Source organism: Candidatus Enterococcus courvalinii (genome assembly GCF_017315945.1).
Classification (GTDB): Bacteria; Bacillota; Bacilli; order Lactobacillales; family Enterococcaceae; genus Enterococcus_B; species Enterococcus_B courvalinii.
Map to the genome: position 1 here is coordinate 230,686 of NZ_JAFLWI010000002.1, position 115,343 is coordinate 346,028.

Annotated in this window: 98 protein-coding genes, 1 CRISPR repeat array and 1 riboswitch (2 of these 100 only partly in view); of the genes, 71 read left to right on the forward strand and 27 right to left on the reverse strand. The window is 36.1% G+C overall.

Annotation, left to right across the window (positions count from 1 at the left end):
- On the forward strand, nt 1-1,482 hold the 3' portion of the coding sequence (locus JZO71_RS01900; RefSeq protein WP_206897907.1) for a HelD family protein. 651 nt of this gene lie to the left of the window's left edge; 1,482 of the gene's 2,133 nt are visible here — the last part of the coding sequence; its start codon lies off the left edge, out of view; the stop codon is at nt 1,480-1,482.
- Nucleotides 1,483-1,659: 177 nt separating this feature from the next.
- Here JZO71_RS01900 and JZO71_RS01905 read toward each other — a convergent pair whose 3' ends face one another.
- Nucleotides 1,660-2,832: an AraC family transcriptional regulator gene (locus tag JZO71_RS01905; RefSeq protein ID WP_206897908.1), complete on the reverse strand. Its 1,173-nt coding sequence runs from the start codon at nt 2,830-2,832 to the stop codon at nt 1,660-1,662.
- A gap of 102 nt (nt 2,833-2,934) precedes the next feature.
- Between JZO71_RS01905 and JZO71_RS01910 the strand changes: the two genes are divergently transcribed.
- The 9 genes from JZO71_RS01910 to JZO71_RS01950 all read left to right on the forward strand — a co-directional run bounded on the left by JZO71_RS01910 (nt 2,935) and on the right by JZO71_RS01950 (nt 15,195).
- A complete protein-coding gene (locus JZO71_RS01910; RefSeq protein WP_206897909.1) occupies nt 2,935-5,145 on the forward strand; it encodes a glycoside hydrolase family 3 N-terminal domain-containing protein in 2,211 nt (736 codons plus the stop codon).
- A gap of 12 nt (nt 5,146-5,157) precedes the next feature.
- Nucleotides 5,158-6,492 carry a PTS sugar transporter subunit IIC gene (locus JZO71_RS01915; RefSeq protein ID WP_206897910.1) on the forward strand — a complete coding sequence of 445 codons (1,335 nt, stop codon included), beginning with the start codon at nt 5,158-5,160 and terminating at the stop codon, nt 6,490-6,492.
- Nucleotides 6,493-6,519: 27 nt separating this feature from the next.
- The gene (locus JZO71_RS01920; protein WP_206897911.1) at nt 6,520-7,401 is read left to right on the forward strand and encodes an ROK family protein; all 882 of its coding nucleotides are present in this window, start codon (nt 6,520-6,522) and stop codon (nt 7,399-7,401) included.
- Nucleotides 7,398-8,747 (forward strand): glycoside hydrolase family 1 protein, encoded by a 1,350-nt coding sequence (locus tag JZO71_RS01925; protein WP_206897912.1) that lies wholly within the window; start codon nt 7,398-7,400, stop codon nt 8,745-8,747. The genes JZO71_RS01920 and JZO71_RS01925 overlap by 4 nt, the downstream gene beginning before the upstream one ends.
- A 22-nt stretch (nt 8,748-8,769) precedes the next feature.
- Nucleotides 8,770-9,798 (forward strand): alpha/beta hydrolase, encoded by a 1,029-nt coding sequence (locus tag JZO71_RS01930; protein WP_206897913.1) that lies wholly within the window; start codon nt 8,770-8,772, stop codon nt 9,796-9,798.
- Nucleotides 9,767-11,494 carry a DUF4091 domain-containing protein gene (locus JZO71_RS01935; protein ID WP_206897914.1) on the forward strand — a complete coding sequence of 576 codons (1,728 nt, stop codon included), beginning with the start codon at nt 9,767-9,769 and terminating at the stop codon, nt 11,492-11,494. Before JZO71_RS01930 ends, JZO71_RS01935 begins: the two co-directional genes overlap by 32 nt.
- A complete protein-coding gene (locus JZO71_RS01940; RefSeq protein WP_206897915.1) occupies nt 11,491-13,428 on the forward strand; it encodes an alpha/beta fold hydrolase in 1,938 nt (645 codons plus the stop codon). The genes JZO71_RS01935 and JZO71_RS01940 overlap by 4 nt, the downstream gene beginning before the upstream one ends.
- Nucleotides 13,429-14,430 carry an alpha/beta hydrolase gene (locus tag JZO71_RS01945; RefSeq protein WP_206897916.1) on the forward strand — a complete coding sequence of 334 codons (1,002 nt, stop codon included), beginning with the start codon at nt 13,429-13,431 and terminating at the stop codon, nt 14,428-14,430.
- 234 nt (nt 14,431-14,664) lie between these two features.
- Nucleotides 14,665-15,195, forward strand: a complete 531-nt coding sequence (locus tag JZO71_RS01950) for a GNAT family N-acetyltransferase (protein WP_206897917.1) — start codon at nt 14,665-14,667, stop codon at nt 15,193-15,195.
- 257 nt (nt 15,196-15,452) lie between these two features.
- Here the strand turns inward: JZO71_RS01950 and JZO71_RS01955 are convergent, their stop codons facing one another.
- On the reverse strand, nt 15,453-15,890 hold the full coding sequence (locus JZO71_RS01955; protein WP_206897918.1) for a PH domain-containing protein: 438 nt from the start codon (nt 15,888-15,890) through the stop codon (nt 15,453-15,455).
- 214 nt (nt 15,891-16,104) lie between these two features.
- Between JZO71_RS01955 and JZO71_RS01960 the strand changes: the two genes are divergently transcribed.
- Nucleotides 16,105-16,476, forward strand: a complete 372-nt coding sequence (locus JZO71_RS01960; protein ID WP_206898065.1) for a pyridoxamine 5'-phosphate oxidase family protein — start codon at nt 16,105-16,107, stop codon at nt 16,474-16,476.
- Between the two features lie 45 nt (nt 16,477-16,521).
- Nucleotides 16,522-17,085: a CRISPR direct-repeat array (repeat unit 36 nt; unit sequence GTTTTGGAAGCATTCAAAACAGCATAGCTCTAAAAC).
- A 209-nt stretch (nt 17,086-17,294) separates the two neighbouring features.
- Here the strand turns inward: JZO71_RS01960 and JZO71_RS01965 are convergent.
- The gene (locus tag JZO71_RS01965; RefSeq protein ID WP_206897919.1) at nt 17,295-18,719 is read right to left on the reverse strand and encodes a glycoside hydrolase family 1 protein; all 1,425 of its coding nucleotides are present in this window, start codon (nt 18,717-18,719) and stop codon (nt 17,295-17,297) included.
- Nucleotides 18,720-18,893: 174 nt separating this feature from the next.
- Between JZO71_RS01965 and JZO71_RS01970 the strand changes: the two genes are divergently transcribed.
- The 3 genes from JZO71_RS01970 to thiT all read left to right on the forward strand — a co-directional run bounded on the left by JZO71_RS01970 (nt 18,894) and on the right by thiT (nt 21,941).
- Nucleotides 18,894-19,607 (forward strand): GntR family transcriptional regulator, encoded by a 714-nt coding sequence (locus JZO71_RS01970; RefSeq protein WP_206897920.1) that lies wholly within the window; start codon nt 18,894-18,896, stop codon nt 19,605-19,607.
- 168 nt (nt 19,608-19,775) lie between these two features.
- Nucleotides 19,776-21,095: a PTS sugar transporter subunit IIC gene (locus JZO71_RS01975; protein ID WP_206897921.1), complete on the forward strand. Its 1,320-nt coding sequence runs from the start codon at nt 19,776-19,778 to the stop codon at nt 21,093-21,095.
- Between the two features lie 128 nt (nt 21,096-21,223).
- Nucleotides 21,224-21,325, forward strand: a riboswitch (TPP riboswitch).
- A gap of 55 nt (nt 21,326-21,380) precedes the next feature.
- Nucleotides 21,381-21,941 (forward strand): energy-coupled thiamine transporter ThiT, encoded by a 561-nt coding sequence (gene thiT / locus JZO71_RS01980; protein ID WP_206897922.1) that lies wholly within the window; start codon nt 21,381-21,383, stop codon nt 21,939-21,941.
- 77 nt (nt 21,942-22,018) lie between these two features.
- On the opposite strand, the gene JZO71_RS01985 is transcribed toward thiT, so the two are convergent.
- Nucleotides 22,019-22,855 carry an AraC family transcriptional regulator gene (locus JZO71_RS01985; protein ID WP_206897923.1) on the reverse strand — a complete coding sequence of 279 codons (837 nt, stop codon included), beginning with the start codon at nt 22,853-22,855 and terminating at the stop codon, nt 22,019-22,021.
- Nucleotides 22,856-22,990: 135 nt separating this feature from the next.
- On the opposite strand from JZO71_RS01985, the gene JZO71_RS01990 reads away from it, so the two are divergent.
- Both JZO71_RS01990 and JZO71_RS01995 read left to right on the forward strand, forming a co-directional pair.
- On the forward strand, nt 22,991-24,733 hold the full coding sequence (locus JZO71_RS01990) for an ABC transporter ATP-binding protein (RefSeq protein WP_206897924.1): 1,743 nt from the start codon (nt 22,991-22,993) through the stop codon (nt 24,731-24,733).
- A gap of 4 nt (nt 24,734-24,737) precedes the next feature.
- Nucleotides 24,738-26,519, forward strand: a complete 1,782-nt coding sequence (locus JZO71_RS01995; protein ID WP_206897925.1) for an ABC transporter ATP-binding protein — start codon at nt 24,738-24,740, stop codon at nt 26,517-26,519.
- A gap of 436 nt (nt 26,520-26,955) precedes the next feature.
- Here the strand turns inward: JZO71_RS01995 and JZO71_RS02000 are convergent, their stop codons facing one another.
- Together JZO71_RS02000 and JZO71_RS02005 are read right to left on the reverse strand one after the other, a co-directional pair.
- The gene (locus JZO71_RS02000) at nt 26,956-27,105 is read right to left on the reverse strand and encodes a hypothetical protein (RefSeq protein WP_206897926.1); all 150 of its coding nucleotides are present in this window, start codon (nt 27,103-27,105) and stop codon (nt 26,956-26,958) included.
- 113 nt (nt 27,106-27,218) lie between these two features.
- On the reverse strand, nt 27,219-27,521 hold the full coding sequence (locus JZO71_RS02005; protein WP_206897927.1) for a DUF2316 family protein: 303 nt from the start codon (nt 27,519-27,521) through the stop codon (nt 27,219-27,221).
- Between the two features lie 169 nt (nt 27,522-27,690).
- Here JZO71_RS02005 and JZO71_RS02010 point away from each other — a divergent pair, with 169 nt between their 5' ends.
- The 27 genes from JZO71_RS02010 (at nt 27,691) to JZO71_RS02140 (ending at nt 54,411) form a co-directional block, all read left to right on the forward strand.
- Complete coding sequence (locus JZO71_RS02010) at nt 27,691-28,425, forward strand: ABC transporter ATP-binding protein (RefSeq protein ID WP_206897928.1); 735 nt, start codon at nt 27,691-27,693, stop codon at nt 28,423-28,425.
- Between the two features lie 3 nt (nt 28,426-28,428).
- Nucleotides 28,429-30,072 (forward strand): hypothetical protein, encoded by a 1,644-nt coding sequence (locus tag JZO71_RS02015; protein ID WP_206897929.1) that lies wholly within the window; start codon nt 28,429-28,431, stop codon nt 30,070-30,072.
- Between the two features lie 186 nt (nt 30,073-30,258).
- Complete coding sequence (locus JZO71_RS02020; protein ID WP_067481945.1) at nt 30,259-30,459, forward strand: cold-shock protein; 201 nt, start codon at nt 30,259-30,261, stop codon at nt 30,457-30,459.
- A gap of 280 nt (nt 30,460-30,739) precedes the next feature.
- Entirely contained in the window at nt 30,740-32,035 is a 1,296-nt protein-coding gene (locus JZO71_RS02025; RefSeq protein ID WP_206897930.1) for a GHKL domain-containing protein, read from the forward strand.
- 141 nt (nt 32,036-32,176) lie between these two features.
- On the forward strand, nt 32,177-32,332 hold the full coding sequence (locus tag JZO71_RS02030; RefSeq protein WP_206897931.1) for an AgrD family cyclic lactone autoinducer peptide: 156 nt from the start codon (nt 32,177-32,179) through the stop codon (nt 32,330-32,332).
- Between the two features lie 312 nt (nt 32,333-32,644).
- Nucleotides 32,645-33,382: a LytTR family transcriptional regulator DNA-binding domain-containing protein gene (locus JZO71_RS02035; protein WP_206897932.1), complete on the forward strand. Its 738-nt coding sequence runs from the start codon at nt 32,645-32,647 to the stop codon at nt 33,380-33,382.
- Nucleotides 33,383-33,475: 93 nt separating this feature from the next.
- Complete coding sequence (locus JZO71_RS02040) at nt 33,476-34,051, forward strand: accessory gene regulator B family protein (protein WP_206897933.1); 576 nt, start codon at nt 33,476-33,478, stop codon at nt 34,049-34,051.
- A gap of 158 nt (nt 34,052-34,209) precedes the next feature.
- Nucleotides 34,210-34,632, forward strand: a complete 423-nt coding sequence (locus JZO71_RS02045) for a MarR family winged helix-turn-helix transcriptional regulator (RefSeq protein WP_206897934.1) — start codon at nt 34,210-34,212, stop codon at nt 34,630-34,632.
- 34 nt (nt 34,633-34,666) lie between these two features.
- Entirely contained in the window at nt 34,667-35,626 is a 960-nt protein-coding gene (locus JZO71_RS02050; RefSeq protein WP_206897935.1) for a ring-cleaving dioxygenase, read from the forward strand.
- A 14-nt stretch (nt 35,627-35,640) separates the two neighbouring features.
- Nucleotides 35,641-36,534 (forward strand): VOC family protein, encoded by an 894-nt coding sequence (locus tag JZO71_RS02055; protein ID WP_206897936.1) that lies wholly within the window; start codon nt 35,641-35,643, stop codon nt 36,532-36,534.
- Between the two features lie 12 nt (nt 36,535-36,546).
- Nucleotides 36,547-37,155, forward strand: coding sequence for a flavin reductase family protein (locus JZO71_RS02060; protein ID WP_206897937.1), 609 nt, complete (start codon nt 36,547-36,549; stop codon nt 37,153-37,155).
- A gap of 51 nt (nt 37,156-37,206) precedes the next feature.
- Nucleotides 37,207-37,416 (forward strand): DUF4649 family protein, encoded by a 210-nt coding sequence (locus JZO71_RS02065; protein ID WP_206897938.1) that lies wholly within the window; start codon nt 37,207-37,209, stop codon nt 37,414-37,416.
- 329 nt (nt 37,417-37,745) lie between these two features.
- Nucleotides 37,746-38,315, forward strand: a complete 570-nt coding sequence (locus JZO71_RS02070) for a biotin transporter BioY (RefSeq protein WP_206897939.1) — start codon at nt 37,746-37,748, stop codon at nt 38,313-38,315.
- On the forward strand, nt 38,312-39,622 hold the full coding sequence (locus JZO71_RS02075) for an AMP-binding protein (RefSeq protein ID WP_206897940.1): 1,311 nt from the start codon (nt 38,312-38,314) through the stop codon (nt 39,620-39,622). Before JZO71_RS02070 ends, JZO71_RS02075 begins: the two co-directional genes overlap by 4 nt.
- Before the next feature lies 1 nt (nt 39,623).
- Nucleotides 39,624-40,763, forward strand: coding sequence for a thiolase family protein (locus JZO71_RS02080; RefSeq protein ID WP_206897941.1), 1,140 nt, complete (start codon nt 39,624-39,626; stop codon nt 40,761-40,763).
- Nucleotides 40,764-41,056: 293 nt separating this feature from the next.
- The gene (locus tag JZO71_RS02085) at nt 41,057-41,383 is read left to right on the forward strand and encodes a hotdog family protein (protein WP_206897942.1); all 327 of its coding nucleotides are present in this window, start codon (nt 41,057-41,059) and stop codon (nt 41,381-41,383) included.
- Nucleotides 41,376-42,167, forward strand: a complete 792-nt coding sequence (locus JZO71_RS02090; RefSeq protein ID WP_206897943.1) for an SDR family NAD(P)-dependent oxidoreductase — start codon at nt 41,376-41,378, stop codon at nt 42,165-42,167. The genes JZO71_RS02085 and JZO71_RS02090 overlap by 8 nt, the downstream gene beginning before the upstream one ends.
- Nucleotides 42,157-42,936 (forward strand): NAD(P)H-dependent flavin oxidoreductase, encoded by a 780-nt coding sequence (locus tag JZO71_RS02095; protein ID WP_206897944.1) that lies wholly within the window; start codon nt 42,157-42,159, stop codon nt 42,934-42,936. The genes JZO71_RS02090 and JZO71_RS02095 overlap by 11 nt, the downstream gene beginning before the upstream one ends.
- Before the next feature lie 444 nt (nt 42,937-43,380).
- Nucleotides 43,381-44,004 carry a PepSY domain-containing protein gene (locus JZO71_RS02100; RefSeq protein ID WP_206897945.1) on the forward strand — a complete coding sequence of 208 codons (624 nt, stop codon included), beginning with the start codon at nt 43,381-43,383 and terminating at the stop codon, nt 44,002-44,004.
- Between the two features lie 134 nt (nt 44,005-44,138).
- Nucleotides 44,139-44,867, forward strand: coding sequence for a GntR family transcriptional regulator, LSA1692 subfamily (locus JZO71_RS02105; RefSeq protein ID WP_206897946.1), 729 nt, complete (start codon nt 44,139-44,141; stop codon nt 44,865-44,867).
- Between the two features lie 9 nt (nt 44,868-44,876).
- On the forward strand, nt 44,877-46,172 hold the full coding sequence (locus tag JZO71_RS02110) for a M20 family metallopeptidase (RefSeq protein WP_206897947.1): 1,296 nt from the start codon (nt 44,877-44,879) through the stop codon (nt 46,170-46,172).
- A gap of 416 nt (nt 46,173-46,588) precedes the next feature.
- The gene (locus tag JZO71_RS02115) at nt 46,589-47,539 is read left to right on the forward strand and encodes a glycosylasparaginase (protein ID WP_206897948.1); all 951 of its coding nucleotides are present in this window, start codon (nt 46,589-46,591) and stop codon (nt 47,537-47,539) included.
- Between the two features lie 29 nt (nt 47,540-47,568).
- The gene (locus JZO71_RS02120) at nt 47,569-47,895 is read left to right on the forward strand and encodes a PTS sugar transporter subunit IIB (RefSeq protein ID WP_206897949.1); all 327 of its coding nucleotides are present in this window, start codon (nt 47,569-47,571) and stop codon (nt 47,893-47,895) included.
- Between the two features lie 14 nt (nt 47,896-47,909).
- Nucleotides 47,910-49,265, forward strand: a complete 1,356-nt coding sequence (celB, locus tag JZO71_RS02125) for a PTS cellobiose transporter subunit IIC (protein ID WP_206897950.1) — start codon at nt 47,910-47,912, stop codon at nt 49,263-49,265.
- Nucleotides 49,266-49,482: 217 nt separating this feature from the next.
- A complete protein-coding gene (gene pbp4, locus JZO71_RS02130) occupies nt 49,483-51,516 on the forward strand; it encodes a penicillin-binding protein PBP4(5) (protein ID WP_206897951.1) in 2,034 nt (677 codons plus the stop codon).
- A 314-nt stretch (nt 51,517-51,830) separates the two neighbouring features.
- Entirely contained in the window at nt 51,831-52,583 is a 753-nt protein-coding gene (locus JZO71_RS02135; protein ID WP_206897952.1) for a MarR family winged helix-turn-helix transcriptional regulator, read from the forward strand.
- Between the two features lie 133 nt (nt 52,584-52,716).
- Nucleotides 52,717-54,411, forward strand: a complete 1,695-nt coding sequence (locus JZO71_RS02140; RefSeq protein WP_242590356.1) for an ABC transporter ATP-binding protein — start codon at nt 52,717-52,719, stop codon at nt 54,409-54,411.
- A gap of 76 nt (nt 54,412-54,487) precedes the next feature.
- Here the strand turns inward: JZO71_RS02140 and JZO71_RS02145 are convergent, their stop codons facing one another.
- The 3 genes from JZO71_RS02145 to JZO71_RS02155 all read right to left on the reverse strand — a co-directional run bounded on the left by JZO71_RS02145 (nt 54,488) and on the right by JZO71_RS02155 (nt 57,810).
- Nucleotides 54,488-55,648, reverse strand: a complete 1,161-nt coding sequence (locus JZO71_RS02145; protein ID WP_206897954.1) for a cation:proton antiporter — start codon at nt 55,646-55,648, stop codon at nt 54,488-54,490.
- Between the two features lie 96 nt (nt 55,649-55,744).
- A complete protein-coding gene (locus tag JZO71_RS02150; RefSeq protein WP_206897955.1) occupies nt 55,745-56,272 on the reverse strand; it encodes an HdeD family acid-resistance protein in 528 nt (175 codons plus the stop codon).
- Between the two features lie 113 nt (nt 56,273-56,385).
- Nucleotides 56,386-57,810 (reverse strand): AcpB/EbpR/MafR family transcriptional regulator, encoded by a 1,425-nt coding sequence (locus JZO71_RS02155; RefSeq protein ID WP_206897956.1) that lies wholly within the window; start codon nt 57,808-57,810, stop codon nt 56,386-56,388.
- A gap of 150 nt (nt 57,811-57,960) precedes the next feature.
- Here JZO71_RS02155 and JZO71_RS02160 point away from each other — a divergent pair, with 150 nt between their 5' ends.
- From JZO71_RS02160 to JZO71_RS02185, 6 genes are all read left to right on the forward strand, one after another.
- A complete protein-coding gene (locus JZO71_RS02160) occupies nt 57,961-61,422 on the forward strand; it encodes a vWA domain-containing protein (RefSeq protein ID WP_206897957.1) in 3,462 nt (1,153 codons plus the stop codon).
- A 3-nt stretch (nt 61,423-61,425) separates the two neighbouring features.
- Nucleotides 61,426-62,850 carry a SpaH/EbpB family LPXTG-anchored major pilin gene (locus JZO71_RS02165; RefSeq protein WP_206897958.1) on the forward strand — a complete coding sequence of 475 codons (1,425 nt, stop codon included), beginning with the start codon at nt 61,426-61,428 and terminating at the stop codon, nt 62,848-62,850.
- On the forward strand, nt 62,847-64,730 hold the full coding sequence (locus JZO71_RS02170) for a SpaH/EbpB family LPXTG-anchored major pilin (protein WP_206897959.1): 1,884 nt from the start codon (nt 62,847-62,849) through the stop codon (nt 64,728-64,730). Before JZO71_RS02165 ends, JZO71_RS02170 begins: the two co-directional genes overlap by 4 nt.
- A gap of 146 nt (nt 64,731-64,876) precedes the next feature.
- Nucleotides 64,877-65,722, forward strand: a complete 846-nt coding sequence (locus tag JZO71_RS02175) for a class C sortase (RefSeq protein ID WP_206897960.1) — start codon at nt 64,877-64,879, stop codon at nt 65,720-65,722.
- A gap of 194 nt (nt 65,723-65,916) precedes the next feature.
- Complete coding sequence (locus JZO71_RS02180; RefSeq protein ID WP_206897961.1) at nt 65,917-66,153, forward strand: hypothetical protein; 237 nt, start codon at nt 65,917-65,919, stop codon at nt 66,151-66,153.
- A 64-nt stretch (nt 66,154-66,217) separates the two neighbouring features.
- Nucleotides 66,218-66,451 (forward strand): hypothetical protein, encoded by a 234-nt coding sequence (locus tag JZO71_RS02185; RefSeq protein WP_206897962.1) that lies wholly within the window; start codon nt 66,218-66,220, stop codon nt 66,449-66,451.
- 90 nt (nt 66,452-66,541) lie between these two features.
- Here the strand turns inward: JZO71_RS02185 and JZO71_RS02190 are convergent, their stop codons facing one another.
- The 3 genes from JZO71_RS02190 to JZO71_RS02200 form a co-directional block, all read right to left on the reverse strand.
- Nucleotides 66,542-66,763 (reverse strand): hypothetical protein, encoded by a 222-nt coding sequence (locus tag JZO71_RS02190; RefSeq protein ID WP_206897963.1) that lies wholly within the window; start codon nt 66,761-66,763, stop codon nt 66,542-66,544.
- Between the two features lie 100 nt (nt 66,764-66,863).
- Nucleotides 66,864-67,226, reverse strand: a complete 363-nt coding sequence (locus JZO71_RS02195) for a DUF2200 domain-containing protein (protein ID WP_206897964.1) — start codon at nt 67,224-67,226, stop codon at nt 66,864-66,866.
- 101 nt (nt 67,227-67,327) lie between these two features.
- Nucleotides 67,328-67,987, reverse strand: coding sequence for a GntR family transcriptional regulator (locus JZO71_RS02200; RefSeq protein ID WP_206897965.1), 660 nt, complete (start codon nt 67,985-67,987; stop codon nt 67,328-67,330).
- A gap of 269 nt (nt 67,988-68,256) precedes the next feature.
- Here JZO71_RS02200 and ptcA point away from each other — a divergent pair, with 269 nt between their 5' ends.
- The 6 genes from ptcA (at nt 68,257) to JZO71_RS02230 (ending at nt 74,984) form a co-directional block, all read left to right on the forward strand.
- Nucleotides 68,257-69,291 (forward strand): putrescine carbamoyltransferase, encoded by a 1,035-nt coding sequence (ptcA, locus tag JZO71_RS02205; RefSeq protein ID WP_206897966.1) that lies wholly within the window; start codon nt 68,257-68,259, stop codon nt 69,289-69,291.
- 18 nt (nt 69,292-69,309) lie between these two features.
- Nucleotides 69,310-70,695, forward strand: coding sequence for an amino acid permease (locus tag JZO71_RS02210; RefSeq protein ID WP_206898066.1), 1,386 nt, complete (start codon nt 69,310-69,312; stop codon nt 70,693-70,695).
- Entirely contained in the window at nt 70,682-71,779 is a 1,098-nt protein-coding gene (gene aguA, locus JZO71_RS02215) for an agmatine deiminase (protein WP_206897967.1), read from the forward strand. Before JZO71_RS02210 ends, aguA (JZO71_RS02215) begins: the two co-directional genes overlap by 14 nt.
- A gap of 117 nt (nt 71,780-71,896) precedes the next feature.
- Nucleotides 71,897-72,997, forward strand: a complete 1,101-nt coding sequence (aguA, locus tag JZO71_RS02220) for an agmatine deiminase (RefSeq protein ID WP_206897968.1) — start codon at nt 71,897-71,899, stop codon at nt 72,995-72,997.
- A 7-nt stretch (nt 72,998-73,004) separates the two neighbouring features.
- Nucleotides 73,005-73,802 (forward strand): MurR/RpiR family transcriptional regulator, encoded by a 798-nt coding sequence (locus tag JZO71_RS02225; RefSeq protein WP_206897969.1) that lies wholly within the window; start codon nt 73,005-73,007, stop codon nt 73,800-73,802.
- A gap of 213 nt (nt 73,803-74,015) precedes the next feature.
- The gene (locus JZO71_RS02230; protein ID WP_206897970.1) at nt 74,016-74,984 is read left to right on the forward strand and encodes a Gfo/Idh/MocA family protein; all 969 of its coding nucleotides are present in this window, start codon (nt 74,016-74,018) and stop codon (nt 74,982-74,984) included.
- A gap of 123 nt (nt 74,985-75,107) precedes the next feature.
- Here the strand turns inward: JZO71_RS02230 and JZO71_RS02235 are convergent, their stop codons facing one another.
- On the reverse strand, nt 75,108-76,595 hold the full coding sequence (locus JZO71_RS02235) for a helix-turn-helix domain-containing protein (protein ID WP_206897971.1): 1,488 nt from the start codon (nt 76,593-76,595) through the stop codon (nt 75,108-75,110).
- A 429-nt stretch (nt 76,596-77,024) separates the two neighbouring features.
- Here JZO71_RS02235 and JZO71_RS02240 point away from each other — a divergent pair, with 429 nt between their 5' ends.
- The 4 genes from JZO71_RS02240 (at nt 77,025) to JZO71_RS02255 (ending at nt 85,072) form a co-directional block, all read left to right on the forward strand.
- A complete protein-coding gene (locus JZO71_RS02240) occupies nt 77,025-80,627 on the forward strand; it encodes a SpaA isopeptide-forming pilin-related protein (RefSeq protein ID WP_206897972.1) in 3,603 nt (1,200 codons plus the stop codon).
- Nucleotides 80,627-82,225, forward strand: a complete 1,599-nt coding sequence (locus JZO71_RS02245; protein ID WP_206897973.1) for a SpaH/EbpB family LPXTG-anchored major pilin — start codon at nt 80,627-80,629, stop codon at nt 82,223-82,225. The genes JZO71_RS02240 and JZO71_RS02245 overlap by 1 nt, the downstream gene beginning before the upstream one ends.
- Nucleotides 82,218-84,080: a SpaH/EbpB family LPXTG-anchored major pilin gene (locus JZO71_RS02250; protein ID WP_206897974.1), complete on the forward strand. Its 1,863-nt coding sequence runs from the start codon at nt 82,218-82,220 to the stop codon at nt 84,078-84,080. Before JZO71_RS02245 ends, JZO71_RS02250 begins: the two co-directional genes overlap by 8 nt.
- A gap of 134 nt (nt 84,081-84,214) precedes the next feature.
- On the forward strand, nt 84,215-85,072 hold the full coding sequence (locus JZO71_RS02255) for a class C sortase (protein WP_206897975.1): 858 nt from the start codon (nt 84,215-84,217) through the stop codon (nt 85,070-85,072).
- Nucleotides 85,073-85,143: 71 nt separating this feature from the next.
- Here the strand turns inward: JZO71_RS02255 and JZO71_RS12430 are convergent, their stop codons facing one another.
- Complete coding sequence (locus JZO71_RS12430; RefSeq protein WP_242590358.1) at nt 85,144-85,371, reverse strand: Rrf2 family transcriptional regulator; 228 nt, start codon at nt 85,369-85,371, stop codon at nt 85,144-85,146.
- A gap of 287 nt (nt 85,372-85,658) precedes the next feature.
- Here JZO71_RS12430 and JZO71_RS02265 point away from each other — a divergent pair, with 287 nt between their 5' ends.
- Nucleotides 85,659-86,603, forward strand: coding sequence for an MBL fold metallo-hydrolase (locus tag JZO71_RS02265; RefSeq protein WP_206897976.1), 945 nt, complete (start codon nt 85,659-85,661; stop codon nt 86,601-86,603).
- Nucleotides 86,604-86,786: 183 nt separating this feature from the next.
- Here JZO71_RS02265 and JZO71_RS02270 read toward each other — a convergent pair whose 3' ends face one another.
- Nucleotides 86,787-87,836 carry an AI-2E family transporter gene (locus JZO71_RS02270; RefSeq protein WP_206897977.1) on the reverse strand — a complete coding sequence of 350 codons (1,050 nt, stop codon included), beginning with the start codon at nt 87,834-87,836 and terminating at the stop codon, nt 86,787-86,789.
- A gap of 202 nt (nt 87,837-88,038) precedes the next feature.
- On the opposite strand from JZO71_RS02270, the gene JZO71_RS02275 reads away from it, so the two are divergent.
- The gene (locus JZO71_RS02275; RefSeq protein WP_206897978.1) at nt 88,039-89,085 is read left to right on the forward strand and encodes a beta-N-acetylhexosaminidase; all 1,047 of its coding nucleotides are present in this window, start codon (nt 88,039-88,041) and stop codon (nt 89,083-89,085) included.
- A 159-nt stretch (nt 89,086-89,244) separates the two neighbouring features.
- Nucleotides 89,245-90,189 carry an L-lactate dehydrogenase gene (locus JZO71_RS02280; RefSeq protein ID WP_206897979.1) on the forward strand — a complete coding sequence of 315 codons (945 nt, stop codon included), beginning with the start codon at nt 89,245-89,247 and terminating at the stop codon, nt 90,187-90,189.
- A 53-nt stretch (nt 90,190-90,242) separates the two neighbouring features.
- On the opposite strand, the gene JZO71_RS02285 is transcribed toward JZO71_RS02280, so the two are convergent.
- A complete protein-coding gene (locus JZO71_RS02285; protein ID WP_206897980.1) occupies nt 90,243-91,115 on the reverse strand; it encodes a MurR/RpiR family transcriptional regulator in 873 nt (290 codons plus the stop codon).
- Between the two features lie 201 nt (nt 91,116-91,316).
- On the opposite strand from JZO71_RS02285, the gene JZO71_RS02290 reads away from it, so the two are divergent.
- Nucleotides 91,317-92,348 (forward strand): Gfo/Idh/MocA family oxidoreductase, encoded by a 1,032-nt coding sequence (locus JZO71_RS02290; RefSeq protein WP_206897981.1) that lies wholly within the window; start codon nt 91,317-91,319, stop codon nt 92,346-92,348.
- A gap of 105 nt (nt 92,349-92,453) precedes the next feature.
- On the forward strand, nt 92,454-92,747 hold the full coding sequence (locus JZO71_RS02295; RefSeq protein ID WP_206897982.1) for an rRNA processing protein: 294 nt from the start codon (nt 92,454-92,456) through the stop codon (nt 92,745-92,747).
- 56 nt (nt 92,748-92,803) lie between these two features.
- On the opposite strand, the gene JZO71_RS02300 is transcribed toward JZO71_RS02295, so the two are convergent.
- The 5 genes from JZO71_RS02300 to JZO71_RS02320 form a co-directional block, all read right to left on the reverse strand.
- Nucleotides 92,804-94,231 carry an APC family permease gene (locus tag JZO71_RS02300; protein WP_206897983.1) on the reverse strand — a complete coding sequence of 476 codons (1,428 nt, stop codon included), beginning with the start codon at nt 94,229-94,231 and terminating at the stop codon, nt 92,804-92,806.
- A 771-nt stretch (nt 94,232-95,002) separates the two neighbouring features.
- Complete coding sequence (locus JZO71_RS02305; RefSeq protein ID WP_206898067.1) at nt 95,003-95,296, reverse strand: hypothetical protein; 294 nt, start codon at nt 95,294-95,296, stop codon at nt 95,003-95,005.
- Between the two features lie 123 nt (nt 95,297-95,419).
- Entirely contained in the window at nt 95,420-97,606 is a 2,187-nt protein-coding gene (locus JZO71_RS02310; protein WP_206897984.1) for a type IA DNA topoisomerase, read from the reverse strand.
- A gap of 153 nt (nt 97,607-97,759) precedes the next feature.
- The gene (locus JZO71_RS02315; protein ID WP_206897985.1) at nt 97,760-98,266 is read right to left on the reverse strand and encodes a cysteine hydrolase family protein; all 507 of its coding nucleotides are present in this window, start codon (nt 98,264-98,266) and stop codon (nt 97,760-97,762) included.
- Nucleotides 98,267-98,294: 28 nt separating this feature from the next.
- Complete coding sequence (locus JZO71_RS02320) at nt 98,295-98,711, reverse strand: hypothetical protein (protein ID WP_206897986.1); 417 nt, start codon at nt 98,709-98,711, stop codon at nt 98,295-98,297.
- 195 nt (nt 98,712-98,906) lie between these two features.
- On the opposite strand from JZO71_RS02320, the gene JZO71_RS02325 reads away from it, so the two are divergent.
- From JZO71_RS02325 to JZO71_RS02355, 7 genes are all read left to right on the forward strand, one after another.
- Complete coding sequence (locus JZO71_RS02325) at nt 98,907-99,581, forward strand: response regulator transcription factor (RefSeq protein WP_206897987.1); 675 nt, start codon at nt 98,907-98,909, stop codon at nt 99,579-99,581.
- A gap of 4 nt (nt 99,582-99,585) precedes the next feature.
- Nucleotides 99,586-100,905, forward strand: a complete 1,320-nt coding sequence (locus tag JZO71_RS02330; RefSeq protein WP_206897988.1) for a sensor histidine kinase — start codon at nt 99,586-99,588, stop codon at nt 100,903-100,905.
- Nucleotides 100,906-101,118: 213 nt separating this feature from the next.
- The gene (locus JZO71_RS02335) at nt 101,119-102,123 is read left to right on the forward strand and encodes a tyrosine-type recombinase/integrase (protein ID WP_206897989.1); all 1,005 of its coding nucleotides are present in this window, start codon (nt 101,119-101,121) and stop codon (nt 102,121-102,123) included.
- Nucleotides 102,124-102,312: 189 nt separating this feature from the next.
- Nucleotides 102,313-103,836, forward strand: coding sequence for an AMP-binding protein (locus tag JZO71_RS02340; protein WP_206897990.1), 1,524 nt, complete (start codon nt 102,313-102,315; stop codon nt 103,834-103,836).
- A gap of 164 nt (nt 103,837-104,000) precedes the next feature.
- On the forward strand, nt 104,001-104,798 hold the full coding sequence (locus JZO71_RS02345) for a bifunctional hydroxymethylpyrimidine kinase/phosphomethylpyrimidine kinase (protein WP_206897991.1): 798 nt from the start codon (nt 104,001-104,003) through the stop codon (nt 104,796-104,798).
- A gap of 6 nt (nt 104,799-104,804) precedes the next feature.
- A complete protein-coding gene (locus JZO71_RS02350; protein ID WP_206897992.1) occupies nt 104,805-105,290 on the forward strand; it encodes an ECF transporter S component in 486 nt (161 codons plus the stop codon).
- A gap of 26 nt (nt 105,291-105,316) precedes the next feature.
- The gene (locus tag JZO71_RS02355; protein WP_206897993.1) at nt 105,317-105,877 is read left to right on the forward strand and encodes a TIGR01440 family protein; all 561 of its coding nucleotides are present in this window, start codon (nt 105,317-105,319) and stop codon (nt 105,875-105,877) included.
- 229 nt (nt 105,878-106,106) lie between these two features.
- On the opposite strand, the gene JZO71_RS02360 is transcribed toward JZO71_RS02355, so the two are convergent.
- The 6 genes from JZO71_RS02360 to JZO71_RS02385 all read right to left on the reverse strand — a co-directional run.
- Nucleotides 106,107-107,756, reverse strand: a complete 1,650-nt coding sequence (locus tag JZO71_RS02360; RefSeq protein WP_206897994.1) for an alpha-glucosidase — start codon at nt 107,754-107,756, stop codon at nt 106,107-106,109.
- 163 nt (nt 107,757-107,919) lie between these two features.
- A complete protein-coding gene (locus JZO71_RS02365; RefSeq protein ID WP_206897995.1) occupies nt 107,920-110,157 on the reverse strand; it encodes an AAA family ATPase in 2,238 nt (745 codons plus the stop codon).
- Between the two features lie 30 nt (nt 110,158-110,187).
- Nucleotides 110,188-110,667 (reverse strand): DUF6530 family protein, encoded by a 480-nt coding sequence (locus JZO71_RS02370; RefSeq protein ID WP_206897996.1) that lies wholly within the window; start codon nt 110,665-110,667, stop codon nt 110,188-110,190.
- Nucleotides 110,668-110,814: 147 nt separating this feature from the next.
- Nucleotides 110,815-111,663: a DegV family protein gene (locus JZO71_RS02375; RefSeq protein ID WP_206897997.1), complete on the reverse strand. Its 849-nt coding sequence runs from the start codon at nt 111,661-111,663 to the stop codon at nt 110,815-110,817.
- A 159-nt stretch (nt 111,664-111,822) separates the two neighbouring features.
- Nucleotides 111,823-113,418, reverse strand: a complete 1,596-nt coding sequence (locus JZO71_RS02380; RefSeq protein WP_206897998.1) for a polysaccharide biosynthesis protein — start codon at nt 113,416-113,418, stop codon at nt 111,823-111,825.
- 594 nt (nt 113,419-114,012) lie between these two features.
- Nucleotides 114,013-115,343 carry the 3' portion of a glycoside hydrolase family 1 protein gene (locus JZO71_RS02385; RefSeq protein WP_206897999.1) on the reverse strand. It continues 94 nt past the right edge of the window, so the window shows 1,331 of its 1,425 coding nt (coding positions 95-1,425); its start codon lies off the right edge, out of view; it ends in the stop codon at nt 114,013-114,015.

Here is a 115,343-nt window from a genome sequence, read left to right on the forward strand (position 1 = left end):
CGCGAACAAGAAGCAAAAAATGTACTAGTAAATGGTGTAGCTGGTAGCGGGAAAACTTCGACAATCATGCAAAGAATCGCGTATCTCCTTTATCAAAATCAGCGGACATATTCTGCAAAAGACCTCTTGATTTTTTCACCTAACCAAGCATTTGGTCATTATATTGCAGATGTCTTGCCTAGTTTAGGGGAAGAAAATCCACCGACGTTAACCATTTTACAATTAGCAAGAGATTTTTCAGAAACTAAAGTAGAAGATGAGACAACTTATTTTCAACGAATCAGTCGGCAAGAGGCGACCAAACAAGAACGCGTTTTGCGAAGCCAAGCATTTATTACATTTATTTTAGAGAATACTCGTTCACTACAGGTTACCTTCAATGAAATCAACCAAAAGAAACAAGTCTTCTTTACACCTGAACAAATTACTGAATTGTTTCACGAGACACCAACAAATTATGACTTACGTGAACGAATTGCAGGTACCAAGGAAAAAATGCTTCAGCAATGGGAACATCATTTGCTGCAACAAAGCCAAAGTGCAAAATTGCGAAATCAGTTACTGGAACTGACAGAAAAACAGCAACAAAAATATTTTGGTAAATTATTAACTGAAAAGTCAGAAGCAGCGTTGGCAAAATATGCCGAAATCTTGTTGAGAAAAAAATATAGGAGAGTAACAGAACAAATTAGCGAGTTGGATTGGATAGACAGTACAAACCTAATCGTACAACTGTATCAAGCATTTACTGGGGAAAAATATTTGCTGCAAGAAATTTGGACCCTTGATGAAGCCATCATCCAATTGTTTATTCACCATACTTTAGTTGAAAAGTTTGAATTATTGGATTACAAAGTCATCTTGATTGATGAAATTCAAGATTACACGCCTGCTCAACTTCAACTAATTCGTCATTTTTGGCCACATGCTGATTTGACAATGGTGGGAGATGAAAATCAAGGAATTTTTAATAGTCAGATTTCTTTTTCTGAAATCACTGAGTTGATGGGGGAAGAGATTGTTTATTATCAATTGACAACGAGTTATCGTTCGAGTGGCGCAATCACCAAATTATTTGCGTCATTACTGGAAAATCCGGAAGATATGCAAATTACTCCTATCCGTCCAGACGGTGAAGCTATTCGTTGGCTGCGTTACGATCAAATGTCAGCATTCAATCGGTTAGTTGGACAGCTTGATCCTGAAAAAAAATATACGATCTTGACAAAAACATTAGCAGAAGCAGAAGATGTACGGGTATTGCTTTCTGATCATATGTCTCAAAAAATACAAATTTTACCAATTGAATTGGCCAAAGGATTAGAGTTTGACAATGTGATCTTGTTTAATGTTTCCGCCAAAAATTATCAGACGGAGCAAGATCAACGACTGCTTTATACAGCGATTTCTCGTGGAACGCAAGCGGTGTGGATGACGTATGAAGAAGAATTGACAAATTTTTTAACCAAACAGTTGAAGTAAAATTGAATTGATTAAGTAAAGGAAGATGCTTAAACACATTACTCATACTTCTGCAGAACCTTGTTCAAAAAAATACTAGACTATACAAGATTTTTATTCGTTTTTTGAATCCTTTTAGAACAGCTAAAAACAAAGTAAAACTCCTACCTAAATTTTATCGGGTGGGAGTTTTTTGAGTTAAAAAATTGTTGTGACATGTCTATTTTTAAATTCTAACGGAGTCAAATTTTCAAATTGCTTAAAAATTTGAATAAAGTGGCTTTGACTAGAAAAGGTGAGCAACGTTGCAATTTCTTTATAGCTTTTATCCGTAAAAAGTAATAAGTGTTTAGCTTCAGCTACTTTTTTTTGATTAATATAGGTGTGAACTGTTTGTCCAAGTGCTTTTTTAAATTCGGCAGTGATATGAGTAGGGTGTTTTTGAACAGATTCTGCTAAATCTTTTAAGGTAATCCGCTCATAAATATGTGCATCGATATAGTTCAACAAATCTTTTACTAAAAAATTGGTTTCTGAATATGGAAAATCGTGGATGAGTTCCATAAATAAAAGAGATGTTTCCTTGATATGCGCCATACATTCTGCTATTGTATGGATTTTTTGGAGCTTTTGGAGTAATGAATCCGATAAGCTATATGCTTGATTAACTGGAACGCCTTCATTCACACTCACTCTTGTCAAAATAGTGATCAGTCCAGAATACTTATATTTTAAGTTCTCGACTTTATTGAGAGAAAGCTTTGAGTTATAAGTGTAGTTCACTTTTTTAAATAGCCATTCGATTTTTTCTGGTTCATTTCGGCGAACTGCTTCAACATATCTTTTCTCAAATTCAAAAGAATCAAGGAATGGGTCCTCGAATCTTCGATTGTATAAATTATTCGTCAATATCGTTTCAGTATGTGCCGTAACTCTTCGATTTCGATAGATCCATTTATGTTGTTTCTTTGAAAGAACCTGCCCGTTTAAAAGGGAATAAAGGAGCTCAACAAATTCAACAAAAGTTGGTTGCGTTTCTTTTGAGTAATGAACGCCTGCTAAGTAATCATGATCGTGGAAAGTAAAAGTATCACTCTTGGTCCCTAAAATACCACAAGGACCAACTAAAACCTGGCAATTATTATTATCAGATAAATCACAGGTAAAGCTAGAAAAAAAGTAGTCTTGATCTTCATAAAAGAAAACTGTATGTTTCGGCGGAAGCTTTAAATAGTCTTGTTTCAGGTAATCAATGGTCCAGTCAGAATTTTTCGGAATAATGATGTGTCCTTCGTTATTGATAACAAACAAAGGAATGAGATATTTATGATAAAGACGTTTTAAAATTAGTGAGAGGGCTTCAAATTCCATTAGATACTCCTTTTTTGATATAAAGTCATTTATTTTAGTATATCTTAGTATGAAATCTTTATATAATCAACCTGAAATTTAAAACGGTTACAGGAGGGTGAGATGGAAGAACAAAAATTAAAAGAACTATTTGATTCATTATCGATTGACGACAAAGTTTCTCAAACGATTCAGTTGAATGGGGATCTCTTTGTTGAAAGCGGTGTAATGACTACTGGTCCAGTGAAAGATCTCGGATTTAAAAAAGAGCCGAACTTTTATGAAATTGGCTCAATTTATAACGTAAATGATTACCAAAAACTATATCAGATTCAAAAAGATGTGTTAACAAATAGCTCTCATAAAATTCCATTATTATTTATGTCAGACATTATTTATGGTTTTCGAACGATTTTTCCCATTCCATTAGCACAAGCAGGATCCTATGATTTCGATTTGATCCAGCAAGCAGCTGAAGTTTCTGCTAAAGAAAGTTACCTGAATGGCATTCATGTTGTGTTTTCTCCAATGTTGGACTTAGTTCGTGACCCACGGTGGGGACGCGTAATGGAATCTCCAGGCGAAGACGTTTATACGAGTAAGCAATTCGCCAAAAGTGTAGTGAATGGTTATCAAGGTGAAAAGGAAATGTACTTGAAAGAAAATCATGTTGCAGCTTGCATCAAACATTTTGCTGCTTATGGAGCTCCCGAAAGTGGGCGTGAATATAACCAAGTCGAATTATCCAATCAGAAATTATTCAATGAATATTTACAACCTTATCAAGCAGCAGTTGAGGCAAATTGTGAATTAGTTATGACAGCTTTTAATTTATTGAACGGTGTTCCAGCAACAGGGAATCAGTGGTTGAATCAGACGATTCTGAGAGAACGATTTGGTTTTAATGGCGTATTGGTATCCGATTATGCAGCAATTGCAGAATTGGAAACACATGGTTTTGCAAAAGATTCAGAAGATGCGGCAAAAAAAGCGTTGCTTGCTGGTGTTGATTTAGATATGATGACAGCTACTTATGCCAATGGATTACCTGAATTGGTCAAGAAGTCCGAATTTGCCAAACGTTTAGATGAAGCAGTTTGGCGTATCTTAGTCTTGAAAAATAAATTAGGCTTATTTGAAGATCCTTTCCGAGGATTAACGCAGGTGAACACGGGTGAAATTTTAACACAAGAAGCGAAAGACATTGCTACACAATTAGTCGAAAAAAGTTGTGTGCTCCTAAAAAATAAATCTTTGCTTCCATTGAAACCAAAATCTAATCAAAAAATCGCTGTTGTAGGTCCCTATGCTGACAGCCATTTTACATTAGGTTTTTGGGCATCAGTCAGTGGGAAGTCTTCAGATGTTTTTACACTGAAAGCTGGACTGTTAGAGCAATTTGATGAAGAACAGCTTTTTTTCACAAGAGGATTCAATCTTTATGAGAGCTATGAGCAATTTGGTCCACTGAAAGCTGGCTTTGAGCAATTGAATGGGCCAATCGAAGAGGAAAGCTTTCTGTTGCAACAAGCGATTGAACAAGCAGAAGCAGCAGACGTAATTCTTTTAACGATTGGCGAACAGTTTTTGGAAAGTGGGGAAGGAGCTTCAAAAACGAATCTTCAGTTACCAGAAAAACAAATTCGATTGATCAAGGAATTAGCAGAATTAAATAAACCAATTATCGGTTTGCTGTACACGGGTCGTCCCTTAGTGTTAACTGAGGTAGAAAAGTATTTTGATAGTTTGTTAGTAGTCTGGTTTCCAGGCGTGATGGGAGGAAAAGGAATCACAAATCTTCTGACAGGAAGAGCAAATCCATCTGCTCGATTGACAATGTCTTTTCCAAAAAATGAAGGTCAAATTCCTGTGTATTATGCCCAAACATCTACTGGTCGACCATTAGCTGACAGCACACATAGTGAACGTTTTGTATCCAAATATATCGACGCACCAAATGAGCCGTTATTTTCATTTGGGACAGGATTAAGTTATGCGACATTTGCTGGTCACTGGCAATCAGCAAAAGGAAATGAAGAAATGATTCGTTGTTCTTATGAACTAAAAAATAGGAGTGAACATGATGGATGGATCACCCCACAAATTTATTTGCTTAATTATTCAGCGGAAATTGTCCAGCCAATCAAACGTTTGATTGCTACCCAACATTTCTTCTTAAAAGCAAACGAGCAAAAAGTGATGACAGTTGAAATACCGAAAACAGTGTTCACTTATTTTGATAACCAAGGAGACTTACATTTTGATGCAGGAGAGTATGTTCTTCAATTAGATATCTTAGGAAAACAAGAAAATCTACCAATAAAAATCAGCTAAAGGAGAATCGTTATGGAAAAATTAGAAGCATTTTTAGGAAATAAATTATTGCCACTGACTCAGAAATTACAACAAAACAAAGTATTAGGTGCCTTGATGGAAGGATTTATTCGGACAAGTCCATTAACACTGGGAATTGCACTACTGACAATCATCGGCAATTTCCCAATTCCTGGATGGATCGATTATTTGACGAAAATCGGGATTTATCAACACGTTGAAGCAATTACCAATGGCGTGACTGGTGTTTTTTCTTTATATGTTGTTTATAGCTTAGCGTTTTCTTATGCCAAGCAATTACAAACAAATGAACGAAATGCAGCTCTGATTTCTTTGGCTAGTTTTATCATGTTGATGCCGCAACAAATCATGACAACAGTTACCCAAAATGGAGAGGCAACAGAACAAGCAATCGGTGCTTTACGATTAGACTATCTTGGTGGACAAGGGTTATTCATTGGAATGTTAGTTGCGTTATTAGTTACTCGATTTTATGCTTATTTATCAAATAAAAACTTGATGATCAAATTACCAGAAAGTGTTCCACCGATGGTTACGCAGTCACTTGCGCCAGTTTTTGTTGTTACGATCATCTTTACGTTGATCTTTTGTATCCGTGTAGGATTTGGTTACACTGTATCTGGCAGCATTTTCCAATTCTTTATTGATGTAATCAATGCGCCTCTGAATTCATTAGTTGCCAGTCCAATTTCAATTATTATCATCATGGAATTACTGGCTGTATTGTGGTTTTTTGGTATTCATAATGCCGTATTACAAGGACCTCTTGGCGCAATCAGCATGACCATGATTGTGGGGAATATGACTGCTTTCCAAAGTGGAGAAAAATTGCCTTACTTGTTACCATCAGTGATTTATATGGGAATGTACGCGGCGGGTTTTATGGGATTTGTTACATTTTTCATGATTCGTTGTCAATCGGCAAAAATGAAGCAACTTGGAAAACTTTCATTTATTCCATCAATCTTTAATATTACAGAACCATTGATGTTTGGTATGCCAATCATCTTGAATCCAATTTTCTTTATACCACAAGTTTTCACACAATTAATTGCAGGCTTTGTTACATGGGGGTTAACAAGTACGATTTTACCGATTTCACTTAATCCAACAATGTCCCTTTTACCATGGACTACGCCAACCTTTATTAAAATGCCGTTTGCTGGTGGGTTAAATTATACAATTTTGATGTTCATTTGTTTAGGGATTGGGATCGTGATGTGGTATCCATTTATTAAAATTGCGGATAAAAAAGAATATGAGTTGGAGCTTGCTTTAGAAAAAAATAATGTGTCAACTGAAAAGAAAGATGAAATTCAAGCTTAGACGTGGAGGATAATGAGGAAAAACAAAATGAAAACATTAAGTATTGATATTGGTGGAACTTTTGTGAAGTCAGCCTTGGTGTATGGAAATCAACTGTCTGATAAAAAAAGTATACCTACACCAAAAAGTCTGACAGAATTAACACGTTTATTTCAAAAATTAATTGACGAATATCAGCAAAAAGCGACCTTTGAAAAGGTTGCTTTAGCTGTACCGGGTTCTGTCAAAAGCACTGGTGTCGTTGAATTTGGAGGCGCAGTGCCCTATTTGGATCAAGTAAATTTAGTAGAACGTATTAGCTCCTTTTTTTCAGGTGAAGTGGTGATTGAAAATGATGCGAAAGCCGCTACCCTTGGAGAACTGAATAAAGGGAGTTTACAAAATACCAAGAATGCTGCAGCACTGATTTTAGGGACAGGTGTCGGATTAGGTCTGGTAATTGATGGAAAACTATACAGAGGCACACACCATCAGTCTGGCGAAATCAGTTTTTTGATTCGTGATCGTACCATTTTAGGTGCTGATTCTTTTGTTGGCAAAGGGCTTTCGGCCGTAGTACTGATTGAACAGCTCGCAAAAGTCCTTGAACTTCCTAAAGATGGGAAATTAGTTTTTGAACAGCTGAAACAGACAACGAATGAAGAGGCAAAAAAATTATTTGCAATCTATTGTTACGAAGTAGCCCTTCTCTGCTTCAACTTACAAACGATTTTAGATATTGAAAAAATCATAATTGGTGGAGGAATTAGCCAACAAAAACTATTGATTGACGGAATTCAACACCGTTATAATCAATTCTTTGAGCTTTCACCAATAATCGAACAAACATTACGAAAAATACCAATTGAATCGGCAAAATTTAAGGCAGATGCTAATTTGATTGGCGCAGCGGAGGTAACGAACGAATGAAAGAAAATTTTTTGTGGGGCGCTTCAACGAGTGCGTATCAAGTGGAGGGTGCCTGGAATGAAGATGGAAAAGGACCTTCTGTTCAAGATAACAAGGCGATTCCTGAAGGGACAACTGATTTCAAAGTAGCCATTGACCACTATCATCGCTTTAAAGAAGATGTGCAACTTTTCAAAGAACTCGGCTTGAAAGCATACCGTTTTTCCATTTCATGGAGTCGAGTGATGCCAAATGGTCAAATAAATGAAGAGGGGCTTGCCTTTTACGAGTCTTTGATTGATGAATTGATTCGCCAAAATATCGAACCAATCGTAACAGTGTTTCACTTTGATTTACCTGTTTATATGGCAGAGAAAGGTGGCTGGGAAAACCGCGAGACGATTAACGAATTCGCAAGCTATTGCCAATTATTATTTGAACGCTTTGGGAAAAAGGTTCCTTATTGGCAAACGATCAATGAACAAAATGTGATGGCACTTGCAGGCTCTGTCATTGGAACAAGTAACAAATCAATGAAAGAAAAATTTCAAGAAAATCATCATATGTTAGTTGCGCAAGCCTTAGTAACAAAACACTTTCATGAACAAGGTCATCCAGGAAAAATTGGACCAGCACCAAACATCGCTAGTGTATACTCCGCAACTGATAAACCAGAAGATCAGTTAGCCGCTTTGTACATGAGTGCGCTACGCAACTGGCTGTTTTTAGATGTAGCTGTTTACGGAATCTATAATCATAATGCTTGGCATTTATTAGAAAGCATTGGTGCAGCTCCTGTTGTAACAGAAGAAGACAGAGAAATCTTAGCTGCTGGCACCTGTGATTATATTGCGTTCAATTATTACAATACAATGACGGTTTCGGCTTATTATGAAAAGGAAAATAAAATCGATCAACAATCAGGTTTTGGCATCCCAGGGTTCTTCCAATCTGTTTCCAATGAGCATCTACCCCTAACAGAATTTGGTTGGCCAATTGATCCTGCAGGTTTTCGTTTTACATTAAATGAGATTTATTCACGTTATCGCTTGCCACTTTTGATTACCGAAAACGGTATTGGTGCTAAAGATACGTTAACGACTGCTGGAGAAGTTCATGATAATTATCGAATTGATTATTTGAAAGATCATATTGAGCAATTGGAATTGGCTATAAAAGATGGTGTGGATATTATCGGTTACTGTCCTTGGAGTGCGATTGATTTGATCAGTACCCACGAAGGAATCGAGAAGCGCTATGGCTTTATTTATGTGAATCGAACAGAAGAGGATTTGTTGGATCTAGCTCGCTATAGAAAAGATAGTTTTTATTGGTATCAAAAAGTGATTGCAAATAATGGACTATAAATAATCAGTGAGAGGTGTCACTATGTACACGCAAAAAATAACTTTTGATTCTCGTGCCGATACGGGATTAACGCTTTATTTAAATGATCAGTTAGTTTCAATGGATCGAATTAAAAAGCGGCCTTTTATTTTAGTGATTCCAGGTGGAGGTTATAGTTTTTGTAGCGAAAGAGAAGCAGAACCAATTGCTTTAGCTTTCGTTGCCAAAGGATACCATGCTGGTGTTTTACGCTATCATGTGGGTGAACAACGAGATTTTGCACAGTCGTTACGAGATGGTGAACGTGCTTTAATCGAGATCAAAAAAATCGATTCATGTTTTAAAGTCGCACATGACCAAATTGCGGTGATTGGTTTTTCTGCTGGTGGTCATTTAGCGGCAGCAATGTCGACAATATTGGAGGAGAAACCTGCTTTGTGTATTTTAGGTTATCCTGCTATTTTAGCTTCCTTTGCAGAAGTGATGGAAATCGAAGCGCCTTCGTTAGATGCTTGTGTTACGCCAGAAACACCACCAACATTTTTATTTTCGACATTTGAGGATAATGTAGTGCCAATTGAGAATTCTTTACTTTATTTAGCTGCATTGGAAGAAAATGATGTCCCTTTTGAAAGTCATATTTTTCAAAAAGGATTACATGGTTTATCGTTAGCAACGAAATGGTTTGGTGCCTCACCTGAAATGATTGATGAACGGTTTGCTCGGTGGTTTGAGTTAGCTTGTGAATGGCTTGAACTGAATTGGGCCCAACCTAGAAAGTCTTTGGCGACGGAGGAAAAAGAGGAGTCACTCAAGCCTGTGTTCGAGCAATCGTTACAGCATTTAATGAAAGAAAAAGGAATGCAAGAACTACTTATCAAAGAATTTCCAAAGTTTTCCGAAAAGAGTTATTACAAAATCATTCGTAAGTTTACATTGAATCAACTGCATCGACTAGCACCTGAAATTTTTTCATCAACAAAACTGACACTTGTTCAAGAAAAATCGAGAAAAATTTTTAGAAAGCGGGAAGAAAGCAATGAAATGTTTGATTGTACCAGAAAGCTATAAAGCTTCGACTAAACTTAGTCAAAACCATCCTCATCAGCTAGAAAAGGTTAGTGGATTTCGTAACCAGTGCGCAGCTTTTCAAATTTTATTATATGACGGCAAAAAAAACCAGTTTAGCTTAGATCATCAATTTGCCATTCCAGATGAGATTGAGATTCCCATGTATCGTGTGTCTATTGAAACAACTTTACCTTATGAGGCGCAGTTTGTAGATTATTATATGGGAAAAGATGAGATTGCTTACGCAGACAAACTACTTGAGGAACGTGCGCATACATTTAGTGGTGATCGTTATGCACCTATTTATGTCGAAATCCCGTTAAGTAAAGACCTAGCGAGTGGTTCTTATTCCATTGATTTTTCGATTTATCGGTCATTTATCAATCAAGAGGAACAACTAATCTTGCAAAAATCAGTTGAGCTAACAGTTTCAGATTTTGTCTTTCCTGATTGTCCGCAAGAAGAGTTCAAATTAGATCTGTGGCAACAGCCATCTAATTTAGCGCGCACTTTTCAAGTACCTTTGTGGGGGGGAGCGCACTTTGAATTAATTGACAAAATGGCAAAACTTTTATCTGAGATTGGCCAAAAATCCGTAACGGTTATTGCTGGAGAGATTCCTTGGAAAGGTTGGTTTAATTATATTGTCAAAGATTATCCGGCTAATCTTTACGAATACTCTATGATTCCAATTCGGAAAGACCAAACGGGAAAGCTACTTTGTGATTTTTCAATTTTGGATCGCTATCTTGCTTGTTTTGCAGATTATGGCATTAATCAAGAAATTAATCTTTTTGGACTACTAGGTGTTTGGAACCCACCTTATTTTCCGGTCAATAAGCGATTTGAGCACACTGAAAAATTAGTTCTTCGTTATTTTGACGAAAGTACAAAGCGAATCGCATTTATTGAACAAAAAGCAGATTTCACATCCTACTTAGAACAGTTAGTCACACATTTGAAAGAACTTGGCGTTTGGGGAAAAACTTATTTCAATGCTGATGAGCCTAAGAAACATGAGATTCATCAATTTATGACAGCTTTACAGGAACTAAAAGCGATTGAGCCAACAATTAAAACAAAAGTTGCTTTTGATAAAGAAGAAGTGTTACACAGTTTGTTACCAGTGATTGATTACCCCGTGACTTCGTTTTATTGTACCTGTCAAAATTATCAAGAACTGACAAAAAAATTCCCGGGAAAAACACAATATTATGTTTGCAATTACCCGTCAAAACCGAATACTTTTTTACACAGTCCACTATTAGAAACAAGGGTACAAGGTGTTCTTGCTTACTTTTTCAAAACAGACGGACTTTTGCGATGGGCATTGAATTGTTGGCCAACTAACGCACGCACTGACATTCGTTACAATACTGCGGCTTTACCTATTGGCGATAACTGTCTGATCTATCCTGGGAACAATGGTCATTTACTACTTTCTTTGCGCTACAAACAATTAAAACGTGGCATTGAAGATTTCTGGTTGTTAAAAGCAGCGGAAAAGCAGGATAAAAAAGCAGTCGAGAACATTTTAGAAGAATTTCTAGGTATTACTGATCCGACAAAATGGATGCTAGACAGTCACCAAGCAAATGAACATGCATTTCAGTTATCAGAACAACAGTATCAGCACTTGAGGTCTTCATTGATTCAGCAATTGACCCAAATAAGCCAAGGGAGCAGTGTACAATGAAGAAAAAAGTTCAAGTAATTACATTAATTAGTGCGTTGATTTTATCGGGTATCTCTTTTTCTCCAGCAGATGCAGTAACCAATGAAGATACCACAAGTAGTTCCAGTAAGCTAGTTGAAACAACAACTGATACACAACAGACAAGTGAAACAAGTACCGATATAACAACTGATACACAGACCGATGAAACAAGCACTAACACTTCAACTACTAGTGATTCAACGAAAAATGAGTCCACTGAGGCTACCGAATCAACTGAGTCAACTGAGTCAACTAACACTACAACGGACACATCTGCTGATTCCAATCAACCTAAAGCTGACGATTCTGATGAACAAGCAATTCTTGATGCAATTGGCAAAGGGGATAATTTTAACTCACGCTTATATTTGAATTATTTTGGCGGGAAATTAGATACATTGTTTGCTACGACTAGTGGCAGTGGATTCGATATTGGTTTTTTGATGTTATACAGTGGGCAACTTGGCTTAGCGAAAACACAATTTGAAGTTGATTCATTAGTAATCAAGCAATTGATGTCCACCTATTTGCTTTATGATATTGCTTTTGCAAAGGACAGTCACTTTATGTCTTTATTAGCAAATAATGATGGTACGTCACCTTCAGAATACACAGGTTTTTATCCGAATACACTACCATTAGAAGGAACTGCACTGAATAATCAGACAGGGAAACCAATGAACCTAAAGGCCTATTATGTCAATCAGAATTCTGACAAAACAGTAATTATCCATGGTGGCTTTCGCGGAAATTGGGATAATGGTGTTGTGACACCAGAATACGATAATTTTTATCAAGCAGGGTATAATTTATTGTTTGTTGATTCACGTACTACTGGTGGAAGTGACGGAGATTTCGTTACGTATGGACAATACGAGTCAGATGATGTTTTGTACTGGATCAATCGTGAAGTTCAAACAAAACCGAATCAAGGCATATTATTGTATGGTGGATCAATGGGAGCAGCAACAATGATGTCTGTTTTGGCGAAACCCGCACCAAAAAATGTAAAAGGAATCATTGAAAACTGTGGCTTCCAATCCATTGATGAGCAGCTGCGTTATACTTATACTAACTTAGTGGCCCCTGCGTTAGAGAATATACCCGGTGTTGATTTAGATATTGTCGCAGACCAAGCACACGAAGATCTTTATATGCAGCTGCTAAAAGAAAATTACTTTGATCAGGAACTGCATTTAAATACGACTGAAAATCTTCCAATCTTAGGAATGAGCCAAACAGATATTCCTAAGTTATTGATTCATGGAACGGAAGATAACGTCGTACCCGTTTCAAATGCACAAAGTCTTTACGACGTGTCAAAAGGATACAAAGATTTAGTTTTGGTCGATGGAGCAGGACATGGTGAAGCACAAAAAGTAGACCCAGCAACCTATAATCAACATGTTAGTGATTTTTTAGCTGTAGTCTTTAATGATCAAGTAAAAGTACGTTATGTAGATGAACAAAACGAAAGTCTTTTATCAGACAAAGAGCTCATACTTTCTGGTTTTTATGGAGAGTCGTATCAAACAGAAGCAAAAACATTTGATCACTATGAATTAGTTTCTGTTGAAGGTCTCGAGCAAGGAACATTTGATGAAACTATTCCTGTTGTGACCTATAAATATAAAAAAGTGTCCTCATCGACAAGTGACTCTTCCACAAACACCGATACTTCAGAAACAATGACAGATTCTTCTTCTTCACAGCCAATAGCTACATCAGATCCAAAAGATCCAAAAGATGCAAGATCTGAAGCGAAGAAAGATTCGTCAGCATCCTCAACAGAAGCTAGACCAAAAAGTTATCCAAAAACTGGCGAAAAGAAATCAATAGTACCGCCAATTTTTGGAGGTCTGGTAGTCGTAATAGTTGGAGCCATCAATTTTTGGCGGAAAAGGAGATCATAGATGAAATGGTTGAGACGAATTTTATTCAGCATTTTAATACTTGTAGGGATAGTTTTTCTCGGAAGTTGGCTAACAGTTCAATTAACACCTAATCCAGTTAGCCATTTCGTTCGTAAGCAATTTGATACCAGTCAGCAAGCACAAGTTTATCCACGACCAGATTTTTATACGCATGATGCACAAGAAGTATCCATTGAGAAGGATGTGAGCTATCAATCAACGGGAAAAAATAATCTCATGGATATCTATATCCCTAAAAATCAACCTAAAAAATTGCCTATTTTATTTTGGGTTCATGGTGGTGCCTATGTTGGTGGAGACAAAAAGGATTGTGAAGATTACTTAACAATGCTAAGTGCAGAAACAAAAACGGTCATAGTCAATCTGAACTATGGACTTGCTCCAGAAGCAAAATACCCGACACCTGTCAGACAATTAAACGAAGCGATAGCAACAATCAAAGAACGTACGATTGCTAACATCGACTGGGAACAGGTTTTATTGGGTGGTGACTCAGCGGGCGCACAAATTGCTAGTGAATATTTAATTCGTTTATCTAATTCGAATTTGAAAGAAATTAATCAATTAACGCCTGCATTAAAAAGTACGCAAGTGAAGAAATTCATTTCGCTTTCTGGCTTACTTGCGCCAGATAAATTTGCAGAAATCGATGACCCCATCTCAAGTTTCTTATTTAAGCAAAGTGGTTGGGCATACTTTGACCAAAAAGATTTTGCGAGTGACACAGATATCAAAGATTTAGCATTAGCAAATCATGCCAATGATTTATCACAGGCGTTTTTCTTTACAGATGGAAATGAGAATACATTTACGAAACAAATGGAAACTACTGTAAAATCGTTAGAAAAAGCAGAATTATCTGTCACAGAAATTTCGTATAAAAAGCCAACTCTGGGACATGAATATCAATTTGATTTTAGTAAACCAGAAGCAGAAAAAACATTTGATGCACTGGTTCGTTTTGTAAATGATCAAAGTTAGTGGAGAAAGACTGGAACATATTTTTGTTTCAGTCTTTTTGTTAACTATCATGAAATATTGAAACTTCCTGTTGACTGGATGCATGGCATGTTTTTGCTGCTGTTGAAACCATCAAAATGGTCTGTTATGATTAAGTCAATAATTAAAGGAGGTTTTTGTTTGACAGACTTATGTTTACTTTCGGTAGTCGCATAGTTATTAAAAAACTTAACTATAGAGAGGTTATTACAAAGGATGCAAATTAGAACAATAAACAAAAAGGATTTTTTAAAAGTCGATAAAATGATTCGTGAAGCTTTCGAACATACAGAACGTGGATATGGTAATGAAGCTGAATTAGTTAATAAGATACGTGCTAGTGACACATACAATCCTGCTTTAGAAATGGTTGCTGTTGATGACGAGAATTCTATAGTAGGTCACGGATTATTAAGTGAAGTGGAAATTGTCGACTCTGTCAGAGTTTCATATGTGGGATTAGTTTTGGCTCCACTTGCTGTGGAAGTTGGTCATCAAGGTGAAGGAATAGGAAGTAAAATCTTGATAGAATTAGAAAAGATAGCAAAAGAACTTCATTATCGATTTATCAGCATCCTTGGTCATCCGGAATACTATCCAAGACTTGGCTATGTCCCAGCAAGTAAGTACAGTGTTGAGGCGCCTTTTGCTGTCCCTGATGAAATGTTTATGATAAAACCATTATATGAGGATGCATTAGATTCAATTAGTGGCACAATAAAATATTCTGATGCTTTTAATGAATAAAAAAGGGAGCTGATACCAGCTTCTTTTTTTATTGTTATTTTCGTTTTCAAAATGAATAGAGTAAAAATATATAGTAGAAAAGTGCATGAGGCTCAAGTATCTATAAACCATTTACTTTCCCTTCATGACTATTTGCTATTCAAAGTCGAAAATTACGAAGGACACATACGAGAATCTGAACAAAAATTACAATAAATAGCTAAAAAAAACTTTACCATGCTAAAGGGCATAGTAAAGTGGGGGCGAATAACAGAAATTTAGTTGTTGATTCGCGTTCGATTTGTCATACTGACATTTCCTAGATAGCGGTATAAAGGTAAGATATCTGTCTTCTTGGGAAACTCGAATTTATGTAATGCGTGTACTTCATTGTTTGAACGTTGGTTAATATTTTTAAGGTAAGTGATTGTGATCTCGCTGTCGTCTAATCCGGTTCCAGCAGTTTCCATATCAACTTCAACGATTGAATCAAGATGAATCGAGTGGAAGGCGGTTTTCTTACCAGTTGCTCCTTGTTTGTCTACGAAAATTACTCGATGATTTGTAAAAATCAACGCGTCTCTGACCAATTGATAACCCATTGTGATTTCTTCATTGTCGAAAAGATATGCTCCATATTCTTGAGTCAATTGTTCTGGTGTTTTTTCTGAGTAATTTCCTAAAGCTCCTTGTACAAGATTATTAAATAATGCCATAATATTACCTCCTAAGTTGTTGTTTTTTATGTCTCAACACCTAAGCATAATCAACTATTTAGCTAATCATACTTTATTTTATCGTACCATATCGTGCATAATTATAGTATATATTTTTAAGTTATAAATCCGTTGTTTATTACTAAAAACTGAACCAAATATCTAAGTGGTGCTATAATAAACTTACGATAATTGAAATGAGGTCTATAAAATGATGAATGAAACATTTTTAGAAGTAATGAAGCATGAGGGAGCAGTGACAATAATTTCTTCGAGTGAAGAAACTCCGGGATTTCATGCAGTAAACACTTGGAACAGCTACGTTCAAATCAGTGATGATAAATTATATATCCCTGCGGCTGGGATGCACAGTGTCCAACAGGATATCGAAAAAAATAATCAAGTGATGCTAACGGTTGGAAGCAAAGAAGTCATCGGTACAGTAGGGCTTGGTGCAGGATTCCACTTACACGGAACTGCTGATTTTATCAAAGAAGGGCCAATTTTTGATGAAATGAAGGAAAAGTTTCCTTTTTTAAGCCGTGTGTTGCAAATAACTGTTACTGATGTTGAGCAAAAAATCTAACAAAAAAAGGACCAGCTCTCAACAAGCGGTCCTTTTTTTGTTATGTTTAACCAAACATTCAAAACAGCATAGCTCTAAAACAAAACAGGGGCTTCACTTGCTACGCTCGGAGTTTTGGAAGCATTCAAAACAGCATAGCTCTAAAACTAATGCCCCCCAGAATGTAACTGGGGTTCTGTTTTGGAAGCATTCAAAACAGCATAGCTCTAAAACAAAGTATATCAAAAAGGTTTGTAAGTAGTTGTTTTGGAAGCATTCAAAACAGCATAGCTCTAAAACTCTAACTGACCGTTACAGTCCGTAGCAATGGTTTTGGAAGCATTCAAAACAGCATAGCTCTAAAACCCATCGAGAAGCTGGGTGATTGTTTTGCACGTTTTGGAAGCATTCAAAACAGCATAGCTCTAAAACAGTTGCAACTTGTTGAACATGATAATTATGGTTTTGGAAGCATTCAAAACAGCATAGCTCTAAAACAGGAAAACTGTTGCTGTGTTTGGTTTCCCTGTTTTGGAAGCATTCAAAACAGCATAGCTCTAAAACAATACTGCCGATAAAGCAGTTATTGCACCAGTTTTGGAAGCATTCAAAACAGCATAGCTCTAAAACCTCGGATTAAAATTTTTGAGGTTCCGTAATCGCACTACTCGCCCATAGCAAGGCTCCAGTTTGAATGCATCTTTATACTTATTTGGTATAATTTGTTGGCTATTTGAATGTCAACGAACAGTTTTCTTTAGTATAGCATAAGCTGACTTTCTGTCATAACCAGTTTTTTTTAGTTGCTAAATGAGTCGAAGCTACAGATACATAATTTTTTAAGGAACCAGCAAATCAAGATCGTAATCAAATCCATTTTCGTCACTTAGTTTTTTATAAAATTCACCACTTTTTTTGATTGTTCTTTTTTGGGTAGGTAAATCTAAGGAAACTAATCCGTAACGATTTTTGTAGGAATTGATCCATGACCAACAGTCAATGAACGTCCATAGATGATACCCCTTGATGTTGCAGCCGTCATTAATTGCTTTCCAAAGATAAGCTAAGTGATCTTGAATAAATTCAATGCGGTACTCATCAATTACTTGCCCAGTTTCATCCATAAATCGTTCCTCATTGGCAACCCCCATGCCGTTTTCGGAGATGAATGCCTCAATGTTTCCATAGTTGTTCTTGATATCCATACATAAATCATAGATTCCTTTTTCATAAATTTCCCAACCACGATATTCATTCATACGACGTCCGGGCATTACATGATTCTCAAAGAACCATTCAGGTAAGAAAGGGCCTTCTGGATTGATTGCTGTTAGGCGAGCTTTTACTCTGCGAGGTTCATAGTAGTTCAACCCTAAAATTTGGGCAGTATTCTCTTGAATCGTCGCTAGATCTTCTTGAGTAAAGTCGAGTGGCAACTGGTCATATTTGCTTAAAAGTTCTACTAATTTTGGTGGAAAGTTTCCTTTTACCATTGGATCTAAGAAACTTCGTGTGTAAAATAAGTCTGCAATCTCTGCGGCTTTGACATCAGCAAGATTCTGACTTCGTGGGAAGGTTGGGCTAAGATTTAAAATGACACCAATCTTGCTTGATAACTTGTATGTTTTAAAAACTTCGATTGCTTTTGCATGTGCTAAGATTGTAAAGAATGCAGCTTGACTTCCACGTTTAAAGTCAACCAAATTGGGGTAATGAAAGTCTTCTAAATAAGAGCCTAGAATGGGCCCAAGTGGTTCGTTAAACGTAAACCAATGAAAGACTAAATCACCAAATTCTTCAAAACACGTTTTTGCAAAATGAACGTAGGCATCAACGACATCTCGTGATTCCCAACCACCTTGGTCTTGTAACTTAGCAGGCATATCAAAATGATAAAGATTAGCAAAAACTTTTATTCCGTTTTTATTCATTTCAGTAAATAAATCACGATAGAAAGCAATTGCTTGTGGATTAACTTCGCCTACGCCATCTTGTGGAAACATTCTTGCCCAAGAGATAGATACTCGAAAAGAATTGTGTCCGGTTTGTTTCATCAATTGAACATCTTCTTTGTAACGATGGATATGATCGGTTGTGATTTCTGAACTGATTCTTTGGTAGAAGCGATTGGGTTGTTCTTTGTACCAACGTTCCCAAACTGTTTCAGCTTTTCCTGTTTCGCCACGACCTTCAGCTTGCTCAGCAGACCATGCAGATCCCCACCAAAAGTTTTCTGGAAATGATAATTTTTTGATTGTACTCATTGATAGACCTCCTTCAAATTCACTTCAATCATAACATCGCTTACAAATAAAATAAATACCTTTTTCTAAAATTATATATCTTTCTTAAGAGAGCTTGTTTTTTTTAGTTAAAAACAGCCAAAAGTATGGTAAAGTATAGAAGAAACTATTGTTTTAAGTGGAAGGAGGATACGTATGAAACAAATTCCAAAATATATGGAAATTTATTTAGATGTTAAACGGAAAATCATGGATGATAGGTATCAGGTTGGCGCCAAATTACCGACTGGTGATCAATTAGCAGAAGAATATGGAACAAGCAAATTAACTGTAAAAAAAGGGATTGATTTATTAGTATCTGAGGGTGTTTTGCGAACACGTAGTGGATTTGGTACAGAAGTCCTGCGTAAACCAATTGATAATTCAAAAGTTTTTGGTCCAAACGAAGGCTTACTAAGCACGGTGGGGGAAGAACATGTGGACTCTGAGATCCATACTTTTTCGATTGAACTTCCTTCAAAAGAGGTAGCAGAAATGTTGCAAATCAGCGAGAAAGATTACATTTACAATATTATCCGAAGCCGATTCATAGACCACCAACCTTATTCCATTGAACAAACATTTATGCCGTTGGCTGTTATACCTGGGTTGGAACCTAAGCATTTGAAAAAATCAGTTTATGCTTATATCACAGATGAATTAAATCTGGAAATAAAATCCTCTCATTTGTGGATCAAGGGAGATGTCGCTAATGAGTTTGATGCAAAAATCCTAAATATCGAGCCTGGTGAATTTATGATTGAAGTGGATAAAGTTGTTTCGCTGTCCTCAGGAGTTCCGTTTGAATATTCTTTATCTAGACATATCTACAAGGACTTTATTTTCGAAGCAATCTTTGTCGAAAAATAAAAACGCATATTCAACCAAAATAAACAGCAAGTTAAGCTTTTTTTCTTGCTGTTTATTTTTTTATTTTTACAAAAGTATATATTTTTACAAAAAGATATTTACTTTATCGAGAAGGCGAGTTATTATCTAGAAGAAGGCAATCGCTTACAAATAAAGGGGGAGAGTTTTATGGGTAAAAGTAAAAAAGAGGTTATCCTTGAAAAATTTGGGATAATCGCAACAAGATTAGGAAATCAGATTCACTTACGAACACTGCGTGATGCATTCGCAACTTTTATGCCTTTCATGATGCTAGCTGGATTTGTTACTTTGATTAACTATGTCATATTGGAGCCAACAGGTTTTTTAGGTCACTTTATTCGACCCGCAACCTTATCAACGATTCAAGAAATCGGAATTTCAATTAGCAATGGTACACTTAGTATTACAACATTATTAGTTGTAGCAGCAGTCTCTTATCATATGTGTGTTAGCCGCAATTATCAAAATTCAATCGCTGCAGTGTTAGTTGCTATTTCTACTTTCATTGTTCTCACACCAATGGTCATGATGTTTACTCCAGAAAATAGTCAAAAAGCAATAGAAGTGAATGGCGTGATTCCGATTGCTTACACCGGAGCTTCAGGCATGTTTGTCGGTATTTTTGTTGGTCTTGCAGCTACCGAATTATTTATCAAATTATCTAAAAATGAAAAACTTCAGATCAATTTATCTGGCAATATTCCACCAGCTGTTCTGAAATCATTTAACGTTTTGATTCCGATTATGTTGACCATTACCATATTCGCAATTGGTTCATTTGCTATCAATCAGTTATTCCATATGGATGTCAATACATTGATCACAACGATCATTACAAAACCTTTGAGTAAAATCACTACTGGACTACCAGGATTCTTATTGTTAACATCCATTGCAAATCTGTTTTTTGGTTTTGGAATTCATCAGGCTGTCATTTCTGGTTCATTACTCGATCCATTTTTGATTCAAAATATGCAAGAAAACATGGCTGCCTATGCCAATAAAGAAGAGATCCCTCATATCATCAATATGGCTTTCAAAGATACTTTTGCTGTAATGGGTGGTTCTGGTAATACAATTGCTTTACTTATTGCGATTTTTATTTTTAGTCGTCGTAAAGACTACAAAGACTTTGCTAAGTTATCTGTTACGCCAGCTATTTTCAATATCAGCGAGCCGATTATTTTTGGGTTACCAATTGTGTTTAATATTAGCTTGATTATTCCATTCGTTTTAGCACCAATATTTTCACTAACTGTTGCTTATTTTGCAACAGCAGTTGGATTAATTAATCACGTCGTTGTCCAAATTCCTTGGACGACACCGCCAATCATTTCTGGGTTCTTAGCAACTAGTGGGGATTGGCGTGCCGCAGTTCTTCAAATTCTGATTATTGCTGCTAGTGTGTTCATCTACTTACCATTTTTACGTATTGACGAAAAAGTTACGTCTAATATGACAAAATAAATTTCAAATAGATTAAAAAAAGCGAACAGTCCAATTGTTCGCTTTTTGTTTGCTTAAACAAAAAGTTTCTTTTCACTTCTGAAGAAAGAAAAAATATGTTATGCTAGACAAGTAAAAAATAATAGAATCTACTCACAAAGGGGAGCCTTTCGAGGCTGAGAATGAGTTTACTCTAAACCCTCCGTACCTGTTTCGGTCATACGAACGTAGGAATTGTGACGAGTGGAAGTGTAGCTAACACTTCTCCTTTGTGAATTGTGGTGATTCTAAAGGAGGAGTTTTTTTATGCATTCAGAAACAAAAGTGTGGATTGAAGGGACGATTATTGCAGCATTAGCGATGGTGCTTTCATTGATTCCACTAGATATTGGAAGTAGTTTTACCTTATCGATTGGACAAATCCCAATCACTATTTATGCTTTACGTAGGGGTCTTAAAGCGGGATTAGGCGCTGGATTGATTTGGGGATTATTACACTTTTTAATGGGCAAAGTTCAATTTTTGAGTGTCCCACAAGTTTTAATTGAATACCCAATCGCATTTACATTTGCTGGGTTTGCTGGGGTGTTTGCCTTGTCCTTACATCGCGCAATGGTGAATGGAGAGACACCCAAAATTTATGGAATTCTAATTGTTTCATCGGTGGTTGGAACTTTTACTCGATTTTTCTGGCATTTTATTGCGGGTGGTATTTTTTGGGGGGGCTACGCACCAGAAGGCATGAATCCTTGGGTGTTTTCATTTGTTATGAATGGCGCGAGTGGTTTAGCCACTGCATTTGCCGTAGCAATCGTGGTCATTATTTGTTATCGAGTGGCACCAAAATTATTTGATCCTTTGAAGTAGAAGTAAGAGAACTAAACTGAACAACAAAAAAACTCTTAAAAGACTTAGAACACAGGAGCCTTTTAAGAGTTTTTTGTTTATGCCAGTGATTTCTTTGCTAGCTGCGAAGGAGAAAGACCATAATATTTTTTGAAGAGTTTACTAAAATGATACGCATCTTGATAACCTACAGCTTGAGAAATTTCTCTGATAGTTAGTTGTTCGTTTGCTAAAAGCTCCTTGGCATGTTTCAGTCGAACTTGGATAAGATAATTGATAGGGCTCATACCCGTAGACTCTTTAAAAACTTTTGATAAATACGTGGGACTAACATACAACGTATCAGCTAATTGCTCTAAAGTAATTTCTTGCGTGTGATGGTTTTCTAAATAATAAATCGCATGATTGACTAAATATTGTTTTCGTTTAGCATTCTTTGAAAGGGCTAGAGTGACTGTATTATCTTTCACTTTTTCTAGGCTTCTTAAAATAAGTACTAACATTTCGATAATTAACGCTTTGACCATTAATTGAAATTCAGGTTGTTCTTCACTATATTCTTTAACTAGACGCCATGCTTTGTCGAGAAATTCCCATTGATATTCCCCAAGATTAAGAATTGCTTTTTTAGTTGGTAAGTGATTTCTCTTTAGTCCGTCTAATGAAATATTCGTTAAACCAATATGAAGTTGATGCGAATAAGTTCCTGATTTTTGTTGTTCCCCGTGATGAGTCCCAGGATTAAAGAGCATAATTTGACCAGCATTTAATTGAAATTCTTGTTCCTCGATGGTGTAGTTCGCTTGGCCTTCTAAAACAATACTGATTTCTAGAAAATCATGGGTATGGATGTCACTTTTGTTTCCTTGTTCGTTCCAAGGGTCAAAAGCATAAATAATTTCTGGGTTAAATATTTGGGCATTTGCATAACTCATGAATGAAAACCCTTTCTTTTAGATTTGATAATATTGTACATCAAAACAAGTAAGAATAACCATTTTCTTTCGAATTTATTAAAGATAAGCTAGTACTTGATTGAGAAAAGGCTTTCGTATAGGAGGGGACATAAAATGAGCAATTATCAATGGATTTGGCAATATGTAAAGAAATATGCAAATAAAGGATTTTTGGCAATTATATTTTTAATAATCAACGCGCTTTTAATTATAGTCAACCCATTAGTGGCGGGTGAGATTGTAGATAAAGTCATTGAAAAAGGGGAAGCAAATTTATTAATTCCGTTATTAGCATTAATGATTGGTATCACGATTTTTCGAACAATCATTCGTTATACTTATCAGATTTTATTTGAACGAATTGGTCAGAACAGTTTGTTTGAATTACGGCAAGAAATGTATCAAAAATTACAAGAACTTGATTTTGATTTCTTCAATCACACTCGAGTTGGCGACATTATGGCTAGGATGACAGGAGATACAGATGCTATTCGTCATTTTGTTTCATGGGTCGTCTATAACATCATTGAATGTATTTTATGGTTCAGTATTGCTGTTATCGTAATGGCAACAATTAATTGGCAATTGATGCTGGCACTGGTTGCAGTCACGCCAGTCATTTTCTTACTTACTCAGAAAATGTCGAAGCAAGCGCGACCAATCTTTTTTGAAATTCGAGAAAGTTTTTCCCGTTTGAATTCAATGGTTGAGGAGAATATTGGTGGTAATCGAGTCGTCAAAGCATTTGCTAGAGAAGACTTTGAAATCCAAAAATTCGTTGAGCACAACGAAGATTACAAAGCACAGAACATGAAATCAGCCGAAGTGTCTATGAAATACTTGCCCTGGCTAGATGGGCTTGCTGGAAGCTTGAACGTGATTACGCTGATTTTAGGTGGGTTATTTGTTATTCAAGGAAAGATGACGTTGGGTGACTTGATTGCTTTCAATGGCTTTTTATGGATGTTGAATCAGCCGATGAGAATGAGTGGCTGGTTGATTAACGATGTTCAACGTTTTTCGGCAGCTTGTATCAAGATTCGGCAAATGTTAGGAACTAAACCACAAATCCCTGTATTGACTCACGATGAAGCAAAAAAAATCAAAGGGCATGTTGAATTTAGAGATGTTTCGTTCCATTTTTCTGACGATCCTAATACGTTAGTTTTGAAACATATCTCATTTAAGATCAGTCCAGGGCAAACAATTGGCATCTTAGGAGAAACTGGTTCTGGGAAAACAACGCTAGTTAACTTAGTTGGTCGTTTTTATGATCCAACTTCAGGCGAAGTGTTGATTGATGGAAAAAACGCAAAAGAATATCCTGTTCGTCAGTTACGTGAAAATATCTCGATGGTTATGCAAGATGTCTTTTTATTTTCTAACACGATTGAAGACAATATTGCTTTCGGCAATCCATTAGCAAATGAAACATACGTCCAACAAATGGCACAGATTGCTGATGCACATGAATTTATCTCACGGATGCCGGAAGGGTATGAAACGATCGTGGGTGAACGTGGTGTTGGACTTTCTGGTGGGCAAAAACAACGAATATCGTTAGCAAGAGCTTTAACAAAAGATCCGTCTATTCTTATTTTAGATGATACAACTTCAGCTGTGGATATGGAAACGGAATTTAAAATCCAGCGGGAGTTAACACAGCTAACAACTGAAAAGACAACATTTATTATTGCTCATCGCATTTCTTCCGTTCGTGAAGCCGATCTGATTCTAATGATGGAAAAAGGACAAGTGATTGAACAAGGAACGCACAAAGAATTGCTGCAACAAAAAGGACGTTACTACGAAGTTTACCAAAAACAATTAGGTATCCAAGAGAAGGAGGGGAACTGAACTAATGGCACGAAATAAATTTGATGTGGATGAAACATTGGAACAAGAATTCAACTGGTCACATTACCGCCGATTAGCCATTTATGTGAAACCCTATAAAAAAGCGATCTTTAAAGCTTTGTTCGTTATCATTCTTGCCAATACTGCAGGGATGTTGGGACCTTACTTTACCAAGATTGCTATTGATGATGTAATCCCAAAAGGAAATACCACATTATTGGTCCAAATAAGTGTGATCTTCTTGATTTCTTTGTTTATCATTGGGTGGTGTATGCGTTATCGAATTTATGCAATTACCGAAATCGGGCAAGATATTTTGAAAGACATGCGTTATGCAATCTTTGAACATTTGCAACATTTACCATTTTCCTATTTCGACAACCGACCTCATGGAAAAATTTTGATTCGTGTCGTTAATTACATCAACACGTTGAGTGACCTGCTAAGTAATGGGTTGATTAATCTGATTTCAGACATTTTCAATGTATTGATCACATTGATATTCATGCTTTTTATTGATGTCAAACTAACCTTGTATAGTTTGATTTTACTGCCAGTGTTATTTGTGATTGTCATGGTCATCAAGACAAAACAACGTAAAGCATACCAAGTGTTGAGTAATAAGCAATCAAATCTAAATGCTTATATTCATGAAAGTATTTCTGGTATTAAAATCACACAATCTTTTGCTCGTGAACAGGAAAATTACGACATTTTCAATGAGGTTAGTGACGAGTATCGTTCTTCATGGATGAAAGCTGTCAAGGTCCAGTTTATGTTGTGGCCGGGAGTACAAAACATTGCCGTAATGACAACTTGTTTGATTTATTTTGTAGGGATTCGCCAAATAGGGGGTAGTGTTACAACAGGAACATTGATTGCTTTTATCGGTTATATTAATAATTTTTGGAATCCAGTAATCAACATTGGGAACTTTTATAACTCACTGATTACGGCAACAGCTTACTTGGAACGGATTTTTGAGACAATGGATGAAGTGCCTGATATCCAAGACGAGCCAAATGCACAGCTTTTACCACCGATTAAAGGAAATGTTACCTTCGATCATGTCACATTCCGCTATGAAGAAGGCAAGAATATCTTAAATGATGTCAGTTTCCAAATTAACGCGGGTGAAAGCATTGCGTTGGTTGGACCAACAGGAGCGGGTAAAACAACGATCATTAATCTTTTGAGTCGCTTTTATGATGTGAATGAAGGCAGTGTCAGAGTGGATGGTTACGATGTTCGCTCAGTCACGCTTGCTTCATTACGAACACAAATGGGCGTCATGTTACAAGATACGTTTGTTTTTTCTGGGACAATTATTGATAATATTCGTTATGGAAAGTTAGATGCGACGAAAGAAGAAATAATCGCAGCTGCTAAAATCGTTCGAGCACATGACTTTATCAAAGAGCTAAAAGATGGCTATGATACCGTTGTTGAAGAAAGAGGTAGCACACTTTCTGCGGGACAACGCCAACTAATTTCTTTTGCCAGAGCGTTATTGGCAGATCCTAAAATTTTGATTTTAGACGAAGCCACTTCAAGTATTGATACCAAAACAGAAGAATTACTACAAGAAGGTTTGCAACAGTTATTGAAAGGACGTACTTCCTTTATTATCGCTCACCGATTATCGACAATTAAAAATAGTTCTCAAATTTTTTATGTCGCAGGTGGAAAAATAGCCGAAGCAGGGACGCACGAAGGCTTGATGGAAAAACAAGGTCTTTATCATCATTTGTATCAATCACAATATGATTTACTTCAAACAAGTTGATGACAAAAAACAGCAAGGAGCATACGAGGTAGTTCGTATCTTCTTTGCTGTTTTTTTGTAAAATGAACGATAGCCCTCTCTACTAAGAGAAGGCTATCTAACTAATCAATATTTATTATTCTAAAGTTGGTGGTGACTATTACTAACAATTAATTTTTCTCATTTAAACGATGTATTCCCTAACCTCTAATACATCCTTGTAACTCCAAGGTTACGCCAGTGCTGATTAAATTTCATCAAACAAATTAACAATTCGCGATAAAAATATTTTTCGTGTTAAAGACAATAATAGCAGGGAAGGACTTTAATAGCAAGAAATCCAATTCTAAATTAAAGAAAACTAAATAAATAAACGTACCAAAAAAGCACCTACTGTATTCATCCAGTAAGTGCTTTTAATGACTAGAACTGCAATCATTCATATGAGATATCTCTCCTATAGGGATTTTTTCAATTCTTGTACAGCTTGTTCAATCGTAACACCTGTAGCTACACGATTTGCGTTGTCTTTATCAAAAACGATAAACAAATTCAAATCAGTATTTAAAGTAACACGATATTGTAAGTTTTTGTTATAGAATGTCATAATTCATTCTCCTTTCTTAAATCTGAACGAAAGGCAACTACTACGTTGATAACGAAATTCCACAAGTAATGTAACATAAAAAGTAAAAAACCGCTAGTAAAAGGTTCTTTTAATTACTTAGCGAGTTTTCTTTTTTCAATTTTGCTTGCGTCAAGAAACCAATAATCATGATAATCACCAACTAAAGCAGTGAAAGGAATAGGTGTTTTCCCTTGATCAAGTAATCTTTCTTCTAAATAATTTTTTAAGATCCACGGATCTTCGATTGCGGCTGGTTGCAATCGCAAAATAGCTTCGATTTTATCTGAAGTGGTTTTTAGATCGTCAGCAATTTCTTTAGTTGATAGATCTAGCAAAGAAAAGTTTGCTTGAAATTCATTAAGTGTATTTATTTGTTGTTGTTTGGTTAAAGACATCAGATCATCTCCTTGATTCAATAGAAGAAATGATAGTCCTAATGAATGGAAAACACAAGTAAAACTTGTGTTGAAATGCAATTCACTATTGGAAAGCTCAACAATATGCAGTAAAGTAAAATTAGCGAGTAAACAAGTAAGACAAGAATAAAAAACTAAGAGGTGAACAATGAAATTAGTATTGGAAAACATAACAAAAAGTTTTGATGAAAAAGTAATTTTTGATGATGCTAGCTTTACCTTTGAAAAAGGGAAAATCTATGGTCTGCTAGGACGAAATGGTTCTGGGAAAACAACTTTGTTTAATTGTATTTCAAAAAATCTATTACTTGATAATGGCACGATTGGTCTTGAAAAAAATGGCGTGCTCAACACGGACTATGACAACACGGAGATTGGTTTTGTTTATACAATGCCACATTTACCAGCATTTATGACAGCATATGAATTTGTAAAGTTCTTTATTGATATCAACCAAGATCGGATTGAAGAAATCAAACGACCAGAAACTTATCTGGATTCCGTTGGGATTGAACGGCAAGACCAACACCGTTTGTTAAAAGATTTTTCTCATGGCATGCAAAACAAAGTCCAGCTTTTAGTTTCACTTATGGTTCAACCACCTGTCTTATTATTAGACGAACCATTAACCTCTTTTGATGTGGTTGCTGCCCATGAGATGAAAGAGTTGATTTTAAAGATGAAATCAAACTCGGTTATTATTTTTTCCACTCATATTTTACAATTAGCACAAGACCTTTGTGACGAAATCGTGTTACTACATCACAAAAAATTAATTGGTATCGAGTCCGCTAAGATCCATGATCAAGATTTTGAAGAGGAAATCATTGACCTATTATCTGATAGAGAAGAACAGGCTACTTTTACAAAGGAAGAGGCGTAGTCTATGAATCGGATGTTGGATTATTTGCGTGACTACTGGCAATTAGAGCAAGTTTCAGTCACTAAAAAGGTCAATGGTTTTGTTTTTTATTTACGAAAAATACCTGTTATCGGAAAATTCATACCGACTAGTTTCTATCAAAATTATGAATTAAAACAGATTTTAACCGTTATTGGTTTGATAATGGAAAATATCCGTAGCATTCTTGCAAAGTTTTTGTGGTTAGCACTTTATTATGGGGTTGCTCTATTATTGAGCGGAGAGAATTTATTTTCTGATAAAGCATTTACTGGCCAAACTGGCAATCTTGGCTTATTTCTGTGGTTAATGATAGTGGTCGTTTTATTTAACTTTTATGATGGCTTCGTTATTTCAGGAGAGAAGCGGATTGTTGAATTTATTGAACAGTTCCAGCGTCCTAAGAAGAGGATCGTTCGTGGATATAAATTAACTGACAGCTTTATTCATGGGATAAGATATCTTCCTGCTGCCATTATTTATGGTTTCGTTATTGGAGAGCCAATTAAAGTAGCATGTTTCATTTTTTTAACGTATGTTGGTTCTCGCTGCTTTTATCTTTACTTAGGCAGAATGATTTTCACTTGGCACTTATCAAAACGTCAACGGCTGATTTTGGGTAGTGTAGTGACGGTTGCTGTTATTAGTAGTACAGTGATTCTTGTTTGGAAAGAATTAGCAGTGGCTTTATTATCTGTTTTCCTGTCTTGGACTGGAATCACGATATCCGTCGTTTTTCTCATTTACAGTTGCTATGCTTTATTCCACTTTAAAAAGGAAATAGACTACGTCTTTTATTGGAGCGAGATGACTACTTTGTCGAATGTTGCTAGCCAAGAACTTGCTTCTGGCAAAAGTTATCTTAGTGACGGATTAGCAATGCAGAAAAAATTAGTGATGAACCAAGAAGAAAGATTTGCTCATTTAGATGGTAACCAATATCTGAATGCGTTACTATTTAGTCGATATCGTAAAATACTGAACCGTGCTTTTCGATTACGTGTATATACGATAACAGCTTCATTAATCGTCGTTATTATTCTCAGTTTTTTTGATGTTAGGGAATTCTTAACTGAAAAAGAGATGACAAGAACGTTAAGTCTGCTGTTTTTTATCATGTATGTCATGAGTTTTGGAAAGAAAGTCGTCCAAATGGTCTTTGTCAACTGTGACGTAGCGATGCTTTATTATCCGTTTTATCGTGAAGCAGGAACAATCATTCGTGGATTTAATTACCGTTTCAAACAGACTTTTTTCTACAATGGCTTATTATCAGTCGGAATTTTCAGTGTTTATCTTCTGTTATCTGTACTTAACGGATTCTTTTTATCTTGGACTTTTTTTGGCGTTTTAGCTTTGCTATTACTTGCATTATCTGCATTATTTTCATTTCATGAATTATTTGTCTATTATCTGATTCAACCATTCACTAGTGAGATGGAAGTGGTCAGTCCGCTATATAAAATTATTGCCGTAATATTTTATTGGATAGCTTATGGAAATTTGCAATTAAAAGTATCAGGATTCTTTTATGCAATCATCGTGTCGGTAGCTTGCTTACTATATGTAGGGATTGGCTTCTTAGTCATTTATAAAAAAGCACCTAAAACATTCAGAATTAAAGATTAATCCCAATAGAAATAAATTTATGAGCAAAGAGGTTGCTTTTGGTTAGTGCTCATGGTATAGTAAACAAGTAATTTATTTTGAAACGTAATTTGAGCTGTATGGCACATTATACAAAACTCCTTTTGCTTATCAACAATTAATTGCAACAAAAAACGTACTTGATACGTAATTAGGAGGAACTATAATATGAATAACGGTACAGTAAAATGGTTTAACGCAGACAAAGGTTTTGGATTTATCACTGGTGAAGATGGAAATGACTTATTTGCACATTTCTCAGCTATCCAAGGCGAAGGTTTCAAAACTTTAGAAGAAGGTCAATCTGTGACTTTTGATATCGAAGAAGGTCAACGTGGACCTCAAGCAACTAACATTGTAAAAGCTTAATTATTACATTGACTGTTAACCGTCTCATTTGAGACGGTTTTTTTGTGTCTTGATTTTGGTCGAATGTTTTTTCAATCTACTAAAAAAGCAGGGCTTTACAACGTATTATTTATGGCAACATTTACTTTCTTGAACAATCTATATTTTTCACCATTAATTGCGCTTTTTTTATAATAACTTATGTTTTTTTGTTATAATGGATATGGCTCAAAATAGTTATCTACAATTGAAAGCAATTTGAATAAAACGGTTGTAGTTCGGGAAATAGGGGGAGAATATTTTGGGAATACCTAGTTTCGTCATTTTGGCTATGATCGTTGGACAGTTAGCAAGCATGTTATTTGTCTTAGGCTATTTCAATGATGAATTAACAAATAAAAAATATCTATTGTTTTGTATTGGGATCATGATAGTCTATGTGCTCACATATATGAAGTTAGATGTGGTTTCAACCGGAATGTTATGGCTCTACATGTGTGGTATTCTATTGTACTTTCGACGTGGCTATTATTGGTCTTTCTTTTCGTCATCCTTGTCGATTTTGTTGTATATTTTTGCTGATAATTTATTCGCTACTGGTTTGTACCTGGCAGGACTTGATTATGATAATCAAGTAAATCAAATTCTTCGTTTAACAATTAATACACTTATCTACTTTTTGTTAGCTTGGATATTCAAAAAAATTATTATCAAAAAATATTTGAGTAATGATCTAATCTTGAAAGTTAGTACAACCATCGTAACATTGACGTTTATGATGTACTTTTCTCTAATCGTAATTGATCGTTATCCATCATTAAATGAGTATTTTGGACACGCAAATGCATTTTTTATTGTTCTGTATGGAATATTATCTGCTTTGATTTGTTTTTCAATTATCTTCATCAAGCAGGCTGAATATGAGGCAAGAGAGCAGAGAAACCGAATGAATTATCTGATTGACTATAGTGAACAAATTGAAAAAAATTATTCAGAACTTAGAAAGTTTAAACATGATTATAAAAACATCCTGATTTCCTTAGAAGATTATATCGAAAATGATGATGTAGCTGGTCTTAAAAATTATTTTTACTCCAGTATCAAGGGAACTGGGACAATCTTTGATCAAGAAATCTTGAAAATGGCTTCCGTTAGTCATTTAGAAATTCGCGAAATCAAAAGTATTATTATCAGCAAATTGTATAATGCATATGAGCAAGGAATTCACGTCAATATCCATGTGCCAAAAACAATTGACAAAGTCTCAATTCCATCGCTGATTCTAGTTCGGATGCTGGGGATTATTTTAGACAATGCGATTGAAGAATCACAAAATGTTAACGACCCCGAAATTGAATTAACAGCAACTATTCATAATCAGGCTTGTTTGTTTATCATTAGCAATCACTGTCGAAAGGAAATTCCTAAGCTACATGTGTTGAAACAAGCAAATTTTTCTACCAAAGCACAAAACCGCGGAATTGGTTTAACAAACTTAGATGAAATGGTCCAAGCCCAACCAAATGTGTATTTAGAAACAAAAATTGAAAATAATCAATTCATTCAAATCATTACGATTTTTGACAAATTGAAATAAATGAGTCAAAAGTGCGCACTTTTTCTTAAATAAGGAGCACTTTTGATTGTTTAAGGTCTATATCGCTTTTCTTATTATAATTTCTATAGAGTAGTAGCATAGTATGCTATTACTGACTATTGAATTAGGGGTGGAGAAGACATGAAAAAATTTTCAAATGTTAAGATTCAAATGTTAAGTATGGTATCTGCTGTTGCATTGGTTGCCTATGAGCTAGTTTCTACAAGTAGTATTTGCTTATTAGCTACTTACGAACCAAAAATGCCTGAAGCTTTGAAAAATGAAATGGAAAAATAATTACCTTTAATAGCTTTTACCAATGGGTGAATAGCTTTTATTCGTAATTGTTTTATCGACATAGCATTGTCAACTGACAGTGTTATGTCTTTTTTTATGAGCTTTTGATTGGTATTTGTTAAGCATTTTTTGTTACAGGTTGTCTTTTTCAAAATAGCGTTTACTATGAAAGTAGAACAATTGAACTATTTGAGAAGTATTTCACAAAATAAATCAAAACTATGATACAATAACCTACCCAAGGCTATAAAATTTGGGCGTTTCGCTTAACAATAAAGCGGTAAAAATGATAGATAAAGTGGGGCGATAGCTGTGTTGAAAATCTTTGTTTGTGATGATGAAACAGTTCATAGAAATCGAATTACCAAAATTGTAAAAAACTATCTAATGATGATGGATTATGATATAGAATTTGCCATGGAGACATCTGATCCTAATGATGTCTTGAATTTTATTCGTAAGGAACGAACAGAAGGACTCTATTTTTTAGACATCGACCTTAATGCCGAAATGAATGGGATTATGTTAGGTGCAAAAATCCGTGAATATGATCCAACTGCTAAAATTGTTTTTATAACTTCTTATAGCGATATGGCTTATTTAACTTTTGTTTACAAAGTAGAAGCTATGGATTACTTAGTAAAAGACGATTTTGAAGAACTACAGAAAAAAGTGATTAGTTGTATCGACACTGCGATGCAACGTTATATGAATACAGAACTTCCTAGTCGTGAACAGATTCGGATCAAAAGTGGCGTGCTGGACATCAAATTATTCGTAGACGAAATTTTATTTTTTGAATCAAGCCAAACACCGCATAAACTGATTATTCATTTAGATAACAGAATGGTGGAATATACAGGGAAGATCAAAGACGTGGAGAAATTCAGTCAATCATTTTATCGTTGTCACCAATCTTATGTAGTAAATGTAAATAATATCAGTCGTATTGACAAAAAAGAACGTATCATTACAATGGTCAATGATGAAGAATGTCTGGTGTCCACTCGTCACTTAAAAAAATTAGTTGATCGTTTTAATCAAAAATAAATCTAACGCTTTTGCTGAAATAACTAGCACTTATGACTTTGCTTTCTCTCACTTTCAACTCCTTATATAATCAAGGTCAGGGGAGATGAAAATATGACAAATGAATATGTTTCGCTAGAAGAGAAAATCGCAAAGAACTTAAGTCAAAAACTCGGCTCAAGTTTAAACCTTTCTGAACTTGAAACTGCAAAAATCGAGTATGGTCTTTCGACATTACTTGTTGAATTAATTAAACTTGTCTTTATTTATGCTGTTGCAGCATTCTTAAAAATTGTTCCAGCTGTAATTGTTACTCATGTGACATTTTTCGCCATTCGCCGAAATTCTTATGGCTATCACGCAAGCAAAAGTTGGTTATGCACGATCCAAAGTATCTTTTTATTGGTGATTGTGCCATTCATTGCTATCTTTTTTGATATCACCATTGGTAGACTTGCCTTTTTAAGCGCCGCGGCATTCTTGACAGTGATCATCGGAATCAAAGGACCAGCAATCGATCCTAGACGTCTAAAGGCAGGAATTGAGAAAACACGGATGAAAGCAATCGTTGTCAGTGTAGTAATTTTATTCATTGGTGTAGCGATTCCTAGTGATTTTTATCGAATGTGCATCCTATTAGGAATGACTAGTGCAACCATTCTTTTATTCATCAAAGTTAAAGAGCAGTAATTTAAAAAGTTACCTTTCAAAATGAGAGGTAGCTTTTTTCTTTTCTAAAAATTCTAGTTGTGTTTAACTCAAGACAAATAAATTGCAATTTAATTTCATTCCGGCTATTATTATCTCGAATTAGAGATATTTGTCATTAAGAAAAAGGAGGTGGGAAAATGGAAAAAACAACTCAGGCATTAAATGCGTTTATTGGTTTATTACGTGTAAGTGGACAACTAGAAGCTGTAGTGAAAAAAGACGTTAAAAATTATGGATTGAATATTACCGAATTTTCCGTACTTGAGTTTCTTTACCACAAGGGAAAGCAAACACCACAAACAATCCAAGAGCGGATTTTGATTGCTAGCAGTAGTACTACCTATGTGATTGATAAATTGGTCGCAAAAGGTTTAGCCGAGCGCAAAACGAATCAAGCGGATCGGCGTGAAACATATGTTGCGATTACCGATTCAGGCTGTCAACTAATGGCTGAAATTTTCCCACAACACGCGGCAACAATTGGTCGATGTTTCGAGGATTTTGAATTAGACGAATTATTGCAACTAGAAAAATTATTAAAAAAAGTAAAAGATAACTGACAATAAATAAAACTATGAAATGAGGAGATTTAAAATGAATATCCAAGATAAACCTTTAGGAGTTCACCACGTAACTGCAATGACAAGTGATATTAAGAAAAATTACCATTTCTTTACCGATATTTTGGGTATGCGTCTGGTGAAAAAAACAGTAAACCAAGATGATATCCAAACCTACCACACGTATTATGCCGATGATTATGGTACACCTGGAACAACGATGACATTTTTTGACTTTCCTAATAATCCAAAAGGAGAGAAGGGAACTAATTCGATTTCAAGAATTGGTTTTCGTGTTCCCACTGATGCAGCACTAGAATATTATCTACACCGTTTTGATGAGTTTGCTGTGAAACATGAAGAAATCTCTGAACTTTTTGGTAAGAAGATTTTACGTTTTTGGGATGAAGATGAGCAAGCTTATCAATTAATTTCCGATGAAAAGAACGAAGGGGTTCGCCCTGGTACCCCTTGGAAGAATGGACCTGTTCCAACTGAGTTTGCTATTTACGGCTTAGGTCCTGTGGAAATCACAATTTCTTACTTTGATGATTTCCGTTCTCTTTTCGAAAATGTTTTAACCTTTAAAGAAATTGCTGTTGATGGTACTCGTCATTTGTTAGAAATCGGCGAAGGGGGGAATGGCGCACAAGTTATTTTAGTAGAAGACACTACTAGCCCTCAGGGACAACAAGGCTTTGGTGAAGTTCACCATGTCGCATTCCGCTTAGCTGATCGTAGTTCTTTAGAAGTTTGGCAAAAGATTTTTGACGATCTAGGGTTACCAAATTCTGGTTATGTCAACCGCTACTATTTTGAATCACTTTATGTTCGCTTGGGACACATTTTAGTTGAATTTGCAACGGATGAGCCAGGTTTTATGGAGGATGAACCCTATGAAACTTTAGGCGAAATCTTATCGTTACCACCATTTTTAGAAAATCAACGTGCATCAATCGAAAGCGCGATTAAACCTTTTGATACAAAGCGTTAACAAAGGAGAAGGACATGCGGCCATTAAATAAAATTCATCATTTTTCTGCAACTGTTGCAAATTTAGATCAAACACTTCACTTTTATCGTGATATTTTGGGCCTACGATTAGTGAAACAAACTGTTAATTTTGATGATCCAGATAGTTACCATCTTTACTTTGGAAATCAGGAAGCAGAGGTTGGCACAATTATCACTTTCTTTTCTTGGAAATATGAAACTACAGGAAGAGTAGGGAGTGGACAAGTCGGAACGATGGCTTTTCAAATACCGCTAGGAAGTATGCGTTATTGGCTTAGTCGTTTGGAGGACTTTTCAATTCCTACGCAACAAACAGATTTATTTGGGCAACCAACAATTGAATTCAATGATCCAGATGGCTTGACGATTGCTTTTGTTGAAACCCAAACAACTTCGGAAACGCCGGCGATTCTTAGTTTATATGGCGGAGTACTACTTTCTGCAAATCCCCAAGAAACCGTTCAGTTATTAACTGAAGGGTTAGGCATGACTTTAATACGTAAATCAGCTTTTGGCTACCATCTGGTTTTTGGTGAAGAAGGTGAGCAACAACTAATTGTTCCTAAAGAAGCTTTGGCTCCTGGTAGATTTGGCCCAGGAACGGTTCACCATATCGCATTCTTGGTCGAAGATGATTCATTACCAGATTGGAAAATAAGGTTGCAAGAAGCAAACTACGTTGTGACAAAAATCAAAGATCGAAAATATTTCCAATCAATCTATTTACAAGAACGTGGAAATGTTTGGTTGGAGCTAGCAACTGGGACACCAGGCTTTACTGTCGATGAACAGTTGGAAACACTTGGGGAAGAATTCATGTTACCAGATAAATTTTTATCACAAAAGTCAGAGATTTTAAAACGGCTACCCAAATTAAATGTGTTATAAAAGGAGAAAGAAATGATCCAAAAGTCGCCTTCAGAGTTAACAGAAAGAGAAAATTATAAATTACTGATTGGTTCAATCGTTCCCCGACCAGTAGCGTTAGTAACAACGCGCTCTGAAAACGGAAGTGTAAATGTTGCACCGTTCAGCTATTTTTCTATCGTCAGCTCGAATCCGCCAATTGTTTCGCTAGCGATTCAGCGAAAAACGAACAAACTAAAAGATACAGCCGCCAATCTATTAACGACAAAAGAAGCTGTTATCCATATTTTAGATGAAGATAATGTTGTCGATGGAAACCAAACAGCGGCAACATTGCCAAAAGAAGAGAGCGAATTATCACGAACGACTTTTTCGATAGATGATGCCCAAACAGTTGGAGCGCCTGTTCTCAGAGAATCGAAAATTCGTTTTGAAACAGAGCTCTATCAACGAATCGAAATCAAAGAAAATGAGCAGATCACTGCAGACTTATTTTTGTTAAAAATCAAGCACTATCAAGTGGATGAATCAGTCTATGATGAGGGACGTATCTTAATCGAGAAGTTAAAACCTGTTAGTCGTTTAGCCGGTAATAATTATGCTAAAATAGGAGAGATCTTTACCTTAGTTCGCCCTGATTGATGTCGAGTGAGAAAAGGGAAGAATCAATTATACAGATTAGAGGGATATATGATGTTAAAAATTACTTATAAAACTGCGGCAGATGCCAAAGAAATGACGAAAGAATATGCTGGAACCGCAGCTTTCTTACATGATCAATATTTAGAAGTACCACCTTTACAAGATTACTACCACGTGATAGAAGCGACATTGGATGGTCAAGTAATCGAGTTGAAAGATCAAACGATTGGTGGCTTATTTAATCAATTGAATCAAAAATAAAAAGTCAAAGAGGCTGAGATGAATTACATCTCAGCCTCTTTTATTCTATGTTCTGAAAATTTCACCTATTCTGTTACTGATGCCAAAAAGATTCTGGCTTTCATTTAAAAAGACATCCTAAAAAAACTAAACTTCTGTATCTTTTGGAATTTTAAAGAAATTTAAAAAGATAATTGTCAATTCTAGAAAAGAGTGCTACTCTTTGGTTAACCATTTACTTTTATATGGTTAACCAAAGGAAAGGACAGACTGGAAGTGAAATGAAATAAACTGCAATAGCTACACAAACGAAAAAAGAAATAAATGAAATTTTAGAAGAGGTGTGCAAGATGGAAAACAGAGTAAAAACATATAAGACTTTTGATGCAAAGATATTAGCAAAAATGGCGTTAATGTTATCTTTAATCATCGTTTCGGGAATGATTACAATTCCTATCCCAGCACTAGGCGTTCCGATTGTTTTACAAAATATGTTTATTATGCTAACAGCAGGTTTTTTAGGGAAAAAGTATGGTTTTTGGACTATCGCTATGTTTTTATGCTTGGTATCGATGGGACTACCTCTGCTTGCAGGAGGACGAGGTGGAATTGTTTTACTATTTAGTCCTAGTGGTGGTTTTCTGATTGGCTATTTCTTTTGTAGCTTCATTATATGTTCTATAGTAGAAAAATTGGGTGTTAAAAGCTATTGGAGAATATTGATTGCTTACTTTATCGGTGGGACAATATTCATTAATTTTATGGGCAGTGTTACTTTAGCTTATTACAGTCATTCCTCATGGTGGTCTGGTCTAAAAATGGCCGCATTCTTTCTTCCAATTGACACGGCTAAAGCCATCGTCGCCGCTATTATTTATCAACGACTAAAACGATATTCATTTATGGGAGAGAACCGATGATTCCGTTTAACAAAATTTCTCATGATCAAACTGCCCTTATTTATCATGAAGAAAGAATCAGTTATGGTGAGTTATTGCGAGTAAGTACATCCTATCAAGAAGCGTTAGAAAATACAGATGAGAAAATTATTTTTATTCCCATGGAAGAAACACCAAAAACAATTTATAAAATTGTGGCTTGTATGCTAGCAAAAAAAATATTTGTTCCTGTTCCAGGGCAAGAAGCACTCTTTCATGTTCAAAAAATAATTGATTCATTTTCTTCTGCTGCTTTATGGATGGAGGAATTTGAGTATTTTAAAACAAAGAGAAATGAACTTGTTCTTCCAGAAGATACTCTCTTTATAGGCTTTACTTCAGGAACAACCGGTGAAAGAAAAGGATTTGTCCGCAATCAACAAAGTTGGCTACGAAGTTTTGAAATATTTCACTCAGTTCCAGTATTCCACCCCAAAAAATATGTTACTTGTCTAACACCGCTTCACTACTCATTAGGTTTATACGTTTTATTGCAAACCTTATATTCTGGTCAAGCATTTATATTGGACATAAAAAGTATAGATGATTTACTGAACATGCCTGAGATTCTTAATAATGTGCAGATCTTTTCGGTACCTACAGTTTTTAGGTACTGGCTTGCTCGGATAAACAAAAAAATACTTGGAGCATTTGACGTCATTTTAGGTGGAGAGACGATGTCAGTTAAACAAAGAGAGCAGTTCTTCGCCCAGTGTCCAGATGCTAGTCTATACGTTTTTTACGGTACATCGGAATCAAGTTTTATCACTTATACTAGTGATCGCTTCCCGGAGAATCACTGTGTAGGTCAAAACTTTCCTGAAGTGAAGATTAGTATTAAAAATAAAAAAAATTCAATAGGAAAGATTGTTGTAAATAGTCCAATGAATTTTCAAGGATATTTGAAAGAAGGCCAATTTTATCCAGCAGAAATGGAAATCTCAACAGGGGATTTGGGCATGTATAATAGAACTCTTTTTTATTATGGTCGAGAAGATGAACGGATAAATCGGAAAGGTGAAAAAATATTTCCAACTGAAATCGAAGCAATAATGTTGCAATTACCGCAAGTCAAAGATCTATCAATCTATGGATTGCCAGATCCGATACTTGGACAACGTGTTGTCGCTGAAGTGGTCTGGCAATCACAGCCACTTACATTAAAAGAGATCAACCAAAGAATAAGAAAATATTCTTTTCGTAAAGTTAAAATAGATACAGTCATTACCGTTAATCAAGTATCTTATAGCGAGAGTGGAAAAAAAGAAAAAATAAGTCAGGAGAGCTGAGATGGAACGTGTATTTGTAATTGATGCTGCTCGAACACCTATCGGAAAATATGGCGGGAAGCTAGCAAATTTATTACCAGAAAACTTAGGTGGCATTTTACTAAGAAAATTACTACAAAGAAATAATATAAACAAAGTAGATGAAGTAATTGTAGGAAATGTAATTGGCGGCGGGGGAAATCTGGGTCGTAGAGTTGCGCTATCATCTGGTCTAAATATTCATGTTCCTGCTCTGACAATCGATCGCCAATGTGCGTCAGGTTTAGAAAGTATTTTAGTAGCAACTGCAAAAATCAAAAGTGAAATGGACGAATGTATCGCGTGTGGTGGGGTGGAAAGTACGAGCCGTGCGCCATGGATGATTGAACGTCCGAGGAAGCTTTATGGTCATACCCCAAGAATTCTAGAGCGGTCGCAATTGAGCATTGAAGAATATGGTGATCCAGAAATGGGAGAGGCGTGTGAAGATTTGGCAATGAAATTCCAAATTAGTCGATCAAAGCAAGATCACTATGCTTTTCAAAGCCAAATGAAATATCAAGCTGCGAAAACTAGGGGAGTATTCGAGAAAGAAATCATCTCTTTGAATCAAATACACGAGGATGAAAGTCCTAGACCCAACACAACGGAGGAAAAATTAAATGGATTACCACCTGTATTTCGTAAAAACGGTACTTTGACTGCTGGTAATAGCTCTCCTTTAAATGATGGGGCAGCATTTTTACTTTTAGCGAGTGAAAAATACTGCCATCTAAATCAGATAACACCTCAGTTTGAAATTCTCTCTGGTAGTTCTATCGGTACAGCACCCGAAAAATTTGGCTTGGGTCCCGTTTACGCGACTGATAAATTACTAGCAATGAATGGATTAACTATCAATCAGATAGATCGTATTGAGTTGAATGAAGCTTTTGCTGCACAAGTTTTAGCGTGTTTGGAAATAAGGGATTGGCCCCAAGATAAGATTAATATCTCAGGCGGAGCATTAGCTTTCGGACATCCCTTCGGTGCGACAGGAGCGATTCTAGTTCGACGCTTAATGACTGAATTGCAACAAGATAAAAAGTTAAAAACTGGTCTTGTAACAATGTGTGTTGGTGGCGGACAAGGTACTTCATTGATTATTCGTAAGGTTGACTAAAATGAAAAAACAAATACGGATTACTAGTGCTGAAGTAACACAATACAAAAAAATAGTATCATACCTGGGGAAAGGTTGGCCACAAGCATTTTTACTAACTTTATGGCGCTATTTTTTTGTAGAAGAATTGGATCAGATAGACCATTTATTAGTAGAGCAAAGTATCATTTGTAAAACTAAAATTATTTTAGATCAAGAATATGAAGTCACACTTGAGAGAACAGAAATACTCAAGAAAGAAAAAAATGAAATTTGGTCGTACTTACTAACAATCGAGAAGGGAAATCATCTTTATGGAGAATGTAGAACCAAAATATACATCCGAACCTCTAGCAATGTTTAGTTTTTCTGAAACAGACGTATTAATCTATCAATCTTTTTCAGGAGATAAAAATCCCATTCATCAAACAGGTGTAATTTTTGGCATTCAACTAATGGCTCGGATTGAAGGAATCTTGGATAGTGAGTTCTGTTTCAATGATTCGAGAAAGTATTCTTATTTTTTTTTAGAGAAAGTTATGGTTAGGGACACGATTAGTCTATATATAATTAATCAGCATGATTTTGAAGTTTGGTGTCACAACAAAAAAGTGGGAAAAGGAAGAATTTTAAATGGATAAAGTAGTTGTGATAGCAGGTGGCACAACAGGAATTGGGCGCGAACTAGTAGACATCTATCTAACACATGGCTACTCAGTTGCTACTTTTTCTAGCCGAAAAGAAAAGACAGATGCGCTAAAAAAATCAGTACGCCAGCAAGAAAAAATATATATAGAAACTTTTGATATCCAAAATAAAAAATCAAGTAGCGATTTTGTAAGAAATGTGATAAATCAATTTGGGAGAATTGACATCTATATTTTTAATAGTGGTATTTGTCAAGATAAAACATTTAGCAAAATGACAGTTGAACAATGGGAGAAGGTTATTTCAGTCAATTTCACGAATACGTTCACATTGACTCAAGAGATTTTTAAACAGATGAAAACACAAGCCGGTCATAAAAAAATCTTTTTTATGACCTCGTTATCTGGCTTAGAAGGAGCATTTGGGCAGGCTAATTATGCTGCAAGCAAGGCTGCGTTAATTGGTCTAAGTAAAAGTTTGGCGCAAGAAAGCAAAAAATTTGCTATAGAAGTGAACGCCATTTCTCCAGCAGCATTGACAGATATGACTATACCAATTGTGAGTAAGATTGCCGAACAATGTAAAAGAGAGGAGAAGCCTTTCCCTGATTACTGGAAAATCGGCTCTGCTAAAGAAGCTGCTCAAAGCATTTATCGACTCTCAAACAATAAAACGATCGGAACAGGGGAAATCTTTGCCATCAATGGTTCAAAAATCGAGGTGTATCGTCCCTTAGTTAAAGTACCGTTTCAATTAGGAGACAATGATGATTACTAATTTATTTAATTTGGACTATCCTATTATTCAAGGAGCGATGGCAAACATTTCAAACGCAACATTAGTAGCTGCTGTTTCAGAGCAAGGCGCATTAGGAACTTTATCTTCTTATGGACTTACTGCTAAAGAGTTACAATCAGAAATTTGGAAGGTACGAAAAAAAACGAACAAAAATTTTTCTTGTAATTTGATGTTGCAACAAGAAAATATCAGCGAGCTATTACCTGTGATTCTCCATGAGAATGTCCCGATTGTAAGTATCAGCGCTGGCTTTAAACCAAAATTGATTCAAGAACTAAAGAGTAGGAACGTTAAAGTTATTTCTGTCGTAGGAAGCCGATATCAAGCAGAAAAAGTAATTGCTAATGAGGTTGATTGCATCGTAGCAGAAGGCAAAGAAGCCGGAGGGCACATAGGCGAAGCATCTCTTAATCAACTGATTGCTGATATAGTAACTATGACTAATATCCCTGTTGTCGCTGCAGGGGGCATCGGAAGTTCTGAAGAAATAAAAAATAAACTTCAGCTCGGGGTGAAAGGAGTACAATTAGGAACCGCTTTTATGGTAAGCCAAGAATCTCCGCTGCCTCGAGCTATAAAAACATTATTGACGAATAAAATCAGCAAGACAAAGGTTGTTCATAATATTAGCGGAGAAATACGTATAGCGAAAACGGATAATTACTTCGTACCTTGTGGAATGGGAATCAAAAGAATCAATCAAATCTCTAGTGTTGCTGAAATAATTGCTATGCTAAACAAACATTGAGGTTAGAAAAGGTAACCATTATGAGGCTGTTATTTACAATGATACCTAACTATCGGAGAAAAATTTATATTGTTCAATAGATGAGAACCTAAAGATAGTGTAAAGAAAAAGTAAAAATTCCACACTATCTTAGGTTTTTCTAGGTTCACATAGTGATAAAACGACTTACTACTTATCTCTTTTAATCCGTCAATGCCTAAAGAGAACATACACACAAATGATACATAAAATTTTACTATCTCTCACGTTTACTTTGAGCTTCTGTTCAAATCCTACAGGTTTGAGTGTACTCCAAGCCAATTGTTTGATCTAAAATTTCTGACCTTTAGCTATTTTTCCGTTATAATAAATTTAGACAGTCTGAAAAAGCTCGTGGATAAATGACTCCACTCAGCTGTCGACTTCCTATTTACAATTGAATTTAGACTAAAAGGAGTTAAAAAAATGAAAAAAATTGCTTATTTAGGCATTGCTATCGGCACACTTGGACTATTGGCAGGGTGTCAAAGCAATGAGAACCAGAATCAGGCCCAAAATCAATCGAACACACAGACAAGCCAAACACAAACAATGAAAGATAGTAGTGCTTCCTCTAGCACAACAGGAAAATCGGTTGAAGGCGATTTACGCATTTCAGTTGAAGAGGCAATCAAAGCTTATCAAGATACTTATCCTGATAGTGATATTACCTCTCTTGAACTAGATACATCATTTGGCGCTTATTATTACAAGATTGAAGGAGTCAATGATACTACGGAGTTTGAAATCAAAGTGGATGGTGTCACGAAAAAGGTGGAGAAGGAACGAGAAGAACAACTTGATAGCGATGAACAAAATGGTGTGAAACGAAAAGAAGATAAAATCGATATTCAAAACTTGTTAAGCATAGAAAAAGCTGCTGAGATTGCTGTCCAGCAAGTCGGTGGCGGAACAGCAACAGATTGGGATCTAGATAAAGACCTTGGGATTACTTTTTGGGAAGTGACTGTTGAAAACAACCAGCAAGAAACAACCGTCAAAATGAATGCTCAGACAGGTGAGATTTTAGAAACAGAAGTAGATGACTAAAGTGGTTCTTTGGAAAAAACGCTCTCAAAATAATTGAAATTCTTATCGATAAGATATAGTATATACCATGAAGTATATACTATATCTTTTTTTGTAAAAAATCAGCCAAAATTAAAGGAGCTTAGACTATTTTTATGGTGGACAAAGAAACCAAAAACAAATTTACGCAAGTCGCTTCAAAAATCGAACAACGAATTGAAGAGGGGATCTATGTCAGTTCACAAAAATTACCTTCAGAATATGATTTAGCCAAAGAATTTCAATGCAGTCGTTTAACCATTCGAAAAGCAATTGATCTGTTAATTCAAAAAAACGTGTTAGTAAAACGACCAGGTAAAGGCAGTTACGTGATGTCCCAGCAAAAAATCCAAAGTGGGCGTGCAGGTCTCCAAGGATTTACTGAAGCAGCTAAAGCGTATGGTAAGACGAGCAAAACAGAAGTTATTTCTTTTCGAAGATTACTCAAAGAAAACGAAAAAATTCGCAATGCGCTACAGTTAACTCCCGACACACCCATTTACGAATTAATTCGAAGACGTTTGCTTGACGGTGAACCAATGACTGTCGAAAAAATTTATTTAGCAGAAAGCTTCGTTGCAGAGTTTACGATTGAAGACTTTAGTGGTTCATTATTTGAGCTATTAGAAAAGCAAGTCGAAATCGCTTATTCTCATCAAGAAGTTGAAGCGATTTTAGTTGAGGAGGAAATGGCAGATTTACTAGATGTTTCTATTGGGAATCCTTTATTAAGAGTGCAGTCTGTCACCTATGCAATTGATGCAGAACCTATTTTTTATGACATTTCATATTATCGAGCGGACCGTTATACATTTAAAAATACATTAACACGTTATAGCCAATAGGAGGTCATTATGAATATTCATCAGTTAATTGAAGCGAACAAGGAACAGTTTTATCAAGATTTGAACGAAGTAATACAGATCAAAAGTGTGAAGGGTGCACCCGAAAAAACTGCACCATTTGGTCGAGGACCAAAAGCAGCACTTGAAAAAGCTCTATCTTTGTCTGAAAACTATGGATTCAAAACAGCGAACGTGGAAGATGCAGTTGGGTATGCACAATGGGGAAACGATTCTGAGTATATTGGAATTGTTGGACATTTAGATGTTGTTCCAGAAGGTGCAGGTTGGTCATTTCCACCCTACCGGTTGACAAAAAAAGCTGGGCGTTTTTATGCACGTGGCATTTTAGATAACAAAGGTCCTATCATAGCGTGTCTGTACGGTATGAAGTTATTAAAAGAGGCTGGATTTGTGCCTAAAAAAACGATTCGAATCCTTTTTGGAACAGATGAAGAAAGTGGTAGTTCTGATATTCCTATGTATTTGAGCCAAGAAAAGCCACCGACATTTGGGTTCACACCTGATTGCAAATATCCTGTTGTGTATGGAGAACGCGGAATCGTTAACTATCAAATTTTGACCACTTTTGATGCGCAGGAACTAAATCAACTAGGGAATTTTGATGGTGACCAAGCAAAAGATCATGTACCTGACCAACTCTCTGTCACAATTAATCAAGAAGAAGTAACAGTAAGCGGAAAACGTGCACCTTCTAATGCACCAGAGTTAGGTGAAAATGCCATTACTTTATTAGCCGAAAAAATCATGAACGACCAATTAGTGACAGGTGAATTACAGAATTATTTTTCTTGGATAGCAGATTCTCTTGCAAATCAACATAATGGGGAAGGGTTAGCGTTAAATTTTGAAGACAAAGACAGTGGAAAACTGATTTTGACACCCTATGAATTGCTGAAAACAGAAACTGGACTGGCCTTATCGATTGCCATTCGTTATCCTGTTTCTATCGCGGAAGAAGAAGTTACTCAAAAGCTTCTTAAACAATTACCAAAAAATAGCACAATGAATGTCGTGCGCCGAATCAAAAGTAGTTCGTTTCCTAAAAATAATCCATTTGTCCAAAAGTTGAGTGCGGTTTATGAAGACGTAACGAAAGAAGACGGGACGCCTGTAACAACTACTGGTGCAACTTATGCCAGATCCATGCCAAACATCGTTGCATTTGGTCCTTCATTTCCAGGGCAAAAAGGGATTGCACATAATCAAGATGAGTATATGGACGAAAATGATTTACTACTAAATCTGGAAATTTATATGCGGGCAATCATTGCTTTGACTGAATAAGAATCTAAAAAGAGTCTAAGGCAGAAGTTTCCCAAATAAGTAAACCGCCTAAAATCCGTTTCTGAAAACGCTGATTTTAGGCGGTTTTAAAATTGAAAAACATACTAAGGAGTGACTGGATTTTTAGTTTTTCTGGTCTCTTTTTTTCGAATAAACGGTGTTCAAGAAGTAATTCCTTCTAAATAAGTCTAAATTTCATAAAAATTTGGGAGAAAATTTTTGTCAGTTGCTCATCATTTTTCGGAGTTGAACATTTTATGCCACAACCACTTTTTTTTGCAGAAATGAGAGCTTGATTGTTTTTTTATGAGAAAGTCAACTTTTTAATTCTTTCAGTATATACAAAATAGTATATACTAATTATAATACTTTTATGAAAGCGCATTAGTTAAAATGAAATAGAAAGGGTGAGTAGGATGCGAGGTGCAATTGCTACTTGGCGAATGGCACATGATGGTGTCGTTGAAGCACTACGACTTTTAGAGAGAAATGAACGAGCGGGCGATGCGGTAGAAGCGCTGATTAAAACCGTGGAGGATTACCCGTATTATAAATCAGTAGGTTATGGTGGGTTGCCAAATGCTCAAGGCATTTTAGAAATGGATGCCGCTTTTATGGACGGTGACTCATTTAAAATCGGTGCCGTTGCTGGAATAACAGATGTTAAAAATCCTATTTCAGTGGCTAGAAGTTTAAGTGAAGAAAAATTCAACAGTTTTTTAGTTGGAACTGGTGCAACACAATACTCGATGTTACATGATTTTGAGCGAAAAAATATGTTAACACCTCGTGCTCATAAAATTTGGGAAAAACGATTAAAAGAAATCCAAGAAAAACAGCTAGATCCTTATGATGGTCATGATACGGTCGGAGCCATCACTTTAGATAACTACGGATCGATGGCAGCAGGGACTTCCAGCTCAGGTTTGTTCATGAAAAAGCCCGGACGTGTCGGAGATTCACCGCTTTCTGGTTCAGGCTTTTATGTAGACAGTACGATTGGCGGAGCAGCTGCAACTGGATTAGGCGAAGATTTGATGAAGGGTTGTTTGTCTTATGAGATTGTTCGATTAATGGGCAGTGGCGTGAGTCCTCAAAAAGCCTGTGATCAAGCAGTCTATTCTTTTGAAACAAAACTCAAAGAACGTTATGGGAAAGCTGGTGCATTTTCACTCATTGCAATGAATACAGCAGGCGAGTGGGGGGTAGCAACCAATGTTGAATTTACCTTTAGTGTCGGAACACAAACGCAAGCACCGCAAATTTTCCTTGCAAATCCAGGAAAAAATCAGACAACATTGATTGAACCTATCACGCAGGAATGGCTGAAAGCCTATGAGAAAAGAATCAAAGCACCAATTGATTAAAATAAAAAATCAGTTAAGGAGTGAATCAAATGAAGAAAAAAATTTATTTGTTTTGTGATGCAGGTATGTCCACAAGTATTATGGTCAATAAAATGATGGAAGTCGTTCAAGCACATCAGATGCCGTTAGAGATTACTGCGTTTCCAGTTGCTAGAGCGCAAGAAGTCGTTGAGCAAGAAAGGCCGATTGCGATTTTATTGGGACCTCAAGTACGCTTCTTGCTCGAAAAAGTTCAGACGCAGTTTTCACCACAAAATATTCCAGTTGCTGCAATCTCTCCAGAAATCTATGGCATGATGGACGGCGAAGGTGCGTTGAAAGAAGCACTTAAATTGATCAAGAAAAATAAACAATAACGTGGAGGACGACCATGCAAAAATTTTTGAATTGGCTGGAAAAAGCACTAACTCCTTTAGCCAAAGTCATCGGTGAAAATAAATATTTAGTTGCTATTCGTGATGGATTCCTATTGTCAACGCCATTATTGATCGTCGGCTCTGTCTTTCTTTTAATTGCGAATTTTCCTCTTCCTCAGTGGAATGAATGGATGTCTGCGTTGTTTGGTGACAATTGGGAGTCAATGATGTCTGTACCTGCTAGCGCGAGTTTCGATGTTATGACCATTTTAGCTGTAGTCGGAATTGCCTATAGTTTAGGGAAACAATTTCATGTTGACGCAATGCAGTCAGGGATTATCGCATTGGTTTCCTTCTTTATTTTAACGCCGTATCAGACGTTGTTTACACCCGAAGGAAGTACCACTGTTTACGAAGTAACTAGCTTACCTCTTAAGTGGATGGGGTCTAGTGGCTTGTTTCTTGGAATGATTGTCGCCTTGATCTCTACTCGTTTGTTCGTTGCAATGGTGCGAAAAGGTTGGACAATCAAGATGCCTGATGGTGTACCACCTACTGTAGTTAAATCATTTGAAGCACTTATTCCAAGTTTTGTCGTAGTAACGATGATGTTTTTAGTCAACTGGCTTGTTTCCTTGACTTCTTATGGTAATTTACAAGATGTTATCTTTACGTTTTTACAAACCCCATTATTAAGCTTAGGAAATACGTTAGGCGCTATGGTTATTGCATATCTGTTCTTGCATTTCTTTTGGTTTTTTGGAATCAATGGAAGCAGTGTCGTTGGTGCTGTATTCAATCCAGTTCTTCGAGCCTTATCTGTCGAAAATCTTCAAGCATTCAAAGATGGACATGAAATTCCGAATATTATTACCGGACAATTCCAAGATATGTTCGCGACTTTTGGTGGCGCAGGTTCAACTTTATCATTAATTGTGGTAATGGTTTTGTTCTGTAAAAGTCAACGAATCAAAAAGTTATCGCAATTATCTTTAATTCCGGGGATTTTTGGAATTAACGAACCAGTTATTTTTGGGTTACCGATCGTTTTGAATCCCATTTTATTGGTTCCCTTCGCTTTAGTCCCAACAATCAATATCATTATTGCCTATTTTTCAATGAATATCGGATTGGTCCCTTATACAAATGGTATTCAGTTGCCGTGGACAACCCCACCAATCATTTCCGGATTTTTGGTTAGTGGATGGCAAGGCGCTGTGTTACAAGGACTTTTATTTGTTTTAGGAATGGCGATTTATTATCCGTTTATCAAAGTAATGGATGTCCAATATCTTCGAGAAGAGGTTAAAATCAAAGAAGACGAACTTGATGAAATCAACTTAGATGATTTTGATTTCGATGACATTTAACTTTTTAACTTAAAAAAACCAACAAGGCAGTGATGATTTTTGTCTTGTTGGTTTTTATTTATTAGAAAAAAAGCGCTACATAAACAGAAAAATAACAAATTTTTAAAGAAATTTAAGATAGCAACCTAGTCAATAGTTGGATATAATAGAAGTGTTTTAATGACCAACGACTGATGAAGTGAATAGAAGAGATGAAACAAAAATCAGGAGGATTTAAATGAAAAGAAGCGATCAGAAAAAACGAAAAAGCTCTATCCCATACTTTCTAGGTGCCGCAGCTGTTGTAGCAATAGCTGGTGGGGGATTTATTTATTACCAACATTCTCAAGAAACCAAAACTGTTAATGAAGCGAAAACAACGATTAAACAATTTGTGAAGGCACTTGATAAAGGAGATTATCAAAAAGCAACGACCTTATTAGTACCAACTACAAAAAACTCAGAATGGACGACTCAAGAAATTTTAGAAAAGTACCAGAATATCTATGATGCTGTTGATATAAAAGGATATACCGTATCGGACCTAACTGTCGAAAAGAAAAAAAAGGATACCTATACTTTTTCTTATACAGCTAAAATGAGTACAGCTCTGGGCGAACTAAAAAATCTAAATTTTGAAGGGTCGCTAACTCGCGAAAAAGATGGACCAAAAATCAATTGGCAACCCAATTTAATTTTTCCTACTATGGAAAATGGGGACAAAGTTAGCTTGAACACACAAGAGGCAACTCGTGGTGAAATACTAGATCGAAATGGCGAAGGATTAGCAACCAATGGCCAGCTGAAGCAACTAGGCGTCGTGCCAAGTAAGTTGGGCGAAGGCGCTGAAAAAGAGGCAAACATCAAAACACTTGCTGAACGAACACAGCTGACAGAAGACACAATCAATCAAGCCATCTCACAGAGTTGGGTTCAACCAGATTATTTCGTTCCACTCAAAATCATCGATGGGGAAACACCAGAATTACCTGCTGGTGCAACTATTCAAGAAGTAACTGGGCGATACTATCCTTTAGGTGAAGCCGCTGCGCAATTAATTGGTTATGTAGGAGATATTACTGCCGAGGATATTGAAAAGAATCCAAAATTAAGTAGCGTAGGAAAAATTGGACGTTCTGGTCTGGAAATGGCTTACGACAAAGAATTACGTGGAACTAATGGTGGAAAATTAGTTATCACAGACGAAAACGGGAATGAAAAAAACGTGCTTCAAGAACAAGAAGTTAAGAATGGTCAATCAATAAAATTAACAATTGATGCAAAAGCTCAAAAGATTGCTTATGATGAATTAGGTGGAGAAGCTGGCTCAACTGTAGCAACCACACCAAAAACAGGCGATTTACTCGTTTTAGCAAGTTCACCAAGTTACGACCCCAATAAAATGACTAATGGCATCTCTGAAAAGGACTACCAAGTATATGCCGATGATAAAAACCAACCATTTATCAGTCGTTTTGCTACTGGCTATGCACCGGGCTCTACATTTAAAATGATTACTGCAGCGATTGGCTTAGACAATGGCACACTAAATCCTGAAGAAAATTTAACTATTGATGGATTAAAATGGCAAAAAGATTCTTCTTGGGGCTCTTACGAAGTTACGCGGGTAAGCGATGTAGCGCAAGTTGATTTACGAAATGCGTTGGTCTATTCTGATAATATTTATATGGCACAGCAGACATTGAAAATGGGAGAAAAAGCTTTCCGCTCAGGCTTAGATAAGTTCATTTTTGGTGAAGAGTTGGATTTACCTATCAGTATGAATCCTGCACAAATTTCGAATGAAGATAGCTTTAAATCAGAAATTTTGTTAGCAGATACTGGCTATGGTCAAGGAGAATTATTGATTACGCCGATTCAACAAGCAACAATGTATTCTGTTTTTGCTAACAACGGAAAGCTTATCTATCCTAAGTTAGTTGTAGATGCGAAAACAAAAACCAAAGATAACGTGATTAGTGACGCCGCTGTTCAAACAATCTTGCCAGACTTGGAAGCTGTTGTAACTGATCCTAATGGGACTGCGCATTCTTTGGCTAGCTTAGGTATTCCTTTAGCAGCAAAAACAGGTACAGCAGAAATCAAAGAAAAGCAAGATGAAAAAGGACAAGAAAATAGTTTCTTATTTGCTACAAATCCAACCAATCAAGGCTATCTCATGGTTAGTATGTTAGAGGATAAAAAAGAAGATGACTCTGCAACAAAACGAGCACCAGAATTAATAAACTATCTAAATGCAATTTATCAATAAAGGTTGTGGCGCAAAACGCTTAACTCCGAAAATAACGAGCAGTCACTCAAAATAGCCCTTCATATTTTGAAGGGAATGCAAGCTATATTGAGGAGTTGTTTCGAGAATACCATCTATCCAGAAAAAGTAGGTATGACAAAAGACTTGTCATATCTACTTTTTTATTGTTCTAGGGTAGTTAACTCGCACAACTGAGAACATAAAAACCTCTCAAAAAAAAATTATAAAAAGTAGTTGACAAATAGTTCGGTGCCGAACTATAATAACCAACGAAATAAAGTTCGGTACCGAACTAAAAGAAAGGAATTTTGAAGATGAGTGAATTATCTGAACGTTTGATGAAGCAACTACGTTTTATTAGTGAAGCAAGCAATGCTTTTATGAGTCAAAAAAAGCAAAAGTTTACTGGACAACAACGAGTATTGGCGATTTTACGACTAGAGGATGGGTTAGTCCAAAGCTACCTTGCTGAAGTTTTAGATTTACGACCAAGCTCGTTGGCGGAACTAATGAAGAAAATGGAAAAAAGTGGGGATGTTACTCGCGAAGAAGATGAAAATGATAAACGAACAAAACGTGTTTATCTAACAGAACAAGGAAGAGCAAAAGCAGAACAGAATGCATCCTTCAAACAAGAAAACCAAAGCGAAATCTTTTTTGCTGGTTTAACTGAAGAAGAACAAACATCTTTCAGTGACTTGCTAGAAAAAATTTCTAGTGGTTGGAGTGGCGAATTTTATCGTCAATCAGAAAAGTTTATTGATCCATTAGATCGTTTCCAAGTGATGCAGGAAATGCGTGAAGCTTTATTTGAAGAATACGGTGGAGATTGGCAAAACTTACCACCTGAAGATTTACGAAAAATGCGTCGCGAAATGAAACGAATGATGCGAAAATCGCCATTTGGCGAACGTGGTGGTCGTCCAGATTTCCCACAGGATTTTCCAAACCGATTTGGTCGTGATTTTCGACGTGACTTCTGGCGAGGTGGTCCGAACAGAGGGCAACAACCATTTAACAATGATGATTCTCATAGGAACAAGGATGATGAATGGGAAGATTTTTAAACTATCAAAAATTTTAGAATGAGTTTTTAGGTATTAGGAGGAAAAGAACATGGCACGAGGTGGCGGCGGACAACCCGCAAGATTTGCTGAAGAACTACCAGCATCTACTGGAACATTTAAATTCAAAGATTTTATGAAATTGATTAACAGTGTAAGCTCAAAGAAAGGGTTATTTTTATTTGGGATCTTACTCAGTTTAGTGACAAGTGGAGCAAGTTTGGTAGTCCCACAGTTAACAAAAGGGCTGGTTGATACTAGCGAATTATCAAAAATTGACGGGAAAATGGTCGCAGTGCTGCTTGTTGCATTTGCTGTTTATCTTGGTTTTGGAACGATTGGCGGTTTTTTACTTCGTTATGTTGGTGAACATTCCGTTAAGTCTTTAAGAGAAAAATTATGGGCACATTTGCTTCATTTACCTGTAGGTTATTATGATGAACATAAATCAGGTGAAAGCAGTTCTCGTTTAGTAAATGACACAACGGTGATCAAAGATTTAGTGACGACACAATTTCCAAACTTTATCACCGGGGCAATCCAATTAGTTGGCTCAGTTATAATTTTGGTCTTTATGGATTGGAAGATGGCAACATTGATGTTTGTCACAGTACCAGTTGTCATGATTATCATGATCCCAATTGGTAAGATGATGTCTAAAATTGGGCGCCAACTACAAGGTGCAACTGCTGATTTTAATGCGGATGCTACAGAAAAACTTGCTGAAATCCGTTTGATCAAATCAAGTAATGGGGAAGAAGCGGAAAAAAATAGTGGTCGTACGTTTATTGAAAAGATTTTTGTGTTAGGTGTCAAAGATGCGAAAATCGAAGCTGTTTTACAACCAATTATGATGACAGCGATGCTTGGATTATTTGTTGGAATCCTTGGGTATGGCGCGGTACGCGTTCAAGCAGGTACGTTAACAAGTGGTGAATTAGTGGCATTTCTTTTGTATCTGTTTAATATCATCACACCCGTAACAAGCTTTGCGATGTTTTTCTCTCAAGCACAAAAAGCCATGGGAGCAACAGAACGCATCCAACAAATTCTGGAAACGAAGATTGAAAAGAACGGTGAAATTTCTGTCAATGTTGCAGGAAAAACGATCCAAGCAGAAAATATTTCTTTCAGCTATGAAGAAAATCATCCAATTCTAAAGGATATTTCATTCTATGCAAAACCTAATACAGTGGTTGCTTTTGCTGGACCAAGTGGTGGCGGGAAGTCAACGATTTTCTCTTTACTTGAACGTTTTTACCAACCAACAGCAGGTAAAATGACTGTTGGCAACCAAGATATTCAGTCGTTTGATTTGAGTGAATGGCGTTCACAAATCGGCTATGTATCACAAGATAGTGCTGTTTTTGCTGGAAGTATTCGAGATAATTTGCAATACGGTCTGGGTAGGACATTAAGCGATGACGAGCTTTGGCACGGGTTAAGTTTAGCGTATGCCGATCAATTTGTTCGTGATTTCCCTGAACAATTGGATACCGAAATTGGCGAACGTGGCGTGAAATTATCGGGTGGTCAAAAACAACGAATTGCAATTGCCCGTGCATTTTTACGAAACCCACAAATTTTGATGTTAGATGAAGCAACTGCAAGCTTGGATTCACAATCAGAAGAAAAAGTCCAACGTGCATTAGATCATTTGATGAAAGGTCGAACAACCTTAGTCATTGCCCATCGTTTATCAACAATTGTTGATGCCGATCAGATTTATTTCATTGAAAAAGGAACGGTTACTGGACATGGGACTCACAGCGAGTTGATTCATTCCCATCGTTTATATGCTGAGTATGTCAATGAACAGATCGTTAATTAAATTTTTTCATAAATAGTAAAACAAGGTAGAACAAAACACATTGTTTTGTTCTACCTTGTTTATTTTCAATTTGATTTTAATTGGCTTTAACAGCATAAATTTTTCTCGTAAAATGTTTTAAAATCAATGGAGAAACTAAAGTCGTTAGTAAAATGATAATCACTAGTGGGGAATAATATTGTGCTTCAATCAACTTACTCTGTTGTCCTATTTGTAAAATAATCAAAGCCATTTCACCGCGCGAAATCATTCCCGCACCAACCATCAATGAACTATTCCCAGAAAAACCAGCAACTTTTGCACCAAGATAGCCACCGACCAGTTTCGTCAAGATTGCAATAATCGTGAAGGCTAGAATGAAGAATAATTGACTTCCAAAATTAGTAAAATCAACCTCTAAACCAACACTGACAAAGAAAACAGGGATAAAAATAGAATAACCCAGAGCTTCGACATTACGATAGACTTCTTGTTTAACTTTTGTTTGACTAACAGCAATTCCTGCAAAAAATGCGCCAATTACTGAACTAAGGCCAACTAAGTCTGCCACAAAAGACATACCTAAACAGATGACCAAGGAAACAATAATCACAGCAGAATTCGCATAAATTTTTCCTGCAAAAGACATCAATAGAGGGGCAATCCATTTAACTAACAAGAAAATAAATACAAAATAAATCACTTGCTCCAATAAAATCAGTGGGAGAGGTGTTTGGCTAGAAGTATCACCAGTTAAGAATGAAAGACTCAAACTTAGCACTAAGACGACTAAAATATCATCTACTACAGAAGCTCCTAGAATAGTCGATCCTTCTTTGGTGTTGACCACATTTAATTCCTTCAATACCTCAACTGAAATACTTACTGAAGTTGCTGCAAGGATGATTCCAAAAAACAAGGCTTCATTTAACGGAACGTGAAAAGCTTCGCCTGTGAGCCAACCAAAAACTACTGGAAATAGGATTCCCAATAAAGCTACAAACATGCCTGGTTTAAAATACTTTTTAAGTAAAGATAAATCACTTTCTAAGCCTGCAAGAAACATTAACAAAATTACACCAATTTCGGAAAAATCATGCACTAAGATGTTGGGATGTACCCAATTTAAACCTGCCTGTCCTAAAATCACGCCAACTAATAACTGTCCAATTACAGCAGGAATCCCAATACGACGTGAAAGATGTGAACCAAGAGTTGTCGCAATCAAAATCAGACATAGGGTTCCAATAAATTCCATTTGATCATTTCCTTTCATTTGAATAAAAAAGAAACAGAACACCTGCTAAACAAAAATCAGGCGAACCATTTCCTTTTGATACGATTAATACTTAGATTAGTTGATCGTCATTTTTTTTAATTTAAAAAAACTGATTGCTTCTGATACGCCCATAATGATTAATATCACGCCAAAGATTTGGAATAACACTAACAAGCTAGCAAATGGATTGAACAACAGAACGATTCCACCAATCAATAGCAACACACTGTAGATAAGCCATGGTGTTGATTTCATATTCAATCCCATGATCAATTGGAAAATGCCATTACAAATAATCGCTAAGCCTAACAGAATCGGTAAAATCGAAGCAATAGCTGGTGCAAAGAACAACACAACCAATGCTAAAATAAGGAAGACGATTCCACTAAACAGGCCAAAGCCCCAACTTCCAACTTGTTTTTTACGTTTATAATCTTCAAATAAATTAAACAGACCTAACAAGCAAAAATAAGCAGTAATTAGATAACCAATGAGATTAAAAACAGCTCTTGGATTAATAACAATCAGTACGCCTAAAATGATATAAATAATAGCTCTGACTAAAGCATAAGTTTTAAAATTTCTTTTTAATCCTTCTATCATATGAAAACCTCCTTTTCTTTTATTCTATAACATAAGACGTTAGTTTGCCAAGAAAACTGATTAGTATTCGCCAATAAAAAATAAGATAGCTTATTTTAGAAATAACAAAGTAATTAAAAATTTAACAGCGCTAATAATTCATTTTCATTCGAAAATAAAATTGCATCATTTATCAAGACACTTGGAACATCGGTTTGCGGAATAGGTTGATTGGTAATGATCAAATCAAATATGCTTAAATCATAGTCAACGATCTCTTCCTCTGTGATTGCTACCATATCTGAACGAATTTTGTGTAAAGAAAGCGTTGCATGGACATAGTTACCAACATATTGGCTATGATTGATTCCCATGTCACTGACAACTAAGATTTTTTTAGATGATGCAATGCTTTGATTGATTCCTGGATAACCATTCAATAGCCAAAAAATATAAGAAGAAGAATGGTTGAGTAAATTGGTTTCCAATAAGGCGGAAAAGAAGTGTAGTTCTGCTTGAAGTCTTGCATATAAATGGAGTTGAGTAAAGTGAATATGTCTTGTGAATAAGGTTGCTCGTTGGGTTAATTCCGTCGTGTCAAACGGGATTAATTGAGAGAATAAATAAAGACAAGTCAAGAGATGCACAATAAAATCGACTGCATCTCCGGTGAGCTTCTCTGTTTGTGAAAAAGAATTAAATTTTAGATTCGCCCTAATTTTTTTACTGATGTCATTTTTTTCTTCATATGAATACTGCTGGAAGGGACCTTTTTGAAAATGGTAAAGAACTTCTTGATACGTAGCCAGGTCTAATTCAGAGAAATACTGACACAAAAAGACATAATCTTCATGGTTGATTTTCATCTGCTTAAGTGCTTGTTTCTCTGAATAAAGTACAAATCCCTGATTCTCTCGTTCCAAGCTAACCATGAAATACATAATAAAAAAAGTGTGTTCGTAACTATTGTCACCACTGACAATATTCAGTTGACAGTGATTACGACGCATTAATTGTTTCATTTCCTGCTTGTCCGCTTGGTACGGTAGTGCATAGTGACCATAATAGATCAAAAAGAAAAAAGTGACGAAAATCCGTAATGATAATTCACCTTCTGTGCTTGTCAATTGATAGCCTTGGTCAACAACGATTTTCAGTGAATATTTCTCTAATACTTGATTACACTGTTTCAATTTTCGAGCAAAGGAGGAACGGCTGATACAGATAGCGTCACAATAATATTCAATTGTATTGCCTGGATTTTGAATAAATTCATTTAAAAGTTGGGTATTTGTTGAAGTTTGTGCCATATCCGTGAGCATTTGTAGGTAAACCGAGACATTGAATCTCTCCAAGCGATAGCCAAGTTTATGAGAGGTTTGAATCGTTAATGCTGTTCCCCAACGCTGTTTGATCTCTTCAACATAACGAATAAACGTAGACTCAGAACTTCCAATATATTTTGCAAGTTCTTTTTTAGTCATCCATTTGTCAGAAATGGATAATATTCTAATAATTTCTTCCATTTTCCTATAATTTTCTTCCAGTAGCCTAATCATATTTTTTCCTCCCCAACCCTTTACTTTAATGAAACAACCATCGAAAGAATGAAGCAATCTCATAAATGAAACCGCTCGGTATAAAAACTGGTGTGATTTAATTACTGGCTTCTTCGTATAATAATTATTAGATTAGAATAATGAAAAATTATGCCGTTAGCTATTCTAATTGAATTATTGACCCACAAAGGAAAGGAGAGAATAGAAATTAAATTATTGAAGAAACTTGGGATTATTGGTGCTGTGCTACTACTTGTTTCATCTTATTTAATGCCAATTACTGTGAATGCAGAAACTGTTGATACCGTTGAAATCATGTCAGCGCAGATAACGACAGATGAGAATGACCAGACCTCTTTACAAGTGGATCTGAATCTTATCAATCAGACAGATAAGGCATTAAAAAAGGAAATCAAGTTGACAAATGCTCGCTTGATCGATACAAAAGAACGTCAAAAAGATGGTTACTCTTATCAAGTAGGAGATCATATTCTCAGTTTAACAATTGCGAGTGGAACACATCAGCAAATTCAACTTTCGTTAGCTGTTGATTCTCAATCCTTAGATGTCACCCAAACACCTAAGTTATTGTACGAAAAAAATGAATTTGAAGTATCTATCACGCCTGAGAAAACTGTGAGTGAAACGACTCCAAAAGAAACGGAAACAGATAGCACAACAGATAACACTATAGCAGAAGATAATGATGTCAAGCCAGCTGATGAAGAAATCGTTCGTCCGTTTGCCCAATCAAAAATGACTGCAGCAGCTGATCTTTCTCAAAAGGCACAAGAGTCGATCATGCCAGAGTACACGACAGACAGCTCAGGAACTTATCCAACAGCTAGTTGGCAACCAACGAATAATCAGCAAGTTATCAATCACCAAGGGAATAAAGAAGGAAGCAGCACCGAATGGGACGGAGTAACTTCGTGGAATGGTGATCCACTAAACAAAACGAACTCGTATATTGAATATGGTGGTACTGGTGACCAAGCAGATTATGCTATTCGTAAATATGCAAAAGAAACTTCGACGCCAGGACTATTTGACGTCTACTTAAATGTTCGGGGTAACGTTCAAAAGGAGATCATACCATTAGACTTAGTTTTGGTCGTTGACTGGTCAGGAAGTATGAACGATAACAATCGAATCGGAGAGGTCCAAAAAGGGGTCGATCGTTTCGTCGATACTTTAGCAGATAGCGAAATTACTGACAGTATTAGCATGGGCTACGTTGGATATTCAAGCGATGGCTACAGAAATGGCACAGTTCCGATAGGCTCGTTTGACTCTGTAAAAGACCCAATCAAAAATATCACACCAAGTAGTACAACTGGAGGAACATTTACACAAAAAGCATTACGTGATGCCGGTGACATGCTAGCAACGCCCAATGGACACAAAAAAGTCATCGTTCTATTAACGGATGGCGTACCGACATTTTCATATAAAGTCAGTCGTGTTCAAACTGAAGCAGATGGTAGCTACTATGGTACAGAATTTACGAATCAACAAGATACACCAGGAAGCACTTCCTATATTTCAAGTAACTACAATGCGCGTGATCAAAATAATACGAACCGCCGAATCAATAGTACGTTTATCGCGACGATTGGTGAAGCACTAGCTTTAAAACAACGTGGTATTGAAATTCATGGATTAGGTATTCAATTACAAAGTGATCCTCGTGCTAACTTATCGAAGCAAGAAGTTGAAAATAAAATGCGCCAAATGGTTTCTGAAGACGAGAATGGTGATTTGTACTATGAATCAGCTGATTATGCGCCAGATATCTCTGATTATTTGGCAAAGAAAGCCGTTCAAATTGCAGGGACTGTCGTTAACGGAAACGTTACTGATCCAATTGCCGAACCATTTATTTATGAACCAGATACTTTAAGTATTAAAAGCGTCGGAGCCGTCCAAGTTCCCTCTATGCCAAGTGTCACAATGAATGGAACAACGGTGAAAAGTGATGGTATTTATTTAGGTAAGCAACAAGAAATTCAAATTCATTATCAAATTAGGCTACAAACTGAGTCAGACTCATTCAAACCAGATTTCTGGTACCAAATGAACGGTCGAACAACTTTTCAACCAATGGCAACTTCAAGTGAACTTGCAGATTTCGGTGTTCCTTCTGGTAAGGCTCCTGGAGTCAAATTGAATTTCAAAAAACTTTGGGAAGAATTCGATCAAGACACAAGCAGTCGACCAGAAAACGTTACTTATGAAGTCACACGTAAACAAGTAACGAATTCAGCGAATTGGCAGACTGGTTACATCAAGATTTTGAAACCTGAAAATGACACTAGCAACACATGGGAAAGAACCAATATCACACAGTTATCCAAAACAGCTGATGATTCTTATGATGAAACCCTTAGTCTTCCTCAATACAACAATCAAGGGGAAAATTTCAGCTATCAGATGACTAATGAAGTTGCAGTGCCAGGTTATGACCAAGAAAAAGTCGATGAGACAACTTGGAAAAACACGAAGCAATTCAAGCCATTAGATTTGAAAGTAATCAAAAATTCTTCAACTGGTGAAAAAAATCTCGAAGGAGCAATTTTTGAATTAACTGGAGATGGTGTAAAAACAAGTTTGATTGACAACCAAGATGGTAGTTATTCGTTACCTAAAGAAATTCGTTTACAAAAAGGACAGACCTACACACTGACAGAGCTCCAGGCTCCGAACGGTCATGAACTAGGTGAAAAGACAACTTGGGACATTGAGATCACGAACCAAGGTACAGTGAAGATCGATGGGAAAGAAGTCACTGCGACTAACCAAGTAATTTCATTAGAAATTGAAAACCAATTTTCCGAGTTGCCAGTCAATATCAGAAAGTACACGCTTCAAAACGGTAACCAAATCAATCTAGCAGATACAACATTTGAATTGCAAAGAAAAGATGAGCAAGGTATCTATCAAAAAGTAGGTACTGAAAAAACAGATCAAACGGGGATTGCGCATTTTGTGATTGATCAGTCGGGAATGTATCGAATGGTCGAAACTTCTGGTCCAGTCGGGTATGACACGCTCGCTGGAAATTATGAATTCGAAGTTGATAAATATGGACAGATTCATTATGCAGGTAAGAATGTCGACGAAGAAGCAAAAGAATGGACAATATCTCACGAAAATCATTTAAAAGCTTTTGATTTGACGGTTCACAAAAAAGCGGATAATCAAACAGCGTTAAAAGGAGCAAGATTCCGCTTAACTGGTCCAGATACAGATATTGAATTACCAAAAGATGACGAAGACACAGATACATTCCTCTTTGAAAACTTGCAACCTGGTAAATATACGTTAACGGAAACATTTACTCCTGAAGGTTATCAAGGCTTAAAAGAACCTATTCAACTTGTGATTAATGAAGATGGCACAGTAACTATTGACGGAAAAGGAATCGATGATGTACTCGTCACTGGTGAACAAAACAACCAAATCAGCTTAGATGTAACGAACCAAGCAAAAATCCCTCTACCAGAAACTGGTGGAATTGGTCGTGTTTGGCTCTACTTGATTGCTGTAATTAGTTTAGCAACAGTCGGTGGTTATCTATTCATCAAGCAACGACCAGAAGGAGAGGTGTAACGAATGAAAAACGCGCGATTATTAAAACTGTGTGTGTTCGTTCTTGTACTTTTCGGCTTTTCACAACAAGCATTAGCAGAAAATACGCAGGCAAACGTTCAGATTACTTTACACAAATTACTATTTCCTGAAGGTCAGTTACCTACAGAACAAGAAAATTCTGGTGAAGAAGGTACCTTACTACAAAATTATCGTGGGCTCAATGATGTGGATTATCAAGTATTTGACGTAACGGATTCCTTTTATCAGTTACGCAGTGGGGGAGATTCTGTTCAATCAGCTCAAACTAAATTGGCTCAAACTGGCGCTTCAGCTGGGGATCTGGTTGCTGAAGGAACAACAAGTCATGTAAACGGTGAAGATGGGATTTTATCTTTCACTTTGTCAAGTAAAGATGAAAAACAACGTGATAAAGCTTATTTATTTATTGAAGTTAACGCACCAGAAGTTGTCAAAGAAAAAGCAAGTAATCTGGTCGTGATTTTACCAGTACAAGATGCAAACGGCGCTGATTTGTCGACAATTCATCTTTACCCTAAAAATGAAGAAAATGCGTACGACCTACCACCACTAGAAAAAACTGTGTTGGAGGGAGAATCTGGATTTACTGTGGGTGACGCTGTTCACTATCAATTAAAGACAACCGTTCCAACAAACATCTTAGATTATCAACAGTTTCGTATTTCAGATACTGCTGATCCAGTGCTGACACTTTTACCACATACACTGAAGGTATCCGTGGATGGCCAAGAGTTAACCAATGGCTATACGACAAAGACGCACGCACATGGATTTACGTTAGATTTTTCAATTCAAGAACTCCAGAAATTTGCGAAGAAACAACTAGTAATTTCTTACCAGATGACACTAGGAAAAGATGCGAAACCTGATACAGCTATTCTGAATGAAGGTCGTTTAGACAGCGACAAACATTCCATCACAAAGAAAACAGCTGTACGAACAGGTGGCAAACGATTTGTTAAAGTCTCTAGTGAAAATCAATCAGAAAAACTGTCTGGGGCAGTCTTTCTCGTAAAAGACCAAGCAGGTAACTACTTACATGAATCAGCTAGTGGCTACATTTGGAACAAAGAGAAGCAAACAGCACAGCAATTTTCATCTGACCGTTCTGGAAATTTTTCAGTTAAAGGTCTAAGAGATGGACATTATTTCTTAGAAGAGATCAAAGCTCCTGATAATTACGTTTTAAGTCAGGAAACAATTCCATTTACGATTACAGAACATTCTTATTTATCTAATGGGCAAGAGACGACGCCTTTAAAAATCGTCAATAAAAAGATAAAACATTCAGGACTATTACCAAAAACAAATGACCAACAAACCGTTTGGTGGGGACTACTTGGAATAGTATTAATTGGCGTAGTCATTGGTTGGATCTTTTATCAAAAACGAGGAGCAAAAAAATGAAACAGTTTAAAAAAGTTTGGTATTTATTAAGCACATTGTTACTGACCTTGCCACTTTTTACAGGTCTATTAAGTACAGTTCCAGCTTTTGCAGCAGAAAATGATGGCACAGCAAAAGTTATCTTACACAAAAAGAAAATGACTGATTTTCCTGACCCATTAATTCAAAATAGTGGGAAAGAAATGAGTGAATTCGACCAGTATCAAGGGCTAGCTGGTGTCACATTTAGTGTTTACGACGTGACAGCAGAATTTTATGCACAACGTGAAGCAGGTGCAACAGTTGATGCTGCTAAGCAAGCTGTTCAAGGATTAACAACAGGCACACCATTTGCACAAGGTACAACCGATGCGAACGGAAACGTCAGCTTAGATTTACCAAAAAAACAACAAGGTAAAGACGCAGTTTACACCATCAAAGAAGAAGCAAAAGATGGCGTGACTGCTGCAGCAAATATGGTCGTTGCTTTTCCTGTTTATGAACTAATCAAACAAGCAGATGGTTCTTACAAATACGGAACAGAAGAATTAACAACTATTCATCTTTATCCAAAAAATATTGTAGCCAACGATGGTGCACTACACGTCAAAAAAGTTGGTACTGCTGAAAATGAATCTTTAAATGGCGCAGAATTTGTTATCTCAAAAACAGAAGGAACTCCAAGCGTCGTAAAATATATCCAAGGTGTGAAAGATGGGCTTTATACTTGGACAACTGATAAAAACCAAGCGAAGCACTTCATCACTGGAAAAGACTATGCAATTGGTGAAAATGATTTTACAGAAACAGATGCTGCAACTGGTGAATTGACAATCAAAAATCTTGAAGTCGGTTCTTATGTACTAGAGGAAGTTAAAGCACCTGATAATGCAGAATTAATTGAAAGCCAAACAAAAACAGATTTTACAATTGAAGCTGATAACCAAACAGCTGTAGAAAAAACAATTAAAAATGACACATCAAAAGTAGAAAAAACAACCCCTAATTTAGATGGACAAGACGTTGCAATTGGCGAAAAAATCCAATATGAGATTTCTGTTAATATTCCTTTAGGTATTGCAGATAAAGAAGGCGATGCAAATAAATATGTTAAATTCAATCTGATTGATACCCATGACGAAGCCTTGACTTTTGACAACATTGCTTCAGGTGACAATGCCTATGCACTTTATGATGGCGACACATTAATTCCACCAGCAAATTATCAAGTGACAGAACAAGAAAATGGCTTCACTGTAGCAGTTGATCCTGCATTTATCCCTTCATTGACGCCAGGCGGTACTTTGAAATTTGTTTACTACATGCATTTAAATGAAAAAGCAGATCCAACTAAAGGATTTAAAAACGAAGCTAACGTAGATAACGGACACACAGATGATAAAACACCTCCAACCGTTGAAGTTGTTACTGGTGGGAAAAGATTTATCAAAGTGGATGGCGACGTTTCATCAGCGCAAGCTTTAGCAGGTGCTTCATTTGTCGTACGTGACCAAGATAGTGACACAGCTAATTACTTGAAAATCGATGAAGCAACAAAAGCAGTTACTTGGGTGAAAAACAAAGAAGATGCCACTACTTTCACAACATCGGCAGATGGGCTAGTAGACGTAACAGGGTTAGACTACGGAACGTATTACTTGGAAGAAACAGTTGCTCCTAACGACTACGTTTTATTAACAAATCGAATTGAATTTGAAGTTGATGAACACTCATACGGAACAACTGAAAACTTAGTTGCTCCAGAAAAAGTTCCAAACAAACACAAAGGAACTTTACCTTCAACTGGTGGTAGAGGAATCTACTTGTACATTGGTACAGGCGCTTTATTACTGGTTGTTGTAGGGCTATACTTTGCTAAACGTCGCAAAGAAAATGTATAGAAGCTAAGCTTGTGTTAAAAAGTGAAGCAAGACTTTCGGTTTGAAAAACAATCGAAGGATTCTATCTACCAAAACAATAAAAGAGCCTGAGACATTGTGTTGTCCTAGGCTCTTTTATTTATTGATCTTCATCCAAGGAGGAATCCATGAAACGTAAAAACAGACGACGAGTGATCGACAGCATAATGATTCTTTTATTGTTCATTGGCATAGGTGCTTTAGCTTATCCTTTTGTCAGTGATGCTTTGAATAACTACCTCGATCAACAGATCATTTCTCATTATCAAACAAAAGCCAATCAAGAAAATGCGGATGCAATGGCAAAGTTACAAGAAAAAATGGAAACGAAAAATCAGCAACTGGCTAAGGAAGGTGGAAATCCGGGACTAGATCCTTTTTCTGAACAAAAAAAACCAGATAAAAAACCAGATAAAACTTATTTTGAAAGTCATACGATTGGTGTCCTGACGATTCCAAAAATCAATGTTCGGCTACCTATTTTTGATAAAACGAATGCATTGTTATTAGAAAAGGGGAGTTCCTTACTAGAAGGTACTTCTTATCCTACTGGTGGCGCTAGCACTCATGCAGTAATTTCTGGCCACCGAGGGTTACCACAAGCAAAGCTTTTCACTGATTTACCTGAGTTAACTGAAGGTGATGAATTTTATTTGGAAGTGAACGGCAAAACGCTCGCCTATCAAGTAGATCAAATCAAAACGGTTGAACCTACGGATACGCAATATCTGCATATCGAAGAAGGAAAAGATCTAGTAACTTTATTGACTTGCACACCTTACATGATCAATAGTCATCGCTTATTAGTGAGAGGACACCGTATACCCTATACACCAGAAAAAGTTTCGAAAGGAATCAAAAAAGTCACTCAGCGCCACCAACTTTTACTATGGGGTATTCTTCTAAGTACATTGCTCCTGATTAGTTTATTGTTGCTCTTCTTTTACAGACGACACCAACGAAAAAGCATGTAAGTAAATGACGATAAAACTGGCTCACGCTAAATAAAATCATTTGCCACTAATTTTTCTGGTAGAGGATTTCACTAAGCGTGAGTTTAGTTGTTTTTCAGCTATTAGTTGACGATAATTCATTGATTCATTAGAATGTAACATGAACTGATTCCCAAGATGAAAGCAAGTGAACTTGCAAGATTAGGAGGAAATCCATGATTGTCAACCAAGAACATGCAAAAAAAGCCAATACAACACCTGAAACTACACATAGAAATAAGGAACTCTTTTTAGATAGTGCTGACCAATCCACATTTTTCAATCGTCACTTTACCAATTTCAATAATGTAAGTATTTCAGCAACTGAAAACAATTGTCACTTAGACACAACAGTCTTTAAAAAATATAAAAAAACTTTTTTTGAGGATTGGATTGTACCTGAACAAGTATAAAAAGCGTCTAACGAAGAATTTATTTCAGTTTTTTAAAAAATAAAAGAACGGAATGGAGAATTTCATGAAAGAATTTTATTATTGGCTAGACGAGTGGGGACGTAATGATAAAATGCGTTATATTTTTCTTATTGCATTTCTTTCCGAATACTCAGTCAATAAAGTAGATTCCTTTTTTCACATCCCTGAATTTTTCCACTTCTTATTTATTTGCGGAGCCTTTTTATTAGGTGCGAGCATTCGCGCAACTTTTTATTACAAAAAACACCCGCGTAAAAATTCTCAGCGAAAAAATTGACTATTCACCTTGTATTAGACAACTGAAACCAATGATTGGTTTCAGTTTTTTTATTCTTCACTGTAATAAATCGGTGTTCGGCTATTTTGTTCATGATCCAAATAAAGTAACATCTCTTTGATTAACCGCTCCTTCATCCAGAGCAGTTTTAAACCGACAAAACGGCTGATCTTCGATACCTACAACTAATTGAACCTCTGAAATTTTGATTCCATACTTACCAATAAAATCAATGGTCAAAAGGACGGATGACCATATAACAAGTCTCGTCGGAATGGATGCACTTCGATTGCTAAAAGTTGTTTTAGACATTATATCTCTCGGCATAACCACTGGATGCGACTATATAATTAATTCAAAAGCCCCAAGTTGTATTGAACTTTTACAACTCGGGGACTTTTAACTTCTGTCTTTATTTTTTGGGCTCACTTCTCAAGATCTTTTCCATTTTTTTACCTTTGGCTAGCTCATCGACCAACTTATCAAGATAGCGAATTTCTTTCATTAAAGAATCTTCCATTTCTTCCACACGAATGCCACAAATTACGCCAGTGACCAGCGATCGTTTGGGATTCAACAAGGGTGCTTCTTCGAAAAAAGTTTCAAAGGTTGCTTCCTTAGCTAATTGATTCTCTAATTCATCCTGAGTGTAACCCGTTAACCATAAGATAATTTGATCGACTTCTGCTTTTGTTCGCTGTTTCTTCGTCGCTTTTGTGACATAGTGGGGATAGACACTAGCAAAACTAGTTGTGTAAATTCGATGTTTAGGCATCTTTTTCCTCCTAATTTAGACTATTAAGACTAGTTAAACATATTTAAATGAAGTATTTTCCAATGGTCGATTTAAAAATTGTCTGTTGAGAAGAAAAAGAATTATGCAAAATATTCTGGATATCTTTCTACAACTGATTCTTGCTCATTCAACATCATATGCAAATGTAGAATCGTCAAAAAACGAACTTCTTCAGGATTTTTAGCCACTAGTGCATCAAATAATTGCTGATGCTGGTTCGTGATAGTTTCCCAAGGCAACCCAGAAATCGTTACTCGCAACCAACGAAATCGTTCTAAATGTGTATTATGATTGTCTAACCAATTCCAAACTTCTTTGCGCTCGGCAATGTCAAAACAAGTCTCATGGAACAAATTATCCGCGTAGAAAAATCCACGTGCATCTTGTTCTTCAATTGTTTTTTGTTGTAAATTTAATATTTCTTGTAATCGTTGTTGTGTTTCAGGAGTTAGTTTTGTACAACACTCAACCATGATTTGTTGTTCGAGTTGCTCACGGACAAAGCGTGCATTTTGTGCAGAAGCCAAATCAATTTTTGAAATATAGGTACCACTTTGAGGAATCGTATAAACAAGTTCTTGTTGACGCAGCTGTATCAAAGATTCACGAATAGGGGTACGGCCAATATCAAGTAAGTCTTCTAAACTTTTTTCAGAAATTTTGCGTCCCGGTTCTAAATCTGAAAAAATAATTCGTTTTCTAATTTCCTGGTATGCTTGATTTTGTAAGCTATCCATCATGTTCATTCCTCCAACTCACCATCAATATCTGTTTTATTATAGCAGAAAACCATTTAAAAGTATGTTATGCAACCAGTGGACATTTGGCTTATTTTATAAAAAACGACATGTAACATGTTACGCAAAATGTAACATGTTCTTTTTGTTTTCTATTCTTTTCTTAAACTAGAAAAGCCCTTACAACTCATAAGAAAAACTAGTATGCTCAACATGTCAAAAGAATTACTCGAGTATAAACGACAAAATAAATAACTGAAGGAGAATGCAAGATGCAAAAACGTGACTTTATCGATACAAATGATTATTCAAGAGAAGAAGTAGATTACTTGATTGAATTGGGATTAAAATTAAAAGAATCAATTGCGAATGGGTACTATCCTCCATTATTGAAAAACAAAACGTTAGGAATGATTTTTGAGCAATCTTCTACACGCACACGTGTATCTTTTGAAACAGCTATGACACAACTAGGTGGGCACGCACAATACCTTGCACCTGGACAAATTCAATTAGGCGGGCACGAAAGTCTAGGAGACACTTCTCGCGTTTTATCTCGTTTGGTAGATATTTTGATGGCCCGGGTAGAACGTCATAACTCAGTAGTTGAATTAGCCAAGACAGCAACAATTCCTGTAATCAATGGCATGAGTGATTACAATCATCCCACTCAAGAGCTAGGTGACATCATCACCATGACCGAACATCTGCCAGCTGGCAAAAAATTGAGTGACTGTAAAGTTGTTTTTGTCGGAGATGCGACACAGGTTTGTGTTTCTCTAATGTTTATTGCAACAAAAATGGGGATGAACTTTGTTCAATTCGGTCCAGAAGGATTCCAAATCAAACCAGAAACATTGGCCATTGGTGAAGCAAATGCAAAAATATCTGGCGGAAGCGTATTAATTACTGAGGATGCTGATCTTGCAATGAAAGATGCAGACTTTGTTTATACCGATGTTTGGTATGGCTTGTACGAAGCGGAACTATCCGAAGAAGAACGAATGAACGTGTTCTATCCAAAATATCAAGTCAATGCAGACTTAATGAAAAAAGCTGCGCCACACGCTAAATTTATGCATTGTCTACCAGCTACTCGTGGTGAAGAAGTAACTGACGAAGTATTGGATGCACCTTGCTCAGTTGTACTAGACGAAGCTGAAAACAGATTAACAGCGATGCGGGCTTTATTAGTTTACTTCTTAAATCCGTACTTAAACTATGCGAGTGAAGCAGTGGCAACAACATACGATAGTGAATTTGAGCGTCTATTGCGTCAAACAAAACAATACGAACGCAAAAATTAAAGTTAGAAAGGAGCAAGGATAATGGAAAAAAAGAAGTTCCGATTATTTGACGCTGTACTCATGGCAGTTGTGGTTATCTTGGTAGTAGAATCTGCTGCCCCCGCCGCAGCAATTGGCTCCTCACAATTTTTTTGGTGGGGGCTACTACTAGTTTTATTCTTTTTACCTTATGGATTAATTTCTGCAGAATTAGGTACCACTTATGAAGGTGATGGTGGTATTTACGATTGGGTAAAAAAAGCTTTTGGTCGACGGTGGGGCGGAAGAGTTGCATGGCTTTATTGGATCAATTTTCCTATTTGGATGGCAAGTCTAGCCGTTCTTTTTCAAGAAGTCTTCTCACAAATTTTTCAAATCCAGCTTAATTTGTTCATAGCTATTGGAATCCAGTTGCTCTTCATTTGGGTCGTTACTTTTATTAGTTGCTATCCAGTAAGTGATAGTAAATGGATATTGAATCTTGCTGCTTTTGCGAAAGTCGCCATTATGATTTGTCTAGGTGTTCTGGGAATTTATCATGCAGTAACGAAAGGTGTAGCAAACGATTTTTCAGGAGCAGCCTTACTTCCAAAAATGGATATCAAGAGCTTAAGTTTTCTTTCTGTCATTCTATTTAATTTTTTAGGATTTGAAGTAGTAACCACTATGGCAAGCGACATGGATAATCCGAAAAAGCAGATCCCACAATCAATCATTTACGGCGGAATCCTTATTGCATTCTTTTATCTATTCGCAGCTTTTGGTATGGGAGCAGCGGTTCCGGCCGAAGAATTGTCTGCATCAGGCGGCTTAATCGACAGCTTCATCTTATTAGTCGGTGGCTTGAATCCATTTGTAGTGATTATTGGGTTATTATTTATGTATACTTTAGCTGCCAATTTGATTTCATGGTCTTTAGGAGTGAATTATGTTGCTCTATACGCAGCAAAGAACAAAGATATGCCAGCAATTTTTGCACGTGTAAATTCTAAAAATGAAATGCCTATTGGCGCTTCTTTACTTAACGGAATCATTGCAACCTTGCTTGTTATCGCAGCACCAATGATTCCCAACGAAAATATTTTTTGGGCATTCTTTTCATTAAATGTCGTTGCATTATTGTTATCATATATCATGATGTTCCCATCATTTTTAAAATTACGCAAAATAGATCCCGATACACCAAGACCATTCAAAGTTCCTGGTCCAACATGGTTTCTTCGAATCATGACCTATGTTCCATTTACTTTACTAGTCTTAACTTTAATTTTCTCAGTCGTACCACTTGATAATAGTCCCGAAGAAATTTCCGGGAAAATTCCGGTATTGATAGGTACAATTCTTGTAGCATTGATTGGTGAAATAATGATAAAACACGCAGGAAAAACGTTAGAAAAAGGAGTTCATTCTCATGAAAACAATTGATAGTACCCCAAAACAAGATGGCTTTTGGATGCCTGGCGAATTTGAAAATCATGAGGGCGTTTATATTTTATGGCCCCAACGTTCAGATAATTGGCGCAATGGCGGAAAGCCAGCGCAACAAACATTTGTCGAAGTAGCCAAAGCAATTGCTGCCTTCGAACCCGTAACCGTTGGAGCAAATCCTGATCAATATAATAATGCACGCCATTTGCTACCGGAAGAAATCAGGGTAGTTGAACTTGCTAATGATGATGCTTGGGTGCGCGACTGTGGCCCAACATTCGTCAAAAACAGTAGTGGCGAAGTCCGCGGCGTTGATTGGTCATTCAACGCGTGGGGCGGATTAGAAGATGGGCTTTATTTCCCGTGGGATAAAGATGATCAAGTTGCTCAAAAAATTTGTGAAATTGAACGTAAAGATCGTTATCGATTAGATAGTTTTATCTTAGAAGGTGGTTCAATCCACGTCGATGGAGAGGGTACCTTAATAACAACGGAAGAGTGTCTACTTTCAAACGGGCGTAATCCTCAATTATCTAAGGAACAGATTGAACATGTTTTAAAAGAGCAGTTAGCCGTTGAAAAAATTATTTGGCTGAAACGTGGAATCTATCTAGACGAAACGAATGGTCACGTGGACAATATTGCTAATTTTGTTAAGCCAGGTGAAGTGGTTCTTGCTTGGACAGATGACACAACTGATCCACAGTACGAAATTTCTCAAGAATGCTTGAATATTTTAGCCAATGAAACGGATGCAAAAGGACGGAAGCTAGACGTTCATAAGATGTATGTACCAAAACCGATTACGATTACTAAAGAAGAGAGCTTAGGTGTAGATGCTGTAGCAGGCACCTTGCCAAGAGAGGAGGGTGACCGTTTAGCTGCTAGTTATGTTAATTACTATACAGCTAATGGTGGAATCGTCTTTCCATTGTTTGGTGACCCGATGGATCATGAAGCAAAAAAACTTTTGGAAAAATTATATCCAGATCGTACAATCAGTGGAGTTCCCGCAAGAGAAATTCTTCTAGGTGGTGGTAATATTCACTGCATCACTCAACAAATACCTAGTAGCCACTGACTAAAAAACAGATAAATCAATTAAAATTTTTTCAATCAATGATTTGAGGATTCGCAAACATTTATGTTTCGAATCCTCGTTTTTTGCTATACTAACAGGAGAAGAGGAGTTGTCCAAATGAAAATAGAACACAGTACCCCTAAACAAGATGGCTTTCATTTGCCGGCAGAAACAGTTCCTCATGAGGAATGCTTCATGATCTGGCCAGAAAGAACTGATAATTGGCGGAATGGTGCAAAGCCGGCTCAGCTTACTTATGCAGAAGTTGCACAAACTATTGCAAAATTCGAACCAGTAACAATGCTTGTGTCAAAGAGACAATACAAAAATGCTCGCCACTTACTTAATGAAAATATCCGTGTCTTAGAAATGAGTTCCGATGACGCATGGATCAAAGATACAGGGCCAGTCTATGTCATGGATACATTAAAAAATCTTCGTGGTGTAGACTTTCGATTCAATGCGTGGGGCGGGTTGTTAGATGGTTTGTTTTTTCCATGGGATCAAGATGATTTATTGGCAGAAAAAATTTGTAATTGGCAACGATTAGATTATTATTCCCTCGCAAATTTCATACTAGAAGGCTGCTCCATTCACAGTGATGGAGAAGGAACAATTTTTACTACGGAAGAATGTCTACTATCTGAAGGAAGAAATCCTCAATTTACGAAAACACAAATCGAGGAAATTCTTTTGGAATATTGTGGGGCTGAAAAGATCATCTGGCTCCCACATGGCTTCTTTTTAGATGAAACAAATGGGGATATCGATAATTTATTGAATATCGTTCGACCCGGCGAGATTATCCTTAATTGGTGTGACGATCCCGAAGACCCAATGTATGAGATTGTGAGAGAAGCTTTTATGTACTTATCGAAAGCAACAGATGCCAAAGGACGGACATTAAAAATCCATAAAATGCCTTTACCGCAAGCACTGTACATTACTGAAGAGGAAAGTCTAGGAGTTGATCCAGTAAATGGTATGCTACCACGCTTTCCCGGAGATCGTTTAACAGCTAGCTACGTTAGTTATTACACGGCAAATCAAGGCATAATCTATCCTATATTTGACGACTCTAATGATCAAAAGGCCTATAGAATACTGAAAGACTTGTATCCTGGATATGAAGTTATCGGAGTTCCTGCACGAGAGATCCTTTTAGGTGGCGGAAATATCCATTGCATTGCTCAGGCACTACCACAACATAGAAAGTAGGATGATTATGGATTTCTATGAAATTGTTAATTCTCATCTAGCAGAACTTACGAAAAATGAACGAGTTTTGTTTGATTATGTTATCTCAAACTTAAATGTAATCAAAAATAAAAGTATTAGAGAAGTTTCTGAGGAATGCTTTGTTTCAACCACAACTTTTTTGCGTTTTGTTAGGAAAATAGGGTTTAGCGGTTATAGTGAATTTTCAACAGTTATCAAATATACCTTATTAACAAAAAACGACGTTCCTCAACAAAGTCCATTTGTGGTTTCTCAAAAAGATTATCGGGAAGAATACTTGAAAAATTTAATTGAGTCCGTTCGTGTAATGGATAGCGACAAGATTAAGAAAATTGTTTTGGCTATGCAGGAAAAACCAAAAATTTTTTTATTTGCCAAAGGAATGAGTAAAGAAATTATGGGTTATATCAAATATCTCTATACTACAGCGGGATTTTTTGTCATCTTTCCAGAGGATCAGCAAACAAGAACAATTGCTTTACAGCAAGCTGAATCAAAGGACCTGGTATTTGTTTTTAGTTATCGTGGTGAGGACAACGAGCTAATCACCCTGATTCGAAAATTAAAAGAACAGTCACATCCTTATATTGTATCGATCACCGGCGCCGACAATAACCTGATGCAAAACACAAGTGATATCAATCTCTACTTATTTACGGACGAACTGTACCTGAATCAACTAAATCTTACTTCTCATATCTCAATGATCGCCTTGATGGAACTGTTGCTTTATCAATATATCGAAGGCTGTGACCCACAGGACTATCATCTGGTGTTTCGTTGAATCAACTACCTTTAGAGCTTAGAACAACGTGTTCTTTGTGTCTATAGGTAGTTTCTTTTTTGGCAAAAAGTTTCAGTTTTTTTTGATAAACAGGATTTTTCTTGGTACAAACTACCAATTTTTAGTCGTTCGCTTACCAAAGAATCATTTTCATGGTTGAATGAAGTCACAACAATTCAAGGAAATGAAATTTTAAACAAAAGGGTGAACAATATGAAGTTAGCGATAATTGGTTCAGGAAAAATTGTACAAGACTTTTTAACAATTACAAAAGACTTACCTCAAATCGAATTAGAAGCAATCGTCGGCACAACAAGAAGTAAAGAGACATTAGAAGAACTTAAAAAAATATATGGAATCAAGAACTATTTTACCGATTACGAACAATGTTTACGAGAAGATACGATTGATGCCGTTTATATTGCGGTCCCTAATCATTTACATTTTTCTTTTACAAAAAAAGCATTATTAGCTGGCAAACACGTCATTTGCGAAAAACCATTTACTACTGATTACCAACAATTTCTAGAACTAAAACAGTTGGCAGAAAGCAAACAAAAAATCTTGCTTGAAGCAATTACAAACCAATATTTGGAAAATTACTCGGAAATCAAGAAACAATTGTCTTCATTGGGAGCTATCAAGCTAATTGAATGCAATTATTCCCAATATTCTTCACGATATGATGCTTTTAAAAACGGAGAGATTGCCCCAGTTTTTGATGCTCAAAAAGGTGGGGGAGCATTGATGGATCTTAATATTTACAATATCCACTTTGTAGTAGGACTATTAGGAAGGCCACTAGGAGTCCATTACTTCCCACATATGGAAAATCAGGTTGATACTTCTGGTATTTTAGTGTTGCAATATAAGGAATATCAAGCAGTTTGTATTGCAGCTAAGAATTCTGATGCACCTGTTCGCTCAGTTGTTCAAGGTGAAACCAGGTCAATCGTAGTTGACAGCCCTACAAATGTTTTAACTTCTTTTGGTATCTATCAAAAGAACCAACTTTTAGAAACTATTTCTGTGAATAGTCACCCCCACAGAATGTATCAAGAATTTGTTACGTTTGATCAGATAATTCAACATAAAGATTTTGTTGCCATGCAAAAAAGATTAACGCATAGTGAATCTGTCATGTGGATCATTGATCAAGCAAAAACAGCAGCGCAATTCTAAAATTTAACCATCTAAATAAATTTTTTTCACTGCAAATAAAAACTATCTATCTCTAAAACAGTTTCTACATTCTCTACATGTTTTAAAGACAGATAGTTTTTTTATTTGAAAAGTTACTTGATATCAACTTTCTGGTGCTAAATTATTCAAATACATATCCCATAACCAATTAAACAACTCACTTAAATAATTCGATTCCTCTGTTAATTCGATAATAAAGCAAGGTTTTGTTGTACTAGGTAATATTTCTGAAAAGCTAGTGATAAACAAATCGATTTCTGAATGGTCAGCAACGGATAATTCATAGTCAACAAACTGCAATTGTGATAAAAACAAAACAATATTCTGTAAGATTTTTTGATTGATCATAGGAATGATTGCCACCTTCACTCGTCTATCTCTGATTTTTTTCTGGAAGTAAGGATAGAGAATAAAACTTAAACCTTCAAGTAATGTTTTAGGACGATCTTTAACAATAGAAAAGGACGTTTTTTGAAAATATTGATCAAAATAGTGACCTAGAATTTCTATTAGCTGCTGATATTCCGGTGTTTCTGAATGACTAGAAACACCATCAAATCCATAAAATTTTGGTAATTTTCCATCATTAGCATAATGAGAAAAAAGCGTAGAGAATAGATTTGCACGGATAAGTAGGCGCTCTTCTTCAGACAGATTTTCAGGTAAGATTTTCTTTGAATAAAATGAATTGAACGCTAACAAAAACCTATAAAATTGCTGATCCCTCTTTTCTAAATTTTGATAAAAGTCCACTAAAATAGGTAAGCGAGAATCAACTGATGATGCGTAGTAAAAGGAAAAAACAAATACATATTTCAAAAAATTAATGTGATAAATGATCTGATAAGGATCTTTGATAAATTGAGAAAAATATTGTTGTAAAACAGGATTTGAATCAAAATAAATTAATTCATTGCCTTCAAATCTATCCAATTCATATCCTTGTAAACTCCGAATTTTCATGATCATCAACATTAATCGGATTGCCTTTGGATGAACATGAGAAAAGTCAAAAAAGTCAAAGTCTTTTAAAAGTTCTTTTTCGTTGTGATAAGGCAAATCAAGTGCTTCATCCGTGAGAACATCATCTCCAGTGGAACCTAACCAAATCACATAAAAAAAAAGCAATTGAATATTGCTTTCTTCTCCAAAAACTTTCATTTTAGAAAAGTTAAGCTTCACATTCAAATCATCTAAGCATACTTTAGTCGTTTGTAATGCTCTGATTGCAGTCGAGCGGCTAACGTAGTTTTCTTCTAAAAAATCTTCAATCGTTTGTTCAGGTCTTGTCAAAACAGAAAGTAAAAATTGATAGGGTAGAGAACGCTTAATCAAGAATTGCAGATATATATTGTAGTTATAGCCTTCAGTATGCCAATCAACTCGTCCACTCTCATCCCAAACGCTCCTATCAAATAAAGTGATCATGTCACGGTCAAATGACTGGATCAATGATTGAGTGGCTGGAAAAGATAGTTTAAATTCTTTGGCTAAATGAGAAATGGAACAAGAAGCATTCTGTGAATTAAGGATCTGAAAAACTGCTAACTTTCGCCTGTCATAATCATTAAGAACCACAAATTCAAACATAATGAATCTCTCCTTCTTTTTTTGACCATATTTCTTGCATAATCCATCAATTTTCTGACAAAAAAATTAGACTATAACGTTGTTTATAACAATAAACATTTTAAATACTAATTATATTCTAATACAAACGGAGAATTTACAGAAATATTACGTACTTTTTAGTTTATAAAATTTTACCTTATTTAAAAATAATTGATACAAAAAGTTAGATAACATCAGGTCTTATATTCATTCCATCAAAGTTTGTGAATATTTTAAAATTCAAAAAATGAAATGTATTAATTTTTTGAAAAAATAACGTAATAAAAATAAATATCCCTGTAATATAGCCTATTGTTAACTTTTGCTATAACATAATTCCGTTGCTAAACTTCAAATTGTAGAGGGAAAATTTTTCATGTTTGTGAATTTGGAGGGAGGGGAGAGGGAATGAATCGTAAAGTAAAACTAATTAGCTTCTTATGGATTGGTGTTTTGTTGCTAAGTATTTTTAGTCAATTGTTAGGGATTTCTAGTTTAATTCATGCAGAAGAGGCCAACGAATTTCGGGAAATTGCAACCAGTCAACAGTTGAAACTTGAAGGGAAAGATTCAATTGCTACAAAAGATAACTCAGAAGGTACCAAGAACTGGACACTGAGATATCATAAACAAGTAAGTGGAGAAACGCAAACAACTTTACAACTAAAAGTTACCGCTGAAAATCAGCCAATTAAACAGTTAACGAGAACAGACTTTATAGAAATTGAAAACGGCTGGATTGAAGAAATTCAAGATACTGAAACAAATACTATTGAATTTCAAACAGCTATTGAACAATCAGCTATCCAAATCCAATTAAAATTATTAGATGAACAAGGGCAAGTTTTAGAAGAAACCGCTCAAGCAATTGAGTTCCAATCAAGCATTGATCCCTCTATAAAAGATCAAAAAGCAAATGAATCTACTGATAGACAAGAAGAAGTCATAAAAGGGAACGCTGATTCAGAAAACTCAGAAGTGCAAGATAACACATTAAACACTGATAGCTCAGAACAAACCAAAGAATCTGAAAAAGGAAAACCTGAGGAAGAGAAACAAACAACAGATAGTGAGACTACTGACTCTTCCACTGAAAAAGCACTCCCATTGATTACTGCGGTACCGTTTGCTATGACGCCTTTAGCAGGAAGCCCAGTCAATGTCGACCCATTTAACTACGTGAGCGATGCGTTAGGAACATATCCAGAACACTCGACAAACAATTACACAACAAATGACTCTTCCACATTTATCAAAAACTATGATTTTGGCACAGAAAAAACCGAGGGGACTTCATCAATCAAGAATATCATCGATAATAATCCTCTGAATTTTACTAACGGTTATCATGATTATGGTGATGGAGCAATCAAAAAAATTGTTATCCCAACCAATGATCCCAATCAATTTAAAATCCAATTAGATGTTATTGGGGACGCACTGGAAACAAACCAACCGATTGATATCTCTTTAGTATTAGATAAGTCTAGCTCAATGGTTCAAGAAACTGTACCAGAGGGGATGACTCGTTGGGTCGCTCTACAAGATGCAGTCACTACATTTGCGAATGACTTACTTGGACCCGGGAACGATGGAAATATTCGCTTAGGGTTAGCAGCTTTTGGTTCGAGTCGTATGCAAATCAACAATAATCCAGTGGATGTTCCATATGGAGAAATTGGGAAATTTGGTTCTAGTGGCTTCACAACAAATCCAGCATCCATTACAAGTCATACAATCTACACTCAAACACCTGATACTTCTGGGACACCAACTTACCTTGGTCTTGATGCCGGTTATGCAATGCTGACAAATCCAAGTTATGGAACGAGAACCGAGGCAGCAAAAGTCCTAATTGTTTTAACGGATGGTGAACCTACTTTTTCACCAAATCAAAATTATTTAAATCTGACAAATAATCTACTCAGTTTGAATCAAACAAATTTAGGTACTTCTGAACGCTACTATGCGCGAATGAATAATACGAATTACTACAACGGAAACGGAACATCATCTACTGGACAAGTTACGCCAACAGTTGATTATGTTAATCAAAGAGCTACACATCCAGCAAATCAAAATATCGTAAAATACTCAATTGGATTTGCTACAGGTGAAACTGCCGAAAGTGTCTTAACAGCCATTGGAAAAAATGGATATTTCACCGCAAACAATCGTGAACAACTGATTCAAGTTTTAAAAACGTTAAGCACCACTTTTTCAGCTACACTTCAGCAAGCAACAGTTACAGATCCAATGAGTGATTATGTCGATTTGATTGGTGATGTCAGTTCTTTTGCTTTGAAAGTCGACAATGGATTAACTGTTATTCCATCAACAAGTAGTAGTTATCCGTCATTTGCACAACAAGTTCAAGTCGGTATCAATGGAAGTACAATCAACTTATCGAATCTAAATTTAGGTAAGACAGAAACGGGGCGAGAAGGCTATCGAATCGAGTATCTGATTGAAGTAAAAGAAGGTTATCGTGACGGCTTATTTTATCCAGCGAATAAAACAACCTATGTAACAAATAATCGAACAACAACGCCAGATTACCTTCATTTCGCAATTCCATCTGTGAAAGTTCCTATAACTACATTTGATATTCAGGCGAAAAAAATCTGGGAAGACGATGGAAATCAATGGAATTTGCGAGAAGACATCACCTTGCAACTACAAGAAAAAGATCAAGATGGGAACTGGATAGATGTGCCGGATCAAAATTTATCTCTATTAAAGGACGCTACATCAACGGAAGGAACATTCACTGATGTTGTCGCATTACGAAATGGCCAACTTATCGAATATCGAATCGTCGAGAAAGTTGGAGAAGAGAGTCATGTTGATGGTTACAGCGCACCAACATACGCACCAGCGCCAACTACAAAAGAAGCAAATCAAACATTAACGGTTACAAATAGCTTACTGAAAAAGGGAATCAGTTTTATCAAAGTGGGAGAGGATCATGAAACACCACTTGCGGGAGCAAAATTTGGTATTTATCAAAAATCTGCACCAACTGTTCTTCTTGCTGAGGCAACTTCTAACGCTTCTGGTTTAGTTCAATTTCCAGCATATCCGATTGGTGAGTATATCATTCGCGAACTAGCTGCACCTGAAGGTTATCAAGAAGTTGAAGAATTTACGATTTTAGTAAAACAAGAAGCCGATTTAAGTTTAACTGTCACTGGATTCCCTGAAAATAATCAAATCAGTAACCAACTTGTGCCATTCTTACTAGAATTTAAGAAAACAAATGAAACTGGAACACCACTTTTAGGTGCAACTTTCACTCTAGAAGGTGAAAATCTATTAGAACCACTTGAAGCAACTTCAAATTTACAAGGAGTTGTCCAATTTAGCCAAGGATTACAACCAGGAGAATATCTCCTGAAAGAAACAAATTTACCTCTTGGCTATGAAAACAATCAAGGTCCTTGGAAAGTAGTCATTGGTTCAGATAAAGTGATTCAAATTTTTGATAAAGAGGAAACACTTGTCTACTCCGAACCTGCTACTTTTGATGAAACACAAAACCGCTTTATCATTACAGGTCTAACACTGACTAACCGCTTAAAAGACTTTACTTTAGAGCTAGAGAAAAAAGATCAAGATGGTCGATTGCTCAATGGTGCGGAATTCACTCTTACTGGACCAGATGACTATAGCGAAACAATCAAACAAACAAATAGTTCCACATTTGTCTTTACTGGCTTACGGCCAGGAGAATATAGCCTAGAAGAAACCTTTACCCCAAGTGGTTTTATAGGCTTGACTCAACCAGTAGTGATTGTTATTAGTGATACAGGAAAAGTGACTATCGATGGAGAAGAACAGACAGATGTTCTTACTGTATCAGGTAATATCATCCAATTAGAAGTGACAAACCATGCAAAACAGCCACTTCCTGAAACTGGTGGAATGACAATTATTCCATATTTAGCACTTGGTAGCACGTTGATGTTGAGTTTTTACATTTATTTAAGAAGAAGAGGGGGTAGAGCATAATGAAACTACTACTTTCCCGAATAAGCATTGTTCTAGTTTCACTTCTTTCTGTCTTCATGATGGCGCAAATTGATTCAACTGAAGTTCATGCAGAAACTGAGGATTCTTCAACAATCACGTTACACATTCACAAACTATTATTTGATTATGAAATAGAAGTTGACGAACGGCCTAACGATGGCGAAACAAATCCTTTTGAGGAACCAATTGGACTACAGAACTTTGAAGGTTTAAATGATGTTGAATTTACTGTTTATGAAGTAACAGATAGCTACTATGAACAATTAGCAGCCTCAGATTTTGAAAATCAATCAATTGAAGAATTTCGAGCAGCATTTCTTAAACACATGCAAACAGTGGATACTGAAACACTAACCAAATATATTGGTATTACTCAAACACAAGGAAACGAAAAAGGGATCGCGTCCTTTGAACTTCCTGCTAAAAAAGGGGATAGAGATAGTGTTTTCTTCATCCAAGAAACAAATCATCCACCGACCGTCAATTCACTTACTCGCCCAATGCTAGTTGTTTTACCAGTGTTTGATAATGATGGGAATGAACTACGAACCATTAAAATTTTTCCAAAAAGCCAAGCAATCAAAACAGTTCCACCAACCCTAACGAAAAAAATAAACGGTGAGAAAGCTGACTTTGAATTTGGCGAACTGATCGATTATCAATCGACTCTAACCATTCCATCAGATATTGCTAATTATCAGAGCTTTGTTGTAAATGATCAGCCGGATGACTCTTTGATGTTAGTTCAAAAAGCAACTGCGGAAGAAACGGTTTCGATTACACTTAGTCAACCTGAAACGCGTCCATTCTATACATTTACTTCAATTTCAGAGCGCGGATTTACTGTCGCATTTGATCCTAAGGTTTTAGCAGATCATGTTGGTGAAAAAATCACTTTTTCTTATCAAATGTTGATCCAAGAAAATAATTTAAACCAATCCGATTTCTTGAATCGAATCTCACTAATTGTTGATGATGAGAAAAAAATTGAAGTAACGGCAACTGTTGAAACTGGTGGAAAATACTTTGTAAAGATTGATGCAACAGATGAATCAAAAAAATTAGCAGGTGCGGAGTTTGTCGTACTAAATGATAAAGGTGAATACCTGTCACGTGCAGATGGAAAAAATATCTGGATCGATGCAACGAAAGTACCTACTTCTTATGAAAATCTAGTGAAATTAGTCTCTGACACAAATGGTCTATTTTGGATCAATGGATTACGTTACGGCAACTACCAACTATTAGAAGTCAAAGCACCAGAAGGTTACCTTCTAAACAAAGAAAAAGTACCGTTTGTCGTTGCAAAAGGAACGTTTACACAACAAGAAAATCAAACATTAAAAGTTGTGAATCAACAAAAAGAAGTCATCAAAAGTGTTCCGATAACGCCAATTATTCCAACAACTTCGACAAAAGTGGTCAAACCTTCAAAGGATTTTCCAACTACTGCTGACACATTCAACAACTATCTCTTCATAGCTGGAATCATCTTAATGACAGGCGCAGGTTATTTGTTGGTCAAGCAACATAATCAGGGAGTGAAAAAAAAGAATGGGAGTGAAGAAAATGAATAAGCAAAAGAAGAAAGTATTTACCTGGGTTCTTTCACTTTTACTAATGTTACCGTTATTTTTAGGGTTGGGAAGTGCTGTTCGTGCCGTTGAAGGAGGCGACACCGAAACAGAGCAGACTGTTACATTACACAAACTTGCTTTTGATACGTTACCCGAATCAATTCAAAATACTGGCGATGAGATGACTTGGCCAAATGCGACACCATTGAGTGGTGCAGGTTTTACCGCTTATGATGTAACGAGTATTTATTGGGCTGCTTATGATGGCGCAAGTGGCACACATGAAGAACGGGTCAGTGAAGCTACCGATGCTGCAATTGCAGCAGATACTACCGGGTTAGCCTCTCATGAATTCGCATTAACAGATGCAAGTGGTATTTCTTCACTCGCATTACCAACACAATCAGGTGGACGAAATGCTGTTTATCTTTTTAAAGAAACAACAACTCCAGCTGGTGCAATTGCTGAAAAATCAGTCCCATTCGTAGTCGGATTACCAGTAACAGATGAAGACGGAAATAATCGTCCGGTTGTTCATCTTTATCCAAAAAATGAATACAAGACATCTGACCTAACATTCAAAAAATATGGTGTAGGACTAGATGCTGAAGGAAATCAAGCGAATCCGATCGCATTAAAAGACGCTGGGTTCATCCTAAAAGATCAAGCATCAGGGATGTACTACCAAGCAAGTACAGGTAAATTTGACGGAACAGTTGATGCAGCAACAATTCTTTTCTCAGATGCATCTGGTCAAGTTACTGTGGAAGATTTGATTTTAGCCGATGGCGGTGTTTATGAGTTCTATGAAGTAGACACACCCGTTGCGACAAGCCAACTTCAAACAGGAACAGAAATTTATCACTATTTAAATAATCCGGTTGTTACCGCATTTGCAACTCGTAATGCCAATGATGGTTCAATGACGATCAAATACTCACATTACAACGAACTTCAAGTGTTATTAACTGATAAAGAAAACGCGTCTGCATACAACTACAAAGTTCCTGAACCTAAAAAAGAAGCAGATGATGCAGATGTAGATGTTGATCAAATCGTCACTTTTACAATCACACAACAAATTCCTAAAGATGTCGCACAATTTACAAAATTCGATTTAGTCGATACGTATCACTCATCACTGGAACTTGTTTCTACAGCAGCTGAAATCCTTTCAAGTATCAAAATTGATGGCGCAGCTGCAGGGGATGTGACCGCAACTATTGCTGACATTTCAGCTAACCCGTTTATTGTTAGCTTCACACCAGCTGAGTTGGCAAGTCATGCAGGGAAAATGTTAACTTTTGAAGTTCAAATGAAAATCAAACCAGGCGCTCCCCTAGCAACAGCGATCGACAACCAAATCAAGTTTGACAATAATTTTATTCCAAAAACAGCCCAAGAAGAAATCAAAACTTTTGGTAAGAAATTTGTCAAAAAAGATGCGGATACGAAGCAAACACTTGCTGGTGCAGAGTTCGTAGTTAAGCGTGGTGATTCATTCTTAAAAATGACAGACGGAAAAGTTAGTTGGGTTGCTGCACAAGGAGACGCAACAACTTTCCAATCAAATGATCAAGGTGTAATTGAAGTTTTCGGTATTGCCCAAACAGATGAACTTGGCGCTGATATCATCTATCAATTGGTGGAAACAAAAGCTCCTGATGGCTATGTTTTACCAAATACACCAACAAATTTTGTCGCAGATAATGGCAAAGTTGAACTCGTGGTAGTCAATAAAACAAAAGGTAAGTTACCAATCACTGGAGGCATGGGAATCACCGTCTTCTTAGCTGCCGGATTAACTGCCGTATTGTCTGCTGGTTATTACTTTAAAAAAAGAAAAGCAGAATAACAGAAGGTAGCTATAAGAAAATGGGTACGAGTAGTAGGTGTGGTATGGCTGTAACAAAAGTCAAAATTGATTTTTGTTACAGCCTTTTTCTAGCAATTTTTTGAATACTTTTACAAACAAGTGAGGTGAGTGAGATGAAAAAACAAAAAAAGAACAGAAAAAAGACGGATATCTTCATGATAATCATTCTCTTTCTTGGTATTGGCTTATTTGCCTATCCATTTGTTAGTGATGCCATTAATAGTTATTTTGATCAACAATTAGTTCAGTATTATCAACAAAAAGCCAATAGCGAAAACGAAGAAGCAGTTGCCAAACTAAAAGAGAAGCAAGATAAACAAAATGCAGAGTTAGCCAAAGAAGGGAATAATCCAGGAGTATCCGCATTTAATGATGCAGTAAATAGTGAACAGCAAAAAAAAATAAAAAAAGAACAATCTTATTTAAAACAACATACCATTGCGACGTTAACAATTCCAAAAATCAAAGTTAGTTTGCCTATTTTTGATCAGACAAATGAATTATTTTTGCAAAATGGTGTTTCCTTACTTGAAGGAACGAGTATTCCTTCAGGTGGTCCAAATACCCATAGTGTACTGTCAACTCATCGAGGACTGCCAGAAGCCAAATTATTTACTGACTTACCTAAACTAAAAAAGAAAGATGTTTTCTATATTGACATCAATAATGAACGATTGGCTTATGAAGTTGATCAAATAAAAACAATCGAACCTACAGATACTCAAGATTTACTAATTCAAGATGGAGAAGATCTTATTACCTTGATGACGTGTACGCCTTATATGGTCAACACACATCGTTTACTCGTCCGTGGCCATAGGATCCCGTATACGCCAGATGCAGAGAAGGAAATCAAAGAAACAGTCAACTACAATCGAAACAAATTATTTATTTGGGTAGGTGGAATAGTTTTAGTTGTAATGCTTAGTATTTTCGTCTTCAGAAAGATAAAAAAGAAAAGAACACATTAACCAATAAAAAGCGTAAGCCAGATTCCTCATAGAGAAAGTTTGGTTTACGCTTTTATATTTTTTTATTGTAATTAGCCATTCGCGCTTTCTTGAAGAATTCCTGCAATAATATCCGATAAAAAAGTTTTCATTTCGTTTTCAACTGATTGTTGTAAATAAATATATGTTTGATCTAATACTTTTTGAATATTTCCACCGATCAAACAGTTTGGCGCAGTATTTTTATCCGAATGAAAAATAGCTGAGGCTTTTTCGACCGCTTTATAAATACTAGTTAATGAAATTTCTTCGGGTCGCATAATCAAAGAAGGGGAAGCCTCTCCTGTCTCAGTTTTAATTAGATTAGCTTTCTCAAATCACCCATGATTTTTCTAACAGTTACCGGATTTGTTTGCACACGCTTGATAAATCAGTACCTTGAAACCTTTAAATATAAGCTAAGATGTGGATAGCGTCACTAAGACGCACTGAATTTTTCATTCAATCACCTTTTCTTTTCGTTTGACATCTATCTATTTATTATATATCATTTTCCTGTAACTTAAAAATATACAGGTCGAGAAAATTAGCTAGAAAGGAAGATCATATGAAAAAAATGGGTTTATTTTTATTGGCGATTAGCATGGGCGCAGTTTTACTAGCTGCTTGTTCATCTCAAAATAAAGAAGACAATGCAAAAAATAGTTCGCGTAACTCAACAACAATGACAAAGGAGGACACAAAAATGTATACTGAAATGAAAGGGAACGACGTCACATATTACACTATGAATCCTGATGAAGTATTTGGTGCAACTGCAACAATTATCGAAAAAGATGGCAAAGGTCTATTAGTAGATACTCAATTTTCAAAAACAGATGCAGAAAAGATTTTAAAAGTGGCTAAGGACAAGAATATTGATATTCAAACAATTTATATTTCTTACAGTGACCCAGACTATTACTTTGGAGCAGACCAAATCAAAAAGCAATTTCCAAACGCGAAACTTTTAGCTACAGCTCCTAACATTGACAGAATCAAAGAGACTTACAAGGCGAAGCTTTCCACCTGGTCAGATACCTTAAAAGAAAATGCACCTGACGAAATCATCCTCCCAGAAGTGGTAACAGATTCAATTAACTTAGGTGGAACAGAATTCTCCATTTTTGGCAGCGATGTTAAGAAACAAACGCTTTACAACAAAGAAGATAGCTTACTTTTAGGCGGGATCCTTGTTTCTACAGGTGGGCATTTATTCATGGCAGACACGAAGACGATTGAAACTCAGGAACAATGGATCAAAGATCTCGATGAACTAACTTCCTTACAGCCTAAAGTAGTTATTCCAGGACATTTTGAACAAGGTAATGATTTTTCAGCCCAAAATATTGAATTTACCAAAGGTTATATTCAAAAATTTATTGAAGTAGAAAAAGATAGTCAAACGAGCTCAGAAATTATCGAAAACATGAAGAAAGCTTATCCAAACTTGCCAGATGGAAGTTTGGAGATGAGTGCTAAAGTTGTTACCGGAGAAATGGACTGGGAATAACTTTTTAAGCAACAAAATTGGATACATCAGGAAGTTTCTGATTGATGACAAAGATTAAAACAAAAACTCTTTGATAGAACAACTCTAAAGATAAAGACTCTTTTCGTTATCCTAAATGGATTCAATAGAACTGATTGTTTTAAACAAACGAAAAAATACCATCCAAACTTGGATGGTATTTTTTTACTCTTTTTTTATTGCTTCATGCTGTTCTTTTTTTAGATGCAGTGGAATTTCTTTTACTTTTAGAATATCTAAGAAGAAGGTAAATATCGGAATACCGACAATCAATCCCCAAACGCCAAACAAGCGTTCACTTACTAATAACACGATAAAGGTATAAAAAATCGGCAACTCTGTTTTACTAGACATCAATTTAGGATTCAATACATAAGACTCAATCAAGTGAACAATCAGGATTGTGACCAAAATATAAACCACATCTTTGATTCCGCCTTGTGAATAGGCAATAAACGATAGTGGAATACAAGAGATGATAACACCTGCTACTGGAATCAAACTCAAAATAAAAATCATGATTGCCAAGCTTGGTAATTGAGTGAATCCAAAGGCAGCTAAAGCGATAGTCGTGATGACAGTATTTAAGATAGCAATCACAAATTGCGCCTCTAAAACTAAACCAAACGTATTAACAAATTTATCTGCGAAATAATAAATATCTTGAAAGAACCAAGCAAATTCACTTTTCAAAAAGAGTCGAGAAAAAAGAACCGTTTTTTTCTTCTCAATCATAAAAAAGAAGCTCAAAATAAAGGACATTGCAAATGCTACAGCTAGTTTCCCAAGATCTTGTAGATAGCCAATAGCAATTGATGCACCATTTTGTAATTGTTCAAAAAAATCATTGCGTTCAATATAATTATGAACATACGTCAGTAGTGGATTATCATCTTTTGGCTGCTGTTCATAAAAATGAATGACTGAACCAACCATATCAAAAGTCTGATGGATCAAAACAGGGATATACTTCGTTAGTGCCAGATAAATCAAATAAACTACTATTGAATAAATGACTACTGTTAATGCAGCAGTAGGTATCTTAACAAAACGTTGAATAATCTGAACAAGATGGATCATTAAATAAGTAAAGATAAATGTGAGCAAAACTGTCGTAATCATTGCTCTGGATAAAAAGAGCAGTAAGATAACTGAAAGTAAAACAGTCAACCTACGAATTTTTTCATTTGCCAAAAACCGTTGGTAAAAAGACAATCACACAACCTCCTAAAAAATTATAATACGTAACAAACTCATTATAGAATGAACAAACTTAAAAAGAAAACTGTTAAAAGTAAGATTAGGTACTTTCTTATCAATTCCTTACTAACACCCTGAAAGAAAGGGTTTACATATATAAGAGTTGTGTCATACTACTAAAGAGAATATAAATATATGAACTAGAGGTGCAAATAAAATGGCTAAACTAACAGATTCCTTATCAATTTCTCCAGAAAGAGGAGTATCAATTGATATCGGACGCAAATTTTATTCATCAAGCTTTTTGAAAAATTTAGTTGATTACATGTCATCACTAAAAATGAACGCATTACAGCTTCATTTTTCGGACAACGAAGGCTTTCGAATCGAATGTGAAACTGTGCCAGAATTAACTTCGACTCACTTTTTGACAAAGGTAGAAATCAAAGAATTGATTGTTTATGCTAAAAAACTTGGGATTGAAATTATACCAGAGTTCGATAGTCCTGGACACTTGAAACGATTACTTAGGATCTATCCAGAATGGCAAATTGAACGTTTAGGGGAAGATTCAGACGTATTTCCTGCAAATCGAGCCATAGATATTACAAACGAACAAGCAATCAACAAAATAAAAGAAATCATCACAGAATATTTAGAACTATTTCATGATTCTCGTTATTTCCACTTAGGAGCAGACGAGTATATTAGTTTTGATGAATTAGACCGTTATCCTCAATTAGCGAGAAAAGCAAAAGAAATTTATCAAGATGCCAACAGAACTTATGATTTATTTATTGATTATATCAACGATCTAGCTGACTTAATTGAGTCAGCTGGTAAAACTGCCCGTATTTGGAATGATGGTGTCTACAAAAAGAACCAGAAAATGAAGAGCACACTGAAAAAAACGATCCAAATCACCTATTGGACAAATTACAATCAGCACATGGCTGATGTCCAAACCTTTTTTAAAGAAGGTCATCAAGTAGTGAATTTCAATGATAATTATTTTTATTTTGTGTTAGGGGAAGGGGCTGGCTACCGTTATCCTACTGAAGATAAAATAAAAAATGAGTGGAATCCAATGATTTTTTCTGGCAACCAACATATTACACAAGAACAGCTAGTTAAAGTGACTGGAACTTATTTTGCCATCTGGTGTGACTTTCCAAATGCTCTGACGGAAGAAGAGGTTATGGAAAAAATCAAAGAGCCTTTAAAGGCTCAACAAGCTGTTCTTGAGGATTACTCTTTGAGGTAATTTATTTGCCATCAACATAACACAGGATAAACAGATTCTTCAATTTTATTTATAATTTTTTCTTATAGAAACTATTAAAAATATCATCTTCACAAATGTAAAATATCATCATATAATTTTCATGAAAAGAAAATAAAGTATGAAAAGAGACGATTATATATGATGAAAACAAGTAGAAAAGTTGCGATCGTAGGTACTGGATTTGTCGGAACAAGTATAGCATATGCCATGATCAATCAAGGTATTACTAACGAATTAGTTTTGATTGATGTTAATCAAGAAAAGGCTGAAGGAGAAGCGCTTGATTTACTTGACGGTATGGCGTGGGGTGAAGAAAATATTGCCGTTAAATCTGGTGACTATACGGAATGCGCAGATGCAAATCTAGTAGTAATTACTGCAGGAATCAACCAGAAACCAGGACAGACACGTTTAGATTTAGTTCAAACGAATGCAAGTATCATGCGTGACATTGTGAGACAAATTATGGAGTCTGGATTTGACGGTGTTCTTGTAATTGCTTCAAATCCTGTTGATATTTTGACTTATATTGCTTGGCAAGCCTCAGGATTACCACACAATCGAGTTGTTGGTACTGGAACAACATTAGATACAACACGTTTTAGGAAAGAAATTGCATTAAAATTGGAGATTGATCCAAGAAGTGTTCATGGCTATGTCATGGGAGAACATGGAGATTCAGAAGTTGCTGCTTGGTCACATACAACGGTAGGCGGGAAACCCATTCTTGAAATCGTTGAAGCGGATCACAGATTAACTAAAGATGATCTAACGATTATTGCCGAAAAAGTTAAGAATGCTGCTTATGAAATCATTGATCGAAAAAAAGCGACCTACTATGGAATCGGGATGAGTACTACGCGAATTGTAAAAGCAATTTTGAATAATGAACAAGCAGTATTACCAATTTCAGCTTATTTGGCAGGACAATATGGACAAAAAGATATTTTTACTGGAGTACCAGCTATCGTAGATGAAAATGGCGTTCGTGAAATTGTTGAATTGGCTATCACTGATGAAGAACAACGATTGTTTAATCAGTCTGTATCTGAATTAAAAAAAGTATTAAGCACTGTCGAATAATTGTAAAAAAAAACTGCATGAAGGAAGAGCAATCGCTCTTCCTTTTTTCTTTTTTAGTTATGGTATTCTTTCAAGAGCCCTTTTTGTAGAAGTTCTTGTTTATCTTTAAGATTCAGTAGATTTTTTTGAAAGTCCTGTGCATACATAACTGAATATAGGGTGTTCAATACATAATCAAATGCAATTTGAGAAGAAAAAGTAGCAACCTTTGCAAAATCATACTCATCTTGAGAAACTACTAAACTCATTGTAGCTTTTTTAGCCATTTCAGAATGTTCGTTTCCTGTAATAAGTAAAGAAGGGGTCCCAACATGATTCAAGTAGGTGAGAATCCGTTCGTAATGGTGAATTCGACCACTATAGCTGATAAAAATTGCACAATCATTTTTCATCAAGTTAGCAGCATTCCATGAAGAATCACTGTACTCTTCGGCAAGGATCAAAAATTTATTCAGCTTGACTAACTTATTTTGAAACTTTCTTGCAGTAATCTGCGAATCTCCTTTTGCAAATAAAAACATTCTATTTGCTTGATTTAGCATTGTTGCTATCATATCTAATTCTTGTCCCTCGATTTGCAGCTGTGCTTTTTTTATTGTTTGAACAGTAAGATCTGCCATTTTCTTAGCAATCAATTGTGCATTATCCTCATGAGAAAATGGAAAATTTGGATCAATCACATGATTGAACTGAGCAACTAATCGATGAACTTCACGTCCTAATTCAAATCGAAATTCCTTAAATCCAGTGTAACCCATTTTTTTACATAAACGGATGATCGCTGAGTGAGATGTATATGTAGCTTTTGCCAGTTCCTCAATTGTTAAATAGACAGCTTCTTCAAGATTTAATCGTATATAATCTGCAATTCGTTTCTCTGTAGTAGTAAATGTTTCTTGTTCGGTTAATTTATCTTCAATCAACATGCTTCCAACCTCCTAACGTCTCTATCATCTTACTAACAAACGACAATGTTGGCTACTGATTATCATAAATTGGTACTTTTTTTCAAAAAAAGGTTAGTTTCTAGCTGAAATTAGGACATTTTTACCAAAATGCGTATCTGCTGAGACTTTGAACACAGTTTTCAGTATACTTGGCGTATCAACTATATAGGAGGATTATTTATGTTAACAATTGCTTATCTAGGAAATGGGAAGAGTACAAATCGTTATCATTTACCTTTTTCTAGAAAACTATCAGACAAAATCAGAATCAAAAAAATCTACTCACCAAGTGAACCCGTTTGGGAAACTTTTGATGATATCGAATATACCACAGAGCTAGATGAATTATGGAATGACCCCGAGATTCAGTTAGTCGTTATCACCACGCCTAGTCAATTTCATTATGAATATGGAAAACTTGCATTAGAACATGGCAAACATGTCTTAGTTGAAAAACCTTTTGCAGAAACTTCAAAAGAAGCAAAAGAGCTCTTTTCTCTGGCTAAAGAAAAAGGTCTATTTATTCAATGCTATCAGAATAGACGTTTTGATTCAGATTTTTTGACTGTACAAAAGGTGATTGAAAGCGGCAAGCTAGGAGATATTTTAGAAATTGAAATGCATTATGATTATTTCCGACCAGAAATCCCCGAAAATACTACTACTTTTTCTACAGCGAATAGCTATCTTTATGGGCATGCGTGCCACACGGTTGATCAGGTTCTATCTTACTTTGGTGAACCCGATAAGATTCATTATGATGTTCGTCAACTGTTAGGAAAAGGTCGGATGAATGATTATTTTGATTTAGATTTTTTCTACGGAACAATGAAAATCTCCGTAAAATCAAGTTATTTCAGAATCAAAGAACGTCCTAGCTTTACTGTTTATGGGAAGAAAGGAATGTTTGTCAAGCAAACGAAGGATCGTCAAGAAGAACATTTGAAAATGTTCTATATGCCAGACAACACCGATTTTGGGATAGATTTGCCGGAACATTATGGTGTTTTAACCTACATGGATGACAATAATATTTATCATGAAGAAAAAGTTGTCTCTGAGGTAGGTGATTATAGCCGTGTATATGCTGGCATCTATGAAATATTAATCAATGATGCCGAAAAAATTGTTAAAGATGAAGAAACCATCTTACAAATGCAGATTTTAGAAGAAGGTATTCGTTCTATTCAAGAGAACGAAGAGAAAGAATAACAGCTATATCTCAAAATGAAGATGAGAGAGATCCTTTTTGACAGTCCATTTATTCTTAGGTAAGATAAATAAGAGAACATGAGAATTTTCTGGAGGGACAAAACGATGACTAATTATGATGGAGAAAAAGGAAAACGACTAAGAGGATCAATGGCACCAAAAACAGATGATGAAGTAGCTTTAGCTGGTACTAATTCTGGCGAAACAGAAAACAAACAAGAAGCATTATCTGGAACTAACTCTGGAGAAGAAAAAACAGTTGCATTATCTGGATCAAATGCTGTTGAAGATGACATAAAAGAAGAACCAAATAAACTTGAAGAAGTAGTTGAAGAAGTCATAGCCGACGTAAAAGAAAAATTTGAAGAATTGACATCTAAAGATAATCATTCCAAATAAACAAAAAAAGACAAGGCACTCGTTTTTTAGTCCTTGTCTTTTTTTGTTTTATACTGTTAAATGTGATTTCTTTCTCGTTTTGCTAAATAAGGCATAACAAAACCTAAACCAATCAAAACAACGATACCAATAATATTGATGATTAATTCATGCCAAAAAAGTGATGAACCAAAAGCGGCATCCTGTGGTAAAACACCAAAAAGCGTGGCAATCATAGTTACAGCAAAACACCAGACGCCGACAGAAACAGCCAATCGATCATTTTTGATAAACACGTAATCTGATTGGTATTTTTGACTATTTAAACGGATTTTAATAAATGCAAAGAAGATCCAACAAGTCACACCTGGAGAAATAATCCCGTTCAAATTTAATAACCAGTTAAAAATATCATTCATTTCTGGTAAGAAAACACCAAGTAATAGAATGAAGGCACTTAATGCAGTTGTTAAAATATAGCCATTAATTGGTAGTCCGTCTCCATTTAATTTCGTTAATTTTTTAGGCATGAATTCTTTCCCAGTATCTGAGATAAGCATTCTTGTCATGGCATCAAGCAAAACAGCCAGAAGAGCACACATATAGATAATTTGTGTGACCGCAAAAACATACATCAAACTATTTCCTATGTGGAAAAATTCACCCAAACGTTGAAAAGCATAATAAGAACCATTCATCTTCAGATTATTAGGTAGATGGTGCGCATCAAAGAATACACCCAGCGAAAAGGAACCAAAAACGGTCAAGAAAATAGTCATAACGGTTAACATAATCATTGCTTTAGGAAATTCTCTCTTTGGTTTACGCATTCGAGTAACAAAAGGTGCAACCAATTCAGCTCCATTAATTGCATAAATCAGTAATCCAATTGTTGTTAAATAATGCAAATCGAATTTGGGTAAAATCGTTTTAACATTCATTGGTTGTGTCTCAATATGTCCATTTGGCATAAAAAGCGAAGTGAAAGTCATAATAACGAATAAAATCGTCATCACAAACATAGCACCACCACCAATTGTACTTAGAACTTCTAAAGACTTCTTGAAATGTCTCTGCAAAAAAATAAATGTCAAAAAAATAACGAATGTCAATAAAGCAAATAATGAATTTGACATTGTATCTTCCATTGAATCATTTCCATTGATTAACCAACCAAAACCAACTACCACAGCATTTGCTGTATCAACAACGTAGGGGATTGAAGCAGCCCAATACGTCCAGGCTGTAAAATAACCCAACTTATCACCACTAGTGCCACGAACCCATGAACTTAAGCCGCCGCCTTCACGATTAAAAACAGAACCTAGTTGGCCGACCATTAATGAATAGGGAATGACGTATAACGCTAACAAAATAATCCATGAAGTAATAACGCCCATGCCTTGATTAGCAAAATTATAAATAATATCATCAAATCCAATAACCGTAACAAAAGACATCAATGCTAACACGGGCCACGAAATAAAATTTTTCTTTTCTTCCATATATACATAACCTCCAGCAAGTATTATAATCTTATTTTTCTGAAAATAATATGAAAGACAATCTGTGTTTCACTTAAAATATAGCGAAAGAACACAAAGAGAACTAAAAATTTAAATCAATCGGTTTGAAAGTAACAAGCTCCAGTAAATATTGGTAAGGTTAATCTCTAAAAAGCTTTTAGATGAAACCAAAAGTTTTTTAGCATTAGATAAAGCAGCAATCTACATAATCAGGTTAAACATGTAAAAAGTAAATTTCTTTATAGGAACGAGATCACAACACAAATAAAAAATAGTTTTTTAGTATTTATGTAAATAGTAAGTATAAACCAGAAATAATACATAAAACGCATGCAAAATAATTTTTTAATATTGTATCAGCAATAATCTGCTAAAATCGATACCAAAATAGCAAATAGTTAATTAAGAGAGTGGCTCACATTCTTATAATCTACTTTGTATAATATATATTATGTAAACTAAAATAAATTTAAAAATAAATTCTCTCCATTATACGTCTCCTTCCTCCTAACTAAGTCATTTTTAGCATCAATTGTTGTCCTTTACTTTTTTATACGCAAAATACAACAAAATTTATGTTTTAGTAACGATTATTCATAAATATTGGTAAAAATGTTTTAGGTTTAACTTGAAACTAAATAATTATATCTAAATTTGAATCTTTATCGAATTTTTGCGCAATAAAACAATCCTTCAGAGGAATCTTAGGTTGATGATTCCTCTGAAGGATCTAATAAAATTTGATCATTTTTAAAAAGCAGCTGTCAATTGATGAAAAAATTGCGTGATTACAGGCAAGAAATAAATCACGCCCGCAGCTCCAAGTACCAGAAATAGCTGCTTTCTTTGCTTTTTACGTTTCAGCATACTTGTTGTTTTATGGAAAAAATATAAGATGCTTTTTGCTAACGCTGTGACTGTCGATAAAACTAAAGTTGGTGAATAAGCTGTTTGCTTTTCTGAAGTAATAGCTAGTAGTTTTGTCCCATAAGTTGGGTATTTGATAAATGCTTGATATAGCGCAACTAAAACAATCGCGCCCATTAGATAATTTAGTAATGAATGAACTTTTCGCAAAAATGGTACCTCTTATCTCTTTATTATTATTTTATTAATATTTTTTGTTTTTTAAATTTTTAATTTTCGGAATAAACAAACCTTCTTTGATCATGGCTCTTCTTCTGTCTTTACTTTGTTCATCCATGGAAATTCAAAGCCAATTGTTAAGTCCTCTTTCAATACCAGAACTGCATCGAAATTGCCTTTTTTGCCAGTAAATCCTTTAATTACTTTACTGGTCTTTCTTTTCGATAAAAGTTCACGAAGATTCGTCTTAGTTAGTTTCTTTTTAGCGACTATTGGCCATAATTTGAAGTCACATTCTGGATTGAGACAAGTTGCTACTTTAGGATACAACATCACAATTCCATTTTGACACTTCGGACAACGACCTAATTGATCATTTTTCTTCTCCAACGCCTTGATTTGACGTGTACCAGTAACTTCCTTTGATAAATCAACTTGCTGGATTTGTTGAGGAACCGATTCTAGCAAATGTAAAATGAATTTTTTGATATTTTCCAAAAATACTTCAGGAGTCCCTTGATTCTCTCCAATTTTTCGTAAATACCCTTCCCAGCGCGCAGTCATCTCTGCGCTAGTCAAAAGTGGCTCGCTTGCGACAGCTTTACATAGCGTTACACCTTTTGACGTAACAAATAATTCATTTTTCTTCACTTCAATATAGTGACGTTGTTTTAAATTTTCGATAATATTCGCACGCGTTGCCTCCGTTCCGATTCCTTCGACTTCTTTTAATATTTCTTGTGCTTCATTATCGTCCAACGTTTTGCCTGCTGTTTTCATAGCTGTAATCAGCGTTCCTTCATTGTATGGTTTGGGTGGTTGTGTTTCTTTTTCGAGACTCTTTAGCTCTACTTCAACAAGCTCACCTTCTTGAATCACTGGCAATTTTTGCAGATCTTTTTTCTTTTTCTTTCCAGTGTTCAAAATCGCTTGCCAACCTTGTTGGATAGGTACTTTACCAATACTTTTTAGCTTCAATTCATTTACAGCTGTCAAAACAGTTGTTTCTTCATAAATATAGTTACGTGCAAACATTGCAATCGTCGTTTGTAAGACTTGCAAATAGACTGCTTGCTGAAGACGTGAAAGTTTACTAAAACGCTCTTTTGTTGGAATCGTTTTAGTAGGAATAATGGCGTGATGTTCCTGTACTTTACTAGCATCAACGTAACGTTTCTTTGGAAATAGTTCAGGTGTTTCAATGGTTTCAGCGCCAAGAAATCCTTTATATTTATCCAATCGTTGAACTAGGTAGTGATGTTCGTTGTCTGTGATATAGGGCGAATCCGTTCTGGGATAGCTTAAAAACTTACTTTCATATAGCCCTTGAACTGCTTCTAACGTTGCTTTTGCGCTAGCTTTCATCATCTGATTCATTTTCGATTGCAAACTGGAAAGCGAAAACAAACGTGGGCTACGAAGTTGCTTTTCTTTTTTTATTACTTGGTTGATTTGTCCTTCTTGAACACCTATATGCGCACCTAAATTTTGTAATTCTGCTGTCAATGCTTCTGACGTTTTGAAAGATCTTTTTGGTTCCATTTTCCCGATGAATTGTCCATTTTGATGTCGAATCTCTCCTTCACCTTCGAAGTAGGGTTCCTTTTTGAAATGCTTGATTTCTTCTTGTAATTTAAAGATCATATATAACGTAGGTGTCTGTACTCTTCCTAATGAAAAGCTACCATCGATTCCTTTATTTTGAAGTAATAGACTGTATAAGGGACTACCGTTCATCCCAATTAGCCAATCAGCATTTTGCCTTGCTTTTGCTTCTTTATACTTTGGAAAATAGTATTCACCTGGCCTTAAATTTTTAAAGCCGTCATAGATTGCTTCTTTTTCTAATGAATTAATCCATAGGCGAAGATATTTTTTTTCTTTGGAAAATGCTTTTGCTTGGCGAATGATTGACCAGGCGATTGCTTCTCCCTCCCGATCTCCATCGGTAGCAACAATAATAGTATCTGCAGATTGTAATTCCTTTTTGACAATTGCAAACTGCGCTTTTTTATCCGTAGGAACTTCATACTGGAAAGTCTCAGGAAAAATCGGTAAATTTTCTAATGACCATCTCGCCCAACGTTGCTCATATGCGCCTGGTGGAACCATGTCAACTAGATGGCCAAATCCATAAGTAATCGTTACTTCACCTGTAAATAACGGATCATTGATTTCATAATAACCATCCCGTTTTTTTCGTTGTTGAAAAGCTTCAGCATACGCTTTTGCTTGCGATGGCTTTTCTGCTAAAATAACTGTTTTCATAGCTTCTCCTCCGTTATTCAAGCCATTTGCGACTTACCTATTATGAAACAAATTTTTGAATCTGACAACCAAAAAAAGCCTTATCTTATCAAGAGTCTGATAAGGTAAGGCGAAAATACGTTTGTAATTGAATGAAAAAGAAAATTTAGCCACTTAGGCCATAAATTCAACAAATCTTCGATCCCAAATTTTTTCATAAAAAGCAATTGTCTCTTGCGCGCTCATAAATGGATTGTCGTAAGTCGTTGTTAAAGAAGGTAGCATCTTCACTTGATAGCCTAGATGATGCGCAACTTTGATTGATGTATCGACACAATATTCTGTTTGTGCACCACAGATTTCGAGTGTCTGAACATGTAACGCTATCAATAACTCTTGTAACGTTGTTTCGAAAAAAGCATCCGCATGCGTTTTTTCTACATAGCGTGCTTCACTTGGTTGAATAATTTCCGGAAGGATCTCCCAAACCGTTGTTCCTGAAATCAGCTCTTTATCACAATGCTGAACAAAGATGATTTGTTTTTGTTGTTCTTTATATAAAAGTATGCGTTCATTCACTCGTTTTGTTAGGAATCCTAATCCAAAAATTTCAGTTTGATCGTAACATACACCATTTTGTAAATCGATAACGACTAGCGCGTCACAGAGTTGTGTTTCCATATAACCACCCTTCCCTTTGTTTTATATATTATAACCGATTTAGTCCAACGTCTGCAGCTGGTAATACGTATTCAAACAATGAGAAATCTTGATTATTATGCACGCGAATTTCTAACGGGTTTAACCGTAACAAAGGCGCTAGTTGTCGTTCGAGCATGATTGGCGAATGAGTACTAGTACTTCCAATATTCAATAAATCAATACACACATCTGGTGACAAATGAGAAGCAAGCTTAGGTATGTCTTGATTTAAGAAATAATCGACCAAAACAATGTCTCCTTGGAATGCATGAATCATGTCTTGGTTTTTCGCTAGTTCTACATAAACAAACTTCAGCTTGTTCTTCAAACTACTTGTCTGGATGTTTCGATAAAGTTGTTTGGCAATATACTTTCCAGGTGAATGCTTACGGGTCACCAAAAAAACTGTTTTTTTATTTGACATAGCTATCCCCTCTCTTTTTCAACACTATAAATCCATTTTCAGAAAAATTACATTTATTTTCACCGAATAAGTCCTATTTTTACTTATTATTAATAATTGGGAGGAGTTCCTCCTGAGTAGATCCATAAAATTGATTTAAGCTAACTTTAGGATAACTATGTTAAAATTAATCAGAATGAAAAATGAGGTGAATCAATGATAAAGTTACTCATTGTTGAGGATGAAAAAGTTTTATCTGACAACATCAAAGAAATTATTAATGATCTTGGAGAAGTCGTCCAAGTTTATAATGGTAGTGAAGGGCTATTTGAATTAGAAAGTGGTATTTATGATTTAGTTATTCTTGATCTGATGATGCCTGAAATGAATGGATACGAAGTTTTAGCACAAGCAAGAAAGGCAAATATTCACACACCTGTCTTGATCTTAACCGCAAAAGATGGCCTAGAGGATAAAATCGAAGGATTTGAAAAAGGCGCCGATGACTACTTAACTAAGCCTTTCTATCGTGAAGAATTAATTATGCGTGTCAAAGCATTGTTAAAGCGTTCTTTGGGACTTTTCAATGAACATTCATTAGAGTACAAAGGTGTTATTTGTGATTTGAATCGTAATGAGGTCTCTTTTGAAGACAAAATTTTACCAATTCAAGGAAAAGAATTTGAAGTCTTAACCTACTTTTTACAAAACAAGGGAATTATTTTAACAAAAGAACAGATTTTTGATCGGATTTGGGGATTTGATTCCGATACGACGCTAACTGTCGTTGAAGTTTATATGAGTAATTTGCGAAAACATCTGCGTGAAACAACCCTTGCAAAAGATATCAAGACACTCCGAAACGTTGGCTATATTTTACAGGAAGTGTGACAAAATGAAAAAAACAAAAGACAAATTTCCTAACAAGCAAAAAATTCGTTTCTTTTTAACGAACGTTACAGCTTTTGCTACTATTTTTGTTTTATTGGGCTTCATTACACTTCAACTACTAAATCAATCCGCGTACAGAGAAACTGATCTAAATCTAAAACAAATCGACTCAACCTCTCGAGCCATTCAATTAGAAGTCTCTCGTTATGAACAAGGAAATCCTTTTTTGGAAAATTTTCCCGGTGGACAGCCCTTAAGCGAACCCGATAACAATCGTTTCAATACCCAAGTGATTCTATGGTCTGCTTCTGGTGAAATTTTGAATAAAGCTGCTATTGGTGGTCGTTTAAATCAAATTCAAGGGTTGAAGTTAGATACAAAAAATTTAGATGTTATTCAAAGTATCGACTTATCTGAGTCAGAGAACAATCATTCCTTGGCGTTTCGCTCCATCACACGCAAGGCCGAAGCAAATCAAAACGAAATTGCTTATATTCAGGTATTAGCAAATACGAACCAGATTAAAGATTCTCTAGCTACTTTCCAAACGATTATGATTATTTGTATGATTATCTTTTGGTTGATTTCAATTGGTATCAGTTATTATCTATCCAACTTAAGTATGCGCCCTATTCTAGCTTCGTGGAAACAGCAAAAGGAATTTGTTGAAAATGCGTCTCATGAGTTTCGCACGCCCTTGTCTATTATCCAAAATAGTTTAGAACATTTATTTACAAAGCCAAATCACACTGTTATCGAAGAGTCAGAAAGTATCGCTCAAGCATTAACAGAAACTCGACGACTTACTGGATTGACCACTGATTTATTAATGATTGCGCGAAATGATTCGAATCAACGTCTCTTATCGAAAACGGCTATAGATACCCAGTCGTTCATCACCCGATTAGTCAAACCATTTCAAGAAATGGCCGAAATGGATGGCAAACACTTTTTGATTACGAATGTAGCCACAGCTACTGTCTTAATTGATGAAAAAAAAATCCATCAGGTATTAGTTATTCTGCTTGATAATGCGTTGAAATATACCAGTCCAGGTGATTCTATTTTGATTGAATCACAAATAACCAACAAAGAATGGCAAATTGACGTTAAGAATACTGGACCAAGTATTTCCTCTGATGAAAAAGCGAGAATCTTTGAACGTTTTTATCGTGAAGATCGTTCTCGCTCAAAAGAAACTGGTGGCTATGGGCTAGGTCTGGCAATCGCCAAGCAAATCATTGAGCAACATAAAGGGAAAATTTACGTAAAGGATTATGAACCACTAGGTGTCATTTTTACTGTTGAATTGCCTCTAAAATAAAAAAGTCCTGATAGAATCAATTGAATTGATTCTGTCAGGACTTTTTATTTAGGCATTTTTTTCAGAACCCCTCTCCCTCTACTAACACTTTCTTATTTCTGACTTTTGTTTTAGGATAAGAGAAAGAATCAGTTATGATCCTCAATTTGTCAGGTCTCGTTAGTGACTTTGGAATCTAGGATCGTTTTATCTAGGGCTGAAAGGAGAACAATTATGGATAGTAAGACTAGAAAACAAATACAAGAAAAGTTGAAACAACGATTGCAATTGTTACCACCTATTTTCGAGCAATTCTTACTTGAAAATCGAGGACATTTATCTTTAAGTAGCCGTTACGAATATGCGAAAGATTTCCATTTATTTACGGACTTCCTCCACAAATCTTATCCAAATCAGGAAATGAATGATGAATTTATCTTACAATTAGAAAAACAAGATTACCTGAACTTTTTAGCTAGTATTTATCGCCATACACGCTCTTTCCAGACAGCAGCTGAGCAGCCTATCGAGCAGACATTTAGGAATAATTATCATGGTGTTTCTCGAAAGCAATACGCACTTAATCATTTTTTGAAGTTTTTATTTCAAAATGGGCAACTAAAAAAAGAGATTTCGTTATTAGGAACTAGTACTCCGGAAACTACTACACCCGCACCGCGTTATGTCCCTGCAGAGTCGTTACTTGATTTTGAAACACTATTCATTCCGCCTGCAGGATTTGACACAAGTCGAGAAGCTAGCTTTGAGAAGAAAAACCGACCACGTAATCTAGCAATCCTTGCACTATTGCTTTATTGTGGGCTCAAAATCCATGAAATTGTTGAATTGAAGAGAAAAGATCTCCTGTTAGAAAAGCAATTAATCCAGCTACATCGAAAAGAAAACCGATTGAATCAAGTACCACTTCCCAATGAAGCATGCAGCTTTCTAACAACGTATCTCACGCTACATGAATTAGCTGCGGAAGATTTTGTGTTTCAATCATCACATGACGAACAAATCTCTCCTCGGACGATTCGGCAAATTTTAAGTAAAGTAACTGTTTACCAGAATCTTTCACCAGAATTGTGTCGAAAAACTTTTCGTTATTATACTGAACAGTATTTAGATGATCTTGACACAGTCAATTATTTATGTGGCAATCGCTACCTTAATCCACATGACTTCCACGAAGTCTATCAAAGTATGTTAGGCTTTTCCTATTATCAATTTGGCTAAGATACGTTTTTAGAATCGTTTTTTGGGAAATAAAAACAGTAAAGCTTTTCTGTCATTTTGATTATCTTTTATAGAATGAACTGTTTTGCACTTTTTTTCACAAAATAATCTGTTATTTTCAAAGCGTTTGTGCTACGATTATAGCTGAATTTGTAATCATTTTAACAAAAAATTGATGGAGTGTGACCTATGGAAACAATCGAGTATTCCCCACTTAATTTATTTACTAATTACCAAGAGGCAGCAAAAAAAACACCAGATGTTTCAATCATCATCAATGAACCTTTAGCTGCTTTTCCTGAGCTTGGATTTAAAAGCACTTACAAAGAAAGCTATGAAGCAGTCTTAACTCGTGCCTATCAGTTAGCAGCACTGGGTGTTGGACTAGGCGACAAAATCATGCTATATAAAAGTTCAGCATTCGACACTTATTTAATGGCAGTTGCCGCTTCTTATCTTGGTGCTGTACCTGTGATGACTTCTTATCATTTGCCGACAGCAACAATGGAAGTGTTTGTGGAACGTTTAGAAGATCCCTTTATCTTGTTTGACGAAGTTACTGCGGAACGTGTGGCAGGAATTTCAAATGGCTCAAAAGAAAAACAATTATCAGTAAAAGAGTTATTGAACCAATCAGCAACACCAGTTTCTCAACAAGAACTACCAAAAGATCAAATTGCCTACATGACACATACTTCCGGAACAACTGGCATTCCAAAATTGATTTGTCATTCAGCAAACTCTATGGGTTGGCGAACAAAATGGCAAAAAACAATTTTTACAAAGATTGCAGCAAAAGAATTAGTAGCTTTCCATATTTCTCCTGTCCACTCTCGCTTCAATATCGGAATTTCTTCCTTAATGGCTATGGGATTTCCTATGATGCCGTTAGCTAATGCACAAGGAGACCATGTAGTGAAAATGCTAACTCAAAATCCACCAATCGCACTAGAAACGCATCCAAATAACTTCGTTCAATGGAGTTTCGTTGCAAAAGAAGCACCAGAAGCATTTGCTGGTATTCGTTACTACCACTCAACTTTCGATGCAATTAATAACCAGACAATGGCAACTTTCCTTGACACATCAAAGACAAAAGATGCCATCTTTTTACAAGTTTACGGTCAAAGTGAATGTGGTCCAATGATTCTCAAAGCACATACTTTGGAGTCCTTAAAAACAAATGATGCTCGTGATATGGGTGTTGGGCTCGGGGATTTGACCAAAGCTCGAATCGCAGATGATCAAGGGAACCTCTTACCTACTGGCACAGATGGCCACATCCAATTCTTATCAAAGGGGCGCGCCTTGACTTACTATAAAGAAGATGCACGTTTCCAAGAAAATGTTTATGGTGACTGGTGGGACAGTGGTGATTACGGTGTGATGAATGAAGACGGACATCTTTTCTTAAAAGATCGTCAAGTCGACTTGATTGAAACAATCAATAGTACCTTAGCAATCGAAGATTATTTACTTGATTCACTTGAGTTCTTAGCTGAAGTCGTAATTGTACGTGATAAAAACGATTCACCACAACCAATCATTGCTTTAGCACCTGGAAAAGAAATGGATTGGGACGCTTATTGGACACAAGTCCACGAACTGCCACGTTTGAATACGCCGATTATTCGTGCCTTCGAAGACATCCCACGAACTGCAACAATGAAAGTCCAACGTCTTCAAATCGAACAAGAATTAAAAAACCAATAAAATTATCTTAAACAAACGAATACTTTTGATAACGATGCTTTTTCGTTTTCAAAAGTATTTTTATTTCCCTCGTTTTTTAAAATTGGCTGAGTTCCAAATCTGCCAATTGGCTGTTTTCATTTTATTTTACTTTCGTTATACTTGCTTTCACGGAGGAAAATAAGATGAAACGAGTATTAACAATTGGCGGATCTGACCCTTTCGCAGGAGGCGGAATTCAATCCGACTTAAAAACTTTTGAAAATTATCAACTTTTTGGCTTAAGTGCCTTAACCTGTGTAGGTTTTTTGGATGAGCAAGGCGCATTCCAATTAGAAAATCTATCACCGAGACTGCTGAAGCAACAATTAGCTTCATTAACAAAAATGACAACACTTGATGGAATTAAGATTGGTTTACTTCACTCAGAAGAGGCTATCACGATTGTCCATGATTTTTTGATACAAAATTCAGAACTTCCAGTTGTCCTAGATCCTGTCCTTGCGTTTAAAGAAACCAAAACGACTGAAAATAAACGTTATATGGAAAAAATGATTGCTAAACTCTTCCCTTTAGCAACTATTCTTACACCCAATTTAAAGGAAGCGGCTTTGTTGGCTAACCAAGATGAGTTACAATCATTGGATGATCTTCGTCGCGCAGCTCAAGTCATACACACTCTTGGAGCAAAACAAATCGTAATTAAAGGCGGACAAGGTATTCAAGGTGACTTTGCTATTGATTTATTTTTTGATGGCAAAAATGAGCAACTATTCACTCGTAAAAAATTAACAAAACCAACTGTTAATGGTGCAGGCTGTACATTTTCTTCTGCTATTTTAGCGAATTTATGCCGAGGTGACTCTTTGCCTACAGCAATTGCAACTAGCAAAGACTATGTCTATCACTGCATTGCACACGGTGTTTTAATGAATGATGGGTCCGGTAGTGTTTGGTCTGGAGGAAAACGAAAGGAGGAATAACGATAAATGAATATCAGACAAATAACAACTTATGCTATGCTGATTGCGTTAACTGTTGCGCTTTCTCTGACGATTCTCATCCCCGTTCCAGCGACAAATGGTTTTATTACTTTATGTGAAGTTGGTATTTATACAGCGGCATCGTTATTTGGGCCAATTGGCGGCTTAGTTGTTGGTGGTTCTAGCGGTTTATTGATTGATTTGATTTCGGGCTATCCACAATGGGCAATCTTTTCCCTGCTCATCCATGGGTTACAAGGATTGATTGTGGGATTGGTTGGTCGACAAACAACGTTTCGCTGGTTTTTTGGGCTACTCACTGGTAGTGTGGTCATGATCATTGGCTACTTGCTGGCGGGTTGGTTCTTGTATGACTGGCCGGCAGGAGTAGCGTCAATTCCAGGAAATATGATTCAGAACTTGTTTGGAATTGCGCTGACTTACCCATTAGTTTCTGGCTTGAAACGATTTCAATTACGAAAACAACGTTAATCATTGCGAAAGAAGGATAAATAAAAATGGATTTAACAAAAGAAATGTTAGCGAAACAATTAACCGAAATGGTTACTGATATCTTGAATGAAGCAAACCTCAAATCTGGGGATTTATTTGTACTAGGATGTAGCACTAGCGAAGTTGTTGGTGGACACATTGGAAAAAACTCTAGTGCTGAAGTTGGTCAATGGATTGTCCAAACACTAAAAGAAATCCTTGATCCTAAAGAAATCTCACTAGCAGTCCAAGGCTGCGAACACTTAAATCGAGCACTTGTCGTGGAACGTAGCGTAGCCGAAAAGAAAGATTTTGAAATTGTAACCGTTGTTCCAGCTTTACACGCTGGTGGTGCTTGCTCCGTTGCTGCCTTCGAGCAATTTACTGATCCAGTCGAAGTCGAACATATCGTTGCACAAGCAGGAATTGATATTGGTGATACCTCTATTGGGATGCACGTCAAACATGTTCAAGTTCCTGTTCGACCTCGTTCGAATACTTTAGGTGGCGCACATGTTACCGCCTTACGTTCTCGTCCTAAATATATTGGTGGGCCACGTGCACAATATAATACAAATGAGCGCTAAGTAAAGGAACCTTGCTTATTTCTACTTTTAACTAAAAATAATCTACAATCAAAAAAAAGTATGACAAAATTTTGTCATACTTTTTTGATTAATCGGTGTCCACGAAGTGACTATTTCAAAATAAATCTAAATTCCGCAAAAATTTAAGCAACTGTTCTTGTCCATTTTTTCTTAAGTTTTTGCGATCATTTCCTTTTTCCTATTACAGTTTTACTTGGTTAGTTGATTACTAGAAGGACTTTCGTTGATACATTCTAGCCTCATAAGGTGCAAATTCGCCAATAAAATCAAATCGATGTTCATCCAATTGATTGGTTAATACGACTGACCAATCTTCTGCTAATTTTTCAGTTGTTAAATCAAAGGCTGCATTTTCTGCTGTTAAGTTTACCATAATTAAAAATTGTTCACTAGCTTCTGCACGCTCGTAAATAAATAATTGTTTGTGTTGAGGTAAGTACTCTTTGAATTGACCTGTGACCAATGCAGTATGCTGTTTTCGTAATTGAATCATTTTTTTATAAAAAGATAGGAGTGAATTTGGCTCTTTTGATTGTGCTTTGACATTGATAATGTCTTTATTTGGATTAACAACTAACCAGGGCTTCTCTGAAGAGAAACCAGCAAATTTTTCATTCGTCCATTGCATCGGTGTCCGACTATTATCTCTTGTCGTGCTACGAATGATTGCCAATGATTCTGCTGGCGTATGCCCTTCTTGAAGCAATCGTTGATAAAGTTTTCTTGAATCAAGTGCATCTACTTGTTCAATTGACTCAAAAGCCATGTTGGTCATCCCAATTTCTTGTCCTTGATAGATAAAAGGTGTCCCTTGTAAGAAAAAGTACATCATTCCTAGCGCTTTTGCAGACTCCAACCAATAATTTTCGTCATCACCAAAAGCAGAAACGCTTCGAGGCACGTCGTGGTTTTCCATATAAAGTGCATTCCACCCTTTTCCTGCTAAAGAATTCTGCCACTCAGTGAGCGCTTGCTTCAGTTTAACAACATCTAGCACACCTTGCTCCTCGTGGTTCCATAAAGAAATATGATCAAATTCAAAAATCATATCAAAATATCCAGCTTTGCCAACCCATTGTGGCCCTTCCGCAGCAGATACACCACTCGCTTCGCCAACAGTCATGATGTCATATTCATCAAAAATCGTTTTTAGTTCGGTCAAATATTCCCCAATTCCTGCTACATTTTGAAAAGGTGAAAATGGATTAGCTGTTGCGGGAATAGCATAGTCTTCTTTTTTAATATGTGAAATAGCATCTAATCGAAAACCATCAATCCCTTTTTCTAACCACCAACGAATCATGGTAAATAGTTCTTCTCTCACTTTTGGATTTTCCCAATTCAAATCTGGTTGTTCCTTGGCAAAAACGTGTAAATAAGATTGATCAGTTTCCTCATCACGTGTCCAAGCAGAACCACCAAAAATGGACTGCCATTCATTCGGCGCTGACTCTGCTGTGCTATCTGCCCATAAATAATACTCACGAAAAGGATTATCTACTGATTTTTTTGATTCAATAAACCATTTATGTTGGTCAGATGTATGATTGATGACCAAATCCATAATCACTCGAATGCCCATTTGATGAGCTTCAGTCAACAGCAAATCAAATTCTGCCATTGTTCCAAACTTTGCTAAGATTTCTTGATAATCACTGATGTCGTAGCCATTGTCAACAAATGGTGAAGAATAAATGGGATTGATCCAAATGAAGCCAATCCCTAACTCTTTTAAATAACTTAATTTTTCACGAATTCCATTAATATCACCAATCCCATCTTGGTTACTGTCTTTGAAACTCGCGGGATAAATTTGATAGCCCACTTCTTGTTGCCACCACTGTACATTTTTTGTCATGCGGACACTCTCCTTTGCCGTTTCATCAATTATAAACGAAATTGCTTCCTATAAGTCTTTGTTACCGTTAACAAAAAGAATTAAGTACTTTTCCTCAAAAAAAACACTCAAAGTAAAAAACAGACGTTCATTACTTCGAGTGTTTCAATGATAATCGATGTTCCTATAGATAACGAGCAATCAATTGAATCATCTGCTTAGGAAATTCTTGAAGATCAGTAATGTCAAGGAAACGACTTTCCCCATAAATTTCTTTGATTTCTTCTTTGTCTTGACCAATCGCTGCAGCAATGAAAATAATTCCTTGTCGATCATATTCTTTGATTACTTCTTGGATATCTTCTTTTGCTTTTTTTCCAGTATAATCTGGAAGTGCTTTTGGTTGCCCATCACTAATATTCAATAACAATTTGGTAGTTGCTGTTTGTTGGTTCAGTTTATCAGCAACCACTCTTAAAACTGCTCCGTCGCGGTTGTTTTGACGTGGTTTCATCGTTACTAATTTGTCATCCAACCATTGAAAAGTATCAGCAAATTCTTTATAAGAAAAAATTGATGTTTTTTCACGCGCAGAAACATCTGCTGTATCACCATTGATCATCAGTGGAATATTGACACGTTTCGCAAATTCTGCAATCGCGATTGCGGCTTTTTTTGCTGCCTCTATTCGATCTTCGCGAATCATCGAACCTGACTCATCTAATCGGATAGCAACGGCTAAAGATGGTTGTTCATGTGGTGGATTTTTTTTGTCAAAATTACGTAAATCGCCATATGCGATGCGACTAGCGTTAAAGCGTTGCCCTTCGTACTTACCTTTTTGATAACTTGTGCTTTCTTCGTTATCTAAAAGTTCTAACACTTGTCGACTCAACGAATCGACGACTGGAAAGATTTGGGCTCTGATTGCTCGCGCTTCATCGTTATTTACTTGGTACTTTGGTCGGTGAACAATTAATCCCTCTTTTTCATGCATTGTATCTTTCATGATTTGGCGGGCTTCTTTGTTCAATTCTTTTTTTATTTCCTTGTCATGGGCATCCATGTCGGCAGCAGACATTTCCGCAGACTCATCTTCCGCACTTTTTTCTGTCTGATGTTTTCCTTCGACATCACTACTTCGTTCTTCTTCAATGTTAGCTAGATTATCAGATTCATTTGTTTCTTCTGGACTTTCCACATCAGCCATTTCTTCAACTTTTTCCAGTGCAGGTGTTTCTCGATCTGCTAAAGTCAGCTCTTCTGGAGCAAGTGCTTCAATCTGGCGCTCTTCTGCTTCTAAACCACTGATTTTTCGTCCACGGACTTTTGGCTCAGCAGTCGTTTCGCCCCACTTTTTTGCTCGAAGCAACTCTCGTAATTCAATTAATAACCCTGTATCGTCTAAGGCCTGCAGCAAAATCGTTAGTTCATCGGGATCCGTTGTCAGTTTATATAAGACTTTCGGGTAAATTGATTGTAATACATCTTGCCCTTGCTTCATCGTATTCGCCCAGTAAAAGTAAGAACGCATTCCGGCAACACCTTTGATTGCATTTGCTTTGGCTGTTTCATCTAACAATCGAATGATTTCTGCCATTTTAAATAAAATGGGTGATTCTTGAATTCCTGTCTTCCCAACAGCACGCTCGACCATTACCTCAAGACTAGGGAGATCCATTTTTTCTGCATGTTGCATTCGATCCCGTAAGGATTCATTCAATGGTCGGTTTCCTTGATAATTTCGGTTCGTCGTAATCACAACCACACAGTCTGGATGCCGACGGACAATGCCTGTTGGTAGGTTCAGCATTCCATTTGATTCCAAAGCTGAGTTTAATGCTACTAGGACAGACGCATCCCGGATCACTGTTGGTTCTTGGATTTCAAGTAAGTAACCTTTTTCCATCGCACGAACGATTTCTGAAGGATAATATTTGTAATGAATAGGTGTTGTTTCAGCCTTAGCTTCAATTTGTTGCACAAATTCAGCTAGTTTTTCCCGTGCTGAAAGTACATCTAATTGATAATGCGATTGGATTAAACGCAAAACAGCATCAAAACTTTCAGTTTGAGAAATTGCTTCCAACAGCTCTTGACTATCTGCATCGACAGATTCCACCACCGGTAATAACGCACCAAAGACATCAGATTTATCCATATCTGCAAAACAAGTTACCTTTGTGTAAGGTAATTGCAAATCAGCAGATAACGCTTTAGCTAATTGTGTCTTACCAGAGCCAGCATCACCTTCCAAGAGAATATTCATGATTTTCATCTCAGGATCGAACCAGTTTTCGTTGATTTCTTTTGCAATTCGGATTTCTTCCACACTCGTTCGGTGACTTTTTGGTTTTTGCCAAATCATCTGTTTTTCGAGACGTGAAAATACTCGATCTTGTGTAAGCGAGAACTCTCTCATTGTTCAACCTCCTTTAACGAGTCGGCGATTTTAGTAGCCTAAATCATCTAACAAACGTTTTAAGATACGAAAACGTTCGCCAATTAGTTCACCATCTTTTTGTAATGTATCATAGTAAAGGATAATGTCTTCATCAATTTTAGGATTTTTGGTGTCGACTTCGACAGTCATTCGATTTCCTTGCAAGCCAATGATATCGACTACGGGATTTTCAGGATCATAGAATTTTTTATAACGATATGCATCTTGGAAATACAAGCTTCCTTGCGCTGCCAAAATCGCTAAATCTAAAATACGAGTAATTGGTAATTCTTCAGATTGACGGGACCATTTTTCGCCTGTATGACGCCAAACTTTTCCAGAAATATCGACTTTCCCACGATCATTCCATTGCGCCAAACCAAGAGACAAGCCTTTTGCATCCGTATCCAAGGCATTACGACCATCAACTTTATCATAATCTTCAACGACAAGAACAGGTTTATGTTTTAAATTTGTTGGGATTTCCATCAGAAACACTCCTTTATTATTAATGTTAGTAATTTACTAAATTACTAACGTAGTAAATTACTAACGGTCAATGAGATTATAATCCAATGAACAAAAAAATGCCAGCAAACAAATTTGTTTACTGACAGAAATAAATAAAAATAAGAATTATTGCGCCGAAATAGCAAGTCCTACTGCTTTTTCACCAAGATGCGTTCCAATTACTGGACCAAAATGACCAATCTCAATTTCTGCATCGGGGTATTTCTTTTGTAATTTTTCTTTTTCACTGATTGCAACGTCTAAGTTATTCGCATGAATCACGTACAATTTAACTGGTCCTGCAATTTCAGTTTTTCGTTGACCAATGATATCTTCTGCACGGGCAAATGCCTTTTTGCTTGAACGGATCTTTTCAAACAAAACGATTTTTCCATCTGTAAATGTCAAAATTGGTTTTATTTTTAATAACCCACCAATCAATGCTGCACCATTTGTTAGACGGCCTCCGCGTACTAAATTGTTCAAATCATCAACTATCAAATAAGCGTAAGTATTATCGCGAATATGATCAATATGTGAAAGGATTTCTTCAAGTGATGTTCCCTGATCATTTAAATCTAAGGCAGATTCGACCATGTGTCCCATTGGCATACTTGTAATTTTTGAGTCATAAGGAATCACTGTTAAATCTTTTACATCTTCTTTCATTGCAAACAACGTGTTAACAAAACCAGAAATGCCAGAAGAAAGGTGAATACTGATTACCGTGTCATACCCTTTCGCCTTTAATTCATCATATAATGCCAAAACTTCTCCAACGACTGGCTGAGATGTCGTAGGGAAGCCTTTACTGTTTTTTAAAAGACCATAATATTCATCAGCTTCAATATCGATACCTTCATTATAAATCTTCCCATCTAAAATGACTGGGATCGGGATTACATATAAGTCGGGATGGTTCTTGATACGTTCCGGCAAATACGCCGTACTATCAGTAACAACTGCAAGTTTCATTTATCTATTTCCTCGTTTCAAAGAATTTTTCCAGACTTTATAACTATAGCATAATTTTGCTTGTAGATAAATCTAAAATCCAGTTCTATTAAAAAGACTGCCACAAAAAGCTTACTTTTTGTGGCAGCACATAGTTCAAAATAAAAAGTAACTCTTCCGTCAGGCGTTACGTCGGTGTAACAGTGACTGGATACCACTTTTGCCAAACTGAGCTAAGATAAAGGTTACTCCGCCGACTCCTGTAATCAACACACAGTAAATCACAGCGTTCGTCTTGCTTTCTAATGAGAGCTGCGTATGCAATAAAAAGAAAACAGTCACACATACAAGTAACATTAGCGCTGTCGAACGAACCGTTTTAAGGAAGAAGTCTTTGATTCTGTATAACGGAGCAATTTGATATTCATGACACATGTACCAATAACCTCGGACAAATACGTATCCAAATGCCAATCCATTTGACAAACTCATTCCATAACCACCAAATAAAGCTAAGAAAATGACTTGGAAAAGAACTTTTAAGACGATTGCCTGTACGGTTAGCCGAATAGCAAACAAATGGTGATTTAACGATTGCAACATCGTTGATAAAATCGTAAATAATGAAAAAAATAGCGAAGCGAGTAATGCTAATTGGAAATACCCCACGCTTTCAGGATCATAGCCAAAGAACAGTGTGTACAGTGGTCCTGCTAATAATGACATCCCCGCAAGTGATGGCAATAAAATCAAGATGGCGATTGAAAAACTATCTCCAACTGTTTTTTCAATTTGTTTTCGATTTTCTTTTTTCAAAGTGCTTAATAAGGGCAAACTACTGATTGCTACGGTCCCTACCATTGAAATCAAAATCAATGTCAACTTGTTTGGATTGACTGACGCACGACTAAATAAAAATTCCAGCTGTTGATCCGCGATATCTGGACGGAAAAAATGTAACAACGGTTTCATCGTTACTTGATCAATCATCTGTACGATCGTAATAACTGAGCCAACAAAAATAAATGGAAGTGTCTCACGAATAATCGCGATTGAAGCACGACGATTGTCTTTTTTAAAATAGCGAGTAGATATCAAGAAATCTTTCAACCTAAAGTAATCTTTCTGTCGTCCCACTACATACATATGGAAAATTGCAGCTAGACCGCCGAAAAACGACGCAACCGTGCTAACTAAAACTGCTTCTAAAATCGTTCCATTCGTTAAAACACGCAAATAATACGTCCCAGCCAAAATAACCAGAACTCGAATTGCTTGTTCGATAATCAACGAAGTTCCATAAGGGCGCAAGTCATTCTTTCCTTGGAAATAACCACGCATTGCACTCAATACCGGAATAGCAACCAATGAAGGACACAAACTACGGATCGCTAAGATTCCATTGTTCACATTGGCGATTGGACTGATTCCTGCCAGCGCTGGTGCAAATAAATACATCAAAACAGCCGAAGCAATCCCAATAACAAACATGATATTAATCGTACTGCGAAAAATCACTCGACTTTCTTGTGCATCTCCTTCTTTTGTTGCGATAGCCACTTTTTTAGCAATTGCGTTAGGAAAACCGACTGTTCCAAGCATCAAGAATAATCCATAAGGTAAATAACCAACATTGTAGAGGGTTGTTGCTAACATCCCGTCTTGATTATCCCCCATCATCATTAACCAAGGAATTAAGTACACAACACCTAAAACCTTACACAACAAATTGGCAAACGTTAACCAAAATGTGCCTTGCATCAATTTTTTATTCATCAAATCTTCCTCAACTATATATATTAGGATCTAAACATCTTTTACATTATAGCAAAAAAACAAGAACAAGTAATCCTAGCATTGCTTTTTCATCTCTGGTGCCTACTCTTATGCATACACAAATCCCGAAAATTTCAAGCAACTTCCCGCTAAATGATTTTCTAGCTAGACTGTGCCAACTATTATGCTATACTTTTCTCATAACGAATTTCATTCGTTATTTAGACAATCGGTTGGCGGAAAACAGACTAGTTGTCTAATTCAATATTCTTTGGAGACAACCAGTGGTCGGTTGTCTCTTTTTTATAACCTTTATCTTTCAAGTTGAATTTATTGGAGCCAACTCTCTTTCATTCAATTGCTGAGCTACATATTATCATTCATCCTACAACTATCAAGTATGTTAAAGGAACCTTAACACTTTCTCTGTCTGTCAAATTTCCAGCTGAGAACCGTTATTCAATATGAATTTAATCAATCCTTCGATTAATTTATATCACAAAAAAGTGACTGGAACATTAATCAAAAGGATTATGCTCCAGTCACTTTTTTTAAATACATAATATTTCCAAAAGTAATTCTCTTGATTTTATTTTAAGATAAGTCTTCACCATTTGTTTCAATTACTTTTTGATACCAATAGAACGATTTTTTGCGACTACGGTCTAACGTCCCATTTCCTTTATCATCACGATCAACATAAATAAAACCGTAACGTTTACTCATCTCACCTGTTCCCGCACTAATCAAGTCAATACAGCCCCAAGGTGTATAACCAATCAAATCTACCCCATCGTCAATGGCTTTATCCATTTCAACAATATGTTGTTTGAAATAGTCGATGCGATAGTCATCGTTGATTGCACCGTCCTCCTCTACTTGGTCAAATGCACCCAAGCCATTTTCTACTACCATCAAAGGAACTTCGTAACGAGAATAGATTTGATTCAAAGTGTACCGCAAACCAACTGGATCAACTTGCCATCCCCAATCGCTTGCTTCCAAATATTCATTTGCTACACCACCAAATAAATTCCCACCCGTAGTGTCTTCGCGGTCCTCAAGATTAGCAGCAATACAAGTACTCATGTAGTAACTAAATGTATAGTAATCAACAGTCCCTTCTTTTAACAATGCTTGCTCTTCTTCAGTTATCTCTAATTGAATATCATTTTTTTCAAAATAGCGTTTCATATAATAAGGATACGCACCTTTAACTTGAACATCCCCACAGAAATAATTCAAACGATCATTCAACTGTTGCGTTCTTAGTACATCTTCTGGGCGACATGTCTTAGGATACATTGTAATATATGCCAACATACACCCAATTTTAAACTCTGGATTGATTTGATGCCCGGCAATCACTGCTCTAGCAGATGCTAGAAAAACGTTGTGCAATGCTTGATATTGTTCTGTTTCTGTATATTCGCGGTTAAACAAGCCATTGATCTGCTTACCATGCTCTAATGTCCCAAAATTGATTTCATTGAATGTCAGCCAATACTTCACTTTGTCTTGGTAACGCTCAAATAAAGTCGTTGCGTAGCGTTCATAAAATGCAATTGTTCGTTGATCCAAAAAACCATCATAACGTTTGCCTAATTGAAACGGTAATTCAAAATGAGAAATTGTCACTAAAGGCTCGATCCCATGTTTGTGCAATTCATCAAATAAATCATCGTAAAATTGTAATCCTTCTTCATTTGGCGTTTCTTCATCACCATTTGGAAAAATTCGTGACCAAGCAATGGACAAACGATACACTTTAAAACCCATTTCTGCAAACAAGGAAATATCTTCTTGATAGCGATGATAGTGATCAATACCTGTATGACTTGGATAATAGTACTTCTCTTCATCAATGACTAAGTCGAATGTCCGACGCGTCCCTGCTGTTCGACTACCTGCTCGATTATGATCAC

Excerpts from the sequence above, each read along its gene's own strand:
- JZO71_RS01905 (WP_206897908.1), bottom strand. The coding sequence starts at position 2,832 with ATGGAATTTGAAGCCCTCTCACTAATTTTAAAACGTCTTTATCATAAA.
- JZO71_RS01910 (WP_206897909.1), top strand. The coding sequence starts at position 2,935 with ATGGAAGAACAAAAATTAAAAGAACTATTTGATTCATTATCGATTGAC.
- JZO71_RS01915 (WP_206897910.1), top strand. The coding sequence starts at position 5,158 with ATGGAAAAATTAGAAGCATTTTTAGGAAATAAATTATTGCCACTGACT.
- JZO71_RS01920 (WP_206897911.1), top strand. The coding sequence starts at position 6,520 with ATGAAAACATTAAGTATTGATATTGGTGGAACTTTTGTGAAGTCAGCC.
- JZO71_RS01925 (WP_206897912.1), top strand. The coding sequence starts at position 7,398 with ATGAAAGAAAATTTTTTGTGGGGCGCTTCAACGAGTGCGTATCAAGTG.
- JZO71_RS01930 (WP_206897913.1), top strand. The coding sequence starts at position 8,770 with ATGTACACGCAAAAAATAACTTTTGATTCTCGTGCCGATACGGGATTA.
- JZO71_RS01935 (WP_206897914.1), top strand. The coding sequence starts at position 9,767 with ATGAAATGTTTGATTGTACCAGAAAGCTATAAAGCTTCGACTAAACTT.
- JZO71_RS01940 (WP_206897915.1), top strand. The coding sequence starts at position 11,491 with ATGAAGAAAAAAGTTCAAGTAATTACATTAATTAGTGCGTTGATTTTA.
- JZO71_RS01945 (WP_206897916.1), top strand. The coding sequence starts at position 13,429 with ATGAAATGGTTGAGACGAATTTTATTCAGCATTTTAATACTTGTAGGG.
- JZO71_RS01950 (WP_206897917.1), top strand. The coding sequence starts at position 14,665 with ATGCAAATTAGAACAATAAACAAAAAGGATTTTTTAAAAGTCGATAAA.
- JZO71_RS01955 (WP_206897918.1), bottom strand. The coding sequence starts at position 15,890 with ATGGCATTATTTAATAATCTTGTACAAGGAGCTTTAGGAAATTACTCA.
- JZO71_RS01960 (WP_206898065.1), top strand. The coding sequence starts at position 16,105 with ATGAATGAAACATTTTTAGAAGTAATGAAGCATGAGGGAGCAGTGACA.
- JZO71_RS01965 (WP_206897919.1), bottom strand. The coding sequence starts at position 18,719 with ATGAGTACAATCAAAAAATTATCATTTCCAGAAAACTTTTGGTGGGGA.
- JZO71_RS01970 (WP_206897920.1), top strand. The coding sequence starts at position 18,894 with ATGAAACAAATTCCAAAATATATGGAAATTTATTTAGATGTTAAACGG.
- JZO71_RS01975 (WP_206897921.1), top strand. The coding sequence starts at position 19,776 with ATGGGTAAAAGTAAAAAAGAGGTTATCCTTGAAAAATTTGGGATAATC.
- thiT (WP_206897922.1), top strand. The coding sequence starts at position 21,381 with ATGCATTCAGAAACAAAAGTGTGGATTGAAGGGACGATTATTGCAGCA.
- JZO71_RS01985 (WP_206897923.1), bottom strand. The coding sequence starts at position 22,855 with ATGAGTTATGCAAATGCCCAAATATTTAACCCAGAAATTATTTATGCT.
- JZO71_RS01990 (WP_206897924.1), top strand. The coding sequence starts at position 22,991 with ATGAGCAATTATCAATGGATTTGGCAATATGTAAAGAAATATGCAAAT.
- JZO71_RS01995 (WP_206897925.1), top strand. The coding sequence starts at position 24,738 with ATGGCACGAAATAAATTTGATGTGGATGAAACATTGGAACAAGAATTC.
- JZO71_RS02000 (WP_206897926.1), bottom strand. The coding sequence starts at position 27,105 with ATGACATTCTATAACAAAAACTTACAATATCGTGTTACTTTAAATACT.
- JZO71_RS02005 (WP_206897927.1), bottom strand. The coding sequence starts at position 27,521 with ATGTCTTTAACCAAACAACAACAAATAAATACACTTAATGAATTTCAA.
- JZO71_RS02010 (WP_206897928.1), top strand. The coding sequence starts at position 27,691 with ATGAAATTAGTATTGGAAAACATAACAAAAAGTTTTGATGAAAAAGTA.
- JZO71_RS02015 (WP_206897929.1), top strand. The coding sequence starts at position 28,429 with ATGAATCGGATGTTGGATTATTTGCGTGACTACTGGCAATTAGAGCAA.
- JZO71_RS02020 (WP_067481945.1), top strand. The coding sequence starts at position 30,259 with ATGAATAACGGTACAGTAAAATGGTTTAACGCAGACAAAGGTTTTGGA.
- JZO71_RS02030 (WP_206897931.1), top strand. The coding sequence starts at position 32,177 with ATGAAAAAATTTTCAAATGTTAAGATTCAAATGTTAAGTATGGTATCT.
- JZO71_RS02040 (WP_206897933.1), top strand. The coding sequence starts at position 33,476 with ATGACAAATGAATATGTTTCGCTAGAAGAGAAAATCGCAAAGAACTTA.
- JZO71_RS02045 (WP_206897934.1), top strand. The coding sequence starts at position 34,210 with ATGGAAAAAACAACTCAGGCATTAAATGCGTTTATTGGTTTATTACGT.
- JZO71_RS02050 (WP_206897935.1), top strand. The coding sequence starts at position 34,667 with ATGAATATCCAAGATAAACCTTTAGGAGTTCACCACGTAACTGCAATG.
- JZO71_RS02055 (WP_206897936.1), top strand. The coding sequence starts at position 35,641 with ATGCGGCCATTAAATAAAATTCATCATTTTTCTGCAACTGTTGCAAAT.
- JZO71_RS02060 (WP_206897937.1), top strand. The coding sequence starts at position 36,547 with ATGATCCAAAAGTCGCCTTCAGAGTTAACAGAAAGAGAAAATTATAAA.
- JZO71_RS02065 (WP_206897938.1), top strand. The coding sequence starts at position 37,207 with ATGTTAAAAATTACTTATAAAACTGCGGCAGATGCCAAAGAAATGACG.
- JZO71_RS02070 (WP_206897939.1), top strand. The coding sequence starts at position 37,746 with ATGGAAAACAGAGTAAAAACATATAAGACTTTTGATGCAAAGATATTA.
- JZO71_RS02075 (WP_206897940.1), top strand. The coding sequence starts at position 38,312 with ATGATTCCGTTTAACAAAATTTCTCATGATCAAACTGCCCTTATTTAT.
- JZO71_RS02080 (WP_206897941.1), top strand. The coding sequence starts at position 39,624 with ATGGAACGTGTATTTGTAATTGATGCTGCTCGAACACCTATCGGAAAA.
- JZO71_RS02085 (WP_206897942.1), top strand. The coding sequence starts at position 41,057 with ATGGAGAATGTAGAACCAAAATATACATCCGAACCTCTAGCAATGTTT.
- JZO71_RS02090 (WP_206897943.1), top strand. The coding sequence starts at position 41,376 with ATGGATAAAGTAGTTGTGATAGCAGGTGGCACAACAGGAATTGGGCGC.
- JZO71_RS02095 (WP_206897944.1), top strand. The coding sequence starts at position 42,157 with ATGATTACTAATTTATTTAATTTGGACTATCCTATTATTCAAGGAGCG.
- JZO71_RS02100 (WP_206897945.1), top strand. The coding sequence starts at position 43,381 with ATGAAAAAAATTGCTTATTTAGGCATTGCTATCGGCACACTTGGACTA.
- JZO71_RS02105 (WP_206897946.1), top strand. The coding sequence starts at position 44,139 with ATGGTGGACAAAGAAACCAAAAACAAATTTACGCAAGTCGCTTCAAAA.
- JZO71_RS02110 (WP_206897947.1), top strand. The coding sequence starts at position 44,877 with ATGAATATTCATCAGTTAATTGAAGCGAACAAGGAACAGTTTTATCAA.
- JZO71_RS02115 (WP_206897948.1), top strand. The coding sequence starts at position 46,589 with ATGCGAGGTGCAATTGCTACTTGGCGAATGGCACATGATGGTGTCGTT.
- JZO71_RS02120 (WP_206897949.1), top strand. The coding sequence starts at position 47,569 with ATGAAGAAAAAAATTTATTTGTTTTGTGATGCAGGTATGTCCACAAGT.
- celB (WP_206897950.1), top strand. The coding sequence starts at position 47,910 with ATGCAAAAATTTTTGAATTGGCTGGAAAAAGCACTAACTCCTTTAGCC.
- pbp4 (WP_206897951.1), top strand. The coding sequence starts at position 49,483 with ATGAAAAGAAGCGATCAGAAAAAACGAAAAAGCTCTATCCCATACTTT.
- JZO71_RS02135 (WP_206897952.1), top strand. The coding sequence starts at position 51,831 with ATGAGTGAATTATCTGAACGTTTGATGAAGCAACTACGTTTTATTAGT.
- JZO71_RS02140 (WP_242590356.1), top strand. The coding sequence starts at position 52,717 with ATGAAATTGATTAACAGTGTAAGCTCAAAGAAAGGGTTATTTTTATTT.
- JZO71_RS02145 (WP_206897954.1), bottom strand. The coding sequence starts at position 55,648 with ATGGAATTTATTGGAACCCTATGTCTGATTTTGATTGCGACAACTCTT.
- JZO71_RS02150 (WP_206897955.1), bottom strand. The coding sequence starts at position 56,272 with ATGATAGAAGGATTAAAAAGAAATTTTAAAACTTATGCTTTAGTCAGA.
- JZO71_RS02155 (WP_206897956.1), bottom strand. The coding sequence starts at position 57,810 with ATGATTAGGCTACTGGAAGAAAATTATAGGAAAATGGAAGAAATTATT.
- JZO71_RS02160 (WP_206897957.1), top strand. The coding sequence starts at position 57,961 with ATGCCGTTAGCTATTCTAATTGAATTATTGACCCACAAAGGAAAGGAG.
- JZO71_RS02165 (WP_206897958.1), top strand. The coding sequence starts at position 61,426 with ATGAAAAACGCGCGATTATTAAAACTGTGTGTGTTCGTTCTTGTACTT.
- JZO71_RS02170 (WP_206897959.1), top strand. The coding sequence starts at position 62,847 with ATGAAACAGTTTAAAAAAGTTTGGTATTTATTAAGCACATTGTTACTG.
- JZO71_RS02175 (WP_206897960.1), top strand. The coding sequence starts at position 64,877 with ATGAAACGTAAAAACAGACGACGAGTGATCGACAGCATAATGATTCTT.
- JZO71_RS02180 (WP_206897961.1), top strand. The coding sequence starts at position 65,917 with ATGATTGTCAACCAAGAACATGCAAAAAAAGCCAATACAACACCTGAA.
- JZO71_RS02185 (WP_206897962.1), top strand. The coding sequence starts at position 66,218 with ATGAAAGAATTTTATTATTGGCTAGACGAGTGGGGACGTAATGATAAA.
- JZO71_RS02190 (WP_206897963.1), bottom strand. The coding sequence starts at position 66,763 with ATGTCTAAAACAACTTTTAGCAATCGAAGTGCATCCATTCCGACGAGA.
- JZO71_RS02195 (WP_206897964.1), bottom strand. The coding sequence starts at position 67,226 with ATGCCTAAACATCGAATTTACACAACTAGTTTTGCTAGTGTCTATCCC.
- JZO71_RS02200 (WP_206897965.1), bottom strand. The coding sequence starts at position 67,987 with ATGATGGATAGCTTACAAAATCAAGCATACCAGGAAATTAGAAAACGA.
- ptcA (WP_206897966.1), top strand. The coding sequence starts at position 68,257 with ATGCAAAAACGTGACTTTATCGATACAAATGATTATTCAAGAGAAGAA.
- aguA (WP_206897967.1), top strand. The coding sequence starts at position 70,682 with ATGAAAACAATTGATAGTACCCCAAAACAAGATGGCTTTTGGATGCCT.
- aguA (WP_206897968.1), top strand. The coding sequence starts at position 71,897 with ATGAAAATAGAACACAGTACCCCTAAACAAGATGGCTTTCATTTGCCG.
- JZO71_RS02225 (WP_206897969.1), top strand. The coding sequence starts at position 73,005 with ATGGATTTCTATGAAATTGTTAATTCTCATCTAGCAGAACTTACGAAA.
- JZO71_RS02230 (WP_206897970.1), top strand. The coding sequence starts at position 74,016 with ATGAAGTTAGCGATAATTGGTTCAGGAAAAATTGTACAAGACTTTTTA.
- JZO71_RS02235 (WP_206897971.1), bottom strand. The coding sequence starts at position 76,595 with ATGTTTGAATTTGTGGTTCTTAATGATTATGACAGGCGAAAGTTAGCA.
- JZO71_RS02240 (WP_206897972.1), top strand. The coding sequence starts at position 77,025 with ATGAATCGTAAAGTAAAACTAATTAGCTTCTTATGGATTGGTGTTTTG.
- JZO71_RS02245 (WP_206897973.1), top strand. The coding sequence starts at position 80,627 with ATGAAACTACTACTTTCCCGAATAAGCATTGTTCTAGTTTCACTTCTT.
- JZO71_RS02250 (WP_206897974.1), top strand. The coding sequence starts at position 82,218 with ATGAATAAGCAAAAGAAGAAAGTATTTACCTGGGTTCTTTCACTTTTA.
- JZO71_RS02255 (WP_206897975.1), top strand. The coding sequence starts at position 84,215 with ATGAAAAAACAAAAAAAGAACAGAAAAAAGACGGATATCTTCATGATA.
- JZO71_RS12430 (WP_242590358.1), bottom strand. The coding sequence starts at position 85,371 with ATGCGACCCGAAGAAATTTCATTAACTAGTATTTATAAAGCGGTCGAA.
- JZO71_RS02265 (WP_206897976.1), top strand. The coding sequence starts at position 85,659 with ATGAAAAAAATGGGTTTATTTTTATTGGCGATTAGCATGGGCGCAGTT.
- JZO71_RS02275 (WP_206897978.1), top strand. The coding sequence starts at position 88,039 with ATGGCTAAACTAACAGATTCCTTATCAATTTCTCCAGAAAGAGGAGTA.
- JZO71_RS02280 (WP_206897979.1), top strand. The coding sequence starts at position 89,245 with ATGATGAAAACAAGTAGAAAAGTTGCGATCGTAGGTACTGGATTTGTC.
- JZO71_RS02285 (WP_206897980.1), bottom strand. The coding sequence starts at position 91,115 with ATGTTGATTGAAGATAAATTAACCGAACAAGAAACATTTACTACTACA.
- JZO71_RS02290 (WP_206897981.1), top strand. The coding sequence starts at position 91,317 with ATGTTAACAATTGCTTATCTAGGAAATGGGAAGAGTACAAATCGTTAT.
- JZO71_RS02295 (WP_206897982.1), top strand. The coding sequence starts at position 92,454 with ATGACTAATTATGATGGAGAAAAAGGAAAACGACTAAGAGGATCAATG.
- JZO71_RS02300 (WP_206897983.1), bottom strand. The coding sequence starts at position 94,231 with ATGGAAGAAAAGAAAAATTTTATTTCGTGGCCCGTGTTAGCATTGATG.
- JZO71_RS02305 (WP_206898067.1), bottom strand. The coding sequence starts at position 95,296 with ATGGGCGCGATTGTTTTAGTTGCGCTATATCAAGCATTTATCAAATAC.
- JZO71_RS02310 (WP_206897984.1), bottom strand. The coding sequence starts at position 97,606 with ATGAAAACAGTTATTTTAGCAGAAAAGCCATCGCAAGCAAAAGCGTAT.
- JZO71_RS02315 (WP_206897985.1), bottom strand. The coding sequence starts at position 98,266 with ATGGAAACACAACTCTGTGACGCGCTAGTCGTTATCGATTTACAAAAT.
- JZO71_RS02320 (WP_206897986.1), bottom strand. The coding sequence starts at position 98,711 with ATGTCAAATAAAAAAACAGTTTTTTTGGTGACCCGTAAGCATTCACCT.
- JZO71_RS02325 (WP_206897987.1), top strand. The coding sequence starts at position 98,907 with ATGATAAAGTTACTCATTGTTGAGGATGAAAAAGTTTTATCTGACAAC.
- JZO71_RS02330 (WP_206897988.1), top strand. The coding sequence starts at position 99,586 with ATGAAAAAAACAAAAGACAAATTTCCTAACAAGCAAAAAATTCGTTTC.
- JZO71_RS02335 (WP_206897989.1), top strand. The coding sequence starts at position 101,119 with ATGGATAGTAAGACTAGAAAACAAATACAAGAAAAGTTGAAACAACGA.
- JZO71_RS02340 (WP_206897990.1), top strand. The coding sequence starts at position 102,313 with ATGGAAACAATCGAGTATTCCCCACTTAATTTATTTACTAATTACCAA.
- JZO71_RS02345 (WP_206897991.1), top strand. The coding sequence starts at position 104,001 with ATGAAACGAGTATTAACAATTGGCGGATCTGACCCTTTCGCAGGAGGC.
- JZO71_RS02350 (WP_206897992.1), top strand. The coding sequence starts at position 104,805 with ATGAATATCAGACAAATAACAACTTATGCTATGCTGATTGCGTTAACT.
- JZO71_RS02355 (WP_206897993.1), top strand. The coding sequence starts at position 105,317 with ATGGATTTAACAAAAGAAATGTTAGCGAAACAATTAACCGAAATGGTT.
- JZO71_RS02360 (WP_206897994.1), bottom strand. The coding sequence starts at position 107,756 with ATGACAAAAAATGTACAGTGGTGGCAACAAGAAGTGGGCTATCAAATT.
- JZO71_RS02365 (WP_206897995.1), bottom strand. The coding sequence starts at position 110,157 with ATGAGAGAGTTCTCGCTTACACAAGATCGAGTATTTTCACGTCTCGAA.
- JZO71_RS02370 (WP_206897996.1), bottom strand. The coding sequence starts at position 110,667 with ATGGAAATCCCAACAAATTTAAAACATAAACCTGTTCTTGTCGTTGAA.
- JZO71_RS02375 (WP_206897997.1), bottom strand. The coding sequence starts at position 111,663 with ATGAAACTTGCAGTTGTTACTGATAGTACGGCGTATTTGCCGGAACGT.
- JZO71_RS02380 (WP_206897998.1), bottom strand. The coding sequence starts at position 113,418 with ATGAATAAAAAATTGATGCAAGGCACATTTTGGTTAACGTTTGCCAAT.